The organism is Bradyrhizobium sp. CCBAU 45389 (genome assembly GCF_028128625.1).
GTDB lineage: Bacteria > Pseudomonadota > Alphaproteobacteria > Rhizobiales > Xanthobacteraceae > Bradyrhizobium > Bradyrhizobium liaoningense_B.
Genome location: NZ_LBIY01000097.1, coordinates 556,630 through 643,001, shown reverse-complemented (window position 1 = coordinate 643,001; position 86,372 = coordinate 556,630). Strand labels below are relative to the sequence as shown.

The following is an 86,372-nucleotide window of genomic DNA, read 5'->3' as shown; positions in this document are numbered from 1 at the left end:
GCCGCTTCTTCAGCGGCCCTCGAAGGGCGACGGCCCGGCTGCATCGGCGGGGCCGCTCATCCTTCGAGGCGCGGCTTGCGATGCGTTCGCATCCCAAGCCTCGCACCTCCAGCGACGAGCGCTATGCGCTCGCGCAGGGATGACGGGGCTGACATAAGACCGCGCCGCTACGACAGCTTGCGCCTCGTCCGCAGCCGCAAATGCTCGTCGGCCTCCAGCTGCGTCATGCCCAGGAGATAATGCAGCACGTCCAGCTTGTGGCGCTCGGCGAGCTTGCGCAAGGCAGCCACCTGCTCGGCGATGAAGGCCACCGCCTCATCCGCCCCGCCTTCCCCCGGTTCCTCGTTGCGCGAGCCCCCCGGCGCGCCCGATACCGCGCGCGCCCGCTTCTTTCCCGGCCTTGTCACCCGTCCCCACCCCGAATCCATGCCCCACAGAGACACTACGCCGATAGGGATCGCAACTCCAAGGTGGTACTTTGCAACTTTCTCGATATGAAACTTTTCCCATTTGGAGCGCTTTCAACACCCCTCGATTTGACAGGGGCCGCCTCACCACCCATGTTCGGGTCGAAACGGCCGACCCGAGTCCTTTCGTTTTCGGCCCGAGATTTTCCCGTAAGCCACTGGAACTAAATGAATATCGTCATTGTGGAGTCGCCGGCGAAAGCCAAGACGATCAACAAATATCTGGGCTCGTCCTACGAGGTTCTGGCCTCGTTCGGCCATGTCCGCGATCTCCCGGCGAAGAACGGTTCCGTCGATCCCGACGCCAATTTCAAGATGATCTGGGAGGTCGACCCCAAGGCGGCCGGCCGGCTCAATGATATTGCGAGGTCGCTGAAGGGCGCCGACCGCCTGATTCTGGCGACCGACCCTGATCGCGAGGGCGAGGCCATCTCCTGGCACGTGCTGGAGGTGCTGAAGGAGAAGCGCGCGCTGAAAGATCAGAAGATCGAGCGCGTGGTGTTCAACGCCATCACCAAGCAGGCCGTCTCGGAGGCGATGAAGCATCCGCGCGAGATCGACGGCGCGCTGGTCGACGCCTATATGGCGCGCCGCGCGCTGGACTATCTGGTCGGCTTCACCCTCTCCCCCGTGCTGTGGCGCAAGTTGCCGGGCGCCCGCTCGGCCGGCCGCGTCCAGTCGGTGGCGCTGCGCCTCGTCTGCGACCGCGAGCTCGAGATCGAGAAGTTCGTAGCCCGCGAATATTGGTCGCTGATCGCGACCCTGCTCACCCCGCGCGGCGATGCCTTCGAGGCCCGCCTGGTCGGCGCCGACGGCAAGAAGATCCAGCGCCTCGACATCGGCACCGGCGCGGAAGCCGAAGACTTCAAGAAGGCGCTGGAAGCGGCCGCCTACGCCGTCACGGCGGTCGACGCCAAGCCGGCCCGCCGCAATCCGCAGGCGCCCTTCACCACCTCGACGCTGCAGCAGGAGGCCAGCCGCAAATACGGCTTTGCGCCCGCGCACACCATGCGCATCGCCCAGCGCCTCTATGAAGGCATCGACATCGGCGGCGAGACCACCGGACTCATTACTTATATGCGTACCGACGGCGTGCAGATCGCCCCCGAGGCGATCACCCAGGCGCGCAAGGTGATCGGCGAGGATTACGGCAACGCCTATGTGCCGGACGCGCCGCGCCAGTACCAGGCCAAGGCCAAGAACGCCCAGGAAGCGCACGAAGCGATCCGCCCGACCGACCTCTCCCGCCGCCCCGACAGCATGAGCCGCAAGCTCGATGCCGATCAGGCGAGGCTCTATGAGCTGATCTGGAAGCGCACCATCGCCAGCCAGATGGAATCGGCCGAGCTCGAGCGCACCACCGTCGACATCACCGCGAAGGCCGGCGGCCGGACGCTGGAGCTGCGCGCCACCGGCCAGGTCGTCAAGTTCGACGGCTTCCTCGCCCTTTACCAGGAAGGCCGCGACGACGAGGAGGACGAAGACTCCCGCCGCCTGCCCGCGATGAGCCCGAACGACGCGCTGAAGCGGCAGTCGCTCGCCGTCACCCAGCATTTCACCGAGCCGCCGCCGCGCTTCTCCGAAGCATCCCTCGTCAAGCGCATGGAGGAGCTCGGCATCGGCCGTCCCTCGACCTATGCCTCGATCCTCCAGGTGCTGAAGGACCGCGGCTACGTCAAGCTTGAGAAGAAGCGCCTGCATGGCGAGGACAAGGGCCGCGTCGTGATCGCGTTCCTGGAGAGCTTCTTCAGTCGCTACGTCGAATACGATTTCACCGCCGCGCTGGAGGAGCAGCTCGACCGCATCTCCAACAACGAGATCTCTTGGCAGCAGGTCCTCAAGGACTTCTGGCGCGACTTCATCGGCGCCGTCGACGACATCAAGGATCTGCGCGTCGCACAGGTGCTCGACGTTCTCGACGAGATGCTGGGGCCGCACATCTACCCCGCCCGCGCCGATGGCGGCGACGTCAGGCAGTGCCCGAACTGCGGCACCGGACGGCTGAATCTGAAGGCCGGCAAGTTCGGCGCCTTCGTCGGCTGCTCGAACTATCCGGAATGCCGCTACACCCGTCAGCTCGCCGCCGATGGCGAGGCGACCGCCGACCGTTCGCTCGGCCAGGACCCTGACACGGGTCGCGATGTCTGGGTCAAGGCCGGCCGGTTCGGCCCCTACATCCAGCTCGGCGAGCAGAAGGACTATGAGGAAGGCGAGAAGCCGAAGCGCGCAGGCATTCCCAAGGGCACCTCGCCCGCCGATGTCGATCTCGAGCTTGCGCTGAAGCTGCTGTCGCTGCCGCGCGAGATCGGCAAGCATCCGGAAACCGGTCAGCCGATCACGGCGGGCCTCGGCCGCTTCGGGCCGTTCGTGAAGCACGAGAAGACCTATGCGAGCTTAGAGGCCGGCGACGAGGTCTTCGACATCGGCCTCAACCGCGCCGTGACGCTGATCGCGGAGAAGGTCGCCAAGGGCCCGAGCCGCCGCTTCGGCGCCGATCCCGGCAAGGCCATTGGCGATCATCCGACGCTCGGCACCGTCACCGTGAAGAGCGGCCGCTATGGCGCCTATGTCACTGCAGGCGGCGTCAACGCGACGATCCCCGCCGAGTTCGAGAAGGACGCCATCACGCTGCCGCAGGCGATCGCGCTGATCGACGAGCGCGCGGCCAAGGGCGGCGGCAAGACCAAGGCGAAGAAGGCGGCGAAGCCTGCCAAGGCCAAGAAGGCTGCAGAGAAGGCCGACGGCGAGGATGCCGCGCCGAAAACCAAAAAGCCGGCCGCGAAGAAAGCGGCGGCCAAATCCAAATCCGAATCGACCAGCAAGGCGCGCGCCGCCGTGTCGTCGACCGCAAAGACGTCGCCGACCAAGGCAGCCGCCACCAAGGCTCCGGCCAAGAAGAGTGCCGGCAAGACTTAGATCAAGAATTAGAGGTTAAGTGAAACCAAAGAAAGACCGTGGCTTTCCCGACAGGCAAGCCATCGTCGCCTTCATCAAGGCAAATCCAGGAAAGGTCGAAACCCGCGAAATTGCGCGCGAGTTCGGCCTGAAGAACGCCGATCGCGCCGAGCTCAGGCGCATGCTGCGCGAGCTCGCCGACGACGGGACCATCAAGAAGAAGCGTCACAAGGTCTCCGAACCGGACACGCTGCCGCCGACGCTGGTCGCCGACATCACCGGCCGTGACCGCGACGGCGAATTGATCGCCACTCCCACCGAATGGGACGAGGTCGAGAGCGGCGAGCCGCCAAAGATCCTCATCGAGATGCCGCGCCGGCCCAAGCCCGGCACCGCCGCCGGCGTTCGCGACCGCGTGCTGCTACGCGTCGAGCGCTCCGAGGAGACCGAAGGACCGGCCTATCGCGGCCGCATCATCAAGGTCTTCGACAAGACCAAGACCCGCATCCTAGGCGTGTTCCGCAGCCTTCCCGAAGGCGGTGGACGGCTCGTCCCCGTGGACAAGAAGTCCGCCGATCGCGAGTTGAACATCGCCCCAGCCGATACGCACGGCGCGCAGGACGGCGACCTCGTCAGCGTCGATATCGTCCGCACGCGCAGCTTTGGGCTCGCTTCGGGACGGGTCAAGGAGAAGCTCGGCTCGGTCAAGTCGGAGAAGGCGATCAGCCTGATCGCGATCTACGCCCACGACATTCCGCTGCAATTCTCCTCCGCCGCCGAGCGCGAGGCAGAGGCCGCCGAGCCCGCGAACCTTAGGGGACGCGAGGATTGGCGCGACGTCCCGCTCGTCACCATCGATCCGCCCGACGCCAAGGATCACGACGACGCGGTGCACGCGCAAGCCGACGATGATCCCAACAACAGAGGCGGCTTCATCGTCAACGTCGCCATCGCCGATGTCAGCTTCTACGTCCGCCCGGGCACTGCGCTCGACCGCGACGCGCTCGACCGCGGCAATTCGGTCTACTTCCCCGACCGCGTCGTGCCGATGCTGCCGGAGCGCATCTCCAACAATCTCTGCTCGCTGGTGCCGGGCGAGCCGCGCGGCGCGCTCGCGGTGCGCATGGTGCTCGGCCCCGACGGCCGCAAGCGCTCGCACAGTTTTCATCGCATCCTGATGCGCTCGGCCGCAAAGCTCAGCTACGCGCAGGCGCAGGCCGCGATCGACGGACGCCCGGATGACACCACCGGCCCCCTGCTCGATCCGATCCTCAAACCGCTCAATGCCGCCTACGCCTGCGCCAAGCGCGCGCGCGACGAGCGCGATCCGCTCAATCTCGATCTGCCCGAGCGCAAGATCCTGCTCAAGAGCGACGGAACGGTCGACCACGTCGTCGTCCCCGAGCGTCTCGATGCGCACAAGCTGATCGAGGAGTTCATGATCCTCGCCAACGTCGCGGCGGCCGAGATGCTGGAGAAGAAGTCGCTGCCGCTGATCTACCGCGTCCATGACGAGCCGACGCTGGAGAAGGTCCACGCGCTCGCGGAATTCCTGGAGACGCTGGACGTCCCCTTCGCCAAATCGGGCGCGCTGCGCCCGACGACGTTCAACCGCGTGCTGGCCCAGCTCGAAGGCCATGACTACTATCCGCTGGTCAGCGAAGTGGTGCTGCGCGCCCAGGCGCAGGCGGAATATTCCTCGGAGAATTACGGCCATTTCGGCCTGAACCTGCGCCGCTACGCGCATTTCACCTCGCCGATCCGCCGCTATGCCGACCTCGTCGTGCACCGCGCGCTGGTCCGTGCGCTCGGTCTTGGCGAAGGCGCCCTGCCCGACAGCGAAACGCCGGAATCGCTCGGCGAAGTCGCCGCGCATATTTCCCTGACCGAACGGCGCGCGATGAAGGCGGAGCGCGAGACCGTCGACCGCCTGATCGCCCATCATCTCGCCGACCGCATCGGCGCGAGCTTCCAGGGCCGCGTCTCCGGCGTCACCCGCGCCGGGCTGTTCGTCAAGCTGAGCGAGACCGGCGCCGACGGGTTGATCCCGATCCGATCCCTCGGCACGGAATATTTCAACTATGACGAGAGCCGTCACGCCCTCGTCGGCACGCGCAGCGGCACCATGTACCAGCTCGGCGACGTCGTCGACGTCCGCCTGATCGAAGCCGCGCCCATCGCGGGCGCACTGCGCTTCGAGCTGCTGTCCGCGGAGCGCGAGAGCGGCCCACGCGAGCGCAGGCCGCTCCGCGCGCAGCGCAAATCGTCCAAGGCCCATCCCGGGCGCAGTCCAGAGAGAAAACGCAAGCCGGAGAAGCAAAAGTCCGGCAAGGGAAAGAAGGGCAAGAACAAGGGAAAAGCCAAGGGCAAGAAGGGCAAGGCGTGGTGACGATGAGCACGGCCCCGAAGATCTGGACGCGCGAGACCGGCCTCGTCGAGAAGCGCGACGTCTGGACAGCGATGAAGCGCGGCTTTCGCAGCCGCTGCCCGCGCTGCGGCGAGGGTAAGCTGTTCCGCGCCTTCCTGAAAACCGCCGACAATTGCTCGGTCTGCAGCCTCGATTTCACGCCGCACCGCGCCGACGATCTGCCGGCCTATCTCGTCATCGTCATCGTGGGCCACATCGTGGTGCCCGCGATCCTCTGGATCGAGACCAATTACACCACGCCGGTCTGGATCAGCTTCGCGGCCTATCTGCCCTTCACGTTCTTCGCCTCGCTCGGCCTGCTGCAGCCGGTGAAAGGCGCCGTGGTCGGATTGCAATGGGCTCTGCGCATGCACGGCTTTGACGAGAACCCTCCGGATGGTATTCCGCCGGTCTAAGCAATAAGCAAAAAACGGTTTGGGTGAGGACATGACGGATATTTCGCAGGCAGAAGAGAAGGCCAAGATCCACGAGGGCAAGGAAGCCGACCATCATCCTTACTTTCGCCCGAAGGATGCGGCGACGCTGATCCTGGTCGATCGCAGCGGCGCCGTTCCAAAGGTTCTGGTCGGCAAGCGCCACGACAAGGTGGTGTTCATGCCCGGAAAGTTCGTCTTCCCCGGCGGCCGCGTCGACAAGGACGACTACCGCGTGCCGTGTGCCGCGCCCATCACCACGGAGCTCGAAGCCAATCTCGCCAAGGGCAGCCCGAAGACCCCGGCCTCGCGCGCAAAATCGCTGGCGATCGCCGCGATCCGCGAGGCCTGCGAGGAGACCGGCCTTTGCCTCGGCCGCAAGGTCGAAGGCAAGGCCAGGCTCGAAGGTCCGTGGAAGCCGTTCGCCGATGCAGGCCTGCTGCCCGATCCCTCCAGCCTGTTCCTGATCGCACGCGCAATCACCCCGCCCGGCCGCGTCAAGCGGTTCGACACCCGCTTCTTCACCGCGGATGCCTCCGCGATCACCCACCGTGTCGAGGGCGTGATCCATGCCGATGCCGAGCTGGTCGAACTGGTCTGGGTCGAGCTCGGCTCGAAGCCGCTCGCCGATCTGCATCCGATGACGCGTAACGTGCTCAACGAACTCGACACCCGCCTTGCCACCGGCCCGCTGCGCCACGATGCGCCGGTGCCGTTCTTCCATTTCTACGGCGGCAAGATGCAGAAGGATATTTTGGGCTGATCCCTTTTTCGTTCAGCGCACCGTCTTCTTCACGCACACCGGCTCACTATTGGGGATACTCGTGCAATCCCAATCCGGGCCGAAACCTGTTGCCTGATGAACGGACGGAAACCGAGCAAGGACAAAAGCACAAACGCAAATGATGACGAGAACGACCAAGATGCCCAACGCATCAGCGCGCGTCAAATTCAGATAAGGCCATCTCATCGCATAATCCCTCGGGCGCACGCCTGACGACGGCGTCCCTCTAGTCCGCATCCGGCTCGGTGCCGACATAATCGCGCACGGGAAGTTTCAGTGCCTGCCCGAGCTCGCTTGCGAACCCGTCCGCCTCCTCACGCTTGGTAAAGCTCATCAGCGTGATCGGCTCGGTGCCCTTGCTGCCGCAGAGATTGACGTCATAGGCCGTCAACTCCGGATCATAGTCTTCCGTGATGCTGATGAAGTGGTAGTCGGCGAAATTGCGGTGCTTGCGAAAATTCAGCGGGCCGAACTGCCTGGTGATGACGATCTGGCGCAGCGCCTCGTTGAGCACGACGAACGTGCGGAAGGTCAGCAGGATCAGGCCGGGAATGCCGACCAGCAGCCCGAGCCCGGTAAACACCAGCACCGGCACGAGGTCGTCGGCGAGCCGGCCGAAGCCGGAAAAGTCCTGGCGCAGCCCGAGCGCGACGTTCCACAGGAGATAACCGCTCGCCGCCAGCAGCGGCAGCGACAATAGCCGGCCGACCCAGGGCATGGGCCGGTCAATGCGGACCATGCCGCCATCCACTGTCATTGCGCCGGCCATGTCGGGTCTCCTTGCGAGGTCTTGGCTTGGTCGGGGCGAAGGGCGGATTGGTTCGAAGAGACGTCTCCGACGCCTTGCGACCGGCCTCCTGCGTCACGACGCGCCGGTGCCGTTCTTCCATTTCCATGGCGGCAAGATACGACGAGATGTGCTAGGTCAAGGAAAGGGCTCTTGAACGACTGGAGGATTGGATGACGCGGTTCGTTAGGCCTCTGCTCGCTTCCGTGGCGTTGTTCAGCCTGCTCTCGCCACCTGCCCATGCGGAGCTCGACGTCGCCAGATTGAAGCAAACGATCGAGACCTCCTTCGAGAGCGAATATCCGAAGCTCGACGCGCTCTACAAGGACATCCACGCCCATCCCGAGCTTGCCTACCAGGAAGTGAAGACCGCGGCGAAACTCGCCGCCGAGATGCGTGCGATCGGTTTTGAGGTCACCGAGCACGTCGGCAAGACCGGCCTTGTTGCCATCTTTGGGAACGGCGACGGTCCCACCATCATGGTTCGCACCGAGCTCGATGCGCTGCCGATGGAGGAGAAGACCGGCCTGCCCTATGCCAGCCGCGACAAACAGATCTGGCAGGGCCGCGAGACATTTGTCGCCCATAGCTGCGGCCATGACATCCACATGGCGAGCTGGGTCGGCACGGCGAAGACCCTGGTCGGCCTAAAGGACCAGTGGCACGGTACGTTGATGTTCATCGCGCAGCCCGCCGAGGAAGAGGTCACGGGCGCCAAGGCGATGATCGACGATGGCCTGTTCACCCGCTTTCCGAAACCCGATGCGGGTTTTGCCCTGCACGACGGCAGTGGAGCCTACGGCTTCGTGACCTATAGGGTCGGGGTCGGATCGTCGAATGTCGACGGTCTCTTCATCAAATTCCTTGGCCGCGGCGGCCATGGCGCAATACCGCAGGCGACCATCGATCCCGTGATGATGGCATCCCGCTTCGTCGTCGACGTGCAGAGCGTGATCAGCCGCGAGAAGGACCCGACCGAATTCGGCCTCGTCACCATCGGCGCGATCCACGCCGGCACCGCCGGCAACATCATTCCCGACGAGGCCAGGGTGATCGGCACCATCCGCAGCTTCAAGCCGCAGGTGCGCGCCAGGATGCTGGCTGGGATCGAGCGGACGGCGAAGGCGGTGGCGGCGATGGCGGATGCACCGGCGCCCGAAATCCATCTCGACGAGGGAACCAAGGCGGTGGTGAACGATGCGGCCGTCGTCGGCCAGGCCGAGCGGGTGCTGAAAGTGGCCTTCGGCGACAAGTTCAACCTCAGCCCGGCCAACACGACCAGCGAGGACTATTCGGAATATGTCAACGCCGGCGTGCCCTCGATGTTCTTCAACATCGGCGTCTATGAGCCCGAGCGCGTCGCCGCCGCGCGTAACGGCAGCGGCCCGCCGCTTCCCGGCAACCACTCGCCGCAATTCGCCCCGGTGCCGAAACCGACCATCCAGACCGGCGTCACCGCGATGACGCTCGCCGTGCTGAGCGCCTTCGATCAAAGGGCGCGGGGGCAGTAGTCCCCTTCGACGCGAACGTGCTGAGAGTTGATCGAAAAACAAAAAAATCTTCTCGACCATCCCAATGGCAGAGTTCCTCCGCGTTCCTATGTCTTTGCGAACGTCACCCAGAACGGACTTAGGACGCGATGGCACAACGGCAACTCAAGCTTGGCGCGTTCATGCGCCCGATCAGCATCCACACCGGCGCCTGGCGCTATCCCGGGGCTTGGCCCGACGCCAATTTCAACTTCGGTCACATCAAGACGCTGATCCAAAAGCTCGAGGCCGGCAAGTTCGACGCCTTCTTCATGGCCGATCACCTCGCCGTGCTGAACATGCCGATCAACGCGCTCAAGCGCAGCCACACCGTGACCTCGTTCGAGCCGTTCACGCTGCTGTCGGCGCTCTCGGCCGTCACCGAGCGGATCGGCCTGATCGCGACCGGCTCGACCACCTTCGACGAGCCCTACCACGTCGCACGCCGCTTTGCCTCGCTCGACCATCTCAGCGGCGGGCGTGCGGGGTGGAATATCGTCACCACCTCGAACCCGGACGCGGCGCTGAATTTCGGCCTCGACGACCACATGGAGCATGCCGAGCGCTACAAGCGCGCCCGCGAGTTCTACGACGTCGTCACCGGCCTGTGGGATTCCTTCGCCGACGATGCGTTCGTGCGCGACGTCGAGAGCGGCCTGTTCTTCGATCCCGCGAAGATGCACACGCTCGACCACAACGGCAAATATCTGAAGGTGCGCGGGCCGCTCAACATCGCCCGCCCCGTGCAGGGCTGGCCGCTGATCGTGCAGGCTGGCGCCTCCGAAGACGGCAGGCAGCTCGCCGCCGAGACCGCCGAAGCGGTGTTCACCGGCGGCGGCAGCCTCGCCGACGGGCAGAAGCTCTATGCCGACATCAAGGGCCGCATGGAGAAGGTCGGCCGCGATCCTGAACATCTCAAGATCCTGCCCGGCGCCTTCGTCGTGGTCGGCGACAGCGTCGATGAGGCCAAGGAGAAGCGCGCGCTGCTCGACAGCCGCGTGCATTACGACAGCGCCATCGCCTCGCTCTCGGTCATCCTCGGCACCGACGCCTCCGGATTCGATCCCGATGGTCCCCTCCCCGAGATCCCCGAGACCAACGCCAGCAAGAGCGGCCGCCAGCGCATGGTCGACCTCGCCGCCCGCGAAAAGCTCACCGTGCGCCAGCTCGCCCAACGCGTCGGCGGCTATGGCGGTCTCGCCTTCGTCGGCACCGCCAAAACCATCGCCGACCAGATGGAGGAATGGCTGGTCGGGCGCGGGTCGGACGGATTCAACATCATGTTCCCGTTCCTGCCCGCCGGCCTCGACGACTTCGTCGACAAGGTCGTCCCGGAGCTGCAGAAGCGCGGGATTTTCCGCAAAGAGTATGAAGGGGCCACTTTGAGGGAGAATCTGGGCCTGCCGCGGCCGAAAAACCGATTCTTCGAGGCCTAATCGGGCCGATTTGAGTGGTTTTCCGGGCTAGATCCCCTGCCGGGGCTCTAGGTTGTTGTTTTTGGCGCGTTTTCTTGACGCGAACCGGTACCCACTTCGCTGGAAAACGCTTCGAAACCTTGACATCAGGCGGTTTCTGGCTAGGTTGCCGGCCAACGCGGGCCGTTTGGCCGGCTCCAGATTCCCCAATTTTCTGAGGTTCAGAACATGGCCAAAGCGGTCACCATCAAGGTCAAGCTCGTGTCCTCGGCCGACACCGGCTTCTACTACGTCGCCAAGAAGAATTCGCGCACCATGACCGACAAGCTGGTCAAGAAGAAGTACGACCCGGTCGCGCGCAAGCACGTCGAATTCCGCGAAGCCAAGATCAAGTAAGATCGCGGGACACTTACGGACTTTTGACGGGGCCTCACGGCCCCGTTTTTATTTTGGCCGCTCTCCACCGCAGCACGAGCACCTCACGGGGGTAACGGCGAGACCCAGCGCTGCGTCCTGGCCACGAGAGCCGAGTTGCCCCTGCCGCCGTCAATGACGATGCGACACTTCAAATCAGCAAGTCATGAGCCGCATGTCCATGCGAACCGCTATTGCCGTGGTTGGCCGCGTGGTCGTCCGGCACACTAGCAGCTATTTGGACGATGATCTCGAGGGCCTTTTGCTGACCGGGCGGTAGGTGCGCATCGAGCAGATTGTCGAGCACTTGAGGCACAACGACCGCGACGGGAGTGGAAGGAGTTGCCGCGCTATCGAAGCGGAACACCAGATCTTGATCCGCGCTGCCGGTCTCGGGCACGGCCTGAGCAGGCTGTGCGGCTTCTGATGCGATCGGAGCTAACTGCGCCACCTGCTGCGCGTTTCCGTGTCCAGCGCTATCGCCGTTTGCGACGCTCGGTTCGGCAGTCTCGGCTGTATCAGGTGCGTTCGCAGAGGTTGACAGTGAATCGTGCCCCGAATTGCCATGTTCCACGACGGTCGCGTCTGCTGTCTTCTTGTCATTGCCGACGCCGTTGCCCGGTGTGGAGTCAGCTTCAGTCGATTCCGTGGCTGCCGCCTTTGCAGGCCCTGGCTCCGCAGCGTGCTCCGAGTTACCGCGGCCCGCGCTATCGCCGCTTGCGACGCTTGGTTCGATAGCCTCGGCTGTATCAGGCGCGTTTGCAGAGGTTGAGGGTGAATCGTGCCCCGAATTGCCGTGTTCCACGACCGCCGATTCGGCCGTCTGCTCTGCCGCCGACGCGCCCGCACCGTCCGCGGCCAGAGCATGATGCTCGGCGCCATTGCCGACGCCGTTACTCGGGGTGGAGTCAGCTTCGGCCAATTCCGTGGCTGCTGCCTTTGCGGGCCCTGGATCCGGAGCGTGCTCCGAGTTACCGCGGTCCGCGCTGTCGGCCGTTGCGACGCTCAGTACGACGGTCTCGGCTGCATCCGGTGCGTTTGAAGAGGTTGGCTGTGAATCGTGCCCGGAGTTGCCGTGGTCCACGTCGGCCGCCTCGGCCGTCTTCTTGTCATTGCCGACACCGTTGCCCGGCTTGGGGTCAGATTCAGTCGACTCCGCGGCTTCCTTCTTTGCAGGCCCAGGTTCCGAAACGTGATCCGAGTTACCGCGGCTTGCGCTGTCGACCGCTGCGATGTCCGGATCGACGACGTCGGCTGCTTTCGGCCCGTTTGCAGAGGTAGGCTGTGAAGCGTGCCCCGAATTGCCGTGCTCCTCGTCGGCTGCCTCGGCCGTCTCCTTGTCATTGCCGACGCCGTTGCCCGGCTTGGAGTCAGCTTCAGTGGTCTCCGTGGCATCCGCCTTGGCAGAGTTCGAGTGCTCGGAGTTGCCGTGGTCGTCGTCGGCCGCCTCGGCCGTCTTCTTGTCATTGCCGACGCCGTTGCCCGGCTTGGAGTCAGCTTCAGTCGTTTCCGTGGCAGCCGCCTGTGCAGGGTTTGAGTGCCCGGAGTTGCCGTGCTCCTCGTCAGCCGTCTCGGCCGTCTTCTTGTCGTTGCCGACGCCGTTGCCCGGTTTGGAGTCAGCTTCAGTCGACTCCGTGTCGGCCGCCTTGGCAGAGTTCGAGTGTTCGGAGTTGCCGTGGACCTCGTCTGCCGTCTCGGCCACCTTCTTGTCGTTGCCGACGCCGTTGCCCGGTTTGGAGTCAGCTTCAGTCGACTCCGTGTCGGCCGCCTTGGCAGAGTTCGAGTGCTCGGATTTGCCGTGGACCTCGTCGGTCGTCTCGGCCGTCTTCTTGTCATTGCCGACGCCGTTGCCCGGTTTGGAGTCAGCTTCAGTCGACTCCGTGTCGGCCGCCTTGGCAGAGTTCGAGTGCTCGGATTTGCCGTGGACCTCGTCGGCCGTCTCGGCCGTCTTCTTGTCGTTGCCGACACCGTTGCCCGGCTTGGAGTCAGTCGTCTCCGTGGTAGCCGCCTTCGCAGAGTTTGAGTGCGCCGAGTTGCCGTGGCCCTCGTCGGCCGTCTCGGCCGTCTTCTTGTCGTTGCCGACACCGTTGCCCGGCTTGGAGTCAGTCGTCTCCGTGGCAGCCGCCTTCGCAGAGTTTGAGTGCGCAGAGTTGCCGTGGTCCTCGTCGGTCGCCTCCGCCGCCTTTTCAGACCCTTGCTCCGAAGCGTGCTCAGAGTTACCGCGGCCCGTGCTGTCGGCCGTTACGACGCTCGGTTGGACGATCTCGTTCAGCCCGGTCGACGAAACGCCGGTGCCCGCATTGATCGGCTCACTCTTCAATGTGAGACTTTCAGCTGCCGTCACCGTCACACTGTGAACAAGCCCGGTTGATGACGCGTGAGCCGTCACGACAGACGTGCCATCGCTCCCGTCCGTTGCTTCCGTCGAATCGTTGGTGAAGGTTTTGAACTTCGACGCACCCAGGCCGGCCCGCGTCTGCCCGAACTGGAACCTCGAGCCGTCGTCGGCCAGAATGCGCCAAATTCCAGCCGTCTCGACCGTGCCCTCGCCCGCCCCGCTAATGGCATGGACATTGTCGGCACTCAGCACAGTCTCATCAATTGCGTCCGCCGCTGTCAGCGCTGCCTCGAGCTGCTCCAGGGTGATCGAGACAACCGCGCCTTCCGGTTGGCCGACGAGATCCAACTCCGCAACGGATACAATCCCCTGCAGATGGATTTCCACCAGGCCGCGATCGCCGATATCGAGGCTACGATCGGTCGGATTGACATAGACGATCGTTTCATTGCTTGCGGCGTTGTAGATCCAGGCAAGGGTATGTGGCGGGATGGACTTGCTTGCCTCAGTCATATGCAGCCAGGCAAGCGCTCCGAAAGCCGCAAGATTGATCCTGCTCGACCCGGATCCGAAATCAAAGGCAGCGTCGGAAGAGGTCGAATGGGAATCGATCGGGGAACGAGAAGCAACGTTTTCAACGTTGCCGCCCATTTGCTGATCGCGGCCATCTCCGCCAAGACCGGCATCCTGACCAAGATTCAACAAGCCAAGCAGTTCTTGGAGGGTGGCACCCGCGGCATCCCCCGCAGCGCCATGACTGATCTGGCCCCCACCGCCTTCTCCAGCGACGCTTTCGTTCCCAGTGCTCACAAACGCGGAAGGCGGGTGAGACTCGTGCGAAGCCAAAGCCGAGACTGAGTTGTCGACATGATGAGCGCCGGCATCGGTGGTCGTGGCCAGTTTTGTGGTCGCACTCTCTCCGGTGAAGGTCACGAAGCCGTCGAGCGACGCTTTGGCCGGGTCATGCGTCTGTGCGGCGGCGAGATGGGGGTCGTGCAGTGCGTAGATCAACGCACCGGCGAGAGAGGCGAAGGTGCCATACCCTCCCTGAAGCGACATCGGATTGGACGCAAGCCGCGGGACGAGATGGTCCGGGGCCGGGTCACCTGCAATCTGTGTGTCGTTCGTTCCTCGCGGCAAAAGCGCAGGAGGATTGGGCGTGCTCGACCCGACAGGACCGTGGTCTTTCCACAGTTTGGAGCTCACGGACTGCTCGGCCCCGCGCAGCGCTTCCATTGCCGCCGCCGGGTTCGTGACCTCGCCCACCTTGGCAAGAAAGTCTCTCTGCGTGACCGGGGACGTCTCGACGGATTCCCAGGCGATGCGGTGCCGGAGGATGGCCTTCTTCCAGGGCTCATATTCGGCGTGCTCGCCCGCATGGCGGATGCCGTCGTCATCCGGAAGCACGTCGTTCGCTTCCGACGCCTTGAGTTCGTCCGCAATGGCGATCACCAGAAGGGCCAGCGAGAGCGCGCCGAAACCAGAGGCACGTTGCAACAATGCGATGGTCGCGAGCACCGTTCTGTTGGTGATCTCGAGCTTCTGGAAAATATTGTACAGGTGGACTTTGACTGTCCCGTGGGACAGGTCGAGCTGGCGCGCAATCTCCTTGTTCGACATTCCCTCCGACACCAGTCGAACAATCTGACGTTCCCGGTGCGTCAGCAGCTCCAGCATCTTTTCGATTTTGCCGCCGTCAAATTCCTTGCCGGTTGGCGAGAGATCGGACTGCTCCAGCGACACGCCGCTCTTCGTCATCAGCCGCAGTGATCGCAGCATCGTGGCGGGAGAGGCATACTTCGAAATTGCACTGCAGGCGCCGACGGCAATGGCCGCGGCCAGATCCTCGTCGGTGTCGTACTCGGTAAAGAACACCAGGCGCGTGGAAAGCTTCTCGGCTTTCGCGATCGCGAGGATCTTGGAGATCGTCAGATCCGGCAGGGTGTCGGCAACCAGCGCGACGTCGGGTGTCAATTTCCTGATGGCTTCGAGGCAGCTTGTCGCGTCGTTGGACGATGCGACGATGTCGAAGTCCTGCTGTGCCGCGAATACCGACTTCAGTCCCTGCAGAACGATCGGCTGTCGATCTGCGATCACAAGCCGGATGCGCTGAAATATCCCGTGCTTCGCAATGACGTCCAACATGAAATATGCCTCGCCCCGGTTCTATGTCCTTCGGCATATGGCCGGGGCCGGGTACGGGGTATTAAAATACAATTAATCGTTTCGAGAAAGAGGCTTAGCGGGGTTAACCCGATCTAAAATTGCGAGTTTTGACGGTATGGTTATGACGGTATTCAGGTGAGAATTATGTCCTTTGACCCGATGGGCGTTGCGGTTGACTGGCTCGATGCCTACCGCGCTGGCGATATCGAAGCGATCTTGGATATGTATGCCGACGATGCCGTGGTTCACTGCGGCTGCGGCTGCGTCAAAACCATCACCGGCCGCGAGGCACTTCGTGCCTATTGGGTCGATCGCCTCCGGGAATATCCGGCAGGCACGTTGGACGATCTCAACCCCTGGCACGACGGGACCATTCTCTCGTACGTCACGAGTGCCGGCGTCATGAGCGCGCTTTTTGCGTTTGACGCCGCCGGGAGGATCAAGGAGCTGGACTGCAGTCCTCCCCATCACTAGAGACCCGCGGCGTCATCCGGGCCCCTATGGGTCACTGGCGGTCATTCAGGCTAATGCAATGCGACATCGTCGGCCGCTCGAGCGCCGGCGTCAGGGAAGCTTGCCAGGCTGGAGGATGCGACCGTCAGGCGTCGATCTTCGCGAGAGCGTCACGGTCGACCAGTTCAAGCCGCCGCTGAGTATTTCCGTCAAAGCGCAGAAGTCCTTCGTCTCGCAGGATCGAAAGAGCCCGGGAGACGGTTTCCAGGGTCAGTCCGAGATAATCGGCGATATCGCGGCGACTCATCGGCAAGATCATCACGTCCGGGTGGTGCAGCCGTTCATCCATCTCGAGAAGGAATGCCGTCACACGCTCGAGCGATGTCTTTCGGCCGAGGAGAAGCATATGGCTCTCGGCGTGCGCAAGATTTTGGGTGACGAATTTGATGAGGTCCTTGGTACCTGCGCTTCCATTTCGCACGGCCTCCAGAATGCTGCTGCGCCGCATGAGGTGGGCATGGGTTTCGACGATCGCTTCAGCCGTGAAACGGTGAATTGCCTCATTTTCGAATCCGAACATGTCGCCGGCCAGGTGGAACGCGTTGATCTGGCGGCGACCATCCGGGAGAAGCTTGTAGGTGCGCACCGCACCCGAGACGATCTGGTAGACGTACTCGGGCTCTTCGCCCTCGCCAAAAATCTCGAGGCCCCTGCGATACCTGAATTCGCTGTAGAACATCCCCTCACCGGCCAGAGCGGCAAGATGCCCGTCAATTGACATGCGGGGGGCGGTATTGATCCTCACCAGCATCATTCGTCCTCCCTGAGGGCTGAACCCATGCTAGGCCGATGCAAGCAGCCGGGATTGATCCGGCTCAAGCTCGGGAAAATCCGGCAATCACCCTACCGCGTTTCCAGGACCCCTGTAAGGCGAACAAAAGGAAGCCGCCAGCCCTTGGGGAAGCCGACGGCTTTGGGTGGGTCGCGTAGTGGGGCTACGCAACGCCGTTTTAGGTTCAGCGGAAAAGCGCCCTATTGATCGAGATCAAACCAGCATCAGGGCGCGGCAGAAGTAGCTGCGATGGCGGGATCAGCACAAACGCCCCTGCGCGATGTCGCCGGCAAGGCCGACCGCCTCGTTAAGCACCTCGTCACAGAGGCGCTGCGTGGCACTCGTGGCACCTCTGGATGGGACCAGAAATCAGGACTTGTCGTGCGCGTACTTCTCCAACAGCAGCCGATTGTATTCATTCCTCACGGCTTTGCGCGAAACATGCCCTTTTCGGTCTTTGGCAATCTTCAGAAGATCAGGATCAGTCGGTGCCCGCGACTTCCGCCCCAACCGCGCAAGGAGTCGGGTCGTAGGCGCCGACGTCCTTCTAAACAGCCGGTCAAACCATCCCATTGTGTCCTCCCGGACAGACTGCGGTTACGACAATATCACCGTGGATTTAAGGGTCAAACGGACATTGCGGCGGCATCTTTTCGCAAAGCTCGCCGCCGCATCGTCGCAGCGGATGCAGGCCGTGAGCGGCGCAGTTCGGGCGACCATCAAGACCAGGTAGCGCGGTGTCCGCTATAAGCTCCCAAGCAGACGAAGCGACCATCCGCCCTCGCCCCAGGCCGTCCGCAACGCCGGCGCCGGCGGCTGCGACGGCCGGATCAGCGCACCTCGACGAGATTGTACCAGGAGACAATTGCTAGCCGCACGGACATCGACCTTACTGGCATTGCGCGGACGGTTTCGCGCCCCGCGCCTCGATGACGGTCCCGGCCCCAGTCTCAGCCCCCAAGTCCGGGGCCGTCGTTTTGGATACTGGAATTGGTGAAGTGGATTGAAGGTGGATTGATAATCGCGTGCTCAGCTCTCTGCTCGCCATCTTTGAGTGCAGGCGCGCTGCACTGGCCTGCCCGCACTGCACACGCGAGGCCTCTCGCGAGAACGCCAGGCGTGGACGATCTCTAGGATGCTCTCATCTGACGTGTGAGCAGTGCGGAAGGAGCACTGACATCGCAGGATGGCGGCTGCAGGGACTGTCCGGGCGAGGCGCGGGACCGCTCATCCCGTGAATATCCTACAGGCTGAGGACCAGCAGAGATAAGAGAACCGTAGAAAATAGGCCGAGCCCTACGATGCTGGCCTTGAAGACGAAGTCCACCATCACGCCCCTCATGCCCAGGCTGATCTGGCAATTCCAGACGTTGGGACGGTACTAAATTATGGTTCCGGTGTAATGTGCAGTTTGTGCCAGTACGCATTGAGTGGCGATCGGTCGCGGGCTGCCAATGAGGCGGCTACCAAGACACATCGCTTTCTGGAGACCCGCTGGAGGCCAGCATGCCTGACGATGCCACTGATGCACTAGAGGCCGGTATTCGGTCCGCGTTTACGTCATATTCCAGAGACGACGATCCTGATTGGAGGAGCGCGTGCTGGATCAAGCCCGATGAATGCTCGCACTTGGTGAAGAATATCCTGAAAGAACTGACCGCAAGAGGTTTCGAGATCGTCAAGAAGGCGTGACGCGCCCTTTGAGGTGTCGCGACGTTGTCCTCTGCAGGTGGTCCAGGGCGCGAGGCGCTCGGCGGTCTCGGCAATCTCAGACGGCGCACTGATCCCGGGCTTTTGGAGCAAGGGTTGTTGCTTCTCGCGTAGGCTCAGAAGTCGTTCGCTCATGGACGGCGTGGATCAAGCGGACCGAGATTGCGTTCGCCTTCGGGTCGATCGCATCGGGCTTAGTCCTCCCGCAATGACTTCCGGTCAGCCTCGGTGGGCGGGCGCAGTTCGCCGTTGAACCATCCTCTCACGAGGGGTGATTTGAGCGGGTCAAACGCAGATTCGTTTGACGCGGAAACGCTCTCAGTCGTCTCGTGCGAAAGGCGCAATTCAATAGGGTTGGGCGTGCGCTCGTTCGGGCGCTGTTTCGATCGCTGCGACCATGTTCGGGTACGCATGGGGGTCGGCTCGTGCTGCTGTGAAATGCCCCTGCTCGCTCGCGGAAGATCGTCACCACTGGCGAAGTGAACCTAGTTTCAATCCGAATACGCCGCTCGCACCATTGTCCCAAAGGGAAGACGTGTCGCCCGAAAGATTGCGATAGATCAAGAACGGCATGCCGGTACCCAGCAAGCTCATCACCCCTGCAACAACAATGCAGAGTTCACATGAAATGGGTACGAATTTCTGCCATTGCAGCAGCCACAATCGCGTGCACGGCGCCTGTCTCGCCTCATTGGTCTGAGCAGGGCCTCTCGCTATCCGCGAGCGCAGAGGCGCGCGTCGGAAGGCGGCGGCATCCTAACCAGGTCTCTCGATGTCGATGATGGGCCAATGGCTGCCGTTCTCTCGAACTCCAATCGAGCCAAGCCGTCGAACGGATATTTCTGGGACGCCGGGCCGAAGAATGCCAATATGGGCGTACCAGACCCCCGGAAGTGCGTGCGATGTTCGACACTCAACTCGATCAGAAGGCCTGGCTTGCGCGCATCGGCTATAATGGGCCGCTCGCGCCAACGCTCGAGACTTTGAATCAGCTCATTCTCGCACACTCGCATTCAATTCCATACGAAACGCTCGATATCATGCTCGGGCGTCCGCCCAAGCTCGATGTGCCTACGCTCCAGCAGAAGATGATTGCCGGCGGACGAGGCGGATACTGCTTTGAACAGAACATGCTGTTCCGAGCCGGGCTTCGGTCGCTCGGCTACAGGATCACAAGCCTGCAAGGGCGTGTCGTGCGCGGGTTGGAGATCGACGCACCGCGCCCGGCCATCCACATGTTGCTGAAAGTGGACCTGCCGGAGGGCACCTATCTCGCAGATGTCGGGTTCGGCAACCTCGCGCCGACCTGCGCGCTGATGCTTGTGCCGCAGATCGAACAAGAGACACCCCACGAGGTCATGCGCTTCATCGATGTTGGCGGCGAGCTGACGCTCCAGGCGCGGCTCAAGCATGGCTGGCAGCACATTTACCGGGTCATTCCCTACCCTCGCTACGATGGCGAATACGAGATCACCAACTGGTACACGGCGACTTATCCGGACACGCCGTACCAAGGCAACATCATCGTGGCAAAGCCGGGACCGAACAGGAGCCGGATCACCATGTACAACGCGCGTGTCACCGTCCGGGACGCAGACGGGCACGCGGAGAAACGCCGGCTGATGACCGAGAGAGAGTTCAGGGACGTGCTGTGCGGCGAATTCGGACTGAACATGTCCGATCAGCAGATCGATCAGTGCATCGCCGTCATGAAGGCGAAAGGAACGGGAGACGCTCCCCACCCGTTCTTTGCTTAGGCTCTCTTCGAGTCGATTTCCGGAATGGATTACAAGCGGCTTGTCTCGACCAGGCAGCGCGGCATCCGCGGTCAGCCTCCAGGCTGACGAAGGCAGACCACACGCCCCGCCTACGGCGCACCTTGACCAGTGCTCTGCCAGGCGTCCGCCGTCTACCTGATGCCGGCAACAGCCAGTCCTTCAGCGAAACGATCGACGAAGCCTTGATCGTTGCAAAAGAACAGCTCCTGCCGCGCCGTGTCTATCCTGTAGTCCGGCTTGCGTTGCAGCAGCTCAGCGGTGGCCACGCGTGCCTGCGCCCTTTCATCCAGGCGGCCAAGGGACGCCGCCAGTGTCGCATAAGCGCGATACGTGGCGTTCGGTTGCCGCGTCGCCCTGCGCGCAAACTCCACCGCAATGTCGTATTCCTCGAGCGAGAAATGCGTCCAGGAACGAACGTGGTGAAAGCTCCAGAGATGGCTGTCGCGGGGACTGAGCATTGTCGCGCGATCAAGCAGCGCTTCGGCTTCGAGCTCCCGCCCGCACCACAGCAGATTGAACCCTTGTGCAAAATATCCCTGCGCGAAGCTTGGATTGAGCTCCAGCGACGTGTCGATGGCCGCCAGCGCCTCGTCGTTCTGACGCATCAGGCATAGCGCCCGTCCCAGGGCGCAATGACAAAAGCAATCGAGCTCATCGAGCGTCACCGCGAGACGCGACTGGCGCAACGCCGTTTCCAGTCGCGCGGGCCGAATCTTCGGATCATCATAGAGCGCGCGCTGGATGTTGACGTAGGCAAGCGCCCCATGTCCACGCGCAAAGCCGGGATCTGCCGCGATGGCACGCTGGAAATAGTCCTCAGCCTGGTCGAATCCCGGCGTGGTAAATCGCCAGAGATTCCATAGCCCGCGCTGGTAACAGTCCCACGCGTCGAGGCTTTCGGGCGCCTTTCGTGCGGCGAGCTGCTGCTCCACTTTCGACAATTCGGGTTCGATGGTGGCGGCGATCTGCTTGGCCATCTCTTCCTGGATATCGAAAATGTTCTCGAGTTGAAGCTCGTATTTGTCGGACCAAAGTTGCATCCCGTCCGCGGCCCGGGTCAGCTCCGCCGTAATCCTGATCACATCGCGGCTCTTGCGAACGCTGCCGGACATGACGTAACTCACGCCGAGCTGCGCACCGACGTCGCGCGCGTCAACGACCCGCCCCTGAAACCCGATCGTCGAGTGGCGCGAGATCACGGAAAGCCAGCGGTTGCGGGCGAGAAGCCGGATGATGTCTTCCGTCAATCCGTAGCTGAAATAATCGTTCTCCGGATCACTCGACATGTTCGTGAACGGCAGCACGGCGATGAACAAACGTGAATTTGCCTCGGCCTTGACCGCTTCCGAAACGACGTCGCCGAGATGAGACACGTCGGCAAAGAGCGATGCCTGCTTCGGAACGTCGATCGTTGCGCGGTGGTCCGGCGCAAGCCGGATTGCATCGGCGTCAGAGCCGCCGATCGCCTGGACCGGAGCCACGAACCGGAAGCCGCGCCGATGCAGCGTCCTGATGAAGAGCTGATCAGTTCCGTTGTCTCCAAGCACGCGCCGGGCGCCGTTGATGCGGCTGGAAAAAGCCGCCTCGGAGATGATGCGGCCGTTCCACACGATGTCGATGAGCTCGTCCTTGCTCACCACCCTCTCGTGGTTGCGCACCAGATGAACGATGAGATCGAAAACCTGAGGTTCAATATGGACAGGCGTCCCCTCACGTCGAAGCTCTTGCTGGCTTAGATCGACCTCGAAATCCGAAAAACGGTATTTAACTACCACTATCATTTCCTTGCCGAGGCTGGCCGCATATCGCCGCTGTCGTCGAAACAATCTCCAACTCAGGAAAAAACCAACGTGTCCTGAAGTACTCCGTCAAGCGTGAGGGATCGGTCGAGTTTAAAGACCGGTCAATCGTCGTTCAACCGGAGAAGATGCCACATGATCCGCGCATCTGATCGTTTGCACCGCTATCGTGCCGGATGGCTTGCCATCATGGCACATCGCGGCTCCTTGCAGGCGCTCGCATCCCTCCCGTGCGCGACGACGCCGACCCCGAGGAAGAAGGTTCTGCTGCTGGCGGCCCGTCTGAGGCGTTTGTTCAATGTGTGGGCCGCAGCGTCGCTCGCTCACCAGGCCGCTTCAGCTGCCGGGCAACCACGCAACCATCCGCCAGCGCGCGACAGGTCCTCCAACGCGGCGCGGGCGGCCCGCGATGCCTGAGCGAGCCGCTCGACGCTTCGTCTACGCCGTCCGCAACACCGGCGGCTACGGTCGCTGCGGGCGTCCGCTCTTCGCACCGAAGACGACCTTTATGCCCGGTCGTTCGATGTCAACGTTGGGCCATTCTCGGACTCATGCAGTGCAGCAAAATGCCTTTACTCGATCATCTCATCGGCGGTCGTGCCCAACGTTCTTGTATCGTCAGTCACGCGGCTTAAGTCTCGCGGCTCCCAACGTCACTGAGGTACTTTTCATACTCTGCTCGCGAGAGCAGATTGCCTTCTCGCTCGACGCGAGCGCGGTCCTTCGCGGGTAAAGAGGCCTGTATATCATCGACACGCTTCCAGGGGGCCAAAGGCGTTTCGCATGTCGAGCGAGGCACAAATTCTGACGGTTGTATCTTTTTGTATCGGTGTACATAGCGTGGGCAGTTACGAAAAATTTCAGTCACGCTCACCCGGACGACCAGTTGCGCCTCAGCGTACTCCGACAGCAGAGGATCGTTATCATCAATACTGGCGATGCCTTGCAGGCGCAGACGATGCGGCTTCTCAAAGTTGATAAAGAGCATGCCGACCTGCGGATTTCCAAGCAAATTACCTGTAGAATAGAACATGCCGTTACCATCGTAACAAGGAAAGACGACGGTCTTACTATTGATAACACGAACAAACCCGGGATCGCCGCCCTTATAGGACACGGTTGGTCGGCCCTGATGATCAATGGTAGACAGGAAGAACATGTCGCGGCTTTCAATGAACGCCTTATGCTCGGGCGAGACTTCGGTGAGCACCACGCGCGCTTCGACATTGTCGGCAAGCCGCCGTGTGTCGAAACGGTCCTGCAATGAACGGTGGACAGGTCCATACAATAGGCTCATCTGATGTCCTCGCTACTGAGCGATGCCCTCGGGCGAATGACTACAACTTACCACACCTTCGAACTAGGATTGCGCCCCACAGCAAAAACTGACCACGGATGTCAGGTGCGGGTCAAAGCGCCAGTTTAAGCTTAACCGACGACTTCCGGTTTGGCCCTAACTTCGGATTTTCCTTGCGCACCGCAAACGGGGCGCAATGGGTCAAAATGCGAAGAACTCGGCGTGAGCAAGTCTAGCTATGTCCTACTGAGCGGACAGCCGAATGGGACGGAATTCGATGTCATCGGCAAGTCCTCGCGTGATGTGAGCTGCTCTACACGCCCGAACAGCTCAGGTCTTGATATCGGCCCACCGGTTTTAGCCAGTAACGATGTGAGCCGAGATACGGCAGCGTTACTGTCTCTTGCGAACCCTGAACCAAAATTAATCGATGAAGACAAACCTTCATCGAGATTGCATTGGGGTTCGCTCCCAAAGGTCACTCGATACATGCCTCTTGGACATTTTACATCGCTAAGGAGGTAGTCCCATGCCGATCGTTCAATTCACTCGCTTCAAAACCGACAAGCCCGAGGAAATGACCAAGGTTGTCGGGCGGGCGAAGAAAATCTTCGAAAAACACGGCGCCGAATTTCTTCGGCTGTCCCGTTTCCACACTGGCCATTGGGCAGGAGAGTTGCTGGTTACGACGCGCTACACCAATTGGGAGGTCTACGGCAAAGTGCAGGAGGCCGTGGCAAAGGACCCGGAGTTCGCGCAGGTGATGGCTGACGGGTTGAAGATTGCCGAACTACAGGGCCGTAACATCGCTGTTAGCATCGATCTCTAGTCCGGGCGCCACCCGGCGGCAAACCACGTTAAGCGCGGAGGCCGCTGGACATATTGCCAGCGGCCCTTTTTCAATTTTGGGCGCCCTCGCCGACCAATGTCGGCTTCGGGTTACAAGCGGCCTATCACGATCGAACAGCGCGACGTCCGCTGTAACTCTCAAGGCTGACTAGCCAGCCCGCCCCTTCTACGCCGCCTTCAACACCGGTGCCGGCGGCTGCGACGGCCGGGTCAGCGCGAACGCCACCTGTACGATGCCGCCGGCAAGGCCAAGCGCGACGCCGATACGCCAGGCCATGGTGTAGGAGCCGAGCGCGTCGTAGAGCACCCCGCCTCCATAGGCGCCGAGGAAGCTGCCGATCTGGTGGCTCATGAAGGCGAGGCCCTGGATCATCGCCTGCCAGCGCAGGCCGAACATCTCGGCGACGGCGCCGGCGACCAGCGGGCCGACGCCCATCCAGAGGAAGCCCATGATCGCGCCGAACAGCAGCGTCGAGAACGGCGTTGCCGGGAGCATGAAGTACCAGGCGAGCGCCAGCGAGCGCAGGATGTAGATGCCGCCCAGGAGCGCGAGCTTGTTCCAGCGCTGGCCGGCCCAGCCGAAGAACAGCGAGCCGAGCACGTTGAAGCCGCCGATCATGCCGAGCGTCTGCGCGCTCAGCATCGGATCGAGGCCGCAGATCGCAAGGTAGGACGGCAGGTGCGTGGTCAGAAACACGAGCTGCATGCCGCAGACGAGATAGGCGCAGGTCATCACCACGAAGGAGGCGTTGCCGAACGCGGTTTTCGCCGCAGTCGCGGCCGAGGCGTCGCCGATGTCATCAGCGGCCGGCTTCGGCAGCGGGATCCTGTCGATGCGCCCGGCGTACCAGGCCGCGGGGATCATCAGCACCGACATGACGACGAAGCCGGCTAGCCCGATGCGCCAGCCGAAACCTTCGTTGAGCATCTGCCCGATCGGCGCCGACAAGAGCGCGCCGAGCGAGCCCGCGCCGGAGACGATGCCGAGCACGGTCGAGCGCACCGTTTCGGGCACCGCGCGCGCGGCCACCGACATCGCGATCGCGGCTGCGGTACAGGCGAGCGAGGTGCCGATCAGAATGCCGCCGCCGATCATGATGCTGACGAGCCCGTTCGCGGTCGCCATCAGCGCGAGCCCCGCAATGTACATCAGCGCGCCCACGATCATGATCGGGCGAAAGCCGTAGCGCACCGTGAGCGCGCCGGCGGGCGGCTGCAGGAAGCCCCAGGCGAGGTTCTGCACGGCCAGCGCCAGCGTGAAGTCCGAGATCGAAATGTGGATGTCATGCGTCAGCGGCTGCATGAAGATGCCGAGGCTCTGCCGCAGCCCCATGCTCAGCGTCAGCATGATCGAGGCGCCGATCAGGATCGGCAAGGTCGGACGCAGGACCTGCAACAGGGGCATTTTTCTTCTCCCTTTTGGGCGCGGCACGCGTGCCGTCGTCTGTTTTTGCCGATGATTTTGGTTACACAGACCTGTGTACTTAGGCTATAGATGGCCGCAGCTGTCAAGCGAACAGGACGCTTAGCTCCGCATGGCTCCCCCGCCCGCCCCACAGACGATGAAAGAGCGGATCCTTCAGACCGCCGACAAGCTGTTCTATCTGCAAGGTATTCGTGCCATCGGTGTCGACACCATCGCGGCCGAGATCGGCATCTCCAAGCGCACGCTCTACAACCACTTCCCCTCCAAGGACGCGCTGATCGCGGCCTACCTCGAGCGCCGCTTCGTGCACGCCCGCCCCTCAGACAAGCCGCCGGCCGAGCAGATTCTTGCAACGTTCGATTCGCTGGAGCGGCGCTTTGCGGCGAAGGATTTTCGCGGCTGCCCATTCGTGAATGCGGTCGCCGAGCTCGGGCCCTCCGACCGCGCCGTGAAGAAGATCGCGATCGCCTTCAAGGAAAGCCGCCGCCTCTGGTTTCGCGAGCGGTTGAACGAGCTCGGCGTTGCCAATGCGGAGGCGCTGGCGACGCAGCTCGTGCTGCTGGTCGACGGCTCGATCGCCCAGGACCTCGTGCGCGACGATCCGGCGATGGCGCGGGCGGCGAAGGAAGCGGCGACGGTGTTGCTGCGGAATGCCGGGGTGGATGTGGGTGGTGATGCGGAGAAGGGACGCAAGCCCGCGAAATAGTCGCTGTCCCCGTATCGTCAGGTGTCATCACCCGCGAAGGCGGGTGATCCAGTATTCCAGAGGCGGTTGTGATTGAACCGAGAGGCCGCGGCGTACTGGATTCCCCGCCTTCGCGGGGAATGACAGCGGAGTTTGTAGGACTGCCGTGATCGTATCAATATGCTCCTGTTTTGCCCGACGGGTCAAACAGCGCTACCGCCAGCGCAAGCCCTGTTTGCCACCCACGCAAGCCATTGATCCGACTAGCGCCGCCTACTGTGCATGGGGTTGTTTCGCAACTTTTAAGTCGCAGCAGCTCTCACGCCGCCTGCGACACCACGCGATTGCGGCCGTCGTGCTTGGCCCGGTAGAGCGCGGTGTCGGCGCGCTTGAGGACGTCGGCGACCGCCTCGCCCTTCTGCTCCAGCGTGGTGAGCCCGATCGAGATCGTGACCTCGATGCGCTTGCTGCCCTTGTGGATCGCGAACGGCTCGCCCGCGATCGAGCGGCGCAGGCGCTCGGCGACCATGCCGGCGACGTGGAGATCGGTCTCCGGCATCACGATGACGAACTCCTCGCCGCCGTAGCGGCAGGCGAGATCAATGCCGCGGATCGACTTGCGCACGCGCACTGCGAACTCGCGCAGCACGTCGTCGCCGGCGTCGTGGCCGTAATTGTCGTTGATCGACTTGAAGTAGTCGATGTCGAGGATCATCAGCGCCAGCGGCTTGCCGCGGGTCGCGGCCTGCTCGGCGAGCGTCGCCAGATGGCTCTCCATATAGCGGCGATTGTGCAGGCCCGTGAGCGCGTCGGTGATCGCCATCTCGATCGAGTTCTGCACGTTGTCGCGCAAATGATCGGTGTAGCGGCGCCGGCGGATCTGGGTGCGGGCGCGCGCCAGCAGCTCGGTCTTGTCGATGGGGCGCAGCAGATAGTCGTTGACGCCGATCTCGAGGCCGCGGAGCAGCCGCGTCGAGTTCTCGGGGTCGGCGATGGCGAGGATCGGCACGTGGCGCGTGCGCTCCAGCGAGCGCGCCTGGCTGCAGAGCCTGAGACCGTCGAAATTGTTGAGGTCGAGCGAGACGATCAGCAAATCGTAATTGCCCTCGGCGGCGTGGAACAGCGCTTCCGTCGGGTTCGGCTCGACGTCGATGGTGTGCTCGGCGGCGAGGATCGTCGCCAGCCGCTGATAGGAGGACTCGCGGTCGTCGACCAGGAGGATACGGCCACCCTTGCCGGTGTCGGCGACGGCGCTGCGTTCGGGCGCCTGCATACCGATCTCGAGCGAGGTGATGGCGCGCATGCGCAGCTCATCGGTCATCATCTTCAGCCGCGTCAGCGAGCGCACGCGCGCGATCAGCACGACGTCGGAGACGGGCTTGGTGAGGAAATCGTCGGCGCCGGCTTCGAGGCCGCGGTTGCGGTCGGCGGGGCTGTCGAGCGCAGTGACCATCACGACGGGAATGTGGTGCGTGGCCGGATCGGACTTCAGGCGGCGGCAGACTTCAAAGCCGTCCATGTCAGGCATCATCACGTCGAGCAGGATGATGTCGCATTCGGCCCGCCTACTGATCGCCAGTGCCTCGGCGCCGTTCGAGGCGGTCATCACGTCGAAATATTCGGCGGACAGACGGGCCTCTAGCAGCTTGACGTTGGCAGGAACGTCATCGACGACGAGGATACGCGCGGACACTGTGCACTCACTTCCTATCCGATAAAACGCCGGACCGTCTCTATGAATTTGCCGACCGAGATCGGCTTGGACAAATAGGCCTCGCAGCCGCCCTCGCGGATGCGTTCTTCGTCGCCCTTCATCGCGAACGCCGTGACCGCGACGACGGGAATGGTGCGCAGCTCCGGATCGTCCTTGATCCAGCGCGTCACCTCGAGGCCGGAGACCTGCGGCAACTGGATGTCCATCAGCACGAGGTCGGGTCGCATCTTGCGCACCAGATCGAGCGCCTCGTAACCGTTGCTGGTGCCCGAAGTCTGGTAGCCATGTGCTTCCAACAGGTCGCGGAAGAGCTTCATGTTGAGCTCGTTGTCTTCCACGATCAGGACGGTCTTAGCCATCCCGCCCTCCTGATTGGCACGAAGCCGGATACATGTGACGCCTCAGGCGCCGCTCGCCGGCGCTTCGAAAACTGGATTCAAACTAGCCTCAGATTCGCTCTAGTTTCGTTAAACCCGAGGGGCCACTTTCTGCGATGTGGTTTCCAGTTGCTTGCCCCGGGATCGCAAGACTCAAGGCGGAGACTCGGGCATGATGCAAAGTAGACACCGAAAGTTAACGGAAAGGCAAACCGGGCCCGTGAAAAAGCCTGTTCACAACCCTCGCGAAGTCGCTGAAATCGTTGCGATTCAGGCGCTGTCCTTTGTTGCGGGCGACCCCGAGCGGCTGGGCCTGTTCCTGGCCGAGACAGGTGTCGGCCCGGAGACGCTCCGGAACGCCGCCGCGGACCCGAATTTCCTCCTCAACGTGCTCGATTTCGTGCTGCGCGATGACGCCACCGTGAAGGCCTTTGCGACAGCCTCGGAGCTGCATCCGACCAACGTTGCCGCAGCGCGGCAGGTCCTTGGCGATGCGCTCGGCGACCCCAATTGGGAGCGCGACGTGCCGTGAGCACCCCCGTCCCGGCCGGGCCCCGCTGCTTCTGCCGGGATTGTCTGGCCGATCTGGACATGAGCGTCCGCCGCTGCTCGGCCTGCGGTTCCCCTCGCCTCGTCCGCCACCGGGCGCTCGCCTCGCTGACCATCGCCCATATCGACTGCGACGCCTTCTATGCGACGGTCGAGAAGCGCGACAATCCTGACATCGCCGACAAGCCCGTCATCATCGGCGGCGGAAAACGCGGCGTGGTGTCGGCCGCCTGCTACATCGCACGCACCTATGGCGTGCGCTCGGCGATGCCGATGTTCAAGGCGCTCGAGGCCTGCCCGCATGCGACCGTGATCCGGCCGGACATGGCCAAATACGTCCGCGTCGGCCGCGAGGTGCGCCAGGCCATGCAGGCCCTGACGCCGCTGGTCGAGCCGCTCTCGATCGATGAAGCCTTCCTCGATCTCTCCGGCACCGAGCGGGTGCATGGCATGATCCCCGCCAAGGTGCTGGCGCGCTTTGCCCGCGAGGTCGAACGCGACATCGGCATCACCGTCTCGGTCGGCCTGTCCTGCAACAAGTTCCTGGCCAAGATCGCCTCCGACCTCGACAAGCCGCGCGGCTTTGCCGCGCTCGACCAGGAGGAGGCGCGCGCGATGCTGGCGGAAAAGCCGGTCGGCTTCATCTTCGGCGTGGGACCGGCGACCCAGGAGCGCCTGGTGCAGCGCGGCTTCCGGATCATCGCCGACCTGCAAAAGGCCGACGAGATCGAGATGATGCGGCAGTTTCCGAGCGACGGCCGCAGGCTGTGGCGGCTCGCCCGCGGCATCGACGACCGCCGCGTCGAGGCCGATCGCGGCGCCAAGACCATTTCCAGCGAGACCACCTTCGAGACCGACATCCGCGATTTCGCGACGCTGGAGAAGATCCTGTGGCGGCTCTGCGAGAAGACGTCGTCGCGCCTGAAGAGCAGCGAGCTCGCCGGCTCGACCGTGACGCTGAAGCTGAAGACCGCCGATTTCCGCCAGCGCACCCGCTCGCAGTCGATCGCCGCGCCGACGCAACTTGCTGCAAAGATTTTTTCGATCTGCCGCGAAATGCTGGCGAAAGAGATCGACGGCACCGCCTTTCGCCTGATGGGCGCCGGCGTCAGCGCGCTACGCGAGGGCTCGGCGATCGACGACACCGACATGCTCGACCGCCGAGCAGCCCATGCCGAACGTGCCGTGGACAGCCTGCGGAAGAAGTTCGGCAGCGCCGCGGTGATCCGCGGCATTGCCTATGACGGGCCGGAGAAGACGCAGGAGTGATCTGATCCTGCTCGACTCAGTCGCGTTCGAAGATCCGTGCACCCGGATAGACGCGCCTGGCATACTGAACGACCAACTGCCGATCCTGATTCTCCAGGAACGGAGTTCGGATCTGACAAGACCCGATGATGAGGTGCCACAAGCCGTTGAGCTTTCGAATGACGACATTCATTTGAGCTTCCTCGCAGTGACCCGAGTGGACTCAAATTGTAAGAATCTCCCGCCGTCGCTCAATTGTACCAGCGTAAGATCGGAGTATTCGAAGGATTTGTGGAGATATACAAAGGTATGTTGGTTGGGGCTTCATCAGCCGCTGACGCCAATGGCTTCGCAGCGGCTCAAATGATCCTACCGGTTCGGGGGCTGGCACCGTGACAGGCGAACGCCATCTCGACGCACTGCTGCGTGACATGAAGCCGGAGATCCTGGACGGCATCTTCGTGTTTTGCACGCTTGCACCGAGCGCGAGCATTCCAGCCACCATCAGCCCGATGCTGACGTTCCACGAACGCGAAGGAACAACGCTGGTGATCCTGCGCGAGGAGGCCGAACGTACCGGACTACGCTACGCATTCCCCTCGCGCCTGATCACCCTGACGGTTCACTCCGCGCTCGACGCGGTGGGCTTTCTTGCAGCAATCACGGCGCGTCTGGCCGAAGCGGGCATCAGCGTGAACGCCGTGTCGGCCTTTCACCACGACCATCTCTTCGTCCCGGTTGATCGGGCCGATGAAGCGATGGCCGTTCTGAAGGAGACGCCCGGCTCGTAGCCCGGATGGAGCGCAGCGCAATCCGGGACAGTCTATCCTCAGCGACAGGTTTCCCGGATTACGCTTCGCTCCATCCGGGCTACGGCAGGGGCTATGAACACAGCGGAAGCAGCTTGTCGCGCGTCAGAGGCGCGAGCTTGACTGCTCCAGGCGAGGACGGATCGAGCCAGAGAATCTCCTCGATCTCCGCGCCCGGCTCGACTGGATGTGCGATGACGATGCGGAACACTTCCGCATCGACCTGCCGCCCCGGCTCATTCGCGGCAGGCGCAATGTATCGTCCAAGGTAGGCCATCTCGTTCGGATCGACGTCAATCCCGAGCTCCTCGGACAATTCCCGCCTGAGCGCGACCTGCGGATGCTCGCCGGCCTCGATCTTTCCGCCAGGCTGCATGAAGCTTTCGGTGGCCTTCTTCCTGACCAGGAGGACACGCCCATCGCTCCTGCTCATCAACGCAGCCGCGATCCGAATGGCACTTTGCGACGTCATTCCTTCACCACCTCAATCCGCGACCGCGATTGCCTCGATCTCGATCAGCCATTCCGGCGCGGCGAGTGCGGAGACGCCGACGAGGGTCGAGGCCGGCGGCTCCATGCCTTCGAAGAAGGCCGAGCGCGCCTTGCCGATGATCGGGCGCAGCTCCGGCTTGTAGTTCACGACGAAGGTGGTGATCTTCACGATGTTGGAATAGCTGGCGCCGGCCGCCTTCAGCGCGTGCCCGAGATTCTGCATCACCTGCGTCGTCTGCGCGGCGATATCGCCCTCGCCGACGATGCGTCCTTCCTCGTCGGTCGAGACCTGGCCGGAAATGTAGATCGTCCGCGCGCCGGTGGCCGTGACGACGTGGGAATAAGCGGGATTGTGATGCAGGCCGCTGGGGCGGAGATGGTCGAGCTTGGGCATGGAGGGGCTCCCGGAGTTTGTGGTTGGGAGAGAGCGTAGCTGGAGAGTGTGACGAGAGCTAGTCTGTCACTACGAGGAGCAAAGCGGCGAAGAGAGATCTCGTAGGGTGGGCAAAGGCGCACAGCGCCGTGCCCACGATCCTGCAGCTCACCTGGGAAGTGGTGGGCACGCTACGCTTTGCCCACCCTACGGCAGTGCTCGCGCAGAGGGATCCGCCCTCAATTGCAGGGCTTGCTGTCCTTCGCGTCGAACTTGCCCATCGCGCCGGAGATGACGAAATCGTTGTAGTCGAGCACGAGCTGGCGCGAGACGCCGTTCTCGTAGAGCTCGAACGCCATCGCATAGATCGGCGTCTGCTCGCCTTCCTTCTGCTGGGCCACGCGGTCGAAATAGCTGACGGTGACAGGCCAGCGCTTCAGCGACTTCATGTGCTCGTCGGACGTCGACGGATCGGATGAGGTGGCGCGGTCGGCGGCGATCGGCTGGCCGATCACGGTCAGCGTGTTGTAGACCTTCTGGCCGTCATCGGAGCCGTCATAGACGGAAAGCTCGAGCAGCGACTTGCCGTCCTTGGCTGCGGCGATGATGCGCTGGATCTGCTCGGTCGGGAACACGATCTTGCCGTCGAGCGTGAAGCTCTTCGGCGCCGGCAGCTTCAGCTTGACGTTGATGTGGTCGCCGTCGCGTTCCGCCGAGCCGTCGACGCGGCCGGCATCGGCCTCGTTCATCCGCGTCTCGATCTTGAAGCGGTAGCTTTTGCCCGTGGCGTCCTCCCAGGAATTGGAGCGGAGGTCGCTGAGCGTGACCTTGCCCTCGCCGCTGTCGAGCTCGGAGACCTGACGGAATTCGGAGGTGTAGCCCTCGCAGGAGCTGCCGGTGAAATTGTAGAGGATGCGGCCGCGCGCGCTGTTGACCGAATTGGAGCGCGATTTGACGAGGCTCAGGTCATAGAGCGCCTGGTGCGCCAAGAACGGACCATTGGCAGCAAGCGCCCCGCCGCTTGGGCCGAAAGCGGCCGCCGCGAGCGCCATCACACCGAGCGAAGTCCGGAAAAGGTGCACCATGTCTGTTCCCTGAGGAAAGCGCAGATTCGACATTTTAATGACCGTTCCATTGCGTCGCAACTGAGGCCGTTTCACGTAAAATTGCGGCCCCCGCGCTGAACCTGCTGCCCTGCCTTAACAAAATGCAGCCCCGCCGGTTGCTTGCATGTGGCGGCTCGATGGGCGAAACAGGGCGCGCCCGGCCGCCTGCGGACGTGCCGGGGTGAATGATTTTTGGACAACGAGGTCGGACATGGCGAGCACGGTCGAGCAGAAACTGGCGGAACAGGGCATCAAGCTGCACGAGGCGCCCACCCCCGTTGCCAATTACGTCCCGTTCGTGCGGACCGGCAATCTGCTGTTCGTCTCGGGCCAGGTCTGCTTCGACCCCGCCGGCAAGCTGATCGCCAAGGGCAAGCTGGGCGCCGGCGTCTCGATCGAGGACGGCGCGGCGGCGGCGCGCGGCTGCGCGGTCAACCTGCTGGCCCAGGTCAAGGCGGCGCTCGGCGATCTCGACAAGGTCGTGCGCGTGGTGCGCCTCGGCGGCTTCATCAACTCGGCGCCCGACTTCCTGGACGGGCCGAAGGTGCTCAACGGCGCCTCGGATCTCATGGTTGCCGCCTTCGGCGACAAGGGCCGCCATGCCCGCACCACCGTCGGTGTCGCCTCGCTGCCCGCGGATGCGGCGGTCGAGGTCGAAGGCGTGTTCGAGGTCGCCTGACGCGCATGCGCGCTCCGGATTGGCTGACAGCCCGGCCGGTCGCCCATCGCGGCCTGCACGACATCTCCCGCGGCATCGTCGAGAACATGCCGGGCGCGGTGCAGGCTGCGATCGCTGGCAATTTCTCGATCGAGGTCGACATCCAGCTCTCGTCCGACGGCGAGGCCATGGTGCACCACGACCACGCGCTCGGCCGCCTCACCGAGGCCACCGGCGAGGTGATCGAGAAGACTGCGGCCGAGCTGAAAGCCGTCAGGTTCAAGGACACCGACGAGCGGATGATGTCGCTGTCCGACCTCTGCGCCATGGTCGCCGGCCGCGTGCCCCTGGTGATCGAGGTGAAGAGCCGTTTTGGCGGCGACCGCAAGCTGATCAAGCGGATGGCCGAGGTGCTGGCATCCTATGACGGCCCTGCCGTCGGCATGTCCTTCGACCCCGACCAGGTGCTGGCGCTACGCGAGCTGTTGCCCGCTCGCCCGCGCGGCATCGTCGCGCAGCGGAGCTATGAGGACGAGTACTGGGCCTACCTGACGAAGGAGCAGCGCGACAGCATGCTGTACCTGCGCCACGGCTTGCAGACCCAGCCGCACTTCGTCGCCTTCAAGGTCGACCACCTGCCGGCCCCCGCCCCCTGGATCGCCCGCAATTTGTTCGGCTGCGCCCTGCTCGGCTGGACCGTGCGCACGGGCGAGCAGCGGACGCGGGTCAAGCAATATGCGGATCAGATGATCTTCGAGGGGTTTGTGCCATAGGCGCTCCCGTGTCCCGGACGCGCTGCGACGCGTAGCGTTGCTGCGCAGAGCCGGGACCCAGCAGGCAGCACGCTACTCGGAGAGATGGGCCCCGGCTCAGCAGCGCACCACTACGTGCTGCGCCGCGTCCGGAGCACGAGAGCTGTGTTCCCCCGCCCCCTTGAAGTCGCTGCTGCAATGCACGATCTTGGGCGCAATGGCATCATCCGACATTACGCTCGAGGCCGTACCGTCCATTGGCGAAGTCTCGCCCGAGGATTGGGACGCCTGCGCCAATCCCGGCAAGGCTCTTAAAGAGAAGGCTTGCAACGGGCATGGCGCGGGAACCTTATCCGCCCTTCCAGGCGATTCCCTCGGCCTCTCAAGACCCGCCTATAACCCGTTCGTCTCACACGCCTTTCTCTCCGCGGTTGAGAAATCGGGTTCGGCCACGATCCGCACCGGCTGGGGGCCGCGGCACCTCGTGGCCAAGCTCGATGGCCGCGTCGCGGGCGTCGTGCCCTGCTATCTGAAATCGCACAGCCAGGGCGAGTACGTCTTCGACCGGGGCTGGGCGGATGCCTATGAGCGCGCCGGCGGACGCTACTATCCGAAGCTTCAGGTTTCGGTTCCCTTCACCCCCGCAACGGGACCGCGCCTGCTGGTCCGCGACGGCGTCGACCGCGACCAGATCAGGGAGGCGCTGGCGAGCGGGCTGATGGTGCTCTGCGGCGTCAGCAAAGCCTCGTCCGTGCACGTCACCTTCGCGCGCGAGGACGAATGGAAGCTGCTCGCCGAGCACGGCTTCCTCCAGCGCACCGACCAGCAGTTCCACTGGCACAACCAGGGTTTTGCGAGTTTCGACGACTTCCTCGCAACGATGAACTCGCGCCATCGCAAGTCGATCAAGCGCGAGCGGCGCGACGCGCTGGCGGCCGGGATCACGATCCACTGGCTGACCGGCAAGGACATCACTGAGGACGCCTGGGACGCGTTCTTCGAATTCTACATGGAGACCGGCTCGCGCAAATGGGGCCGGCCCTATCTCACGCGCGAGTTCTTCTCGCTGATCGGCGAGACGATGAGCGAGGACGTGCTGCTGGTGATGGCCCGCCGCAAACGCCGCTGGATTGCGGGGGCGATCAACTTCATCGGCTCCGACACGCTGTTCGGCCGCAACTGGGGCGCGGTCGAGCATCATCCCTTCCTGCATTTCGAGGTCTGCTACTATCAGGCGATCGATTTCGCCATCAAGCGCGGCCTCACCCATGTCGAGGCCGGCGCGCAGGGCGAGCACAAGATCGCGCGCGGCTACCTGCCGCGCACGACCCATTCCGCTCACTTCATCGCCGATCCCGGCCTACGCCGTGCCATCGACGATTACCTCAAGCGCGAGCGCGCCTATGTCGCCGAGGCCGGGCGCGAGCTTGCCGAGCTCGGCCCGTTCCGAAAAGGCGCCGACGAGGCGCCTTGACGCCTCGCCGTCGCTGGTGACAGTAAGCGGAAAATTCCAAGCTTGAAATTCTCGGGAGCCGCCGCCATGACCGCCTACGACACCAACAACATCTTCGCAAAGATTCTGCGCGGTGAGCTGCCCTGCTACAAGGTCTACGAGGACGAGCACGTCTTCGCCTTCCTCGACATCATGCCGCGCGTGCCCGGCCACACGCTGGTGATCCCGAAGGCTCCTGCCCGCAACATCCTCGACGTCAAGCCCGACGACTACGCTCATGTCGCACGCGGTGCGAAGAAGATCGCCATCGCCGCGATGAAGGCCTTCAACGCCGACGGCATCACCGTGCAACAGTTCAACGAGCCCGCCGGCGGACAGGTGGTGTTCCATCTGCACATGCACGTCATGCCGCGCCACGACGGCGTTGCGATGCTGCCGCCCGCGAGCCGCAAGGAATACGTCAAGGTGCTGGAAGAGAACGCGACCAAGCTGATCGCGGTGTTGAAGGCGGGCTGAGATCCGTAGCCCGGATGGAGCGAAGCGCAATCCGGGACTTTCCCCGCATTCCGCTGCGCTCCATGCGGGCTACGATCCCGGCCCCTCACTCCGTCTCGAAATCGCCCTTCTGCGGCGCGGCCAGCGGGGTGAACTCGCAGCGATCGGGCTTGATGTCGATCAGCGGCGTGTTGTCGATGCAATCGAGCCCGCGAACGAGGATGGCATTGCCCTCGATGCCGACCAGCTTGACGATCGACGTGCCGATCGGATTGGGCCGCACCGGCGAGCGCAGCGAAAACGTGCCGCGGGTCTTCTCGTTGTTCTTCGGGCTCTGCAGGATGATGTCGCGGCGCGACTTGTCGAGCCAGTACAGCACTTCGAGATTGCTGTAGAAATCGACGCCCTTGATGGCCGGCACGAACGGCTCGAAGATCTCGAGGCGGCAGATCGGGCCGTCCTGGCGCCCCTGTCGCGGCGTCTCCAGCCGCGAGGTCCAGGGCGTGCGGATGCGGCCGATGAAGACGAGACCGGCGTCCGCGGTCGTTGGCAGGTCGATAGCGACCTCGCCCTCGCGGAGTTCGTTTTCGCGAACCATAATTCCTGTTCCTTCGCTATTCGCCGGTGGTTTTAGCCCAACCACCACTTGCCGGCCAGCATGAAGACTTCGCCAGTGACGACGCCGGCGAAGATCGAGCGGCGGGTCAGCAGGAAGACGACGAGGCCGGCAGCGACCGCGCCGTAGCGCAGGACATCAGGCACACTGGCCAGCGCCCCGGGCGGCTCGACCACGATCTGGGCGATGACGCCGGCCAGGATCGCGGTCGCGACCGCCCTCACCCAGACCAGCAGCTCCGAGCCCTCGTCGATGCCGCCGCCGAACCACAGACCCAGCATGCGCCAGATCTGGTTGGGAACGACGCCGGCGACGAACAGCACAGCGAGCGCATGCCAGTCGCCGATGAGCTGGGCGAAATTCATGCGCGTACCTCCCGCCACCAATGCACACCATAGGCGATCGTGCCCGCCACCACGCCGCTCACGAGGATGTCGAGACCCGAGTTCATCTTCGCCGCCAACGGATAAAGCAATATTCCGAGCGTCAGCGCGACGACGTCGGCGACCTCGCGGCTGTTGCGCGCGGTCGAGAACAGGAACGACAGCGGCGTCAGCAGCAGGATCGCCGCGCCGAGCGTCTGCGTCAGGTTGGCGGCGAGGAAATAGCCGACCGTGTTGGCGGTGAGGCACACCGAGACCAGGCCGCAGCCGAGCCCATGCACGAAGGCGATGCGCCGCTCGCGCGGCACCTGCGGCAGGAAGCGGTGGCATTCGACCCACAGCGTCACCGCGGTGAGGTGCGCGGCGAAGATAAGCTCGCGCCGTTTCGTCGTCGGCGTGCGCATCAGCGGCAGCACCGAGACCACCATCGGAAACAGGCGGATAGCGCTGACCGTCACCGCGATCGCCGACTGGATGATGGTGGCGCCCGAGCCGAGCGTGGTGATCAAAATGATCTGCGCGGGACCTGCCCAGACGAACAGCGTCGAGCACAGCGCCCAGAGCAGGCTGAAATGGGTGTCATGGGCGAGCGCGCCGATGCCGAGATAGGTCACGAACAGCACGATGGTGAGGATCGTCTGCGTGATCGAGCGCAGTCCCCACGCAAAGGCGCGCCACGGACTTTGCCATTGAGGTGAATCGAGCGGAGGGAGCGCCACGGGAGTGTTGGCCGAGGTTGCGGAATCGTGGCTGCATAACGGGCAATGCGGCGCCTCGCGTCAAGGAAGCGCGCGGCGGGGCTGGCATGCGCACGAGAGACGCCTCCTACCCCGCCACACCCCGATTCCTTAGTACGAAGCAGGCGCCGCCGGCCTTACGGATGCGGTTGCACAGATCATCCGCCTCGGCTCGCGTATCGGCCCCGATGCGCACCTGGTAGAACGCACGCGTGCCGCGGCTGCGCATCACCGAGCTCAGCAGGCTCGGATCGCGCTCGCCGATCACCGCGCTCAGTCGCGTGACCGCGCGGGAATACATCGCCAGCGCCCTGTTGCGGTCGAAGCCGGCGGCGAGCTGCACGCCCCAGATCTTTGCCGCGGCAAGCTCGACATGCTGCTCGAGCTCGGCGACGAACGGATTTGGCGCGCGCTTCAACAGGGCCATGAGGTCGCGGCAGCTCGTCGGCGGCGAACTCGGCGGGCCCTTGCCGGTGCTGCCCGCCTTGGCCCAGGCGTCAACGCTCGTGCCTGTGATAGCGTAGACGTAGTTGCGGGTCTGCTCCGGCATCGGCCCGGTGCCGGCAAGCCACTCCTGCACGCGGCGCGGGCCGGCGTTGTAGGCGGCTGCGGCAAGGCCGAGATTGCCGAACTGGTTGCGCAGCTCGTTCAGGAATTCGGCCGACTTCGGTAGCGCCTGCACCGGGTTGAAAGGATTGAGCAGCCCGCGCTCGCTTGCAGTCCCCGGCATGAACTGCGCGATGCCCTGCGCGTGCTCGCCGCTGCGCGTCATCGGCCCCACCGCATCGGCCTGGAAGCGGCTTTCCTGCCAGATTACGCGGGCGAAGAATTCCAGCGGCAGATTGGCATCGCGCGCAGCAGCCTCGACGATCAGGCAGATCGACTCCCGCGTGTCGCTCTCGCGCCCAGCCGCCGGCTTCTGCGGCGGCATCGCAAGCTCCTCGACGCTGGGGACGGCGATATCAGTTTTCGCGGGCGAGCTGTCCCATGCTGCAGCCTGCGTCGCCGACGCGACCAGTGCGACAACGGCAAGTGCTGCAATTCGCGCCAACGCTGCCCAAGCATCGCTGTGGCGCGTGCCGGCGCGGCATGCGACAAGATGATCCGCCATGTTGTGGCATCGTGCCATGGTTCGACGAGTTGCCAATATATGCTGCCTGACCTGCTTCTCCCAATGCGTTCCCCCGCCAGACGGATCCGCGCGATCCTGGCCCTCGCCGCCCTCGTCCTGTCCGCCGCGCCGGCCCTGGCGCAGGTCAGCTGGCGGATGACCACGGAATACCCGCAAAACAACATTTCCGGGATCGGCCTCACCACTTTCGCCGATCGCGTCGCGGCGCGCACAAACGGTTTCGTGACCGTGACGGGCGCCTTCGACAACGAGCTCAAGATCAATTCGGGCGAGATGCCGCGCGCGGCGCTGGATGGCCGCATCGCCGGCGGCGATGCCTTTGCCGGCGCGCTGTCCGGCCTCGACCCGGTGCTCGGCCTCTCCACCCTGCCCTTCCTGGTGCAATCGGTCGACGTCGCCCGCGCCACCAGTGCGCGGGCGCGCCCGCTCTACGAGAAGGCGTTCGCCGCCCGCGGCCTGAAGCTGCTCTATCTGACGATCTGGCCGGCGACCGGCCTCTGGTCCGATCATGCGCTCGCAGGCGCCGACGATCTGCCGAAGCTGAATTTGCGCGCCTACGACGCCAATTCGAGCGCGGTGATGCGGACCGCCGGAGCCAACGCGCAGTTCCTGCCGATGGACAAGGCGCTTGCCGGGCTGAAGGAGCACCAGCTGAACGCATTCCTCACCTCCGGCGATGGCGGCGCAGGACGCAAGCTCTGGGACTTCCTGCCGCATTTCACGGCCATCAATTATGCGATGCCGATCTCGATCGCCTTCGTCCGCAGCGAGGCCTTTGCTGCGCTGTCCGAACCGATGCAGCGCGAGGTGATGGCGGCTGCAGCCGAGACCGAGCAGAGCCAGTTCGCGCTGCTCGCCCATCGTACCGCCGAGAATTATGCGCGCATGCGCGACAACGGTGTCACCATCGCCGAGCCGGCGCCGCCGTCCCTCGTCGCAGTGCTCCGCAACGCCGCGACCAGCACGATCGCCGCCTGGGAAGCCCAGGCCGGCCCGGACGCCGCAGCGATCGTCGCATGGGCCCGGCAGCAATGACGCGACGGGCCTTGACTTGACGCCTGATCCGACTAGCAACGGGCGGCAGTCTCAACGCGGGTTCCGCCCTGATGGCCACAATCTATTTTGACCTCGACGGCACGCTGACCAACCCGAAGCCCGGGATCACCCGCTCGATCCAGTACGCGCTGGAGCGGTTGAACCTGGCGGTGCCGAGCGAGGACGAGCTGACTTGGTGCATCGGGCCGCCGCTACTTGCCAGCCTGAAGAAGCTCACGGGAAGCGACGAGCTCGCCGACCGGGCGCTGCTGCTCTATCGCGAACGCTTCTCAGATATCGGCCTGTTCGAGAACGAGGCCTATGCCGGTATCGTGGACACGCTGACAACGCTCGCCGAGACGACGCCGCGCATGTTCGTGGCCACCAGCAAGCCCGCGGTCTACGCCAGCCGCATCGTCGATCATTTCGGCCTGAAGCCTTATTTCGAGCGCGTGTTCGGCTCGGAACTCGACGGCACACGCGTCAGCAAGGGCGACCTGCTCCGCTACGCGCTCGACGAGGCGAAGGTCGATGCGGCCAGCGCCATCATGATCGGCGACCGCAGCCATGACGTGGTCGGCGCCCGCACCAATGGCATGACCGCGATCGGCGTGCTCTACGGCTATGGCAGCGAGGCCGAGCTGCGCGAGGCCGGCGCACATCACATCTGCGCGGCGCATCCCGAGCTGCTCGGCCACTGCGTCGCATAACGCAAGCCCGTCTCCGCGCGGCGGCGATCAGCTCGCCGCCGCGGCAATATCCGTGGGCTCGACGGCGTCCACCGGCAGTGCGAACTGCTCGACGCGCTGGTATCGCTTCTTGTTGAGCAGCAGTCGCGTCACGTCGGGCCGCGAATAGTGGCCTGCTGGATCGGCGGCGTTCTTGGCGACGCCGATGGCGCCGAGGTCGATCTCGGCAATCAGCAATCCCTCCTGGTCGGGCGCGAGCTTGTCGCCGATCTGGCTGCCGTCGGGGCCGTAGATCGCGGCAAAGCCGCCGCCGGCATGCAGCAGCGCGTGCTTGTCCGGCCGGTCGCAGAGTTCGTCGATCATGGCCTGCGACACCGTCGCGCAAGGCGCGAGCACGAAGCATGAGCCCTCCACCGCATAGACGCGCGAGGCGGCGTTATTGACCTCCGCGCCGAGCGCCGGCGCGAACGGATCGTAGAGCGAAAAGCTCGGCCAGGCCGCGACATGAACCTGCTCGTTCTGGGCGTACATCGCGTATTTCGACAGCGGCTGGAGATGCTCCCAGCAGCACAGCGCGCCGAGGCGGCCGATGTCGGGTCTCGCGTGCACGGCGAGGTCGCTGCCGTCGCCCTCGCCGTAGACGGTGCGCTCGGCATGGGTCGGGCGCAGCTTGCGGCGCTTGGCGATGGTTTCGCCATCGGCGCCGATCAGCCATTGTGCCAGATAAAGGCTGCCGCCGTCGCGTTCGGACAGGCCGATCACCGCCGTCAGCTTCGCCCTGCGCACGGCCTCGCGCAGGTGCTCGGCCTGCGGGCTGTCGTACGAGAGCGAGTTATCGAAATAGCGCTGCACGAAGCCACGGCCGATCGCCCAGGCCGGCGAGTCCATCCAGATGTGCCAGGGGTAGCCGGGGATGAAAGCTTCCGGAAAGGCGATCAGCTTGGCGCCCTTCTCGGCCGCCTCCTTGATCAGTGCGATCGACTTCTCGATCGAAGCGTCGAGGTCGAGCCAGGCAGGGGCCGCCTGCACCACCGCCACCTTGTATTTGGGATGTTCGATGCCCATGGCCGCCTCCATTGCCGGTTGATCGCGGACCTCGTCCGATGCAGTCTATTTGGCCGAGCCCGGCGACCGGGCGCTCGACCATGGCGGCACAAAAACTCGACCGGACTGGATCGCCGCCCCGGTATGGGATTTGCCTGCGGTCAGGCTGGATTTGGCCGATTTGCAGTTTTGCGGGATGTGAAAGGGAGGCTGTCCAAAATGCCAATCCAGTTCACGACGGACGGCAGCCCCGGCTACCGGCGGCTCGCCCTCTGGCAGGACATCGTCTGCGACGTCTTCGTCGGGCTGGACTGCAAGTCCGACCTCGGCAGTGCCTTCCATGGCTCGGTGACGCAAGCCTCGCTGGGCAAAGCCGTGTGCTCCGACGTCTGCTCCGACCGCCAGCACGTGTTCCGCACCCCCTCGCGCATCGCGCGCTCGGACCAGGATTTCGTGCTCATCGCACTCGGCAACCGTGGCGACGGCGGCGTGGTGCAGGACGGCCGCGAGACCGTGATCCATCCCGGCGAGTTCGCGCTCTACGACACGACGCGGCCCTACGAGCTGAAATTCAACAACAGTTTTACGCAGACCATCTTCAAGGTGCCGCGCGAGATGCTGCAGCGGCGGCTCGGCGGCACCGAGACGCTCACCGCGATCTCGTTCGGCGCAGACGCACCGCTCGAGCGGCTCGCCTACGACTTCATCTTCAGGCTCTGCCAGAGCGCGGACCGGCTCGCGCCGAACAATGCGGCCGCCCTGTCGGAGCAAGCCGTCGATCTGCTGGCGATGGTGCTGAGCGAACGGCTCGGCAAGACCGCGCTGCCGTCCTCGACCCATCGCTCCGCCCTGCTCTACCGGCTCAAGGCGCACATTCGCGCGCATCTCGCCGATCCCGATCTGTCGCTGGCGGAGACCGCAGCTGCGCTCGGCATCTCGCCGCGCTACGTGAACGATCTCCTCGCCGACGAGGACACCTCGTTTCAGCGCTACGTGCTTGCGGAGCGCCTCGCCCAATGCCGGCGTGACCTCGCTTCGCCCGTGCTGGCCCACCGTCACATCAGCGAGATCGCGTTTGCCTGGGGTTTTAACGACCTCTCGCATTTCGGCCGTGTCTTCCGCGAGCATTTCGGGATGTCCCCGCGCGACTTCCGGCAGAGCCAGCTGCGGCACTGACCAGCCATCTTCGCGAGCCTTCGCTTGCGACGAAGGTAATGCTCGCCAATTCCAGATTGTCTTGTCACGTTGCGTGCCTCAGGCTGATGCGCATGAGGACTCACGCGACGATAGGCGGATCGGAGCTGTTGCTTAGCGTGATCGCGATCCGGCTTGCGGTGCTGGTCGTGGTGGGATGGGGTTTGACTCTGCTGCCGCAGCAGACTCGCAATAGTGACCTCGCCTGCGTTCCCTCACCCGTTGCAAGGAGCGAGGCTCGGGCCGCAACGAAGCCAGTCGGCTCGCGCATTGCCGATGCGGCATTCGATGACATGCTTCGGCACGACTAGCCGGCTCCAAAGCAAGGCCGGTATGTGAGCGCGTCGTAGGACAACACGCCTGCTTGCGCTAGCTTCGGCACCAAGGCCGCACCGATCAATCAGCGGCCAGCCGAGGAGCATGTCGATGGAATACCGACGCTTGGGCCGGTCCGGCCTCATGGTGCCTGCTTTGAGCCTGGGAACGGGCACGTTCGGCGGCGTCGGCCGCCTCGCTGCGTGGGGCACGACGGACGCGACCGAAGCGCGCCGCCTTCTCGACATCTGCCTTGAGGCCGGCGTGTCGATGTTCGATACCGCAAACGTCTATTCGCTCGGTGAGTCCGAGCGCGTTCTGGGTGAGGCCATCAAGGGCCGCCGCGACAAGGTGCTGATCTCGACCAAGGCAACCTTCCGCTTCGGAGACGGTCCCAACGACCTCGGCTCGTCACGCCAGCACCTGCTCGCGGCCATCGACGGTTCGCTGAGCCGGCTCGGCACCGATTACATCGACCTGTTCCAGCTCCATGGCTTCGATGCATTCACGCCGCCCGAAGAAGTGCTTTCAACGCTCGACGTGCTCGTGCGCGCCGGCAAGATCCGTTATGTCGGCGTTTCGAATTTTTCGGGCTGGCATCTGATGAAGTCGCTCGGTGTTGCCGACAAGCACGGCTTCCCGCGCTACGTCGCCAACCAGACCTACTATTCGCTGATCGGGCGCGACTACGAATGGGAGCTGATGCCGCTCGGCCTCGACCAGGGTCTCGGCGCGGTGGTGTGGTCGCCGCTTGGATGGGGACGCCTCACGGGAAAAATCCGTCGCGGCCAGCCGAAGCCGGAAGTCAGCCGCCTGCCCAAGACCGCCGAGTTCGGCCCGCCCGTGCCGGACGAGCACGTCTATCGCGTGGTCGACGCGATCGACGAGGTTGCAAAGGAGACGGGCAAGAGCGTGTCGCAGATCGCGCTGAACTGGCTGCTGCAGCGCCCCACCGTCTCGACGCTGATCATCGGCGCGCGCAACGAGACGCAGCTGCGCGAAAATCTCGGCGCGGTGGGCTGGTCCCTCACCAAGGACCAGGTCGCAAAGCTCGACGCCGCCAGCAAGGTGACGCTGCCCTATCCCTACTGGCACCAGCGCACGACCTTCACCGACCGCAATCCGCCGGCGGTGTAGCGACCGCCTTGAGCTGCATCAAGCCCGCTTGCGTCGGCCGTGACATCCTGCGGCCTTCGCGAGGCCGCCGATGCGCCGCGGGCTCGCCTCGCTCGCGATGCTGCCGGAATGCCCGGCGCCTTCGACATCGCCTGGCGCATGGCCCTCGCCGGCTTCGGTTTCGGTCTGTTCCAGACGCCGAACAACCGCACCATGATCGCCGCCGCCCCGCGTGAGCGCTCCGTCGGCGCCAGCGGCATACTGGGCACCGCCCGCCTGCTCGGCCAGACCGCCGGCGCCGCGCTGGTCGCGCTGTTCCTCAGCCGCTACCCGCAGGAGGGCACCAGGATCGCGCTGCTCGCCGGCGTCGGCTTTGCCCTGTGCGGCGCGCTGCTCAGCATGCTGCGCCTGGCACCTACGGGCGCGCGGGGCGCCGAGCATGTCCGCATTCAGGACGGGCAGCGGATGAAGGGGGATTAACTCTCCGCCCGGCTGCAATCCGTAGTTTTACGATGCCACGCAAGGAGTATTGCACACGCGCCCTGGTTGCGCTTCTTTGCAACCAAGGCTGGGGGATTCTTTATGAATTATTTTAAGGTTGTGGCGCTTTGCGCAGTGGCGACTACTGCGTCCGGTTGTGCAGGTCGTGCACCGGCCCCGGTTGCAGTAGTGCAGCCTCAAGATCGGTACATGGACTGCGCCGCGATCAACATCGAGGTCCAGACCAACAACGCCAAAGTTCAGCAGCTTGCATCGGACAAGGGATTAAAAGTAGCCCAAAACGTCGCGGCAGGTGTTGCTGGCCTAGTGGTGCCCGTACTTTGGTTCGGCATGGACTTCCAAGGGACAGCGGACACGGAGATACAGGCACTGCAGGCTCGTCAGCAATATTTGGGCGCGCTTGCAGAGCAGCGTCGCTGCGGAGAAGACAACGGAGCACCGCAGAAGGCCGTCGCGGAGTCCTCGAAAAAATCCAAGGCCAAGCCGAAGGCAGCGGCAGCCGCTCCAGATACTACTGACGTGCAGCCCCAGGCCACGGAGCAACAGTAGTTGCCGCCAGAAGGTTCAGCGCACTTATTGCGATGCAAACAAAAAGGCCGGCTTCGCAGCCGGCCTTTTCGATTTCATCATATGCCAATCAAGCCTTGACCAGCGGACCCTTGGAGGTCGGCCCCTTCGAGCCGCCGGGGCCGCCCGGCTTGTTGGACTTGCCCGGCGGACGCTTGCGGGTGCCGGGCAGCTTTTCCTGCTTCGGCGTGACCGGGCCCTCGACGAACTCGAAGCCGATCTTGTCCTTGGTCTCGTCGGCCTCGTCCTTGACGAGAACGACGCGGACGTGGCCGCCGCCCTTGAGCTTGCCGAACAGCACCTCGTCGGCCAGCGGCTTCTTGATGTGCTCCTGGATCACGCGGGCCATCGGCCGCGCGCCCATCTGCTCGTCATAGCCGTGCTGCACCAGCCAGGCCTTGGCAGGCTCGGACAGCTCGATGGTGACGTCGCGGTCGCCGAGTTGCGCCTCGAGCTGAAGCACGAACTTCTCGACGACGGTGCCGATCACCTCGACGCTGAGATGGCTGAACGAGACGATGGCATCGAGACGGTTGCGGAATTCCGGCGCGAACTGCCGGTTGATCGCCTCATGGTCGTCGCCTTCCCGCTTCGAGCGCGTGAAGCCGAACGCCTGCTTGGCGAGATCCGCCGCGCCCGCATTCGTGGTCATGATCAGGATCACGTTGCGGAAGTTGACCTGCTTGCCGTTGTGATCGGTGAGCCGGCCGTGATCCATGATCTGGAGCAGCACGTTGTAGAGGTCGGGATGCGCCTTCTCGATCTCGTCGAGCAGCACCACGCAATGCGGATGCTGGTCGACCCCGTCGGTGAGCAGGCCGCCCTGGTCGAAGCCGACATAGCCGGGAGGCGCGCCGATCAGGCGCGACACGGTGTGCCGCTCCATATATTCGGACATGTCGAAGCGCAGCAGCTCGACGCCGAGCGTCGCCGCGAGCTGCTTGGCAACCTCGGTCTTGCCGACGCCGGTGGGCCCTGAGAACAGGTAGCAGCCGATCGGCTTCTCCGGCTCGCGCAAACCGGCACGCGCCAGCTTGATCGAGGCGGCGAGCGATTCGATCGCCTTGTCCTGGCCGAACACGGTGCGCTTCAGGGTCTGCTCGAGATGCTTGAGCACCTCGGCATCATCCTTCGACACGCTCTTCGGCGGGATCCGCGCCATCGAGGCGATCGTGGTCTCGATCTCCTTGATGCCGATGGTCTTCTTGCGCTTGTTCTCGGCGACCAGCATCTGCGCCGCACCGGACTCGTCGATCACGTCGATCGCCTTGTCGGGCAGCTTGCGGTCGTGGATGTAGCGCGAGGAGAGCTGCACCGCGGCCTCGATCGCCTCATTGGTGTACTTCAGCCGGTGATAGTCCTCGAAATACGGCTTGAGGCCCTTGAGGATCGCGATCGCGTCCTCGACGGTCGGCTCGTTGATGTCGATCTTCTGGAAGCGCCGCACCAACGCGCGGTCCTTCTCGAAGTGCTGGCGGTATTCCTTGTAGGTGGTCGAGCCCATGCAGCGGATCGTGCCCGAGGCGAGCGCCGGCTTGAGCAGGTTCGAGGCATCCATCGCCCCGCCCGACGTCGCGCCCGCACCGATCACGGTGTGGATCTCGTCGATGAACAGTATGGCGTTCGGATGCGCCTCGAGCTCCTTCAGCACCTGCTTCAAGCGCTCCTCGAAATCGCCGCGATAGCGCGTGCCGGCAAGCAGCGTGCCCATGTCCAGCGAGAACACGGTCGCGGCCGCCAGAACTTCCGGCACCTCGCTGTCGACGATGCGCTTGGCGAGGCCTTCGGCGATCGCGGTCTTGCCGACGCCGGCTTCACCGACGAACAGCGGATTGTTCTTCTGCCGGCGGCACAGCACCTGGATCGCGCGGTTGATCTCGGAATTGCGTCCGATCACCGGGTCGATCTTGCCGTCGCGCGCCTTCTTGTTGAGATTGACGCAATAGGTCTCGAGCGCCTCGCCCTTCTTCTTGGCGTCCTCGCTGCCCTTGGTCTCGGTCTCCTCGTCGACGCCGCGGACGGGGCGCGCTTCGGAGACACCCGGCCGCTTGGCGATGCCGTGGCTGATGTAGTTGACCGCGTCATAGCGCGTCATGTCCTGCTCTTGCAGGAAGTAAGCGGCATGACTCTCGCGTTCGGCGAAGATCGCGATCAACACGTTGGCGCCGGTCACCTCTTCGCGACCCGACGACTGCACATGGATCACCGCGCGCTGGATCACGCGCTGGAAACCGGCGGTCGGCTTGGCGTCATCGGCGCCATCCGTCACCAGGTTCTCGAATTCGGTCTCAAGATAATTGACGAGGCTCGTGCGGAGCTTGTCGAGATCGACGCTACAGGCGCGCATGACCGCGGCTGCATCGGAGTCGTCGATCAGAGAGAGCAAGAGATGCTCGAGCGTCGCGTATTGGTGATGACGCTCGTTTGCGATCGCCAGCGCACGATGCAGGGATTGTTCAAGGCTTTGGGAAAAAGTCGGCATTCGCGTCCTCTATGGCCCCCACCATCATGGTCGTGATCGCCCGGTCAGGCAACAACAACCTTTGTCACATATAGTTATACAAGATCGCGGCGAAAGACCGGTTCCGCGACTCCGCCGCTAGCCACCTGGGCTATTTTCAATGCAAAACCCGTTCCGATTTGGGCGGGACCGGCGCCGGTGCAGAATTCCTCAAATCCTGCCGGCCGCAACAGACGTCGCGCGCAGGTATCACGCGACAATCACATTGCGACAGATACGAGAGCCGGCCTCAAGACGCGCCGTAAGGCGACTTACTTCTTTTCCATCACGCATTGCAGCGGATGCTGGTGCTTGCGGGCGAAGTCCATCACCTGCGTCACCTTGGTCTCGGCAATCTCGTAGGTGAACACGCCGCACTCCCCGATACCGTGATGGTGAACGTGCAGCATGATCTTGGTCGCCGCCTCGACGTCCTTCTGGAAGAACTTCTCCAGCACGTGGACGACGAATTCCATCGGCGTGTAATCGTCGTTCAGGATCAGCACGCGGTACAGGTTCGGTCGCTTGGTCTTCGGCTTGACCTTGGTGATGACAGAGGTGTTCGGACCCGTCGGACTGCCCGAACGGTTCTCGTCATTGCTCATCCGGGGAGCGAGGGCGGCGGTAGCCGCGGACAGGTCGAGTCTGGACAACAGTTGCGGCATGGCTCAGGCGTTCAAATTCCCCACGGAAGCGTATGACGGTCCGCCGCAAAGCCCAGCCTTCGGAGCTTCGCACAGGCGCGCCGCCTCGTTGGATCGCCGCTTCCAACCGGTCCGGTCCAAGCCGTATCGGTCGTCAACAATATGGGCCCGCCCCCGGCTCGCCGCAAGCGTGCAAAGGTCCGGCCTATGCGGCCGCGACGGTCCCGATTCCCGATCCGGACGATCCTGACCGAGGTTAATCAATCCGGACCCGTTTGACAAAAATTTCCGCGCCGCCTGGTTAGAACATATTGATCAGGAACCGGCCGGGCATTGAGCTGCGACGGTTTCGCGCGGGATCATCTCCGGACTTCTACGGTCCAGTCGAGCTGCCGTTTGAATCGCGTGGCGCAAAATCGGGCAAGGAAGAAGCTGTGCGAAACGCCGGGACCCGCGAGCATCATAATCTTCGTGCAGGTGAACACCGGCAGCTAATCTTGCGCGAGCAGCACCATCAAGTTCGTCCGAACACGCTGGTGCGCCGAGACGAACCCGTCGCGACAAACAAAAAGCCCGGCTGTGCAGCCGGGCTTTTACTTCCAGGATATCCGGGAAAGCTTAGTTGGCGGCCGGGGTGAACTTCGACACGATGGTCTCGACCGGCTTGAACGCCTGCTTGGCGAGGTCGTTGTAGAGGCCGGCGATCTTCTGCGATTCCGCGACGAAGGTCTCGTAGGCGGAACGGGCGAAGTCGGTCTGGGCTTCCATGGCCTTGTCCAGCGACTTCACGCCGGAAAGCTTCTCGACGAAGGACTTGGTGTCTTCGAACGACTTCTTGGTGTAGTCGCCATAGGCGCTGGCGATCGCCTGGAGGCCGTGCTGCACGGAGGTCGCGGAGGCAACGCACTGCTCGAAGTGCTCTTTCCCGTAGTTCTGAAAGTCTTCAACCTTGAACATTTCGGAATCCTTTTCCCTGGCTCTCGTCGGGAAGCCCCGGCTCCCTGACTGTGCCCATAATTAGTGCAACGCACAATAAAGTCAAGAATCTTGTGCGACGCACAAAAACTAGATGCAAATCGCGGAGATTCCCGGGGTTTCCCGCAAGGGTTCCTTAAGCTTTTGGAAACCGCGGGCCCCTACCCTGATTCCCTGGACGTGTTCAGCTTCTGCAATCGGCCAAAGCCGTTTGAGAACATCACCTTAGCCAGAACAGCGGCTCAGGCCCAACGTCCCCCGCAGCGAACACCCGCGGAGGGACAGCCTGAGCAGGTAATGATCCCGGGCCCGATGGGCACAATTTCGCCTCACGGGCCGGTGATCAAGTCAGAAACGGGGACGGGGTTCCATGCTTCGTAAAAACTTGTCTTCCTCGCCCTTGGCGCGGGTTGGCGTTTTCGGGCTTCTTACGGTCACCACCGCAGTCATCTTCACCACCGATGCTGCCGAGGCGCGGCGCCATCGGCGCCATTACGCGCACCACCGGGTGCAGCGCGATGTGTCCGAGAGCTCCAGCCCGAAATTCGCGTCCATCATCGTCGACGGCAATTCCGGCGCGGTGCTCCAGTCGAACAGCCCCGACGGTATCCGCCACCCCGCCTCGCTCACCAAGATCATGACGCTCTATCTGCTGTTCGAGCGTCTCGAGTCCGGCAAGATGAAGCTCGACACCGAGATGCCGGTGTCCCAGCACGCCGCCGACCAGGATCCGACCAAGCTGAACCTGCGTGCCGGCCAGACCATCCGGGTCGAGGACGCCATCAAGGGTCTCGTCACCCGCTCCGCCAACGACGCCGCCGTGGTCATCGCGGAGGCGATCGCCGGAGATGAAGACGACTTCGCCCAGATGATGACGCGAAAGGCGCGCTCGCTCGGCATGTCCCGGACGGTCTACCGCAATGCCAACGGCCTTCCCAACGACGAGCAGGTCACGACCGCGCGCGACCAGGCCACGCTCGGCCGCGCCATCCAGGAGCGCTTCCCGCGCTACTATCGCTATTTCGCCACCTCGACGTTCAACTGGCGCGGCCAGTCGATCCGCAACCACAATCACCTGCTCGGCAGCGTGGAAGGCGTGGACGGCATCAAGACCGGCTACACCCGCGCCTCCGGCTTCAACCTCGTCACCTCGATGCGCCGCGGCAACCGCCACCTGATCGGCGTGGTGCTGGGCGGCCGCAGCGGCGGCTCGCGCGACGCCATCATGCGCAACCTGCTGGCGGAGAACATCGAGAAGGGCGCGACCACGCACACCGTCGCCGCAGTCACCGAGCGCAATGGCGCTGACGCCTCTGCCGAGGTCGCGGACGCCTCGGACACGCCGGCCCGCCCCGCTCCGCAGGTCCAGGCCGCCGCCCCTGCTCCCGAACCCGCCCAGTCGCGTCTTGCTGCACGCCTGTCGACGCTTGCCGCGGCGACGGCCGCGGTGCCGCCGGCTCCGCCCAAGCCTGAGGCCAGCAAGCCCGAGGTTCGGCCAACTGAATCCAAGATCGAGCCAGCGCCGCTCACCAATGGCGTGATCTCGAGCCAGCCGCTCTCCATCATCCCCGGCTCGTCCGAACCGATGAAGCCGGTCCGGGTCAAGACCGTCCAGGTCAAGGCCGGCGCCGTCAAGGTCGCCTCTGCCGCCCCGGCTCCGGTCGCACCGCAAGTCACGAGCACGATCGCCTCCCGCTCCGACGTCGCGGAAACTTCCGGGGCCGTCGTCGCCCGCGCCGATCTGATCAACAAGCCCGAGCCCCAAAGCCAGCCCGAAGCGCCGAAGGCCGACGTCGCCCGTACCGAGCTGCCGCGTCAGCCGGCCGGCTTCGGCACCGGTAACGGTATCCTCGGCGTGCTGCCGGCCTCAACCGCGACCGTGCCCGCCCCGGCCGCTCCGAAGCTTGCGTCCGCCGATCCGGCGCCGCAGCCGATCCAGATGAGCGCCACCACCAAGCCGGCCGTCCACAGCGGCTGGATCGTCCAGGTCGGCGCGCTCGAGAGCGAGAACGAAGCCCAGCAGCGCATCGATGCTGCGCGCAACTCGGCCCGCGGCCTGCTCAGCAAGGCCGATCCGTTTACCGAGCCGGTCGTCGCCAAGGACAATCGCAAGCTCTACCGCGCCCGCTTCGCCGGGCTCGAGCGCGACCAGGCCGAAGCCGTCTGCCGCGCCCTGAAGCGCGCCGACATCTCCTGCATTACGGTCCGCAACTGATCGTCTGCACCGCTCCAATCGAAATGCCCGCGCCTTGCGCGGGCATTTTTGTTTTGGGGATGCGGCGAGGCCAGTTCCGCGACAACCTCTCGTCAACGATTTACGGTTAAATTTTTACTCAACGGATCGACCACGCCGACAATGGCGGGCATCGGGGCGACGACAGACAGAGCAACGGAGCTCACGCGGTACGGGCGTTTGTAGCGTGGTGCCGGAGTTAGCCGTTATGCGTGCGAAGCAGAGTATCCTTGGCCTCGTTTACCCGGGCAGCGAGATACGTCGAGCCCCCCTGGTCGGGATGGAGTTTCTTCATCAGGGATTTGTGGGCCCGGCTGATGTCGTCACGCCCCGCTCCCGGCTGCAGGCCAAGGATCTGATAGGCTTCCTCCGCCGTCATTTTGCCACTCGCCGCCGTGCGGCGCTGCCGCCCTGCCGCATCGCCCTGCGCGTTCTGACGCCAAGCGGGAAACCGGCGGTCCAGATAGCTTTCAAGTAAGGCCACGCTCTCGGCGTCGAACGCCGGGACCATCGCCAAGAGGCCCGCGAGATCGAACTCGTCGAGATCGCGCCCGGCGTGCGGACCGGCGACGATCCGGCCTCCGAGCTGGCCGGAATCGTGGTCGAGCCGCATGTCGAGGAATTGCGAGCGCACGCGCGAGGCCTGCCCGGACGCAGGCGCAGCGCCGCCCCCAAACAGCCCGCCGATATTGCCGAAGCCGGCGTTCGCCAATGGCGTCCAGCCGAGCAGTCCGGCGCCGAAAATTCCGAGCGGGATCGCAACCGCCAGCTCGCCCCGCAAGCCCGTGAAGGCCGCGACCGCCAGCGCCAGCACGCCGCCGCCGAATTTGATGGTGCGCGCCAGCACCGCCGGATTGGCGGAACGGAACATCTGAAGCAGCAGATAAAGCGTGATAACGGCGACGGCGCCGGCGATCAGGGTCATGACCGGAATATAGTCGGCCTTGCGCCAAAATGCATGGCGTTCGCCGACGAAGGCCAGCCTGAGCGCTACTTCATCTGGCCGATCAACATCGCCGCGCCGTTCGCGGTCTTTGCCAGCTGGAGCAGTGCCTCACGGCCGCCGGCAGCGTAGGCCGCAGCTGCGCGCAACAGCTCTCGCAGCTGCGCCGCAGCACCGGGATCAAACCGGCACCAGGCACCGCCGGTCAGGCGCGCGATCTCGCGGAAGGCCTGCTCGGCCACGGCATCATGGCCTTCCTGAAACACGAACACGGGCACCTTGAGCATGCCGAGCTCGCCGGCCTTGGCACAGAGCTCGTCGACCTTCTCCTCCATGGCATCGCCGACGAAGACGACGGCGCGCACACCGGATGCGACCGCCTCGCGCCGTGCCTCGCTCAATACCTTGCCGATCTGGGTGTCGCCGCCGCGGCAATCGATCTTGCTCATCAGCGTCGCCAGCTTGGCGCTGTCGGAGATCCAGCGCGAGGCGCGGCACTCGTTGAAACCGCGATAGTAGACTAGGCGGATGTCGAGACTGCCGAGCGCCGCGGTTTCGCGAAACATGTCGGCCTGAAGCGCGCAGGCCATGTCCCAGGTCGGCTGCCGGCTCATCGTCGCATCCAGCGCGAAGATCAGCCGCCCCTTCGCACCGGGCGCATGCGGCGACAGCGCACGTGCCTGGGCGACGAAGGCGGCAATGTCCTCCGACGTCGACGTGCCGGCCTGCGGCACTCCGCCGGCCTTCGTCGAAACGGCGTCACCGCGCGGCTTGATGGGTTCGCCCGACATCGCTGCTCAACCAAGCGTGGGCGATTAATGTGGCGAGCGCAGGCAGCCCGGTCAATGTGCAAAGCCCCCGCCCGGCGGAGGGCCAGCGGGGGCTTTGAAGATCGTGCCTGCCTACGAGAGAGACGTCAGCTCTTGGCGGGTGCCATCAGGGCGACCGGACCGGGCTCGAGGATCTTGGGCGGGGACGACTGCGTGTCGACCGGCGCAACCTCGCTGTCCGTCGCGCTCAGGAACTTGTCGAGCATGCCCTGGATCGAGTTCTTGGCCGCATCAGGGCCGGTGTCGCGCATGTCGTTGTGCTGGAATTCAGTCTTCACGACCTGGATGCCAGCCTTCTCGCACTCCTCGTCCGTCGGGATCACGCCCGCATCGGCCTTGAACTGCGGATCGGTGGAGCGGAACGACAGGATCTTGAACTTGCCGGCGGTGACGAAGGGCACGCGCAGATTGTCGAGCGTGACGACCTTCTTGACCTCGTCCGGATACTGCTTGGCGAAATACATGGTGATGTCGCCGCCCATGGAGTGGCCGACCATCGTCACCTTGTCGTAGTCGGCGTTGGGCAGAACCTTCTTCATCTCCTGCATGGCGAGGTGGATGTTGGCGACGCCCCGCAGTATCTGCGGCAGCCGGCCGACATAGAGCTCGCCGGGCTTGGTCACCATCGGAGGATCGGTCGGCAGGTCATGCTGCGGGCTGACGACCATGTAGCCGCGCGCAGCGAAGATGTTGGCGAGGAAGCCGTACTCGGTGTTCTTGACGGTGTTGCCGTGATTGATCACGGCGACCGGCAGCGTGATCATGCCGGCATTGGCCTGCATTTCCTTGTCGCGGCGCACCGCGATATCGACAGGCACAGGACGGTTGTCGCGCGAAGCGTCGTAGAAGGTGATGGTCTCGTGCTTGATGGCCCACTTGCTCGCCGTGAAATAGGCGATGCCGCAGAGGGCACTGACCGAAACCAGAACGGCAATTCCACGCTTCATTTTCGTCCTCAGCCTCAGGCTTTTGCGGCCTGAATCCCTGTTGAAAATCGTGTTCTTCCGAGGCTCTTCGGCCCCTGGTCGCCTATTCCCTAATATATGTCACAGCAGCGTGACAGGAAGGCTAAATATTGTGAACCGCCAGCCCTTTCATTGTGCGGCGCACTCGTTTCTTGGGCACCCCATTCTCATACCGCTACGTCAGGGTGCGGGTCCCCATCCGACGCAACCGGGCGCGATGGGGTTCAATTTCGCAGTAAACATGCGGTGAAACGGCCGAGCGCCAGCTTGGTTCCGGGCAGGAACCGACCTCTAGATGGACCGGAAGTAGCGATATACCGCCTCAGGCGCCGAGGATGTCGTGAACCTCGAGCGGCTTGTCGACCTGACTGAACCATTCGGCGCGATTTGCCGCACGTCGTCGACCGCGCTCGTCGAGCGGCAGCTTGAGCTGGCGGAGCAGGCTCGTCACCTCCTCCCGCGCGGTGAGATGGCCGAGATTGGGCCGCATGCCGAGCGTGGCCTCGTCGATCTCGTCGAGGGCGGTCAGGCCGCGCGGGAAGAATTCGCGGTAGACGACGCGCTCGGCGAAGCCGTCGACATAGCGGAAGCCGAGCCGCAGCGACAAATCCTTCAGGCCCTCGGCAACGAGCTGCTTGTTGCGGGAGCCGAGCATGGACAGACGGTTGCGCACCACGATCCAGTCGGTGGTCGACCCGTCGAGCTGGCGGCGCTTGCGCCTGACGTCCCGCACCATCTCGGCATAGTGGCTCTCGCCCGTCACCGCGTAGTTGGCGGGATCGACGGTGCCGAGCACGTCGAAGTCGAGGAAGCTGTCGTTGATCGGCGTGACCAGCGTGTCGGCCATCGAATGGGCGAGCCGCATCAGGTAGCTGTCGGTGCCGGGCGTATCGATGACGATGAAGTCGAAGCTGCTCTCGACCGCCGAGACCGCCTCCATGAACTGCTGGAACTCGGAGTTCTCGTTGTCGGCAATCTGCATGGTCTCGCCGAGCTTGATGCAGCGATGCACCGGCAGCTCGAGGTCGAGCTTGGTGCGGCGGGCCCAGGCGGCGCGGTTGTCGATGTAGTGGGTGAAGCTTTGCTGGCGGCAATCGAGGTCGATGGTGGCGACGCGCTGACCGGCCTTGAGTAGCGCAACGGCGATGTGCAAGGCGGTGGTCGATTTGCCGGAGCCGCCCTTCTCATTTCCGAGCACGACTACATGCGCCGAGCCTGACTGGCCTTGGCTAGCTTGCAAGAGCATAGCGATCCTCAACACCCTGACGAATATCTTCGAGTTGGCCGCGTCTGCGGTCAAGTGAAATGCGTGACAGGTAATGCAAATCGCAGCGCGCCGTTCTTCATGATGACGCGCGGCGACATTTATCGTCTGTGATCCAGCCCACAATCGCGACATCGCGCGTGGCTTTGCGCGGGATGCTGTGCCGCATCCCTGCGCATGGCGTCCACGACTGCCGCTTGTTAAGGTTAGCCGGCAAGGCGCCGAGCCGTTCCGCGCTGATTCCCAACCCCCGTCGAGTCCTGATGTCGTCAAGTCCCCTGATCGCCCGCACGGTCCCCGCGCTCCGGCGCACCCTCGACAATCTTCGCAAGCGAAAGGCCACGATCGCGCTGGTCCCGACCATGGGGGCGCTCCATGACGGGCATGTGTCGCTGGTGCGCCTCGCCAAGCAGCGGGCCAGCCGCGTCGTGGTGTCGATCTTCGTCAACCCGACCCAGTTCGCTCCGACCGAGGACTTCGGTGCCTATCCGCGCACCTGGAAGTCGGACATCGCCAGGCTCGCGGCCGAGGACGTCGATATCGTCTGGCATCCCGGCGTCGAGGCCATGTACCAGGAAGGCTTTGCCACCCGCATCGTGCCGGAGGGCCCGGCGCTCGCCGGCCTCGAGGACCGTTTCCGGCCGCACTTCTTCGGCGGCGTCGCCACCGTCGTCGGCAAGCTGTTCACGCAATGCCGGCCGGATGTCGCGATCTTCGGCGAGAAGGACTTTCAGCAATTGCGGGTGGTGACGCAGATGGCGCGCGACCTCGACCTCGGCGTGAAGGTGATCGGCTCCCGCACCGTGCGCGAGCGCGACGGGCTCGCGATGTCCTCGCGCAACGTCTACCTCTCGGCCGAGGAGCGGCAGACCGCGACCACGCTCTACCGCGCCATGAAGGAGAGCGCAGGCCGCATCCGCGGCGGCGAAGCCATCGCGCCTGCGATGGCGCGCGGCGCCGAGATGATCAAGGCGGCCGGCTTTGCGCTCGACTATTACGAAGCCCGCCATGCCGCGACGCTGGCACCGGTCACCGCGCGCAAGGACGGCCCGTTGCGGATCCTTGTCGCAGCCAAGCTCGGCACGACGCGGCTGATCGACAATATCGCGGTTTAGAGCAGCCCGAGATCCCGCAGCTCGCGCCGCATCGGCTCCGGCATGGCCGCGATCGAGCCGGCGGCGGATTTGCCGAGATCGGCCGGCACGGAATCCTCGGTCAGATAGCGCCAGCCCTGGAAGGGTCGCATCGGCCGCGGCGAGACCGAAATCACCTTCGGCTGCATCACGATGCGGCAGCGTCCGATGCCGTCCTTGTCGCGGAACGGCTCGATGCCGATGATCTTTTCGCGTGCGGCGATCTCGCCCTTGATGACCCAATAGAGCGACCCGCCGGCAAGGATCTCGGCGTCACGCTTGGGCACCATGCGGGTGATGTGGATGTGGTGTTGCGGCAGACCCTTCTTCTTGGCGGTCTGCATCCGTTCGGCCACCCACTCCTTCAATTCCTTGACGGAGTCGCAGCCGACGGCGAGCTTGATCAGATGGAGTGGCATGCCCCAGCATTAGCCGGGCCGCCACGCATTTGGAATGCCGAACTACTCGTTATCCGCAGCCGGAGCAGCCGGCGCGGAAGCCGGTGGCGCGAGCGGAACCGGTGCTGCAGCGGGCGCACGCGCGGCCTTCGGCGCCGGCGGCTTCTTGGCGGCCGGTGCCGCGGGTGCCGCAGCCTGCGCCGAGGTCGCAGCCGGTGCGCGCGGTGCCGCTGGCGCAGCACCGGCGGCAGGCGCCGCCTGCTTCGTCGCCGCAGTGGGCGGCTCCGGATTCATGATGCTCACCGGAGGCGTCGACGAGGCGCTCGGGAACTCCGCATTGGTCGGCTTGCCCGTCGGCATTGACGGCGGCAACCCCGCGAGCGTGGCGGTGGCAGGCATTGCCGGCACCGCCCCGGGCGCATTCCAGGTCGGCGCATAGCGTGCGACCAGCGTGTCGTAGAGATGGGACTCCATGTTGGCGGCGACCTGCTGCTGATCGGTCAGCGAGCGGAAGGCGGCACAATCGAACTGCGTGCAGCCGTCGCGCGCGACCAGCACCTGCGCGACGAGGCCGTAGCGATCACGTTCCAGCGACTTGCGCAGCACCTTCATGTCGAGCGTCAGGCTCTTGTCGGCGGTCGCGGCATCGCCGAGCGCGGTGAGCCGGTCGATCCTCGCCGCGGTGTAGGCAACTGCCGCCGCTGCTGTGTCGGGTGCGCCGAACAGCGCCTTTTCGCAGCCCGTGGCTACGGCATCTCCGGCGAGCCCATCGAGACAGGACAGCGCCGGTAGGCTCGCAGTGACCGCGGCCTGTGCGCGCGACTCGGCCGGCGCGTCTTGCCCCGCCGCTTCATAGACGTGAACCATGGCAGCCCCGGCGATCGCGATGGACAGCAGCGTAATCACCGTCAGCGCGCCGTTGGCGAGCGACTTCTCGGCGCGAAGCAGCGTGATCAGCAGGATCAATCCGAAGAATCCGGCCGCGACCAGCGTCATCCACATCGGAAGGGCCGGCGAGCGCCAGATTTGGTCGAGCGAAGTGGCCGATGCCCAGTTCATGCGCGACGTCCCCTCACGCGAGCAAAGAGCGAATGGTCAAGCGAGCACCGCGAGTCGGCAACTGCCCCCGCCCCACCCTGTGAAGGCGAAGCGGGCCTTTTGACGGCGAGCGGAGCAGATTTGTCCGCGATAGCAATGGGCGCGATCGGCGGCGCGTCAGGTCAGCGCCAGCTGACTTTCCTTGGCGACCCGCTCAAACGCCTCGGTCGAGCTTTTGATCCGGTACTGGCAGTCGTCGCCTTCCGTCGGCAGCAGGCGGATGATCTCGTACGAGCCGCTGGCAGCGGGGCGCGCGACGTTGCTGGCCGTGAACAAAACGCGCGTTCCAACGGGGAATTTGTGCTTCAACACCCTCTCCATTACTCAAACAACGCCTGCCTCGCCCATGGTCCCACTGCGATGGCCGGCCGGAAACCCGGGTGCTGTATAGCATGCATGCGGCGTTTTTGACCAGCCTCATGCAAGCCTGGCAAATACACGAATTTTGAAGTCTTTTCAGGACGATAACGGGAACAGCGGCCCACCTTGGCAGTGCTGGAGCGGAGCCCTAGGCGGTATGGGGCAGATGGCCTTGCGGGCTGGCCTGGTCGACAGCCTTGGGCAGCTCCTGGGCGAGGATCTCACCCAACTGGTCGACCGGGATGTTGTAGCGTGCGGCGAGCTGTCGGACGGTATCGTTGCCGAGCACGGCGCGGAGCTGGTCGGCCGAGATCGGCAGGTTGTGGCCGTTGCCGAGCCAGGATTTGACCTGGTCGCCGAAGCCGGCCTGCTGGAGTTTTGCGACGATCGCGCTGAGGCCGCCCTGGTTGTTGCTGCCGAGCACCTCGTTGAGCACGACCGGCAGCACGGCGGCACCGAGCTGACCGAGTGCGCTGCGCAGCGCGGGATTGTTTTCCAGCGAGTCCAGGATTCCCATGGCGCCCTCTCCCAAGCCGTCGTTGCACCGTGATTGAGCGCCGCCGTGCGGGGAACCGTCAAGCCACGCCCAATCACTTTCGCGGGTTAGGCGTCCTCGAACTTCGCGATGAGAAGCGTTTCGGCGATCCCCTCGCGAGTCCATTCCTGGAACGCCGGCAGCGCCATCATCGTCTCCATGTACGCCTTCGTGTTCGGCGCCACCTCGATCGCATAGGTGCGGAAGCGGTGCACGACCGGGGCATACATCGCATCCGCCCCGCCGAAGCGGCCGAACAGGAACGGTCCCTTGGTGCCGTAGCGGGCGCGGCACTCGCGCCAGATCTCCTCGATGCGCGCGACGTTGGCCTTCGCATCGGCCGACAGCGCCACGGCGCGGATCGGCCGGTGCAGGTTCATGCCGCATTCGCTGCGCAGCGGCACGAAGCCGGAATGCATCTCGGCACAGACCGAACGGGCATGGGCGCGGGCCGCGGCGTCGTCCGGCCACAGCTTCTTCTCCGGGTAACGTTCGGCAATGTATTCGATGATGGCGAGCGAATCCCACACCGTCACGTCGCCGTCGACCAGCACGGGCACCTTGCCGGCGCGGCTGAAGGACAGGATCTGCTCCTTGTCGGCGGGATTGTCGGTGTAGAGCGGGATCAGGGTCTCCACGAACGGGATATCGTTCGCGCGCAGCGCGAGCCAGGGCCGCATCGACCATGACGAGTAGTTCTTGTTGCCGATCGCGAGCTTGAGCGTTGCCATGTCACTGATCCTTCCCGAGACGTCTTGAAGCGAGCTGCTTTTAACGCCATCGCCTGCCGCCAATCAATCGTTGCTGCGCCCGGCCATGCGTGGCAATCGTTGCGATCCCCAAGGGAGCAAGACATGAGCAGGCACTGGGTCGACATCACCGCGGTCGGCTTCTTCATCATCGAATGGCTGGCCTATGCCCTGACGCTGGAACACTCGGCCTACGGCCGCGACAGCCTGTCGGCGCGCATGAACCGCTATCGCGAGGTCTGGGTGCGCCGCCTGCTCGACCGCGAGACGCGCATGGTCGACATGCAGATCATGGCCTCGCTCCAGAACGGCACCGCCTTCTTCGCCTCCACCAGCCTGTTCGCGCTCGGCGGCGCGCTGGCGCTGCTGCACGCCACCAACGATGCGATCACGATTCTGAGCAAGCTGCCGATCGACCTCAGCACCTCGCCCGCGATGTGGGAGCTGAAATGCGTCGGCCTCGTGCTGATCTGCGTCTACGCCTTCTTCAAGTTCGCCTGGGCCTATCGCCTGTTCAACTATGTCGCGATCCTGTTCGGCGGCATGCCGCCGGCATCGCAACGCGATACGCCGGCGGCCGAAGCCCACGTCATGCGCACCACACGCCTGTTCGAATCCGCAGGCCGCCATTTCAACCGCGGCCAGCGCGCCTTCTTCTTCGCGCTCGGCTATCTCGGCTGGTTCGTCAGCCCCTGGCTGCTGTTCGTGACCACGGCCGCCGTGGTGGTCGTGACATGGCGGCGGCAGTTCGCCTCCAGCGCCTGGGCGGCGATGGCGCCAGAGGTGGTGGCGAGTGACGAGGGGATGAAGAAGCGCGGTCATTGAGGCCGGCTCTCTCCGCCTCGTCATTGCGAGCGCAGCGAAGCAATCCAGAGTCTTTCCGCAGAAGGATTCTGGATTGCTTCGCTACGCTCGCAATGACGGAGCAAGAGGCAACGACGTCGCTCTTCAATTCCCCCCTCAAATGCAGACCCGCCTTCTCATCCTCGCGGCTGATTTCACCCGAGCTTTGCTTCATCTCTCCATTCCCGGGTATCGCTCCACTCACCCGGGCTACGGGAGCCTCATCCGGCCTTCGCGGCCTCGAACTTCGCCCGCGCGGCTTCCATCGCCCGGCGGTTGCGCTGAGCCCAGGCTGCGATGGCCTGCAATGGTTCGATCAAGGAGAGCCCGAGCCTGGTCAGTTCGTACTCCACCTTCGGCGGGATCGTTGCATAGGCAGTCCGCTTCACCAGCCCGTCCGCTTCGAGGGCACGCAGCGTCAATGTCAGCATGCGGTGCGACGCCCCGGTCATGCGCAGGATGGCATTGAAGCGCATCGGACCGTCAGCCAGCGCACCGACGGCCATGACCGTCCATTTGTCTCCGATCCGATCGAGGACCTTGAGCACGGCGCGGCAGTCGTCGGGGTCATCCCATCCGGGCCTTGCCATCCGAGGCTGAGGCTTGAAGCGCTTCATCGTCCTGTCCCTTGAATCGACACACGATCAAATCTGTTCGTGGCGCATCAAATTGTGCGTTCTTGCGGCTCTATTCGATATCGAACATATCGTCACGAACAAATTGTTCGTTACACGGAAGGACATCGAATATGCAGATCGGCGTCAGCGGAGCGAGTGGTCATCTTGGCAAGGCGGCGGTGGCCGAATTGATCGAGCGAGACGGCGGGCACCACATCGTCGGCATCTCCCGCACTCCTGCAACAGTCCATGCGGCGGTCGAGGCGCGACATGGTGACTACGACCAGCCCGAAACGCTGATCGCGGCCTATCGGGGCCTCGACCGATTGTTGATCATTCCGAGCTCGGACGTTCAGCCAGGCCGGCGTGATCGCCATTTCGTCAGCGCAATCGACGCTGCCGTAAGGGCCGGCGTCGGGCACGTCGCGATGATGTCGATCGCGGCCGCCCGCGAGGTCGACGAGCGCGATATGTACGCAGCCTATTTTACGGGCGAGCAGCATCTGATGAGAGCCGCCGGGCGGTGGACCATCTTGCGGATGAACTACTACGCTGAATCATTTGCGCAGGTGGCCGCGATATCCGCGGCCTCGGGCATCGTGCCGGGGCTCGGCGAGAATCACGTCGCTTTCGTCTCGCGCGACGACGTGGCGGCCGCGGCGGCCGGTATCCTGCTTGGCGATGGTCACGCCGGCGCAATCTACAATGCAACGGGTCCGGCTGCGATCAGCGCCAGGGAACGCGCCGATCTGCTGTCGGATATCACCGGCAAGCCGACCCATTTTGTCGTCATGGATGAAGCGCAGCTTCGCGATGGAATGATCCGGGCGAAGATTCCGCAAGAATACGTCGCGGCGCTGATCGATATCGAGCGGCGCTTCGCGGCGGGAGACTTCGACATCGTGACCGGCGACGTCCAGCGCCTGGCGGGTCATGCGCCGCGACCGCTTCGTGCGGTTTTGTCGAAGCAGTTTGGGTAGCTATCCGCCGAAATCCCGCGGCGAGAACGGCAGGTCCAATACCTTCCATTCCTCGTATTTGTCGGCCGGCAACATCTTGTAGGGCTGGCAGGCCTGCAGTGCGCTCGTTGCGGACTTCACGATGGCCACGCCCTTGGCGGATGGCGGGGCCGCCATGAGGATCGGCTCGCGCGCCAGCGTGCCGTCGGTGGCCAACACCGCGCGCAGCTTGATGTGGACGTTGTCGGTCGGATCGACCCCGGCCGGCAGCTTGGCGCAGCTTCTCAAATGGCGACGCAACGCCGCGATGACTTCGGCCGGCAGCTTGGCCGCAATTGAGTCCTTGGCGTCACCGCCATCGTCCTTGGGGGCGTCTTTCGGTAGCTCGGTCGGCAGTTCGGGCGGCAGCCCGAGCATGACGCCATACTTGACGGTGACGTCAGGCTCCGGCGCCTGATAGGCCGGCGGCGGCGCGACCGGCGGCGGCTGCATCGCCTGTGGCGGCGGCTGCACCGGCGGCTGCGGCATCGCCTGAGGTGGCAGTTGGGGCTGCGGTTGCGGCGGCGGCTGTTGCGCCGGCTGAGGCTGGGGCTGCACGTTGGCCTCGCGCGGCTTCGGCGGTTGCGAGGGTGCCGGCTGTTTCTGCTGCGCTGGTTGCTGCGGTTCAGGCGATGGCTGCGGCTTGGCGGACGGCTTCGCCGTCGCGTCCGCCTTGTCGGTGACATCCAGCTTCGGCAGCTTCAGGTCGGGGAGCGGCTCCGGCGGCTTCTCTTTCTCTTCCTTTTCTTGGGCCTTGGCCTCCTCCTGCTTCACCTGCTCCGGCGTGACGATGTCGACCGAAACGGTCTCGGGCGCAGCGGCGTGAAACGGACGGACCTCGCTGATCACGATGATCAGCGCCACCAGCGTCAGATGCGCGATCGCCGACGCTGCAATGTCCATCCGTATGATCTTCCGCGGTTCCATCGCCCGATCTTGGGTTGCCGCCCTGCTGTTAGCATACCGCTGTCTCCCCTCAATCCCATTTCGGTGCGAAGCCGAAATCGGTCAGTCGCCCCTTGGGGCTGGCCAGCGCGGCGATCTGCGCCATCTCGTCGTCCGAGAGCTCGAAATCGAAGATATCGATGTTCTCCGACAGGCGTTCGACGCGCGAGGTGCGCGGGATTGCCGCAACATTCTGTTGCACCAGCCAGCGCAGACAGACCTGCGCCGACGTCTTGCGATGCGCGCGGCCGATGGCAGCGAGCGTCTGGTCGGACTTGATGCGGCCCTTGGCGACGGGGCTGTAGGCAACCAGGGCGAGGCCGTGCCGATCGCAGGCCGCCCTCACCTTCGTCTGGTCGAGATAGGGATGGTATTCGACCTGGTTGCAGACCAGCGGCTCGCCCGACAGCGCGACCGCCTGCTCGATCAGCGCCACCGTGAAATTGGAGACCCCGATGTGGCGGGTCAGGCCCATGCGCTTCGCGTGCGACAGCGCGCCAAGCGTCTCCGCCAGCGGCACGTGCGGATTGGGCCAGTGCAGCAGCAAGAGATCGACGGAAGGAAGCCGCAGGCGCGCGAGGCTCTCCTTGACCGAGCGCTCGAGATCGTGGGGCGCGAAATGGTTGGTCCAGACTTTCGTCGTGAGGAAGACGTCGTCGCGGCGCACGCCGGAGGCGCGTAAGGCATCGCCGACCTCGCGCTCGTTGTCATAGACCTGGGCGGTGTCGATGTGGCGATAGCCGAGCCGCAGCGCCTGCTCGACCACGCGGGCACAGGTGCGCCCTTCCAATTCCCAGGTCCCGAGCCCGATCGCCGGGATCCGTGCGCCATTGGCCTCGACGAACAGCATGAGGAATCGTCTCTGTTACGTAGCCCCGGTCGACATTATGGACCTCGCCCGTGATGGTTGCCAACGGACGTCAGTGCCATCGGGACGGATATTCAGGGCAATGCTAACAGGAGGTTCGCGCGAGGCCTTGGAGTCAGACCTTGGCCAGCGCCTGGAACACGGTGTCGGGCGCATGCGCGATCACCGCGAGCAGCGCACGGGCCGGCCCCCGGGGCGCCCGCTTGCCCTGCTCCCAGTTGCGGATGGTCTCGACGGGAACGCCGAGCTTGGCGGCGAACTCCATCTGGGTCAGGCAGGCGCGGCGCCGCAGGTCGCGCACCGCGAGCGAACTGGCGTCGCCAGGCGCGGCATTGGCCGCCGGCTGGACCGGAAATTCTTGTCCATCCCGCAACTCGACGATCCGCCCGTCCGCCTTCAGCCGCAACCGCATGTTCATTCCCCCAAGCGGGAGCGATGATGCGGCAGGCCGCTTAAGTTCGGATTAAAGATAGTTGCCCGTAGCCCGGATGAAGCGAAGCGTAATCCGGGGCAGCTCTCGCGGCGATGCAGCGGTCCCGGATTACGCTGCGCTCCATCCGGGCTACGGCCCCACCGCGCCCCCTACTTCAACCCGAACCAGAGCGTCGCAATCCCGAGGAAGGAGAAGAAGCCGACGACATCCGTCACCGTGGTGACGAAGGTGCCGGAGGCCACCGCCGGGTCGGCCCTGACGCGTTCGAGCGCCATCGGGATCAGGATGCCGCCGAGCGCGCCGGCGACGAGGTTGCAGATGATCGCAAGCCCGATGACGATGCCGAGGCCCGGGATCTTGAACCAGGCCACCGCGGCGATGCCCGTGATGACGGCGAAGGCAAGGCCGTTGACGAGGCCGACCAGCGTCTCGCGCATCACCACGCGCCAGGCATTGGAGGAGCCGAGCTCGCGGGTGGCGAGCGCGCGCACCGCGACCGTCATGGTCTGGGTCGCGGCATTGCCGCCCTGGCTCGCCACGATCGGCGCCAGCACCGCGAGCGCGACCATCTTCTCGAGCTGGCCCTCGAACAGGCCAAGCACGGAGGACGCCAGGAACGCGGTGGCGAGGTTCACCAGCAGCCAGTTGAAACGGCCGCGGGCGATGGTGAGGAACGTGTCCGACAGTTCTTCGTCGCTGGTGACGCCGCCGAGCGCCTTGAGGTCCTCGTCCGCCTCCTCCTCGATGACGTCGACGACGTCGTCGACGGTGATGACGCCGACGAGGCGGTCCTGAGTGTCGAGCACGGGGGCTGCGACCAGATTGTACTTACCGAACATGCGCGCCACCTCCTCCTGGTCCTCCAGGACGGAGACGCGGCGGCGGTCCTCGTCGGTGAGTTCGGTGAGCGGCACCGGACGGCGGGCGCGCAACAGCACGTCGAGGGGGACTGCGCCCTGCCAGTGCTGGTCCTTGTCGACGACGTAGATCTCGTAGAAGCGGTCGGGCAGATCCGGCGTCTCGCGCATGTAGTCGATCGCCTGCCCGACGGTGAAATCCTGGGGCACGGCGATGAACTCGGTCTGCATGCGGCGGCCGGCGGAATTCTCCGGATACAGCAGGCTGCGCTCGAGCGCGACGCGCTCCTGCAGCGGCAGCTTCTCGAGGATCTCCTCCTGCTCGTCCTCGTCGAGGGTCTCCAGCAGCTCGACCGCGTCGTCAGATTCGAGCTCGCGGACGCCTTCGGCGACCGTCTCCGGCGGCAACTCCTCGAGGATCTCCTCGCGGACGGCCTCGTCGACCTCGTTCAGCGCCGAGAAGTCGAAGTCGCGGCCCGTGAGCTCGACCAGGCGGACGCGGTCGTCGGGCGCGAGGGCGCCGATCAGGTCGCCGAGGTCGGCCTCGTGCAGCTCGGCCACGCAGGCGCGCAGCGCCGCGCTGTCGCCGGCTTCGATCGCACGGGCAATTTCCTCGACGAATTCGTGACGAATTTCGCCGTCTTCATTGCGCATCGGTACGTGGTCGAGTACCGAATCCGCGGCGGATGGAGCACCGTCCATATGTTCATCCATGGTGCGCCTCGCCGTTTGACAGGTTGGAACGAGTGGTCTGAGCTGATGGTTCAGGCAATACCCACAAGGCGACTCCAAGCGCAATGGCAAAGATGCTTCGGCTGAAATGGACATCGATGTCGGCGGGGGCCGTCCTTGCGGGCCTCACCGGCATGGCCTCGACGGATGCCGCCGAGTGCCCGCGCAAGGATGCGCTCGGCACGTCGCGGATCCTGAGCGTCGACGCCAGGACCACGCCGCGCGTCGGCTTGAAGAGCTTCCCGCAGACGCTGGCGCTCGCCGATCACGAGGTCGTACTGACCTTCGACGACGGCCCGCATCCGCCGACGACGTCGAAGGTGCTGGCGGCGCTGGCGCAGGAATGCGTGCGCGCGACGTTCTTCCTGATCGGCCTGCACGCCTCGCAGCACCCCGAGATGGTCAAGCGCATTGCGCGCGAAGGCCACACCATCGGCCATCACACCTTCTCGCATCCGTTCATGGCGCGAATCCCGATCGACAAGGCGAGGAGCGAGATCGACCGCGGCATCGCCGCCGACGAGATGGCGCTGCACGGGGTCTCGACGACCACGCCCTCGACGCCGTTCTTCCGCTTCCCCTATTTCGAGGCGACGCAAGCCGAGCTCGATCTGCTGCAATCGCGCGGCATCGTCGTGTTCGGGGCCGACCTCTGGGCCAGCGACTGGAACGAGATGACGCCGGAGCAGGAACTGAAGCTGGTCACCGAGCGCCTCGCTGCGAGCGGCAAGGGTATCATCCTCTTCCACGATCCCAAGGCGCGCACGGCGGCGATCATGCCGGCCTTCCTGCGGTATCTGAAGGACAATGGGTTTCGCGTGGTTCATGTGGTCCCGCCGGGAACGTCACAGAAAAACGCCGACGCGCGCTGATGCCGGAATGTCACGCCGGCGCAAAATGGGGTGATTTTGGCCCTATTAACACTCTGTTCATGCTACGGAAGGCAAAGATGAAGGGGTATGGCGCCTGAACCGTTTCCGGGCGTCTCCGACCTACTATGGCGGCAAGCGTATGAGGGCAGACGGGATTCATGATCGGAGGTAGCGTTGTGGTTCGGACGCGATCGTGGATCGTCCTGTGTCTTGGATTGTTGACCGCGGGCGCACCGGCGGCCTATGCGGCCGATTGCCCCGGCCATCCGGACGCGCTCGGCACGTCCCGCACCCTCGTGGTCGATCCGCGCGAGCATCCGCGCATCGGCACCATGCAGTACCGCGAGACGCTGCCGCTTAGGGATCACGAGGTCGTCCTGACCTTCGACGACGGTCCGCTGCCGAAATATTCCAACCAGGTCCTCAAGATGCTCGACGACGAGTGCATCAAGGCGACCTTCTTCATCATCGGCCAGCAGGCCAAGGCGAACCCGGAGGGCGTGCGCAAGCTGGTGGCGGCGGGACACACCGTCGGCACCCACAGCATGAGCCATCCGCTGACGTTCGACCGGATGCCGGTCGAGAAATACGAGCCCGAGATCAACGGCGGCATCGAGTGGACCTCGGCCGCGATGACCGATCCGTCAAAACTCGCGCCGTTCTTCCGCATTCCCGGCCTGATGCGCGCCGAGGGCGTCGAGAACTATCTGATCTCGCGCGGCATCCAGGTCTGGAGCGCCGACTTCCCGGCCGACGACTGGCGGCACGTGTCGTCCGACCGCGTCTATCAGCTCGCGATGCAGCGGCTGGAGGCCAAGGGCAAGGGCATCTTGCTGCTGCACGACATCCAGGCGCGAACGGTTGCGGCGCTGCCAAAAATCATCCGCGACCTCAAGGCGCGCGGTTATCGCATCGTGCATGTGGTGCCGGCGACCGCGGACCGGCCGGCAACGCCGACCACGCCGGTAGAATGGCTGCTGCATCCGCCGACCGAGACGACACCGATCGCACGCTGGCCGGCCGTTCCGAATTTCGTGTTCACCGAGACCCGGACGTTGCCGGCGCCCGCGCTGGCCGACCTCAATGCGCTGACCGAGCACCAGCCGCTGCTGCCGCGCCGGACCAAGGCGCAGACGAATATCGCATCCACCCTGGCCGTGCCCGGCCGCGACCTGTTCGCGATTCCGGAAGGCTCGGTCGAGGTGCTGCTGTCGACAACCTTGTCGCGGCGCGCCGCGACGCGGATGGCGATGGCGGCCGAGACGCCTCGCGTGGCCAAGGACAAGGCCGCAAAGGGCAAGGCCGGCAAGATGCACGCTCCCCGGACCGCACATGCGGCGCCGGCCGGCCCTAAGCATGCCGCGCAGGCCAAGAACACCGCCCCCAAGAGCACGACGCCGACCCGCCTCGCGACCGGCGTGAAGAAGCGCGCCTAAAGCGGTTATTGCCGCATGATCGCGGCGACGCAGAGCAGCACGATCAACGCAAGGAAGAACAGGTCCATATAGGACTTGAGCTCGCCGTCGCGGCGCAGCCGCGCAACGTCGGTCACGATCTGCTTGCGCGCATTGGTTCCACCCGAGCCGTCATTGATCGGGGCCTGAAGACGCTTCGTCTCGGCCTCCAGCTTCTCGATCTTCTGGAAGAAGTAGAACGCACGCAGCGTCGAGGCGGCGCGCATGCCGGCATAGACCAGCACCAGGATCGCGAGGATCGCCCGGTTCGGATACTTCTCCATGAAGTTCAGACTGAAATAGACCACCGCCAGGAACGCGAAGTTGGTGACGAAGCGGTAGACGAAGCTGAGAAAGACCATGCTGGGCTTGAGCCTTGAGGGTGCGCAACCGGATCGTGCTGCGGAGACGGGATCAGCGGATCCGGACCGGAACTGCCGGGCAGGATCGCGTGCAGGCGCCCGTCTACGCCAATATTGTTTCAACAAAGATACCACGGCCCTGCAACTTGCCGCCTTTTAGCCACGCGCCGCCATCTAGCAAGGCCGCCCCTGCCGGGTGCGGGCCGTCCGCAACGGCTCAATGGCGATTTGGCGGAAGTCGCGATAGACTGTGCAGCGCCGCCATATGTGGGGTCTGCCGATGCCGAAGAAGGGAATCACGGGCCACGACGAATGGGTTCTGACCGAGGCCCTCGCGACCGCGCTGGTCGCGCTGGAGCAGCTCGCACCGAAGCACCAGCCGAGCGCGCATATGGACGACATCCGCAAGATGCTCGCGAACGGCAAGGAGCCGGCGGCGGTGAGCCTGCACCTCGCCCAGGCCAAATGCCGCCTGTTTCCGGAAGTCGATCCGCTCGAGATCTACAAGGAGTACGGAATCGGCGAGGAATACGGCTGAGGGCGGCCGAGCGCGCGAGCTAGGGCCCGCCCGCGACCGATCCCGCGATCACCATGACCAAAGCGGCAAGGTCGATCTTGCCGTTGACGATCAGCTCTTCCGAGCGGTTCGCCTCGCTTGCGCCCTGGAGCTTCAGCGCTTGCGGCCGGTCGGCCGCCTGCCGTTCCAGCTCGCCGATGATGGCTTCCTTGAGCTTCTCTTCCAGCATTGGCATCACCTCAGGCCGCCATTGCGCGGCAGGATTGGGCGCAGGAGCGGCACATCGCGACGCATTCGTCCATGCCTCCGATCCGTTCGCAATCTTCGGCGCATTCGCTGCAGATCTCGGCGCATTCGCCGCAAGTATGCCGGTGATGCGGCGTGTTGATCAGCATGAAATGCGCCGCCGTCCGGCACATTTCGGCGCAGGCCATCATCAGGCGGAAATGCTTGGGCTCGACGTGCCTGCCGCCGGTCTCGAGGCAATGGTTCATCGCCGTGCCGAGGCAGGTCTGGTAGCAACCCATGCACTGCGCGATGCAGCGGGTCATGTCTTCGGATTGAGTCATGCGGTTACTCCAGTTCGGCAGACGTCGCCCACGCCCGCTCAACCAAGGCCAGCCACCGCGCTTGGTTCCTGGTTCCCCACGATTGTGAGACTTGACCAGAGATCGGTCAGGCCAGGCGCCGCGGCAGACTGTGATGGATCGTGCAGGCGGCAACCGCCGCGTGGCCGAACGCGACCGAGATCTGGTGCAGGTCGGTGACGACGTCGCCGATGCCAAAGAGCCCATTGATCGAGGTGCGCTGTTGGTCGTCGACCTTGAGGTAGCCCTCCCCGGTATGCTCGGCGCCCAACGACATCGCGAGTTGCGAGCGCACCTCCGCTCCCATCGCGGGATAGACCACGTCGAAGCGCGCCGTCCGGCCACCGGCGAAGACCGCTTCAAGGCTGTCGTCGCTTCGTCGCAAACGCAGGTCGGGCGCAACCACGACCTGGACCCCCGCCTTGGCCAGTTCTGAACTTGCGGCCTCGTCGTCATCCCGCCGGGTTGCGAGCAGCGTCACATGACGCGAGTAGCCGCGCAGGAACAGCGCCTTGCCGGCGGCGCGGTGAAGCGGGCCGACGACGCCGATGCGGCGGCCGCGCGCCTCGAAGGCGTCGCAGACCGGACAATAGCGCAACAGCCCGTCGGTGACCGCGGCACGCCATTGCTCGAATGGCGGATGGGTATCGACGATCCCGCAGGCGAGAATGACGGTGGCGGCACCGTGCGCACCGCCGTTCCAACTCGCCTGAAAACCGCGGTCGTGACGTTGCAACGCCGTGATCTCGGCCTCCACGCGCATGACGGCGAGTTCGTCCAGTTGCGCCGACATGCGCGCGATCAGCTCGTCACCGGACAGGCCGTGGACGAAGCCGGGGATGTTGTGACTGCGCGGGATCAGCGCGGCGCGGCTCGCACCTGCGTCCACCACGCAGACGCGGCGACGGAAGCGCGCCAGGTAGATCGCGGCCATCAATCCGGCCGGGCCGCCCCCGATGACGATGCAGTCGAACGCCTGCGTGCCGCTCATGAGGGGGATGGATCCTGAAGTCTTGCGCCGGCCCTCTCGCGGCTCGTCCTCGCTACGCGCGTGGCGTTTTGCGCCAGCGGCAGGCTGACGGGCCGCATTCCATCGCGAAGGTCGATCACCATCATGCCGGCTCCTCGCCAGATCGATACCCGTGTGACCAACCTTGAGGTGCGGCTCGCGGTTCCAAGCGCGCGATGAACCGGGCTGCGGGCCGCGATTATCACCTGCTCCCGCCGTAACTCCGTCCGCGGTCAATTCTCGCCGCATGTCAGCGTGTTTTTGACCTGCGAGGTAATCGACCAAGCGCGGTCTCGTGAAGCACTCTTCCCGGGCAAGACCGACGCCCCGGGGACACCGGTGCGTCCGCCGCCGAACGCATGCCAAGGAGAAGCACGATGCCGGTCACCTACGTCATCAAGTTTGACGTCGTGCCCGAGCAGCGCACGAATTTTCTGCGACTGCTCGGGGCGGTGCTCGACGCGATGAGAAACGAGCCGACGTTTCATCAGGCGGTCCTGCATCGCGATCCCGTGTCCGAAAATCGCTTCATGCTCTACGAGACCTGGGAGAGCCATGAAGACGTCTTGAACGTCCAGCTGCAACGAAGTTACCGAGACGCCTGGCACCAAGCTCTTCCCGGATTGCTCGCACGCGATCGCGATATCGAGATGTGGGAGCCGCTCTGTTAGGGCCCCGCCGAACGAGCGGTCGCGCGGGATCTGGAGCCCTCATCAAAGATCAGACGGCAACGTCCGACCTCCCGGCGTTATCGCGCCATCATTTCTGCAACGCCTGAAACGCCGGGTACGAGGTCTGGTCCCGACGACCGGATTCGGTCAGGGCTGCCCGAACCGAAAGTTCACGCCAACCGTCGCCATATGAAGCTGACGTCGGGTATCGACGAAGAACGAGGCGCCGTCGGTGTTGCGCGTGTAGCTGAGGCGGTTGGTGCCGAGATCAACGTAATTGTACTCCGCAAACACAGACCAGTTGCGCGCGAGGAGATATTCGAAGCCGGCACCTACGGTCCAGCCGAAGTCGGTGTGATCGGGCGTGGTGTAGGACAGAATAATTCCCAACGCCGGTCCGGTGCGGTCGTCATGCGTCTTTGCCCAGGCGGCACCGCCCTTGAGATAAAGCAGGGCCTGCGGCGTGATGGTGTAGCCGACCCGACCGGTCGCCGTTGCGAGCCAGGAAATCTTGCTGGTCCAGATCAGCGGGAAAGCATTGATCGGATCAGGATGACTGCCCTTGATGTCCGTCCAGTCGAACATCCCCTGCGCACCGAAGACCCAGTTCCCGACTTGGTAATCGCAGCCGATCTGTCCGCCGCCGACAACGCCCGAACCGCTGTTCGACCCGAGGCTGGCACCGTTAACCACGCCTTGCGTGGGGTCGTTGATCCGATAGGACGTGTCCGCCCATCCACCACCGACGTTTCCGCCGACGTAGCAGCCAGTCCAGACATAGGGGACCGGCACCGGTGCCTTATAGACGGGTGCCTTGGCGGCCATATCCGCAGCTGAGGCGGGAGCGGCAGCGATCGACAGCGCGGCAGCAAGACCAAAGCAAAGCTTTTTCATATCAACCTCAGGAATAAATATGCGGCTGATTATACCTGCTTCGGGAGCTGACAGCTGTTACCGCGCAGACACGGTAGAGCGAATTGGCGCCTCAACCAGGCATAGAATTCGAGCTGGCAGGAGCGGCCGCGGCGCCGGCCTGGTCGAGTGGGCGTCCGACTTCCCTCTCGTCCCGGCTATCATTCCCAGCTCAGCCGCCATACTGCTGCTTCATGTATTTCAGGTAGTTGCCGAGGTGGTGCTGCCAGAAATAGTCCAGCTTCTGGCATCCCGGCGTCCCATCGGACGGGTTGCCGCCCGGGATGGCGAAGAGCGGCAGCAGCGCACCGGCATCAGCATAGTTCAGCGAGGCCTGAATCTGGTCGAGGATCTGCTGGATCACATCCGAGATCGTTGATCCCGTGATCGGTGCGGCGGTTGCCGCGCCGAGATCGGCGGCGTTCAAATGGATCGTCTCGGATGTCAGTCTCCGAGAGAGACTCTCGACCCGTTGCTTGAGCCGCCTCACCGCATCGTCGCGAACGCGATTGACCGCGCTCTCACCGTCAATGACCACGCTGCCGAGCGCGATCATTGCCTCAGGATTGGGACTGCCGTTGAACCCGCGCAACGGATTTGGCGTGTTGAGGTCCGATATCCACTCCAGGGCAAACGGCGCCTGCGGCACCCAGTCCTGCGTTGACGTCACCGCCCAAGCATATCCGTCGACCGCGGCAAGCTGCGCGTAATCGTATGCGTAATGATCGTTGCCGGCCTTGGCGGGCGCGAAGGTATAGGTCTTGTAGGACGGCCCCTTGAAAACATCCGTCGAGTGCCGGACCAGCGAGGTGAGCAGCGTCGCGATCGAGGCACCTTGGCTGTGCCCGGTGATGTAGACGTCGCTGCCCTGCTCCGCGAGCAGCCCCAACGTCACGAACAACGGGCTATCGGTGGTGAAGAGCATGAGCAGCAAACTCAGAGCGAAGCCCGAATGCACACCGGCCTTCACCGCACTGTCACCCTCATCGCGGGCGAGATAGAACGGCAGCGAGATCGAACCGAGCGTCACGTTAAAGCGCGCGTTGATCAGAGGGAACAGCAGGTCGGCCAGCACGCTGGACGCACTGGCGACCGTGCCGCGCACTGCGATCGCGTATTGGGTGGTGTCACTCTGGTTCTGCCAGACCTGCCAGTAGTTATCCAATAGCGTGGCACTCGTCGGGGTGAGGTCCTTGCGGATCGCCCAATTTGGGCTCGGATTGGGCACGGGGGGCACGCCGCAGGTTGCCACCGCTTCGGTCAGCGATGGCGTGCCGGCGTAGGCATGCTGCGCCATCTCGAGCAGAAGTTGCGCCTCCGCGAATTGGAATCCCGACTTGAGCGTCATGCTGCCCTCCTTGCAACGGTGCTCGACTCCAGCCGCCCGCGTTCGGACCCGGAAGCCACCGACCGATATTTCGCATCTCTCGGAGTTGATCAATTATAGGGTGTAATAGCAGATAAATGCAATATGAAGATGTCGATCGGCCAGCCTTCGCGATCAAATCTGGGCATCGGGTCGGAACCGCGGGCGCGTCCGTCATTCGAAATTCGGGCAGCACGTCGATCGTGGCGATCGACTATCTCAATCCCGATTGGGCGACTTCGACAAAATCGATTGGGGACCGCCGCCGCGCCAGGCTGCCGTGGCCAATCTCGGCAAATCAGATTGGTTGAGTCGCTTCGCCCAGAGGCATCTGTCGTCCGATGCCACCACTTGCGTGATCAGATCATTGATTTCATCTGCGAGAGTATTTCGGCGGAAACAGTCCGCTACCCCGGCCAAAGCGGCGCGATCCGCCGTATGGTGCGCTCGGAGGGACTCGAACCCCCACGGTGTTACCCACTGCCACCTCAAGGCAGCGCGTCTACCAGTTCCGCCACGAGCGCTAGGAGATGCCGGCCTGAGGTCGTTCGGGTGGCCGGATCAGCGGCCGCCGATCTAACAAATCCATCAGGGGGATACAAGCCTGCAAAGGCCCTGAATTCCACAAGCTTGGCAGGAAAAATCCCCATCCCTGCCCGGATCGGTCCTATCGGGTCCCCGGCGAGCGCGGCAGCATCTGCTTGACCTCGACCGCGATCCGGTTGCGATCGACCAGCACGACGCCGGAGGCTACGGGGAGATTATTGGCCAACACCTTGACCTCGTCGGCCTCGGTTGCGTCCAGCTCGATGATGGCGCCGCGGGAAAGACGTAATACTTGATGGATCGGCATCGTGGTGGTCCCGAGGACGACCATGAGATCCACGGTGACTTTATCGAGAGTGGGCACTGTCAGGACCGCCGCAACTTGGGACTTGCGCCAAAGGACTTGGCATTTGCTCCCGAGATCATCACCACGTTATGGTTAGCCAATGGTTAATTCGCCCCAAAACCCCCGCCAAGACCTCGATTTGACGTCGTTTTCCGCCTCAGACGGCGCGCCCGTCGAGTGGCGAATCTCGGACGCTCCGGTGCCCTATCCCGAGGCCGTGGCCGCCATGGAGGCGCGCGTTGCGGCGATTGCCACGGGCGAGGCGCCGGAGCTGGTCTGGCTGCTCGAACACCCCCCGCTCTACACCTCCGGCACCTCCGGCAAGGAATCAGACCTGCTCGATGCCCGATTCCCGACCTTTGCCACCGGGCGCGGCGGGCAGCTCACCTACCACGGGCCCGGCCAGCGGGTGGCCTACATCATGCTCGACCTCAAGCGCCGCCGGCCGGATGTCCGGGCCTATGTCGCGAGCCTGGAGGAATTGATCCTGCGCACGCTCGCTGCCTTCAATGTCCGCGGCGAGCGACGCGAGGACCGGGTCGGCGTCTGGGTGAAGCGGCCCGACAAGGGACCCGAGCACGAGGACAAGATCGCCGCGATCGGCGTGCGGCTGAAGCGCTGGGTGTCGTTCCACGGCATCGCCATCAATGTCGAGCCGGAGCTGTCGCATTTCGCCGGCATCGTGCCCTGCGGCGTCGCCGACCCGCGCTACGGCGTCACCTCGCTGGTCGATCTCGGCCAGCTCGTGACCATGGCCGATGTCGATGTCGCGCTGCGCCAGGCGTTCGAGCAGCTGTTCGGGCCGACCCGCGCGCTGCTGCCGGAGACGGCGGCCTAGTCGCTTTCCTGTTCGCCGTGCACGGCTCTCGTTCTCTGCAGCTGCGGAATCAGCTACGCTTTGTTTCGGTGCCGCCCACGCCTCCCCCCTCCGCCGGGAAAGCAGACCTCATGCCGGGCGAGTTGATCATCGGCCGACTGTTCGAGCGCCATGCATAAGGAGGGGTTGCGATCCATGCTCGCAATGGGAGGTTTTTACGATGAGACTGTCTGCGCCCATCTACCATCTGAAGCGCAAGGCGAAGCGCCTGTCCCGCGAAGCCAGCATTCCGCTCCACGACGCGCTTGACCGCGTCGCCGCGACGGAAGGCTTTTCCGCCTGGAGCATGCTCGCGGCCAAAGCAGCCGCACTGACGCCGGCGAGCAAACTGTTTCCGCAATTCCGGCCGGGCGATCTGGTGCTGGTCGGGGCGCGTCCCGGCCATGGCAAGACGCTGATCAGCCTCGAACTTGCCGTCGAAGCCATGAAGTCGGGCCATCGCGCCGCGTACTTCTCGCTCGAATATACCGAGCAAGACGTCCTGGATCGCCTTCGCGCGATCGACGTGGAGCCGGCGCAATTCGCCGACATGTTCGAGGTCGATTGCTCCGACGCCATCAGCGCCGACTACGTCGTGAAACAAATGGCTTCGGCGCCGCGCGGCACATTCGTCGTGATCGACTATCTGCAACTGCTCGACCAGAGGCGGGAAAACCCCGACCTCACCGTTCAGGTCCGCGCGCTGAAATCCTTCGCGCGCGACCGGGGGCTGATCGTCATCTTCATCTCCCAGATCGACCGATCCTACGATCCCGCAGTCAAGCCCTGCCCCGATCTTAGCGACGTCCGCTTGCCGAACCCGCTGGACCTGATGCTGTTCGACAAGACGTGCTTCATCAACAACGCCGAAGTGCAGTTCCGCGCGGCGAGCTGATGGTGTCAGGCCGTGGGTGAGATCGCTCGCCCGCGGCGTCCGGCATCACGCCGCCTTCGGCGCAACCTCGAGCTTGCCGGCGATGTAGCGCCGCTCCTGCGTGAGGCCGCCGAACCCGTAAGCGTCGCCCCTGACCTCGTCGACATGCAGATAGGTCTCGGGATGCAGCGGGCCCAGGATTTCGGCCATGCGCTTGAACATGGCGGCGAGATAGGCGGCCTTCTCGTCCTTGGTGTTGGTGCCCTCGGAGATGTGGATGTCGATCCAGTAGCTGGCGAGCTTCTGCTCGGCGAGCGACTTGCCGCCGGCGAACCAGTCGCTCGCCTCGACGGACTTCACGATGATGGCGGTGACCTTCGGGTCCTTGTGCAGAATCTCTGCGGTGAGCTCGGATACCGCGTTCGCGATGTCGGCCTTCAGCGAGGGCGACTGGCGGGAGGTGGTGTAGGACACGGTGATCAGGGGCATGGTGGTTCTCCTCGATATGCTGCGCGACTTGCGCGGCGTTGGTGAGAAACTAGACCTGCCGCTGTCATTTTGGTATATTATCTCTACTGATACCAGTGATAACCATATATAATGACAGCAACACTCGACATCGCCACCGTGCAGGCGTTCCTTCTGGTCGCCGACCTCCAAAGCTTTACCCGCGCCGCCGAAGCGCTCGGCACGACGCAGGCGGCGGTCAGCCTGAAGCTGCAGCGGCTGGAGACATTGCTGGGAAAGCGCCTCGTCGAACGCTCGCCGCGCGCGGTCCGGCTCACCGCCGACGGCGCGGCGTTCCTTGATCGCGCCCGTGCGCTGATCGCGGCGCATGACCGCGCGCTGTCGGGCGAGGCTCCCGTTGCGCAGTCGCTCTCGCTCGGCATCTCCGATCACGCGGCGGGGCCCGAACTGGTGCCGCTGCTCGAACGGCTGCACGCGATGTCATCAAACCTCACCCTCGCCGTCACCATCGGCTTCTCGCGCGAGATGCAGGACGCCTACGACGCGGGCGAGCTGGATGCGGTGATCGTCCGCCAGGAAGGCAGCCGCCGCGGCGGCGAGAAGCTGGCCGAGGACGAGTTCGGCTGGTTCGCATCGCGACGCTTTACCCTGCCGAAGGGCGAGCCGCTGCCGCTCGCAACGCTCGCCCCGCCCTGCGGCGTCCGCGCCGTCGCCATACGCGCGCTCGACAAGGCCGGCCTCGCCTGGCGCGAGCGCTTCGTCGGCGGCGGCGTCACGGCGGTGGTCGCCGCTGCGCTTGCTGGGCTTGCGATCGCGCCGCTGGCACGGCGGATCGCGCCGCCCGGGCTGATCGACATCGGGCCCGCGCTCAAGCTGCCGAAGCTCGGCAGCTCCAAGGTAATGCTGCATTCGAAGGTCAGCGATCCCGCCAAGCTGGCAGCGCTACGCGCGGTGGCGGCGACGTTCCGGAGCGTGGCGGCCTAGCGCTCCGATCGATGTCCTAGTCCTCGCCGACGTACCTGCCCGCCAAGCGCCAGTAAACGAGCCCAGCCGGACCGCCGGCGAGAACAAATGCCGCGCCGAGCCAACCGATGTCCTTGAAGAGCAACGCGCAGAACAACGCGCCGACCACGACGCCGGAGCCTACGTAGAACGCCATGGCGCGGGTGCGCAGACGTTCGCCAAACCAGATCAAAATGGCCGCCGGAACGGCCGTGAGGATACAAGTCGCGAAGAACGTCAGCGGCAGGACGAAAGTTGCCGTTACGAACGTAGCATCGACGATCTTCTTCGGGCTACCCTCAGGCGCGAGCAGGGCCAAGACGACAAAGATCATCGCGTCCAGCACGGCGGTCGCAGTCAAGCATCCGTAAAACCAGCCGTCGAACGCGCGAAGACGCGCAGCGCGAGACATGACATCACCTCACAAGATCGCTTCGAACGCGCTGCGCAGCGTCTCGTGCCGAAAGACAAAACCACGGCTCAGCGCCTTGTTCGGCAACACGCGCTGACCACCGAGCAGAAGCTCGTCGGCGAAGCCGCCGCCGATCCGGCGCAACAGGCCGCCGGGAATGCGGAATACAGCGGGCCGGTGCAGGCGCCGGCCGAGCTCTTCGGTGAACTTTGCGTTAGTGACGGGGATTGGCGCCGTGGCGTTGACGGGCCCCGAAAGATCCGGCGTCGCGATCACATAGGCGATCAGCCGGATCAGATCGTCGCGCTCGATCCAGGACATCCACTGCCTACCTGTTCCGAGAGGACCGCCGAGGCCAAACTCGAACGGCGTCAGCATCCGCGTGATGAAGCCGCCTTCGGTGCCGAGCACGAGCCCGATGCGCAGATAGACCACGCGCACGCCAAGCTCCTCCGCCGGGCGGGCCGCCTTCTCCCAGGCCGCACACAGCTCGTGGCTGAAGCAGGCGTGCGATTTCGCCGACTCCGTCAGCACCTGGTCGGCCCACAGGCCGTACCAGCCGATCGCGGAGCCGCTGACGAGCACCTCGGGCTTGCGGTCGAGCCGCGCAATCAGCTTGACGACCTCGCCGGTCATGTCGATGCGCGAGCTGATGATCCTCGCGCGCTTTGCCTCGGTCCAAAGACCATTGCCGATCGGCTCGCCGGCGAGATTGACGATGGCATCAATTGGCGTGTCCGTGGCGAGCTGATCGAGGCTGGTGACCAGCGTCACCGGGGGCGGCAGCATCTCGGCCTTCGCCGGATTGCGGATCAGCGCGATGACGTGATGCCCGGCACCGCTGAGGCTTGCCGCAAGGCGGCTGCCGATAAAGCCGGTGGCGCCCGTGATCAGCACGGTCTTGCGGCCGGGCAGCTTGTCGACAAGTCCGGCCGACGGCACGCTTCGCATGCGGCCGAGCCGGCGCATCGCCGCAAAATCCCTGACGCCGCACAGCGCCGCGCCGACCGCACAGGCGGTTGCGGCGATGCTGAGCAGGCCCTGATTGACGACGGTCACGCCGACGGGCTGCATCGCCCAGGCGATCAGCACAGGCACCAGCAGCACAAGAATGGCACCGTAATTGATCGCAAGCAGCGTATGATTGATGCGCTCGCTCGGCGGCAGCTTTCGGCTCAGATCCTCCTCGACGAAATCCATCAGCGTGATGACGATCTCGGCGACCAGGACAACAACGATCAGCAGCGCCAGCACGCCATGGACCTCGAGCCAGCCGAGCAGCAGGAACAGCAGCGCATAAAGCATGTTGCGGATGCCATGCAGCTTCAGCTCGAAACGCTGAGACGGACGCCAGGCCAGGCGCTCGGTGAATTCATGGTGATAGAAGGTGTCGAACACGCCCATCACGATCTGGATGGCGATGAGGGTCCACAACAGCGGCGTCATGATACGGCCTCCCTGAAGACGGCGGACTGGTGGATCAGCGCGCCATAACGCGGGTGAGTGACATCGAGGGTGAAACGGAAGGCGCCCTCGCCGAGATCGCTGTGCGTCACCGTGAGGTCGCCGGGCGTGAGCCATTGCGGCAGCGGGATCCACAGACGTCCGAGCTGCAGGCCGTAACCGGCGCTACGGAAGGTCAGCGCCTGGCCTTCGACCGCGATGCGCAGCGCCATCGAGACGCCGAAGCCGACATATTCCTCGAGCCCGGTCGGACCGGCGAAGCGTTTGGCGGAATGGATCATCTGCGGAAAGCCGCGCTTGCGCGCACAGATGCGCGTCCAGGTCTGGCCGCCGGTGGCGCCGTCCTCGGTGACCGTCACGATCATGGGCACGCCGATGTCGCGGCCGGTCGGCAACGGCCCGCCGATCAGCCGTGCGGCCTGCGCGAACCACCAGCCGATGTCGCTGAAGGCGACCTCGTCGACTACGCCGACATAGACCACGCTATCGCCATCGGCGACGCGTTTGGAAAAGCGCCGCCAGGTCGCGAGCGGCAGGCGGCCCCAATCCTCATCCGGCAACAGCGCACGGAAGCGGCGATCGTCGAGCAGTTTGGTGTGTGCGGAGGGAGATGCGCTGGAGCCTGGTAATCGAGCCGACGTCATCGCACCCTCCTTACGAACTATTTGGCCTTACCCAGCGGCAGCAGGTTGGCGATCTTCTCGCCAAGCCGCATCAAGGCGACCAGCCGCGGCCGCGGCACCTTCAGCATCTGCATGAACCAGTGATCGGCGAGCTCGGTGAAGGCGAGCATCTCCTTCAGCCGCTTGCTCGCGACCGGATTGATGGTGGAATCCTCGGCGGCATCGGACACGCAGGCCCTCAGCGCCGCGATGGCCGGATCGAGCTCCCGCTCCTTGCGCCGTGCCGCGATCCGGGCCGCGACCTCCCAAATGTCGGTCTCGGCCTCGAAATGATCGCGACGATCGCCGAGGATCGGCACCCGCCGGATCAGGTTCCAGGCGAGCAGCTCCTTGAGCGAATTGGAGACGTTGGAGCGCGCCATGCCGAGTGTGTCGGCGATGTCCTCGGCCGTCATCGGCGCCTCGGACAAATAGAGCAGCCCGTGGATCTGGCTGACCGAGCGATTGACGCCCCACCCGTCCCCCATGTCGCCCCAGTGCAGGATGAAGCGCTCGACCGCGGCGGGGAGTTTCTTCTTTCCGGTTATTTCTGTCATGACAGAAATATCTGACAGATAGGATTGCGTGTCAAGGGCGTTTGCCCGGCGGCTTCTTGCATACCGTCTGCGGCATTTGCCTAAAAAGTTCCCAGAAATCCGGAACCAAACGCCCACCCGAGCGTTTGCCCCCGTCGAGGCGGGGTTCGGAATGGTGAAAAAGTTCAGTCAGCAGAGAGACTTGTTCGAAAGCGAGCGCAGTTTCCGGCTGCTGGTTGAAGGAGTTGCTGACTACGCCCTCTATATGCTCGATCCCAGCGGCACCATCACCAGCTGGAACATCGGCGGCGAACGCATCAAGGGCTACGCGCCCGAGGAAATCCTCGGCCAGCATTTCTCCCGCTTCTACACCGAGACCGACCGAGCCAACGGCAAACCCGCGCGAGCGCTCGGCATCGCGCGCGAAAAGGGCCGCTACGAAGAGGAAGGCTGGCGCGTTCGCAAGGACGGGACATTCTTCTGGGCGAGCGTGGTGATCGATCCGATCTACGAGGATGGCACGCTGGTCGGCTTCGCCAAGATCACGCGCGACATCACCGAACGCCGCAATGCCCAGCTCAAGCTCGAGGCGATGCAGAAGCAGCTCGCCGAATCCCAGAAGTTCGATGCGCTCGGCCAGCTCACCGGCGGCGTCGCCCATGACTTCAACAACCTCCTGATGATCATCAGCGGCAGCCTCCATGTCCTGAAGAAGGGGGACATCGATGACGCACGGCTTCAGCGCGCGATCTCCGCAATCGAGACTGCGACGAGGCGCGGCGCCGCGCTGACCAACCAGCTCCTCACCTTCGCGCGGCGACAGAGCGTCAACCCGCAGGCGATCGATCTCGCCGAACGCATCGCGGCGATTCGCGCGGTGCTCGACGCCGGCGTCGGCAGCTCCGTGCGCCTCACCTTCGACATCGATGCCAAGGTCTGGCCGGTCAGGGCCGACGTCTCGGAGCTCGAGACCGCGTTGCTCAATCTCGTCATCAATGCCCGTGATGCGATGCCCGACGGCGGCACGGTGACGATCAGCGCCCGCAACGTGGTGCTGGACGAGGTGACGCTCGCCGGCGAGTTCGTGGCGATCGACATCATCGACACCGGGCTCGGCATTCCCGCCGACGTGGTCGACAAGATCTTCGAACCGTTCTTCACCACCAAGCCGATCGGCAAGGGCACCGGCCTCGGGCTCTCCCAGGTGCACGGCTTCGCCCATCAGGCCGGCGGCACGGTGAAGGTCGCAAGCGAGCTCGGCAAGGGCACGACTTTCACCATCCTGCTGCCGCGCGGCACGGATGCGCCGGCACGGGACACCGCGGAGGCGATGCCGTTCCGCGGCAGCGGAACGGTGCTGCTGGTCGAGGACAATCCCGAGGTCGCGCTCGTCAGCATCGGCCTCCTGGAGCAGCTCGGCTACCAGGTGCGCCGGGTCGCCGACGCCGAAGCGGCATTGCGCGAGATCGAGACCAACGGCGTCGACTTCGTGTTCTCGGACATCGTGATGCCCGGCAAGATGGACGGTATCACCCTCGCCCATCGCCTGCGTCAGCTCCACCCCGGTCTGCCGGTCCTGCTCGCCACCGGCTACAGCGAGGTCGCCGCCGACGTGCGTGGCGACTTCCCGATCCTGCGCAAGCCGTATGAGATCCACGAGCTCAGCGAAGCCATCGCCAAGCTGCCGAGGTGAGAACTTTCTCTTCGCCTCTCCCCGCAAGCGGGACGAGGGAACAGACCGACCTACACCGTAGGCAACACCGAGAATGCTTCCCCTGCCCTGCGCAGATTCAGCTCATCCACGCTTGCGGTCTCGCTGGTGACGCTGTCGACGCGCGAGGATGGCGGACCGTGGCGGCACAACGCGACCATGTCGGCGACGTGGTTCGGCGCGCCCGCGAACAGCGCCTCGACGCTGCCGTCGCGGCGATTGCGGACCCAGCCTTCGAGCCCGCTCGTAGTGGCCTGGTATTCGACCCAGGCGCGATAGCCGACGCCCTGGACGCGGCCGCGGATCATGACCTGGAGGATCGCCCGGCTCATGTCTTCAGCCCGAGAACATCGGCGCTGCGCGCCTTCGTCTCGGCCTCCCGCATGACCCGGCCTGTCAGCTCGGCGGAAGCCAGGCCCTTGAGTGCCTTCGGCAACGTGCCTTCGCGGAGCGCCTTCAGCGTGTCGTGGACGGCCTGCGTCGCCGCGCCGATCGGCGCATGACCCTGGAGCGCGATGCGCACGCGCTGGGAGGCAAGATAGTCGAGCGCGCTCAGCTCCTCCGGCGCGCCGCCGAGCACGATCGGCAGGCGCGTCGCCGATACGACCGCTTCCAGCTCGGCACGCGACTTGATGCCGGTGAAGAACAGCGCATCGACACCGGTGGCCTCATAGGCCTTGGCACGGCGGACCGCATCCTCGATCGAGGTGATCGAGGCAGCACCGGTGCGGCCCATGATGACCAGCGACGGATCGCTGCGGCCGCTGAGCGCGGCCTTCATCTTGCCGACGCCCTCCTCCAGCGAGATCAACTGAGTCTTCGCTTCACCGAAGGCGGCCGGCAGCAATGTGTCCTCGATGGTGAGGCCGGCAGCACCGGCGGTCTCCAGCTCCTGCACCGTGCGGCGCACGTTGAGCGCATTGCCGTAGCCGTGATCGGCATCGACCAGCACGGGCAGCGTGGAGGCCCGCGACATCCGCCGCATCTGCTCGCAAAGCTCGGTGAGCGTGATCAGGGTGATATCGGGGTCGCCGAGCACGGCGAGCGACGCCACCGAGCCGCCGAACATGCCGAGGGGAAAGCCGAGATCCTCGGCGATCCGGATCGAGATCGCGTCATAGACCGAGCCGGGATGGACACAAGTTGCGCCCGACAGGATGGAGCGCAGTTTCTCGCGGCGGGAACGAAAGGCCATGGTGCTGTCTCGGTTAAGTCACGGAGGCCGCAGCATACTCCGTCATTGCGAGCGAAGCGAAGCAATCCAGAGTGTTTCCGCAGAGGCAGTCTGGATTGCTTCGCTGCGCTCGCAATGACGGTGTTCGTGGGGCCCGGCGAGAGCCCCACTCACACCTTACGCAAACTCCAAAATCAGCGCGTCCACCGCGAGCGTCGCGCCGGCGTTGGCGTGGATCTTCTTCACGGTGCCGTCCTGCTCGGCGCGCAGCACGTTCTGCATCTTCATGGCCTCGACCACGGCGAGCGTCTCGCCGGCCTTGACCTCCTGCCCCTCGCTCACCGCGATCGAGACGACGAGGCCCGGCATCGGACAGAGCAGCTTCTTGCCGGTGTCGGAAGCCGCCGTCACCGGCATCAGCCGGGCAGACGTCGCTTCCGTCTCGGTCCAGACATAGACCGGCACCTCGACGCCCTGATGCGCGAGGCGAATGCCGTTGGCGATCGGGCGCGCCTGCACCGCGACGAAGTGGCCGTCGATCGTGCCCTGCCAGACCGGATCGCCCGGCTTCCACGGCGACTGCAGCAGATGCGGATTGCCGGCCTTGCCCTCGGCATCGACGAAGCGGATCGCGATCGCATCACCCTCACGTCCGACCTCGAGCTGGATTTCCTGGCGGTCGAGCCACACCGCGCGGCGGCGTTCGCGCTGCACGACGCGCCCGCCCATCTGGCCCGAGATCTGCCGCTTGCGCTCGCCGAGCACGTGATCGATGGCGGCGCCGACGGCGGCGATCCGCCGCGCGACCTCGCCTTCGGGCACGCGCACCGCAAAGCCCTTGGGGAATTCCTCGGCGATGAAGCCAGTCGACAGCCTTCCCTCGCGCCAGCGCGGATGATGCATCAAGGCCGACAGGAACGGGATGTTGTGCCTGATGCCGTCGACATAGAACGAGTCCAGAGCGGTGGCCTGGGCCTCGATCGCGGCCGCACGCGACGGCGCGTGGGTGACGAGCTTGGCGATCATCGGATCGTAATGGATCGAGATCTCGCCGCCTTCCTGCACGCCGGTGTCGTTGCGGATGGTGATGCCGTCCTGGCTGGCTTCCGCCGGCGGGCGATACTTCACGAGACGCCCGATCGAGGGCAGGAAGTTGCGGAACGGATCTTCGGCGTAGAGGCGCGATTCCACGGCCCAGCCGGTGAGCGTGACGTCCTTCTGCGCGATGGCGAGCTTCTCACCGGCCGCGACGCGGATCATCTGCTCGACGAGGTCGATGCCGGTGACGAGCTCGGTGACGGGATGCTCGACCTGGAGACGCGTGTTCATCTCCAGAAAGTAGAAGCTCTTGTCCTGGCCGGCGACGAATTCGACGGTGCCGGCGGAATCGTAGTTCACGGCCTTGGCCAGCGCGACCGCCTGCTCGCCCATCTTGCGGCGGGTGGCTTCGTCGAGCAGCGGCGACGGCGCCTCCTCGATGACCTTCTGGTTGCGGCGCTGGATCGAGCATTCGCGCTCGCCGAGATAGATCACGTTGCCGTGCTTGTCGCCCAGCACCTGGATCTCGATGTGGCGGGGATCGACGATGAACTTCTCGACGAAGACGCGGTCGTCGCCGAACGAGGCCTTGGCCTCGGCCTTGGCGAGGTTGAAGCCTTCCGCGACCTCGGCCTTCGAGTGCGCGATGCGCATGCCCTTGCCGCCGCCGCCGGCGGAGGCCTTGATCATGACGGGGTAGCCGATCTCGTCGGCGATGCGGACCGCGTGCTTGTCGTCCTCGATGACGCCGAGATAGCCCGGCACGGTCGAGACTTTTGCTTTTGCGGCGGCC

Annotated in this window: 86 protein-coding genes, 1 tRNA gene and 2 pseudogenes (1 of these 89 running past the window's edge); 38 read left to right on the top strand and 51 right to left on the bottom strand. The window is 64.4% G+C overall.

Going from position 1 to position 86,372, the window contains the following annotated elements; genetic code table 11:
- Positions 1–167 precede the first annotated feature (167 nt).
- Positions 168–407, bottom strand: a complete 240-nt coding sequence (locus XH79_RS36065; RefSeq protein WP_212335843.1) for a hypothetical protein — start codon at positions 405–407, stop codon at positions 168–170.
- A 228-nt stretch (positions 408–635) separates the two neighbouring features.
- On the opposite strand from XH79_RS36065, the gene topA reads away from it, so the two are divergent.
- The 4 genes from topA to XH79_RS36045 are packed head-to-tail and all read left to right on the top strand — an operon-like array spanning position 636 to position 6,966.
- Complete coding sequence (topA, locus tag XH79_RS36060) at positions 636–3,383, top strand: type I DNA topoisomerase (RefSeq protein WP_271584748.1); 2,748 nt, start codon at positions 636–638, stop codon at positions 3,381–3,383.
- A 19-nt stretch (positions 3,384–3,402) separates the two neighbouring features.
- Positions 3,403–5,751 carry a ribonuclease R gene (gene rnr / locus XH79_RS36055; protein ID WP_271584747.1) on the top strand — a complete coding sequence of 783 codons (2,349 nt, stop codon included), beginning with the start codon at positions 3,403–3,405 and terminating at the stop codon, positions 5,749–5,751.
- The gene (locus tag XH79_RS36050; protein ID WP_271584746.1) at positions 5,745–6,185 is read left to right on the top strand and encodes a DUF983 domain-containing protein; all 441 of its coding nucleotides are present in this window, start codon (positions 5,745–5,747) and stop codon (positions 6,183–6,185) included. Before rnr ends, XH79_RS36050 begins: the two co-directional genes overlap by 7 nt.
- A gap of 31 nt (positions 6,186–6,216) precedes the next feature.
- Complete coding sequence (locus tag XH79_RS36045; RefSeq protein WP_271584745.1) at positions 6,217–6,966, top strand: NUDIX hydrolase; 750 nt, start codon at positions 6,217–6,219, stop codon at positions 6,964–6,966.
- Positions 6,967–7,213: 247 nt separating this feature from the next.
- Here the strand turns inward: XH79_RS36045 and XH79_RS36040 are convergent, their stop codons facing one another.
- The gene (locus XH79_RS36040; protein WP_271584744.1) at positions 7,214–7,756 is read right to left on the bottom strand and encodes a hypothetical protein; all 543 of its coding nucleotides are present in this window, start codon (positions 7,754–7,756) and stop codon (positions 7,214–7,216) included.
- A gap of 67 nt (positions 7,757–7,823) precedes the next feature.
- On the opposite strand from XH79_RS36040, the pseudogene XH79_RS36035 reads away from it, so the two are divergent.
- The 4 genes and pseudogenes from XH79_RS36035 to rpmG all read left to right on the top strand — a co-directional run.
- Positions 7,824–7,931 (top strand): annotated as a pseudogene (locus XH79_RS36035) (NUDIX hydrolase); the annotation flags it as partial.
- Between the two features lie 16 nt (positions 7,932–7,947).
- On the top strand, positions 7,948–9,285 hold the full coding sequence (locus tag XH79_RS36030; RefSeq protein ID WP_212335837.1) for an amidohydrolase: 1,338 nt from the start codon (positions 7,948–7,950) through the stop codon (positions 9,283–9,285).
- 128 nt (positions 9,286–9,413) lie between these two features.
- Positions 9,414–10,739, top strand: a complete 1,326-nt coding sequence (locus tag XH79_RS36025; protein ID WP_212335836.1) for an LLM class flavin-dependent oxidoreductase — start codon at positions 9,414–9,416, stop codon at positions 10,737–10,739.
- 207 nt (positions 10,740–10,946) lie between these two features.
- The gene (gene rpmG, locus XH79_RS36020; protein WP_007603295.1) at positions 10,947–11,114 is read left to right on the top strand and encodes a 50S ribosomal protein L33; all 168 of its coding nucleotides are present in this window, start codon (positions 10,947–10,949) and stop codon (positions 11,112–11,114) included.
- A 169-nt stretch (positions 11,115–11,283) separates the two neighbouring features.
- Here rpmG and XH79_RS36015 read toward each other — a convergent pair whose 3' ends face one another.
- A complete protein-coding gene (locus XH79_RS36015; RefSeq protein WP_271584743.1) occupies positions 11,284–15,615 on the bottom strand; it encodes a LuxR C-terminal-related transcriptional regulator in 4,332 nt (1,443 codons plus the stop codon).
- 165 nt (positions 15,616–15,780) lie between these two features.
- On the opposite strand from XH79_RS36015, the gene XH79_RS36010 reads away from it, so the two are divergent.
- Entirely contained in the window at positions 15,781–16,110 is a 330-nt protein-coding gene (locus XH79_RS36010) for a nuclear transport factor 2 family protein (protein ID WP_212335834.1), read from the top strand.
- A gap of 124 nt (positions 16,111–16,234) precedes the next feature.
- Here the strand turns inward: XH79_RS36010 and XH79_RS36005 are convergent, their stop codons facing one another.
- Complete coding sequence (locus tag XH79_RS36005) at positions 16,235–16,870, bottom strand: helix-turn-helix domain-containing protein (RefSeq protein ID WP_271584764.1); 636 nt, start codon at positions 16,868–16,870, stop codon at positions 16,235–16,237.
- A gap of 1,557 nt (positions 16,871–18,427) precedes the next feature.
- Here XH79_RS36005 and XH79_RS36000 point away from each other — a divergent pair.
- Both XH79_RS36000 and XH79_RS35995 read left to right on the top strand, forming a co-directional pair.
- Positions 18,428–18,613, top strand: coding sequence for a hypothetical protein (locus XH79_RS36000; protein WP_212335831.1), 186 nt, complete (start codon positions 18,428–18,430; stop codon positions 18,611–18,613).
- Between the two features lie 920 nt (positions 18,614–19,533).
- Complete coding sequence (locus XH79_RS35995) at positions 19,534–20,388, top strand: arylamine N-acetyltransferase family protein (protein WP_212335830.1); 855 nt, start codon at positions 19,534–19,536, stop codon at positions 20,386–20,388.
- 152 nt (positions 20,389–20,540) lie between these two features.
- Here XH79_RS35995 and XH79_RS35990 read toward each other — a convergent pair whose 3' ends face one another.
- The gene (locus XH79_RS35990) at positions 20,541–22,235 is read right to left on the bottom strand and encodes a winged helix-turn-helix domain-containing tetratricopeptide repeat protein (RefSeq protein WP_212335829.1); all 1,695 of its coding nucleotides are present in this window, start codon (positions 22,233–22,235) and stop codon (positions 20,541–20,543) included.
- A gap of 604 nt (positions 22,236–22,839) precedes the next feature.
- The gene (locus XH79_RS35985) at positions 22,840–23,505 is read right to left on the bottom strand and encodes a pyridoxamine 5'-phosphate oxidase family protein (protein ID WP_271584742.1); all 666 of its coding nucleotides are present in this window, start codon (positions 23,503–23,505) and stop codon (positions 22,840–22,842) included.
- Between the two features lie 529 nt (positions 23,506–24,034).
- Between XH79_RS35985 and XH79_RS35980 the strand changes: the two genes are divergently transcribed.
- Entirely contained in the window at positions 24,035–24,334 is a 300-nt protein-coding gene (locus tag XH79_RS35980) for a hypothetical protein (RefSeq protein ID WP_212335827.1), read from the top strand.
- Positions 24,335–24,520: 186 nt separating this feature from the next.
- Here XH79_RS35980 and XH79_RS35975 read toward each other — a convergent pair whose 3' ends face one another.
- Entirely contained in the window at positions 24,521–25,759 is a 1,239-nt protein-coding gene (locus tag XH79_RS35975) for an MFS transporter (protein WP_212335826.1), read from the bottom strand.
- 130 nt (positions 25,760–25,889) lie between these two features.
- Here XH79_RS35975 and XH79_RS35970 point away from each other — a divergent pair, with 130 nt between their 5' ends.
- Positions 25,890–26,486, top strand: a complete 597-nt coding sequence (locus XH79_RS35970; protein WP_212335825.1) for a TetR/AcrR family transcriptional regulator — start codon at positions 25,890–25,892, stop codon at positions 26,484–26,486.
- A 298-nt stretch (positions 26,487–26,784) separates the two neighbouring features.
- On the opposite strand, the gene XH79_RS35965 is transcribed toward XH79_RS35970, so the two are convergent.
- Both XH79_RS35965 and XH79_RS35960 read right to left on the bottom strand, forming a co-directional pair.
- Positions 26,785–28,158 (bottom strand): PleD family two-component system response regulator, encoded by a 1,374-nt coding sequence (locus XH79_RS35965; RefSeq protein ID WP_271584740.1) that lies wholly within the window; start codon positions 28,156–28,158, stop codon positions 26,785–26,787.
- Positions 28,159–28,172: 14 nt separating this feature from the next.
- On the bottom strand, positions 28,173–28,538 hold the full coding sequence (locus XH79_RS35960) for a response regulator (RefSeq protein ID WP_027553080.1): 366 nt from the start codon (positions 28,536–28,538) through the stop codon (positions 28,173–28,175).
- A 238-nt stretch (positions 28,539–28,776) separates the two neighbouring features.
- On the opposite strand from XH79_RS35960, the gene XH79_RS35955 reads away from it, so the two are divergent.
- Both XH79_RS35955 and XH79_RS35950 read left to right on the top strand, forming a co-directional pair.
- The gene (locus XH79_RS35955) at positions 28,777–29,088 is read left to right on the top strand and encodes a DUF3572 domain-containing protein (RefSeq protein WP_271584739.1); all 312 of its coding nucleotides are present in this window, start codon (positions 28,777–28,779) and stop codon (positions 29,086–29,088) included.
- Entirely contained in the window at positions 29,085–30,374 is a 1,290-nt protein-coding gene (locus XH79_RS35950) for a DNA polymerase IV (RefSeq protein ID WP_212335822.1), read from the top strand. Before XH79_RS35955 ends, XH79_RS35950 begins: the two co-directional genes overlap by 4 nt.
- Positions 30,375–30,390: 16 nt before the next feature.
- Here XH79_RS35950 and XH79_RS35945 read toward each other — a convergent pair whose 3' ends face one another.
- Entirely contained in the window at positions 30,391–30,546 is a 156-nt protein-coding gene (locus XH79_RS35945) for a hypothetical protein (RefSeq protein ID WP_212335821.1), read from the bottom strand.
- A gap of 199 nt (positions 30,547–30,745) precedes the next feature.
- Between XH79_RS35945 and XH79_RS35940 the strand changes: the two genes are divergently transcribed.
- A complete protein-coding gene (locus tag XH79_RS35940) occupies positions 30,746–31,144 on the top strand; it encodes an ACT domain-containing protein (RefSeq protein WP_212335820.1) in 399 nt (132 codons plus the stop codon).
- A 91-nt stretch (positions 31,145–31,235) separates the two neighbouring features.
- Here XH79_RS35940 and XH79_RS35935 read toward each other — a convergent pair whose 3' ends face one another.
- From XH79_RS35935 to XH79_RS35925, 3 genes are all read right to left on the bottom strand, one after another.
- On the bottom strand, positions 31,236–31,595 hold the full coding sequence (locus XH79_RS35935) for an NUDIX hydrolase (protein WP_433996615.1): 360 nt from the start codon (positions 31,593–31,595) through the stop codon (positions 31,236–31,238).
- Between the two features lie 51 nt (positions 31,596–31,646).
- Positions 31,647–32,048, bottom strand: a complete 402-nt coding sequence (locus tag XH79_RS35930) for a RidA family protein (RefSeq protein WP_028143958.1) — start codon at positions 32,046–32,048, stop codon at positions 31,647–31,649.
- Positions 32,049–32,266: 218 nt separating this feature from the next.
- Positions 32,267–33,112: a cell envelope integrity EipB family protein gene (locus tag XH79_RS35925; RefSeq protein ID WP_271584738.1), complete on the bottom strand. Its 846-nt coding sequence runs from the start codon at positions 33,110–33,112 to the stop codon at positions 32,267–32,269.
- A 232-nt stretch (positions 33,113–33,344) separates the two neighbouring features.
- Here XH79_RS35925 and XH79_RS35920 point away from each other — a divergent pair, with 232 nt between their 5' ends.
- The 4 genes from XH79_RS35920 to XH79_RS35905 all read left to right on the top strand — a co-directional run bounded on the left by XH79_RS35920 (position 33,345) and on the right by XH79_RS35905 (position 36,512).
- Complete coding sequence (locus XH79_RS35920) at positions 33,345–33,812, top strand: RidA family protein (RefSeq protein ID WP_271584737.1); 468 nt, start codon at positions 33,345–33,347, stop codon at positions 33,810–33,812.
- 5 nt (positions 33,813–33,817) lie between these two features.
- Positions 33,818–34,564: a glycerophosphodiester phosphodiesterase gene (locus tag XH79_RS35915; protein WP_271584736.1), complete on the top strand. Its 747-nt coding sequence runs from the start codon at positions 33,818–33,820 to the stop codon at positions 34,562–34,564.
- Between the two features lie 196 nt (positions 34,565–34,760).
- The gene (locus XH79_RS35910) at positions 34,761–36,017 is read left to right on the top strand and encodes a GNAT family N-acetyltransferase (protein WP_271584735.1); all 1,257 of its coding nucleotides are present in this window, start codon (positions 34,761–34,763) and stop codon (positions 36,015–36,017) included.
- Between the two features lie 66 nt (positions 36,018–36,083).
- A complete protein-coding gene (locus tag XH79_RS35905) occupies positions 36,084–36,512 on the top strand; it encodes an HIT family protein (protein WP_271584734.1) in 429 nt (142 codons plus the stop codon).
- Positions 36,513–36,597: 85 nt separating this feature from the next.
- Here XH79_RS35905 and tsaA read toward each other — a convergent pair whose 3' ends face one another.
- The 4 genes from tsaA to XH79_RS35885 all read right to left on the bottom strand — a co-directional run bounded on the left by tsaA (position 36,598) and on the right by XH79_RS35885 (position 39,338).
- Entirely contained in the window at positions 36,598–37,089 is a 492-nt protein-coding gene (gene tsaA, locus XH79_RS35900) for a tRNA (N6-threonylcarbamoyladenosine(37)-N6)-methyltransferase TrmO (protein ID WP_271584733.1), read from the bottom strand.
- Positions 37,090–37,121: 32 nt separating this feature from the next.
- Positions 37,122–37,472: an AzlD domain-containing protein gene (locus tag XH79_RS35895; protein WP_271584732.1), complete on the bottom strand. Its 351-nt coding sequence runs from the start codon at positions 37,470–37,472 to the stop codon at positions 37,122–37,124.
- The gene (locus XH79_RS35890) at positions 37,469–38,209 is read right to left on the bottom strand and encodes an AzlC family ABC transporter permease (RefSeq protein WP_271584731.1); all 741 of its coding nucleotides are present in this window, start codon (positions 38,207–38,209) and stop codon (positions 37,469–37,471) included. Before XH79_RS35890 ends, XH79_RS35895 begins: the two co-directional genes overlap by 4 nt.
- 106 nt (positions 38,210–38,315) lie before the next feature.
- Entirely contained in the window at positions 38,316–39,338 is a 1,023-nt protein-coding gene (locus tag XH79_RS35885) for a lytic transglycosylase domain-containing protein (RefSeq protein WP_271584730.1), read from the bottom strand.
- 39 nt (positions 39,339–39,377) lie between these two features.
- Between XH79_RS35885 and XH79_RS35880 the strand changes: the two genes are divergently transcribed.
- Together XH79_RS35880 and XH79_RS35875 are read left to right on the top strand one after the other, a co-directional pair.
- The gene (locus XH79_RS35880; protein ID WP_271584729.1) at positions 39,378–40,394 is read left to right on the top strand and encodes a TRAP transporter substrate-binding protein; all 1,017 of its coding nucleotides are present in this window, start codon (positions 39,378–39,380) and stop codon (positions 40,392–40,394) included.
- A gap of 71 nt (positions 40,395–40,465) precedes the next feature.
- Complete coding sequence (locus tag XH79_RS35875) at positions 40,466–41,104, top strand: HAD family hydrolase (protein ID WP_271584728.1); 639 nt, start codon at positions 40,466–40,468, stop codon at positions 41,102–41,104.
- Between the two features lie 27 nt (positions 41,105–41,131).
- Here XH79_RS35875 and XH79_RS35870 read toward each other — a convergent pair whose 3' ends face one another.
- Positions 41,132–42,148, bottom strand: coding sequence for a carbon-nitrogen hydrolase family protein (locus tag XH79_RS35870; protein WP_271584727.1), 1,017 nt, complete (start codon positions 42,146–42,148; stop codon positions 41,132–41,134).
- 198 nt (positions 42,149–42,346) lie between these two features.
- Here XH79_RS35870 and XH79_RS35865 point away from each other — a divergent pair, with 198 nt between their 5' ends.
- From XH79_RS35865 to XH79_RS35850, 4 genes and pseudogenes are all read left to right on the top strand, one after another.
- On the top strand, positions 42,347–43,303 hold the full coding sequence (locus XH79_RS35865; protein ID WP_271584726.1) for a helix-turn-helix domain-containing protein: 957 nt from the start codon (positions 42,347–42,349) through the stop codon (positions 43,301–43,303).
- A gap of 444 nt (positions 43,304–43,747) precedes the next feature.
- Entirely contained in the window at positions 43,748–44,773 is a 1,026-nt protein-coding gene (locus tag XH79_RS35860) for an aldo/keto reductase (protein ID WP_212335805.1), read from the top strand.
- Positions 44,774–44,852: 79 nt separating this feature from the next.
- Positions 44,853–45,232 (top strand): annotated as a pseudogene (locus XH79_RS35855) (MFS transporter); the annotation flags it as partial.
- A gap of 210 nt (positions 45,233–45,442) precedes the next feature.
- On the top strand, positions 45,443–45,802 hold the full coding sequence (locus XH79_RS35850) for a hypothetical protein (RefSeq protein ID WP_271584725.1): 360 nt from the start codon (positions 45,443–45,445) through the stop codon (positions 45,800–45,802).
- An 88-nt stretch (positions 45,803–45,890) separates the two neighbouring features.
- Here the strand turns inward: XH79_RS35850 and clpA are convergent, their stop codons facing one another.
- The 3 genes from clpA to XH79_RS35835 all read right to left on the bottom strand — a co-directional run bounded on the left by clpA (position 45,891) and on the right by XH79_RS35835 (position 49,921).
- The gene (clpA, locus tag XH79_RS35845) at positions 45,891–48,302 is read right to left on the bottom strand and encodes an ATP-dependent Clp protease ATP-binding subunit ClpA (RefSeq protein ID WP_212335803.1); all 2,412 of its coding nucleotides are present in this window, start codon (positions 48,300–48,302) and stop codon (positions 45,891–45,893) included.
- Between the two features lie 290 nt (positions 48,303–48,592).
- Positions 48,593–48,925 (bottom strand): ATP-dependent Clp protease adapter ClpS, encoded by a 333-nt coding sequence (clpS, locus tag XH79_RS35840; RefSeq protein WP_027548135.1) that lies wholly within the window; start codon positions 48,923–48,925, stop codon positions 48,593–48,595.
- A 657-nt stretch (positions 48,926–49,582) separates the two neighbouring features.
- Positions 49,583–49,921, bottom strand: coding sequence for a phasin family protein (locus XH79_RS35835; protein ID WP_018647402.1), 339 nt, complete (start codon positions 49,919–49,921; stop codon positions 49,583–49,585).
- Between the two features lie 388 nt (positions 49,922–50,309).
- Here XH79_RS35835 and XH79_RS35830 point away from each other — a divergent pair, with 388 nt between their 5' ends.
- The gene (locus XH79_RS35830; RefSeq protein WP_271584724.1) at positions 50,310–52,154 is read left to right on the top strand and encodes a serine hydrolase; all 1,845 of its coding nucleotides are present in this window, start codon (positions 50,310–50,312) and stop codon (positions 52,152–52,154) included.
- Between the two features lie 217 nt (positions 52,155–52,371).
- Here XH79_RS35830 and XH79_RS35825 read toward each other — a convergent pair whose 3' ends face one another.
- The 4 genes from XH79_RS35825 to XH79_RS35810 all read right to left on the bottom strand — a co-directional run bounded on the left by XH79_RS35825 (position 52,372) and on the right by XH79_RS35810 (position 56,156).
- A complete protein-coding gene (locus XH79_RS35825) occupies positions 52,372–53,097 on the bottom strand; it encodes a DnaJ domain-containing protein (protein ID WP_212335801.1) in 726 nt (241 codons plus the stop codon).
- Between the two features lie 65 nt (positions 53,098–53,162).
- Positions 53,163–53,906, bottom strand: a complete 744-nt coding sequence (locus tag XH79_RS35820) for a VWA domain-containing protein (RefSeq protein WP_271584723.1) — start codon at positions 53,904–53,906, stop codon at positions 53,163–53,165.
- 125 nt (positions 53,907–54,031) lie between these two features.
- Entirely contained in the window at positions 54,032–54,892 is an 861-nt protein-coding gene (locus tag XH79_RS35815; protein WP_212335799.1) for an alpha/beta fold hydrolase, read from the bottom strand.
- A 340-nt stretch (positions 54,893–55,232) separates the two neighbouring features.
- Positions 55,233–56,156, bottom strand: coding sequence for a division plane positioning ATPase MipZ (locus XH79_RS35810; RefSeq protein WP_271584722.1), 924 nt, complete (start codon positions 56,154–56,156; stop codon positions 55,233–55,235).
- A 281-nt stretch (positions 56,157–56,437) separates the two neighbouring features.
- Between XH79_RS35810 and panC the strand changes: the two genes are divergently transcribed.
- A complete protein-coding gene (gene panC, locus XH79_RS35805) occupies positions 56,438–57,289 on the top strand; it encodes a pantoate--beta-alanine ligase (protein WP_271584721.1) in 852 nt (283 codons plus the stop codon).
- On the opposite strand, the gene XH79_RS35800 is transcribed toward panC, so the two are convergent.
- From XH79_RS35800 to XH79_RS35780, 5 genes are all read right to left on the bottom strand, one after another.
- Positions 57,286–57,726 carry a DUF1489 family protein gene (locus tag XH79_RS35800; protein WP_018647395.1) on the bottom strand — a complete coding sequence of 147 codons (441 nt, stop codon included), beginning with the start codon at positions 57,724–57,726 and terminating at the stop codon, positions 57,286–57,288. The genes panC and XH79_RS35800 overlap by 4 nt on opposite strands.
- Before the next feature lie 42 nt (positions 57,727–57,768).
- Positions 57,769–58,764: a hypothetical protein gene (locus tag XH79_RS35795; RefSeq protein ID WP_271584720.1), complete on the bottom strand. Its 996-nt coding sequence runs from the start codon at positions 58,762–58,764 to the stop codon at positions 57,769–57,771.
- 156 nt (positions 58,765–58,920) lie between these two features.
- A complete protein-coding gene (locus tag XH79_RS35790) occupies positions 58,921–59,124 on the bottom strand; it encodes a hypothetical protein (RefSeq protein WP_212335795.1) in 204 nt (67 codons plus the stop codon).
- A gap of 187 nt (positions 59,125–59,311) precedes the next feature.
- Entirely contained in the window at positions 59,312–59,680 is a 369-nt protein-coding gene (locus tag XH79_RS35785; RefSeq protein ID WP_271584719.1) for a YidB family protein, read from the bottom strand.
- Between the two features lie 86 nt (positions 59,681–59,766).
- Positions 59,767–60,429 (bottom strand): glutathione S-transferase family protein, encoded by a 663-nt coding sequence (locus XH79_RS35780; protein ID WP_271584718.1) that lies wholly within the window; start codon positions 60,427–60,429, stop codon positions 59,767–59,769.
- 123 nt (positions 60,430–60,552) lie between these two features.
- On the opposite strand from XH79_RS35780, the gene XH79_RS35775 reads away from it, so the two are divergent.
- Positions 60,553–61,272: a DUF599 domain-containing protein gene (locus XH79_RS35775; RefSeq protein WP_212335793.1), complete on the top strand. Its 720-nt coding sequence runs from the start codon at positions 60,553–60,555 to the stop codon at positions 61,270–61,272.
- A 239-nt stretch (positions 61,273–61,511) separates the two neighbouring features.
- On the opposite strand, the gene XH79_RS35770 is transcribed toward XH79_RS35775, so the two are convergent.
- Positions 61,512–61,907: a winged helix-turn-helix transcriptional regulator gene (locus XH79_RS35770; RefSeq protein WP_271584717.1), complete on the bottom strand. Its 396-nt coding sequence runs from the start codon at positions 61,905–61,907 to the stop codon at positions 61,512–61,514.
- 131 nt (positions 61,908–62,038) lie between these two features.
- Between XH79_RS35770 and XH79_RS35765 the strand changes: the two genes are divergently transcribed.
- Positions 62,039–62,887, top strand: a complete 849-nt coding sequence (locus tag XH79_RS35765; protein ID WP_271584716.1) for an NAD(P)H-binding protein — start codon at positions 62,039–62,041, stop codon at positions 62,885–62,887.
- On the opposite strand, the gene XH79_RS35760 is transcribed toward XH79_RS35765, so the two are convergent.
- From XH79_RS35760 to mgtE, 4 genes are all read right to left on the bottom strand, one after another.
- A complete protein-coding gene (locus XH79_RS35760; protein ID WP_271584715.1) occupies positions 62,888–63,832 on the bottom strand; it encodes a hypothetical protein in 945 nt (314 codons plus the stop codon).
- A 49-nt stretch (positions 63,833–63,881) separates the two neighbouring features.
- On the bottom strand, positions 63,882–64,700 hold the full coding sequence (locus XH79_RS35755; protein WP_271584714.1) for an aldo/keto reductase: 819 nt from the start codon (positions 64,698–64,700) through the stop codon (positions 63,882–63,884).
- Between the two features lie 133 nt (positions 64,701–64,833).
- Positions 64,834–65,136, bottom strand: coding sequence for a helix-turn-helix domain-containing protein (locus XH79_RS35750; RefSeq protein WP_271584713.1), 303 nt, complete (start codon positions 65,134–65,136; stop codon positions 64,834–64,836).
- 164 nt (positions 65,137–65,300) lie between these two features.
- Complete coding sequence (mgtE, locus tag XH79_RS35745; protein WP_212335788.1) at positions 65,301–66,722, bottom strand: magnesium transporter; 1,422 nt, start codon at positions 66,720–66,722, stop codon at positions 65,301–65,303.
- Between the two features lie 83 nt (positions 66,723–66,805).
- Here mgtE and XH79_RS35740 point away from each other — a divergent pair, with 83 nt between their 5' ends.
- Positions 66,806–67,612 (top strand): polysaccharide deacetylase family protein, encoded by an 807-nt coding sequence (locus XH79_RS35740; RefSeq protein ID WP_442870003.1) that lies wholly within the window; start codon positions 66,806–66,808, stop codon positions 67,610–67,612.
- A 158-nt stretch (positions 67,613–67,770) separates the two neighbouring features.
- The gene (locus tag XH79_RS35735) at positions 67,771–69,048 is read left to right on the top strand and encodes a polysaccharide deacetylase family protein (RefSeq protein WP_271584712.1); all 1,278 of its coding nucleotides are present in this window, start codon (positions 67,771–67,773) and stop codon (positions 69,046–69,048) included.
- 5 nt (positions 69,049–69,053) lie between these two features.
- On the opposite strand, the gene XH79_RS35730 is transcribed toward XH79_RS35735, so the two are convergent.
- Positions 69,054–69,428: a hypothetical protein gene (locus XH79_RS35730; RefSeq protein WP_271584711.1), complete on the bottom strand. Its 375-nt coding sequence runs from the start codon at positions 69,426–69,428 to the stop codon at positions 69,054–69,056.
- A 280-nt stretch (positions 69,429–69,708) separates the two neighbouring features.
- Between XH79_RS35730 and XH79_RS35725 the strand changes: the two genes are divergently transcribed.
- Positions 69,709–69,966, top strand: a complete 258-nt coding sequence (locus XH79_RS35725) for a hypothetical protein (protein WP_212335785.1) — start codon at positions 69,709–69,711, stop codon at positions 69,964–69,966.
- A gap of 19 nt (positions 69,967–69,985) precedes the next feature.
- Here the strand turns inward: XH79_RS35725 and XH79_RS35720 are convergent, their stop codons facing one another.
- The 3 genes from XH79_RS35720 to XH79_RS35710 all read right to left on the bottom strand — a co-directional run bounded on the left by XH79_RS35720 (position 69,986) and on the right by XH79_RS35710 (position 71,523).
- Positions 69,986–70,174, bottom strand: coding sequence for a hypothetical protein (locus tag XH79_RS35720; RefSeq protein ID WP_212335784.1), 189 nt, complete (start codon positions 70,172–70,174; stop codon positions 69,986–69,988).
- Between the two features lie 10 nt (positions 70,175–70,184).
- Positions 70,185–70,514 (bottom strand): four-helix bundle copper-binding protein, encoded by a 330-nt coding sequence (locus tag XH79_RS35715; RefSeq protein ID WP_212335783.1) that lies wholly within the window; start codon positions 70,512–70,514, stop codon positions 70,185–70,187.
- 106 nt (positions 70,515–70,620) lie between these two features.
- On the bottom strand, positions 70,621–71,523 hold the full coding sequence (locus tag XH79_RS35710; protein WP_271584710.1) for an NAD(P)/FAD-dependent oxidoreductase: 903 nt from the start codon (positions 71,521–71,523) through the stop codon (positions 70,621–70,623).
- Positions 71,524–71,918: 395 nt separating this feature from the next.
- Between XH79_RS35710 and XH79_RS35705 the strand changes: the two genes are divergently transcribed.
- Positions 71,919–72,212: a putative quinol monooxygenase gene (locus XH79_RS35705; protein WP_271584709.1), complete on the top strand. Its 294-nt coding sequence runs from the start codon at positions 71,919–71,921 to the stop codon at positions 72,210–72,212.
- Positions 72,213–72,359: 147 nt separating this feature from the next.
- On the opposite strand, the gene XH79_RS35700 is transcribed toward XH79_RS35705, so the two are convergent.
- The 4 genes from XH79_RS35700 to XH79_RS35685 all read right to left on the bottom strand — a co-directional run bounded on the left by XH79_RS35700 (position 72,360) and on the right by XH79_RS35685 (position 75,400).
- On the bottom strand, positions 72,360–73,106 hold the full coding sequence (locus XH79_RS35700; RefSeq protein WP_271584708.1) for an outer membrane protein: 747 nt from the start codon (positions 73,104–73,106) through the stop codon (positions 72,360–72,362).
- 190 nt (positions 73,107–73,296) lie between these two features.
- Positions 73,297–74,472 (bottom strand): lipase family protein, encoded by a 1,176-nt coding sequence (locus XH79_RS35695; protein WP_271584707.1) that lies wholly within the window; start codon positions 74,470–74,472, stop codon positions 73,297–73,299.
- A gap of 457 nt (positions 74,473–74,929) precedes the next feature.
- Positions 74,930–75,014: transfer RNA gene (locus XH79_RS35690), tRNA-Leu, on the bottom strand.
- Between the two features lie 143 nt (positions 75,015–75,157).
- Entirely contained in the window at positions 75,158–75,400 is a 243-nt protein-coding gene (locus tag XH79_RS35685) for a FliM/FliN family flagellar motor switch protein (RefSeq protein ID WP_018647371.1), read from the bottom strand.
- Positions 75,401–75,482: 82 nt separating this feature from the next.
- Here XH79_RS35685 and lipB point away from each other — a divergent pair, with 82 nt between their 5' ends.
- Both lipB and XH79_RS35675 read left to right on the top strand, forming a co-directional pair.
- Entirely contained in the window at positions 75,483–76,220 is a 738-nt protein-coding gene (lipB, locus tag XH79_RS35680; protein ID WP_271584706.1) for a lipoyl(octanoyl) transferase LipB, read from the top strand.
- Between the two features lie 199 nt (positions 76,221–76,419).
- A complete protein-coding gene (locus tag XH79_RS35675; RefSeq protein WP_271584705.1) occupies positions 76,420–77,133 on the top strand; it encodes a DNA helicase in 714 nt (237 codons plus the stop codon).
- Between the two features lie 45 nt (positions 77,134–77,178).
- Here the strand turns inward: XH79_RS35675 and XH79_RS35670 are convergent, their stop codons facing one another.
- Positions 77,179–77,601 carry a tautomerase family protein gene (locus tag XH79_RS35670; protein WP_271584704.1) on the bottom strand — a complete coding sequence of 141 codons (423 nt, stop codon included), beginning with the start codon at positions 77,599–77,601 and terminating at the stop codon, positions 77,179–77,181.
- A gap of 111 nt (positions 77,602–77,712) precedes the next feature.
- Here XH79_RS35670 and XH79_RS35665 point away from each other — a divergent pair, with 111 nt between their 5' ends.
- The gene (locus tag XH79_RS35665; protein ID WP_271584703.1) at positions 77,713–78,564 is read left to right on the top strand and encodes a LysR family transcriptional regulator; all 852 of its coding nucleotides are present in this window, start codon (positions 77,713–77,715) and stop codon (positions 78,562–78,564) included.
- 16 nt (positions 78,565–78,580) lie between these two features.
- Here XH79_RS35665 and XH79_RS35660 read toward each other — a convergent pair whose 3' ends face one another.
- Genes XH79_RS35660 through XH79_RS35645 form a run of 4 tightly spaced genes read right to left on the bottom strand, consistent with a single transcriptional unit; the run spans position 78,581 to position 81,677 of the window.
- Positions 78,581–78,994: a hypothetical protein gene (locus XH79_RS35660; RefSeq protein ID WP_271584702.1), complete on the bottom strand. Its 414-nt coding sequence runs from the start codon at positions 78,992–78,994 to the stop codon at positions 78,581–78,583.
- 9 nt (positions 78,995–79,003) lie between these two features.
- The gene (locus tag XH79_RS35655; RefSeq protein ID WP_271584701.1) at positions 79,004–80,440 is read right to left on the bottom strand and encodes a TIGR01777 family oxidoreductase; all 1,437 of its coding nucleotides are present in this window, start codon (positions 80,438–80,440) and stop codon (positions 79,004–79,006) included.
- On the bottom strand, positions 80,437–81,102 hold the full coding sequence (locus XH79_RS35650; protein WP_271584700.1) for a DUF4166 domain-containing protein: 666 nt from the start codon (positions 81,100–81,102) through the stop codon (positions 80,437–80,439). The genes XH79_RS35655 and XH79_RS35650 overlap by 4 nt, the downstream gene beginning before the upstream one ends.
- 17 nt (positions 81,103–81,119) lie before the next feature.
- A complete protein-coding gene (locus XH79_RS35645; protein WP_271584699.1) occupies positions 81,120–81,677 on the bottom strand; it encodes a GbsR/MarR family transcriptional regulator in 558 nt (185 codons plus the stop codon).
- A gap of 151 nt (positions 81,678–81,828) precedes the next feature.
- On the opposite strand from XH79_RS35645, the gene XH79_RS35640 reads away from it, so the two are divergent.
- A complete protein-coding gene (locus XH79_RS35640; RefSeq protein ID WP_271584698.1) occupies positions 81,829–83,349 on the top strand; it encodes a PAS domain-containing sensor histidine kinase in 1,521 nt (506 codons plus the stop codon).
- 50 nt (positions 83,350–83,399) lie between these two features.
- Here the strand turns inward: XH79_RS35640 and XH79_RS35635 are convergent, their stop codons facing one another.
- From XH79_RS35635 to XH79_RS35625, 3 genes are all read right to left on the bottom strand, one after another.
- The gene (locus tag XH79_RS35635; RefSeq protein WP_211402379.1) at positions 83,400–83,699 is read right to left on the bottom strand and encodes an acylphosphatase; all 300 of its coding nucleotides are present in this window, start codon (positions 83,697–83,699) and stop codon (positions 83,400–83,402) included.
- The gene (locus tag XH79_RS35630) at positions 83,696–84,562 is read right to left on the bottom strand and encodes an isocitrate lyase/PEP mutase family protein (protein WP_271584697.1); all 867 of its coding nucleotides are present in this window, start codon (positions 84,560–84,562) and stop codon (positions 83,696–83,698) included. Before XH79_RS35630 ends, XH79_RS35635 begins: the two co-directional genes overlap by 4 nt.
- Before the next feature lie 156 nt (positions 84,563–84,718).
- Positions 84,719–86,372, bottom strand: the 3' portion of a protein-coding gene (locus XH79_RS35625) for an acetyl-CoA carboxylase biotin carboxylase subunit (RefSeq protein WP_271584696.1). 362 nt of this gene lie beyond the right edge of the window; the window shows 1,654 of its 2,016 coding nt (coding positions 363–2,016); its start codon lies off the right edge, out of view; its stop codon occupies positions 84,719–84,721.

Coding starts and splice junctions, on each gene's coding strand:
- topA (WP_271584748.1), top strand. CDS start 636: ATGAATATCGTCATTGTGGAGTCGCCGGCGAAAGCCAAGACGATCAAC.
- XH79_RS36045 (WP_271584745.1), top strand. CDS start 6,217: ATGACGGATATTTCGCAGGCAGAAGAGAAGGCCAAGATCCACGAGGGC.
- XH79_RS36040 (WP_271584744.1), bottom strand. CDS start 7,756: ATGGCCGGCGCAATGACAGTGGATGGCGGCATGGTCCGCATTGACCGG.
- XH79_RS36030 (WP_212335837.1), top strand. CDS start 7,948: ATGACGCGGTTCGTTAGGCCTCTGCTCGCTTCCGTGGCGTTGTTCAGC.
- XH79_RS36025 (WP_212335836.1), top strand. CDS start 9,414: ATGGCACAACGGCAACTCAAGCTTGGCGCGTTCATGCGCCCGATCAGC.
- rpmG (WP_007603295.1), top strand. CDS start 10,947: ATGGCCAAAGCGGTCACCATCAAGGTCAAGCTCGTGTCCTCGGCCGAC.
- XH79_RS36015 (WP_271584743.1), bottom strand. CDS start 15,615: ATGTTGGACGTCATTGCGAAGCACGGGATATTTCAGCGCATCCGGCTT.
- XH79_RS36010 (WP_212335834.1), top strand. CDS start 15,781: ATGTCCTTTGACCCGATGGGCGTTGCGGTTGACTGGCTCGATGCCTAC.
- XH79_RS36005 (WP_271584764.1), bottom strand. CDS start 16,870: ATGTCAATTGACGGGCATCTTGCCGCTCTGGCCGGTGAGGGGATGTTC.
- XH79_RS36000 (WP_212335831.1), top strand. CDS start 18,428: ATGCCTGACGATGCCACTGATGCACTAGAGGCCGGTATTCGGTCCGCG.
- XH79_RS35995 (WP_212335830.1), top strand. CDS start 19,534: ATGTTCGACACTCAACTCGATCAGAAGGCCTGGCTTGCGCGCATCGGC.
- XH79_RS35985 (WP_271584742.1), bottom strand. CDS start 23,505: ATGAGCCTATTGTATGGACCTGTCCACCGTTCATTGCAGGACCGTTTC.
- XH79_RS35980 (WP_212335827.1), top strand. CDS start 24,035: ATGCCGATCGTTCAATTCACTCGCTTCAAAACCGACAAGCCCGAGGAA.
- XH79_RS35975 (WP_212335826.1), bottom strand. CDS start 25,759: ATGCCCCTGTTGCAGGTCCTGCGTCCGACCTTGCCGATCCTGATCGGC.
- XH79_RS35970 (WP_212335825.1), top strand. CDS start 25,890: ATGGCTCCCCCGCCCGCCCCACAGACGATGAAAGAGCGGATCCTTCAG.
- XH79_RS35960 (WP_027553080.1), bottom strand. CDS start 28,538: ATGGCTAAGACCGTCCTGATCGTGGAAGACAACGAGCTCAACATGAAG.
- XH79_RS35945 (WP_212335821.1), bottom strand. CDS start 30,546: ATGAATGTCGTCATTCGAAAGCTCAACGGCTTGTGGCACCTCATCATC.
- XH79_RS35935 (WP_433996615.1), bottom strand. CDS start 31,595: ATGAGCAGGAGCGATGGGCGTGTCCTCCTGGTCAGGAAGAAGGCCACC.
- XH79_RS35930 (WP_028143958.1), bottom strand. CDS start 32,048: ATGCCCAAGCTCGACCATCTCCGCCCCAGCGGCCTGCATCACAATCCC.
- XH79_RS35925 (WP_271584738.1), bottom strand. CDS start 33,112: ATGGTGCACCTTTTCCGGACTTCGCTCGGTGTGATGGCGCTCGCGGCG.
- XH79_RS35920 (WP_271584737.1), top strand. CDS start 33,345: ATGGCGAGCACGGTCGAGCAGAAACTGGCGGAACAGGGCATCAAGCTG.
- XH79_RS35915 (WP_271584736.1), top strand. CDS start 33,818: ATGCGCGCTCCGGATTGGCTGACAGCCCGGCCGGTCGCCCATCGCGGC.
- XH79_RS35910 (WP_271584735.1), top strand. CDS start 34,761: ATGGCATCATCCGACATTACGCTCGAGGCCGTACCGTCCATTGGCGAA.
- XH79_RS35905 (WP_271584734.1), top strand. CDS start 36,084: ATGACCGCCTACGACACCAACAACATCTTCGCAAAGATTCTGCGCGGT.
- tsaA (WP_271584733.1), bottom strand. CDS start 37,089: ATGGTTCGCGAAAACGAACTCCGCGAGGGCGAGGTCGCTATCGACCTG.
- XH79_RS35895 (WP_271584732.1), bottom strand. CDS start 37,472: ATGAATTTCGCCCAGCTCATCGGCGACTGGCATGCGCTCGCTGTGCTG.
- XH79_RS35885 (WP_271584730.1), bottom strand. CDS start 39,338: ATGGCGGATCATCTTGTCGCATGCCGCGCCGGCACGCGCCACAGCGAT.
- XH79_RS35880 (WP_271584729.1), top strand. CDS start 39,378: ATGCTGCCTGACCTGCTTCTCCCAATGCGTTCCCCCGCCAGACGGATC.
- XH79_RS35875 (WP_271584728.1), top strand. CDS start 40,466: ATGGCCACAATCTATTTTGACCTCGACGGCACGCTGACCAACCCGAAG.
- XH79_RS35870 (WP_271584727.1), bottom strand. CDS start 42,148: ATGGGCATCGAACATCCCAAATACAAGGTGGCGGTGGTGCAGGCGGCC.
- XH79_RS35865 (WP_271584726.1), top strand. CDS start 42,347: ATGCCAATCCAGTTCACGACGGACGGCAGCCCCGGCTACCGGCGGCTC.
- XH79_RS35860 (WP_212335805.1), top strand. CDS start 43,748: ATGGAATACCGACGCTTGGGCCGGTCCGGCCTCATGGTGCCTGCTTTG.
- XH79_RS35850 (WP_271584725.1), top strand. CDS start 45,443: ATGGACTGCGCCGCGATCAACATCGAGGTCCAGACCAACAACGCCAAA.
- clpA (WP_212335803.1), bottom strand. CDS start 48,302: ATGCCGACTTTTTCCCAAAGCCTTGAACAATCCCTGCATCGTGCGCTG.
- clpS (WP_027548135.1), bottom strand. CDS start 48,925: ATGAGCAATGACGAGAACCGTTCGGGCAGTCCGACGGGTCCGAACACC.
- XH79_RS35835 (WP_018647402.1), bottom strand. CDS start 49,921: ATGTTCAAGGTTGAAGACTTTCAGAACTACGGGAAAGAGCACTTCGAG.
- XH79_RS35830 (WP_271584724.1), top strand. CDS start 50,310: ATGCTTCGTAAAAACTTGTCTTCCTCGCCCTTGGCGCGGGTTGGCGTT.
- XH79_RS35825 (WP_212335801.1), bottom strand. CDS start 53,097: ATGACCCTGATCGCCGGCGCCGTCGCCGTTATCACGCTTTATCTGCTG.
- XH79_RS35820 (WP_271584723.1), bottom strand. CDS start 53,906: ATGTCGGGCGAACCCATCAAGCCGCGCGGTGACGCCGTTTCGACGAAG.
- XH79_RS35815 (WP_212335799.1), bottom strand. CDS start 54,892: ATGAAGCGTGGAATTGCCGTTCTGGTTTCGGTCAGTGCCCTCTGCGGC.
- XH79_RS35810 (WP_271584722.1), bottom strand. CDS start 56,156: ATGCTCTTGCAAGCTAGCCAAGGCCAGTCAGGCTCGGCGCATGTAGTC.
- panC (WP_271584721.1), top strand. CDS start 56,438: ATGTCGTCAAGTCCCCTGATCGCCCGCACGGTCCCCGCGCTCCGGCGC.
- XH79_RS35800 (WP_018647395.1), bottom strand. CDS start 57,726: ATGCCACTCCATCTGATCAAGCTCGCCGTCGGCTGCGACTCCGTCAAG.
- XH79_RS35795 (WP_271584720.1), bottom strand. CDS start 58,764: ATGAACTGGGCATCGGCCACTTCGCTCGACCAAATCTGGCGCTCGCCG.
- XH79_RS35790 (WP_212335795.1), bottom strand. CDS start 59,124: ATGGAGAGGGTGTTGAAGCACAAATTCCCCGTTGGAACGCGCGTTTTG.
- XH79_RS35785 (WP_271584719.1), bottom strand. CDS start 59,680: ATGGGAATCCTGGACTCGCTGGAAAACAATCCCGCGCTGCGCAGCGCA.
- XH79_RS35780 (WP_271584718.1), bottom strand. CDS start 60,429: ATGGCAACGCTCAAGCTCGCGATCGGCAACAAGAACTACTCGTCATGG.
- XH79_RS35775 (WP_212335793.1), top strand. CDS start 60,553: ATGAGCAGGCACTGGGTCGACATCACCGCGGTCGGCTTCTTCATCATC.
- XH79_RS35770 (WP_271584717.1), bottom strand. CDS start 61,907: ATGAAGCGCTTCAAGCCTCAGCCTCGGATGGCAAGGCCCGGATGGGAT.
- XH79_RS35765 (WP_271584716.1), top strand. CDS start 62,039: ATGCAGATCGGCGTCAGCGGAGCGAGTGGTCATCTTGGCAAGGCGGCG.
- XH79_RS35760 (WP_271584715.1), bottom strand. CDS start 63,832: ATGGAACCGCGGAAGATCATACGGATGGACATTGCAGCGTCGGCGATC.
- XH79_RS35755 (WP_271584714.1), bottom strand. CDS start 64,700: ATGCTGTTCGTCGAGGCCAATGGCGCACGGATCCCGGCGATCGGGCTC.
- XH79_RS35750 (WP_271584713.1), bottom strand. CDS start 65,136: ATGAACATGCGGTTGCGGCTGAAGGCGGACGGGCGGATCGTCGAGTTG.
- mgtE (WP_212335788.1), bottom strand. CDS start 66,722: ATGGATGAACATATGGACGGTGCTCCATCCGCCGCGGATTCGGTACTC.
- XH79_RS35740 (WP_442870003.1), top strand. CDS start 66,806: ATGGCAAAGATGCTTCGGCTGAAATGGACATCGATGTCGGCGGGGGCC.
- XH79_RS35735 (WP_271584712.1), top strand. CDS start 67,771: ATGATCGGAGGTAGCGTTGTGGTTCGGACGCGATCGTGGATCGTCCTG.
- XH79_RS35730 (WP_271584711.1), bottom strand. CDS start 69,428: ATGGTCTTTCTCAGCTTCGTCTACCGCTTCGTCACCAACTTCGCGTTC.
- XH79_RS35725 (WP_212335785.1), top strand. CDS start 69,709: ATGCCGAAGAAGGGAATCACGGGCCACGACGAATGGGTTCTGACCGAG.
- XH79_RS35720 (WP_212335784.1), bottom strand. CDS start 70,174: ATGCTGGAAGAGAAGCTCAAGGAAGCCATCATCGGCGAGCTGGAACGG.
- XH79_RS35715 (WP_212335783.1), bottom strand. CDS start 70,514: ATGACTCAATCCGAAGACATGACCCGCTGCATCGCGCAGTGCATGGGT.
- XH79_RS35710 (WP_271584710.1), bottom strand. CDS start 71,523: ATGAGCGGCACGCAGGCGTTCGACTGCATCGTCATCGGGGGCGGCCCG.
- XH79_RS35705 (WP_271584709.1), top strand. CDS start 71,919: ATGCCGGTCACCTACGTCATCAAGTTTGACGTCGTGCCCGAGCAGCGC.
- XH79_RS35700 (WP_271584708.1), bottom strand. CDS start 73,106: ATGAAAAAGCTTTGCTTTGGTCTTGCTGCCGCGCTGTCGATCGCTGCC.
- XH79_RS35695 (WP_271584707.1), bottom strand. CDS start 74,472: ATGACGCTCAAGTCGGGATTCCAATTCGCGGAGGCGCAACTTCTGCTC.
- lipB (WP_271584706.1), top strand. CDS start 75,483: ATGGTTAATTCGCCCCAAAACCCCCGCCAAGACCTCGATTTGACGTCG.
- XH79_RS35675 (WP_271584705.1), top strand. CDS start 76,420: ATGAGACTGTCTGCGCCCATCTACCATCTGAAGCGCAAGGCGAAGCGC.
- XH79_RS35670 (WP_271584704.1), bottom strand. CDS start 77,601: ATGCCCCTGATCACCGTGTCCTACACCACCTCCCGCCAGTCGCCCTCG.
- XH79_RS35665 (WP_271584703.1), top strand. CDS start 77,713: ATGACAGCAACACTCGACATCGCCACCGTGCAGGCGTTCCTTCTGGTC.
- XH79_RS35660 (WP_271584702.1), bottom strand. CDS start 78,994: ATGTCTCGCGCTGCGCGTCTTCGCGCGTTCGACGGCTGGTTTTACGGA.
- XH79_RS35655 (WP_271584701.1), bottom strand. CDS start 80,440: ATGACGCCGCTGTTGTGGACCCTCATCGCCATCCAGATCGTGATGGGC.
- XH79_RS35650 (WP_271584700.1), bottom strand. CDS start 81,102: ATGACGTCGGCTCGATTACCAGGCTCCAGCGCATCTCCCTCCGCACAC.
- XH79_RS35645 (WP_271584699.1), bottom strand. CDS start 81,677: ATGACAGAAATAACCGGAAAGAAGAAACTCCCCGCCGCGGTCGAGCGC.
- XH79_RS35640 (WP_271584698.1), top strand. CDS start 81,829: ATGGTGAAAAAGTTCAGTCAGCAGAGAGACTTGTTCGAAAGCGAGCGC.
- XH79_RS35635 (WP_211402379.1), bottom strand. CDS start 83,699: ATGAGCCGGGCGATCCTCCAGGTCATGATCCGCGGCCGCGTCCAGGGC.
- XH79_RS35630 (WP_271584697.1), bottom strand. CDS start 84,562: ATGGCCTTTCGTTCCCGCCGCGAGAAACTGCGCTCCATCCTGTCGGGC.